This window comes from Bacillus australimaris (genome assembly GCF_001307105.1).
GTDB classification, from domain to species: domain Bacteria; phylum Bacillota; class Bacilli; order Bacillales; family Bacillaceae; genus Bacillus; species Bacillus australimaris.
This window is the reverse complement of sequence record NZ_LGYN01000026.1, coordinates 57,672-173,014: the sequence shown is the minus strand read 5'-3', so window position 1 is coordinate 173,014 and position 115,343 is coordinate 57,672. Positions and strand designations below refer to the sequence as shown.

The window sequence follows — 115,343 nt, the reverse complement described above, 5'->3', positions numbered from 1 at the left end:
TATATTGTCATGGAATATGTCGAGGGGATGACGCTGAAAGAATACATACACGCCAATGGCCCGCTTCATCCGAAAGAAGCCGTTCGCATTATGGAGCAAGTCGTTGCGGCGATGGAAGAAGCCCATGCGAAACAGCTCGTCCACCGGGACATTAAGCCTCACAATATATTAATAGACCACATGGGGAATATTAAAGTCACTGATTTTGGGATTGCCATGGCTCTCAGCTCAGCGACCATTACTCATACAAACTCTGTCCTAGGTTCTGTGCACTATTTGTCTCCAGAACAAGCACGCGGTGGTCTTGCAACGAAAAAGTCAGACATCTATTCACTTGGCATTGTGCTCTATGAACTGATCTCTGGACGCATGCCGTTTGAAGGGGAATCGGCTGTCAGTGTTGCGCTGAAGCATTTGCAATCAGAGCCGCCATCTGTGAGAAGGTGGAATCCTTCTGTTCCACAAAGCGTGGAAAACATTATTTTAAAGGCAATGGCCAAGGATCCATTTTATCGATATGAAGATGCATCTGAAATGCAAAAAGACTTAAAAACGGCTTTCGACCCTGCAAGACTAAAAGAAAAACGCTTTGTCATTGAAGAGGATCATGAAGCAACGAAAGCGATCCCCATCATTCAAGATCATCAAGTTGATCAAGACAATGAAAAAACAGCCGTCCATCCGGCTCAGAAACCGAAGAAAAAAGAGAAACAAAAGCCAAAAAAGAAACGAAAAAAATGGCCTTGGGTTGTAGCAACAATCTTATTTATTCTAACTGCTGCAACGATTTTAGCCATTACTGTGTTTCCGGGCTTACTCTTTCCAAAAGATGTTGAGGTCACTGATGTATCTGGCATGACGGTTGAAAAAGCAGAGGATACCTTGAAGAAAGCTGGTTTCACCGTTGCCTCTGATCCAATTGATATTGCTGATGAGAAAATTGAAAAAGGGCTTGTCGTCAAAACAGACCCGAAAATCGGTACAAAGGTAAAAGAAGGAACAGAAATTCAGCTTTACCAAAGTTCAGGCAAGGAAAAGACCGAATTACCAGATGTAACGGGAGAAAAGGTCGATAAAGCAAAAGAATTATTAGAGAAAAAAGGGTTTAAGCAGGTTGTTGTGGAGGAAGTAAATGATAATGACACCGAATCTGGAATTGTCATGGAACAGAAACCTTCAGCGAATACAGAGCTTGTCGCAGCAGATGAAGAAGTGACGTTAACTGTGAGTATAGGTCCTGCCGATATTACGTTGCGTGATTTAACGACATATAGTAAGCAGGCGGCATCGAATTATTTAGAGGATAATGGATTAAAGCTGGATGAAAAAGAAGCGTATTCTGACGATGTGCCAAAAGGTGAAGTGATGAAGCAGGAACCAGGAGCAGGTACTGCTGTCAAACCAGGTGATACGGTCAAGGTCACATTCTCTCTTGGGCCAAAGGAAAAGCCGGCTAAAACGGTGACTGAGAAAATCGCCATTCCGTATGAACCCGAAACGGAAGGGCAAGAGATGACCGTCCAGATTTCCATTGATGATGCAGAGCATAGTATTTCTGATTCATATGAAACCTTTAGCATCACTGCACCAACTGAACGGACCATTAAATTTAAGATTGAACCAGGTCAAAAAGGATACTATCAAGTGACGGTTGATGATAAAGTGGTCAGCTCTAAAACGATCGAATACCCTGATGATGAATAAAGGAGGGACTTTATGCCTGAGGGCAAAATTATTAAAGCGTTAAGCGGATTTTATTATGTGCTGGATGAATCTTTAGAAAGTGGAAAAGTGGTTCAGTGCAGAGCAAGAGGCATTTTTCGAAAAAACAAAATCACACCTCTTGTTGGAGATTATGTCGTATATCAAGCGGACAACGATAAAGAAGGCTACTTATTAGAAGTAAAAGAGCGGACAAACGAACTTGTTCGGCCGCCTATTAGTAACGTTGATCAAGCGGTGCTCGTTTTCTCAGCGACAGAACCAACCTTTAGCACATCACTTTTAGACAGATTTCTAGTCCTTGTGGAAGCTAATCATATTGAACCGATTATCTGTATCACAAAAGTAGACTTATTGAAAACAGATGAAGAGCGTGAAAGTATTCAAGGCTATGCAGAGGACTATCGGCAAATTGGATATGATGTTCATTTAACATCGACAATCGAGGGAGACGGAATTGAAAAGCTGACCCCGCATTTTCATAATAAAATCACTGTATTTGCCGGCCAGTCTGGTGTAGGCAAGTCCTCCCTTTTAAATGCGATGAGTCCTGATTTGGCGCTGAAAACAAATGATATTTCCTCCCATCTTGGAAGAGGAAAGCATACGACAAGACATGTCGAACTCATTCATACAGCAAAAGGGCTCATAGCAGATACACCTGGCTTTAGCTCGCTCGAATTTACAGGCATCGAAGCGGAAGATTTAGGTTTGTACTTTTTAGAAATCAAAGAGCGGAGTGCAGATTGTAAGTTTAGAGGCTGCCAGCATGTGAAAGAGCCGGGCTGTGCGGTAAAAGAAGCGGTCGAACATGAGCAAATCAGAGACTATCGCTATCAGCATTATTTAGAGTTTTTAACTGAAATCAAAGACAGAAAGCCGAGGTACTAAATCATGGTTTATATTGCCCCTTCCATCTTATCAGCAGATTTCGCCAACTTAGAGAAAGATATCCGTGATGTGGAACAAGGCGGAGCGGATTACATTCATATCGATGTTATGGACGGCCATTTTGTACCGAATATCACCTTTGGACCGAATGTTGTGGAAGCGATTAGACCACATACAAAGCTGCCGCTCGATGTTCACTTAATGATTGAGCAGCCAGACCGGTATATTCCTGCATTCGCAAAAGCAGGAGCTGACATTATTTCTGTCCATGTAGAGGCATGTCCACATTTGCACCGAACGATACAGCACATAAAAGAACAAGGTGTAAAAGCAGGTGTTGTCTTGAACCCGCACACACCTGTTTCCCACATTGAGCATGTATTAGAGGATATAGACCTTGTCTTATTCATGACGGTGAATCCTGGTTTTGGCGGACAGGCGTTTATTCCATCTGTCCTCACGAAGGTAAAAGAAGTGAAGGCACTCAGTGAACAAAAGGGCTTATCAGACTTACTCATAGAAATAGACGGCGGTGTCAATGTAGAGACGGCAAAGAGCTGCAAAGAGGCAGGCGCTAATTTACTTGTTGCCGGCTCAGCGGTATACGGAAAAGATAACCGTGCAGCAGCCATTCAGGCAATTCGAGAAGCTTAAAGAAAGGAACCAAAGTCATTGTGAACTTTGGTTCTTTTTACATGGAGAGGAGCGTATATCATGCACATACATATCGTAGCCGGTGGTCCTTTTGAATACATCCCGCCCCTTGAACGTGAAGCATTACAGGAGGATATTCTCTGGGTCGGCGTAGACCGGGGAACGCTTTTTTTACTAGAGCACGGCATCATGCCTGCCAAGGCTTTTGGTGATTTTGACAGTGTGACAGAAGAAGAGCTTCGTGAGCTGAAAAAGAAATTGCCCGGCCTGAATGTATTTCAGGCGGAAAAAGATGAAACCGATTTAGAGCTTGCGCTGAACTGGGCCTTACGTCAGCATCCAGCGCATATTCACATCTACGGAATTACAGGAGGAAGGGCGGATCACTTTCTAGGAAATATCCACCTTCTATATAAAGGGATTCAGCACAAGCAGAACATCACTCTTATAGACAAACAAAATATTATTCAAATGTTTGAACCTGGTACATACGAAATAAAAGAAGACCCGGATAAAAAATATGTGTCGTTTCTGCCCTTTGGTACATCGGTTGAAAAGCTGACATTAAAAGGTTTCAAATATCCTCTGAAAAATTGTCATATTGAGCCTGGTTCCACACTATGTATTAGTAACGAACTCATCCACTCAAATGGTACTTTTTCTTTTCATGAAGGCATATTAATAATGGTAAGAAGCAAAGATTGACCAACCTATCATTGTGGATGGCTGATTAAGCTCAATTGTGCTGCAAGCGGTACTTTTAGGAGGGGGACAAAATGAAATTTTATACAATCAAACTGCCTAGATTTCTTGGCGGCATTGTCCGTGCGATGCTTGGTTCATTTAAAAAAGATTAATGAGTATTCTCCTTTATTTCCACATAAAAACGCCTGCTACAGTTTAATGTAGCAGGCGTTTACTCTTGCTTATACACGCTCAACTTTACCAGATTTCAAAGCTCGAGCTGATACATATACTCTTTTAGGCTTACCGTCCACTAGAATACGAACTTTTTGAAGGTTCGCGCCCCATGTACGTTTTGTAGAGTTCATTGCGTGAGAACGGTTGTTCCCAGCTTTTGTTTTTCTGCCTGTAATAACGCATTTACGTGCCATTTGTTTCCCTCCTAACTGCGAAAACATCATCATATTCTTCATATACGTACTTAGAGATGCCTCAAGATACTTTAATAATTTACCACAGCTTCAAGGGGTTTGCAAGGATTGTTTACTCCTCTTTCAAGAAAAATACCTTGACATCTTGATAAAAAATCAAGGCTATAGTATAAGTAGGATTGGGTCGGATTGAATGATTTCTTTTAAAAAGAAGGGTCTTATAGTAAAATAGTGATAACTCAGGGCAATTTCTCAAAAAGGGGGAACCAATGTGTCCATTGAACTTAGAACGAAATACGGACAAATTGATATATCAAATGAAGTCATTGCAATGGTGGCAGGAGGCGCTGCGATCGATTGCTATGGTATTGTTGGCATGGCGTCCAAAAATCAAATCAAGGACGGCTTGACGGATATTCTCCGCAAAGAGAACTTCAGCCGGGGTGTTCTTGTGCGTCAAAAAGAAGACCGCATTCATATTGATATGTACATCATCGTCAGCTACGGTACAAAAATATCAGAAGTCGCACATAATGTTCAAACGAAAGTCAAATATACGATTCATCACACTATTGGACTTTCTGTTGACTCGGTCAACATCTATGTACAAGGAGTAAAAGTTACGAACCCGTAGTAAGGAGGAAATATATTGTCTATTAGAAATCTTGATGGCCGCTCATTTGCAAAAATGATTCTTGCAGGTGCTCACCATCTTTCTCAAAACGCACAAATTGTTGATGCGTTAAATGTTTTTCCAGTGCCAGACGGAGACACTGGAACCAATATGAATTTGTCGATGACTTCAGGAGCAAAAGCCGTTGAAGAAACAAATACTGATCATATTGGAAAAGTCGGCGTGGCTTTGTCAAAAGGGTTATTGATGGGAGCAAGAGGAAACTCAGGCGTGATCCTGTCACAGCTCTTTAGAGGTTTCAGTAAACATATTGAACAAAAAGAAACGATTGATGCAAAAGAATTTGCTCTTGCCTTACAGGCGGGTGTTGATACAGCATATAAAGCCGTGATGAAACCGATTGAAGGGACTATCTTAACGGTGGCAAAAGACGCGGCAAAGAAAGCGGTTGCCGTTTCAGCAGCAGAAGATCAAATTGACCGTGTTCTTGAGTTAACGATTGAAGAAGCAAGAGCATCACTTGATCGTACGCCAGACTTGCTTCCTGTCTTAAAAGAAGTGGGCGTTGTTGATAGTGGAGGTAAAGGACTTCTATGCGTATATGAAGGTTTCCTTGCTTCATTAAGAGGAGAGGAACTCCCTCCTAAGGCGGCTTCTTTGCCTACGTTAAAGGAACTCGTCAGTGCGGAGCATCATAAAAGTGCACAAAGCCATATGAACACTGAAGATATTGAATTTGGCTATTGTACTGAATTTATGGTGAAATTTGAAGAAGACAAACAGTCCTTTGATGAGAATGCCTTCAGAGAAGATTTGAGCGAATTCGGAGATTCACTTCTTGTGGTGTCTGATGAGACGCTGGCGAAAGTTCATATTCATGCAGAGCATCCAGGAAATGTCTTATCGTATGCACAGCGCTACGGCAGCTTGATTAATATGAAAATTGAAAACATGAGAGAACAGCACAGCTCGATCGTGAACGAAGAAAGAGAACAAGCACCTGCTACACCAAAAGCTCCTGCTGCTGAAAAACAGCGCTTTGGAGTTGTCAGTGTCGCAATGGGAGAAGGAATTGCTGACTTGTTTAAAAGTATCGGAGCTTCCGTCGTCATTGAAGGCGGACAAACGATGAACCCAAGCACAGAAGACATTGTCACTGCAATTGAAAGCGTACATGCCGAAACCGTCTTTATCTTACCTAATAATTCTAATATTGTCATGGCAGCTAAACAGGCGGCAACTGTCTCAAGTCGCGATGTCGTTGTGATTCCGACGAAGACCGTTCCTCAAGGAATGTCGGCACTTCTTTCTCTAAATGAAGCAGCTTCAAATGAAGACAATGAAACTGCGATGCTTGATGCGATTGACCACGTGAAAAGCGGGCAAATTACCTTTGCAGTGAGAGACACTCAAATCGATGGAATCGACATTGCCAAAGGTGATTATATGGGTCTGTTGAACGGGAAAATCACTTTAACAGCGAAAAATCAATTAGATGCTGCAAAAGAACTTTTGACCAAAATGGTGACAGAAGATGATGAGATTGTCACCATCATTAAAGGGGAAGATGCATCATCTGATGAGATGGACGCGTTAGAAGCCTTTATTGAAGAAACATTTGAAGATGTAGAAGTTGAAGTCCACGATGGAAAACAGCCGCTTTATTCATATATTTTGGCGGTTGAATAACGAAAGAAGGGCAAATACAGCCCTTCTTCTTCTTTTGCAATTTTTTACTAGCCAGTCAACGGTGAAATGAGTTGCGGGAAACGAATGAATCCATTAGTCTAAAGAAAGAACCAAACCATACGTGTGTAATTATGAGAGGGGAAGACCTATGAAATTTAGAAGTGTGTTTGATATTATTGGACCCGTTATGATTGGTCCATCAAGTTCGCACACAGCGGGTGCGGCTCGTATAGGAAGAGTGGCTCGCAGCTTATTTGGAAGAGAACCGAAACGAATTGTTGTTTCATTTTATGGTTCTTTTAAAGATACGTATAGAGGACACGGTACAGATGTCGCCATTATCGGCGGTGTTCTTGACTTTGATACATTTGATGAGCGAATCAAAACGGCGATCGATATTGCAAAAAGCAAAGAGATCGAGATTGAATTTAAAGAAGAAGAGGCGGTGCCAGCGCATCCAAATACCGCAAAAGTAGAGATTTCAGATGCGGACGGAAGCCTTGAATTAATCGGAATTTCCATTGGCGGAGGTAAAATTGAAATCACAGAATTAAATGGTTTTGAGCTTAGACTCTCAGGTAATCACCCTGCCATTCTTGTGGTTCATAATGATCGCTACGGAACGATTGCAGCAGTTGCCAATGTTTTAGCGAAATTCGCCATCAACATCGGTCATATGGAAGTGGCGCGTAAAGATGTCGGGCTAGAAGCACTGATGACCATTGAAGTGGATCAAAATATTGACCCAGCTGTCCTATCAGAGCTTGAAACATTGCCAAACATTATTCAAGTCACACAAATTGCAGAGTAACAACAAGGAGGTTATGAATGATGTTTAAAAACGTCAAAGAACTCGTGCAGTTAACAGAAGAACGGAATACCTCCATTTCAGAAATTATGATTACGCAAGAAATGGAAGTGACAGGGAAGTCACGTGAAGAAATTTTCTCTCAGATGTACCGCAACCTAGAAGTGATGGAGCAGGCCATTGAAAACGGGCTGAAAGGTGTGAAATCATTATCAGGTTTAACAGGCGGAGATGCAGTTAAACTTCAAGCCTATATCGCATCAGGCAAAACGCTGTCTGGTCATACAATATTAGATGCTGTCAGTAAGGCAGTTGCAACGAATGAAGTCAATGCTGCAATGGGAACCATTTGTGCGACGCCTACAGCAGGCTCAGCAGGTGTTGTGCCTGGAACATTATTTGCAGTAAAAGAAACATTAAAGCCAACAAAGGAACAAATGGTCAGATTCCTATTCACCTCTGGCGCATTTGGTTTTGTTGTGGCCAATAACGCCAGCATCTCTGGTGCAGCAGGCGGCTGTCAGGCGGAGGTAGGCTCAGCATCAGGTATGGCGGCAGCAGCTATTGTTGAAATGGCAGGCGGCACACCGCAGCAATCTGCTGAAGCGATGGCGATTACACTGAAAAATATGCTTGGACTTGTTTGTGATCCAGTAGCGGGGCTTGTCGAGGTGCCATGTGTCAAACGAAACGCAATGGGCGCATCAAATGCTATGATCGCAGCAGACATGGCTCTTGCCGGCATCACAAGCCGTATTCCATGTGATGAAGTCATTGATGCGATGTATAGAATTGGTCAAACGATGCCAACGGCTCTTCGCGAAACTGCACAAGGCGGACTAGCAGCGACACCGACAGCAAGAGAGCTTGAAAAGAAGATTTTCGGAGGTGTGACATCATCTCGTGATACAGAAATTGCAAGATAATATCTCTGTCCTGAAGGGGATTGGGGAAGAAACCGAAAAAACACTCAATGAACTTGGAATCTACACAGTAGCCGATTTACTCGGCTACTTTCCTTACCGATATGACGACTATGAGCTTCGTAACTTAGAAGAAGTAAGGCATGATGAACGTGTCACAGTGGAAGGAAAAGTACATAGTGAGCCCGTTCTCACCTATTATGGAAAAAAACGAAGCAGGCTGACATTCAGGCTGCTTGTCGGGCGTTTTCTCATTACGGCGATTTGCTTCAACCGCCCCTATTTAAAACGAAGCCTTGTTTTAGGTGATACAGTTTCTGTCACAGGGAAATGGGATAAAAACCGTCAATCTATTATGGTTCAGGAATTTAAAAAAGGGACGCACGAGCAAGATGGCAGTATAGAGCCTGTTTATTCTGTGAAAGAAAATGTAACCGTGAAAATGATGAGACGCTTTGTAAAACAAGCCCTGTCACTTTATGTAGACAAAGCCGAAGATCCACTGCCAAAGCAGCTTGTAGCTGCCTATAAACTCATGTCTTACCAGGAAGCATTAAAAATCATTCACCTCCCAGAAACAAGAGACTCGCTCAAGCAAGCAAGACGCCGCTTTGTGTACGAGGAATTTCTCATCTTCCAGCTGAAGATGCAGGCAATTAGAAAAAAAGAACGAGAAAAAACATCAGGGATCCAGCATCCTTTTTCCAAAGAGGCTGTTTTTGAATTTGTTCACAGCCTGCCATTTCCACTGACGAAGGCACAATCAAGAGTACTTGATGAAATCATGTCGGACATGGCGTCCCCTTATTGTATGAACCGGCTGCTCCAAGGTGATGTTGGTTCAGGGAAAACAGCTGTTGCGGCCATAGCGCTTTATGCTGCTCATTTATCTGGCTTTCAAGGTGCATTGATGGTTCCAACAGAAATATTGGCAGAGCAGCATGCCGACTCACTTTATCAGCTTTTCGAAAAATGGGGACTGAATATCGCCCTTTTGACAAGCTCAGTGAAAGGAAAGCGCCGCAGAGAATTGCTTGAACGTTTAAAAGAAGGCGAAATTGACATATTAGTCGGCACTCATGCGCTCATTCAAGACGAAGTCGAATTTAAGCAGCTCGGTCTTGTCATCACAGATGAGCAGCACCGGTTTGGTGTAGAGCAGCGGAAAAAGCTGAGAAGTAAAGGTCAGGACCCGGATGTCTTGTTTATGACTGCCACACCAATCCCGCGAACACTTGCAATCACTGTCTTTGGAGAAATGGACGTATCTGTCATTGATGAATTACCTGCGGGCAGAAAACAAATCGAAACGTATTGGGTTAAGCATGACATGCTTGAGAGGATTCTTGCTTTTGTGGATAAAGAGCTGAGAAAAGGAAGGCAGGCATATATTATTTGTCCGCTTATTGAAGAATCAGACAAGCTGGATGTCCAAAATGCGATCGATGTCCATAGCATGCTGACAGAGGCATACCGCGGGAAGTGGTCGATCGGCTTAATGCACGGAAAGCTTGCGAGTGATGAAAAAGATCAGGTAATGAGAGCCTTTACCGCAAATGAAGTGCAAATTCTCGTTTCAACCACAGTCGTTGAAGTTGGAGTCAACGTGCCGAATGCGACCATTATGGTCATTTATGATGCAGACCGTTTCGGACTGTCTCAGCTTCACCAGCTAAGAGGACGAGTTGGGCGCGGAGAGCATCAATCATTTTGTATCTTAATGGCCGACCCAAAATCAGAAACGGGGAAAGAGCGGATGCGGATCATGTCCGAAACAACCGATGGATTTGAACTGTCTGAAAAGGACCTAGAACTAAGAGGGCCCGGCGATTTCTTCGGTAAAAAACAAAGCGGGATGCCTGAATTTAAGGTGGCAGATATGGTCCATGACTACAGAGCACTGGAAACCGCTAGAAAAGATGCGGCAGACCTTGTACAATCGGACGCTTTTTGGACAGATCCTGAATACAAAGAACTTCGGCAAACGCTGGTAGACAGCGGTGTGCTGGGCGGAGATAAATTAAGCTGATCAAGTGCTGGAGGAATTTTCTTGTCTTTTTGAAACAAGGATTGATTTATCATCTATGAGATTATATACTACTATTAGTACCTAGTCATAAATGTACGGATGGTGTCTGCATATGAAACTAAATAAAAAAGAACGACAAAAGCTTCTCCAGCAAACGATCAGCTCGACTCCATTCATTACTGATGAAGAATTGGCAAGTAAATTCGGTGTCAGCATTCAAACGGTTCGTCTTGATCGTTTAGAGTTGTCTATCCCTGAATTACGCGAAAGAATCAAGCATGTGGCCGAAAAGACATTAGAGGATGAAGTAAAATCACTTCCGCTAGATGAAGTGATTGGAGAAATGATTGATGTAGAACTTGATGACCAAGCGATTTCCATTTTAGAAGTGAGAAAAGAGCATGTGTTCAGCCGAAATCAAATTGCCAGGGGACATCATCTCTTCGCCCAGGCAAATTCGCTGGCAGTTGCCGTCATCGATGATGAACTGGCTTTGACAGCAAAAGCGAATATCAGGTTTACAAGGCAGGTAAAACAAGGCGAAAGAGTCGTCTCAAAAGCCAAAGTAGCCTCACATGATAAAGAAAAAGGAAGAACCGTAGTTGAAGTAAACAGCTATGTCGGTGAGGAAGTTGTCTTCTCAGGTGACTTCGTCATGTATCGCTCAAAACAAAAGTAAAAGGTGGCACGTAATATGAGAATTGCAGTCGATGCAATGGGGGGAGATCATGCCCCTAAAGCCATTATTGACGGTGTGCAAAAAAGCTTAACGGCATTTTCAGATATCGAAATTACACTTGTCGGCGATGAAAACAAAATCAAACCATACATAACAAATAATGACCGCATCACGATTTTAGATGCGAAAGAAGTCATTGAACCGACAGATGAACCAGTGCGTGCAGTTAGACGTAAAAAGGATTCATCAATGGTGAAAATGGCGCAGGAAGTATCCGAGGGACGAGCAGATGCCTGCATCTCAGCAGGAAATACTGGCGCCCTTATGACAGCTGGACTGTTTATCGTAGGCAGAATCGACGGTATTGACAGACCAGCACTAGCTCCAACTTTGCCAACACTGGATGGCAGCGGCTTTTTATTACTAGATGTCGGTGCTAATGTTGATGCTAAGCCAGAACATTTAGTGCAGTATGCGATGATGGGATCCATTTACGCAGAGCGTGTCTTTCCAAAGAGCAATCCGCGTGTTGGACTGCTAAATGTAGGAACAGAAGACAAAAAAGGCAACGATTTAACGAAAAAAACCTTTGAACTATTAAAGGCATCAGATTTGAATTTCGTAGGAAATGTAGAGTCTCGTGACTTATTAGAAGGTGTTGCTGATGTTGTTGTCACAGATGGTTTCACAGGAAATATCGCCCTTAAAACGATTGAAGGTACAGCCCTTTCTGTTTTTAAAATGCTGAAAGAAACCTTAACATCTAGTTTCACAGCAAAAATTGCAGCAGGCATGATGAAGCCGAAATTAATGCAGATGAAATCTAAAATGGATTACTCCGAATATGGCGGTGCCGCTTTATTTGGTTTAAAAGCACCTGTCATTAAAGCGCACGGCTCGTCTGACGAAAATGCCATTTTCCATGCGATTCGTCAGGCACGTGATATCGTAGAAAAAGACGTTTCAGCCATCATACATCAAGAAGTCCAAAAAGAAACGAAGAATGAGTCTTAATGGAGGTAGAGCAACATGACTAAAATTGCATTTTTATTCCCTGGCCAAGGCTCCCAAAAAATTGGCATGGGAAAAGATTTATTTGACCAGGAAGCCGTATCTAAAGCTGTATTTGAAGAAGCAGACAAGACCCTCGGTTTTGACTTATCTTCTATGATTTTTGAAGGAGATGCAGAAGAACTGACGCTCACGTATAACGCGCAGCCAGCTCTTTTAACGACAAGTATCGCCATCTTAAAGAGATTTGAAGAGAGCGGAATCAAAGCAGATTATGCAGCAGGACACAGTCTTGGTGAATACACAGCCCTCGTTGCAGCAGGTGCACTTTCATTTAAAGATGCTGTGTATGCAGTTAGAAAGCGCGGCGAATTAATGAATGAAGCTGTTCCAGCAGGAGAAGGCGCTATGGCAGCGATTCTCGGCTTAGACAAAGCGGCGCTTTTAGAAGTGACAAAGGAAGTGACAGAAAGCGGTCAGCTTGTTGAACTCGCGAACTTAAACTGCCCTGGTCAAATCGTAATCTCTGGTACAGCAAAAGGGGTCGAACTTGCTTCGGAGAAAGCAAAAGAAAAAGGCGCAAAACGCGCAATTGCCCTTGAAGTAAGCGGACCTTTCCATTCTGCACTAATGAAACCAGCCGCTGAAAAATTCACAGATGTTCTGTCAAAGCTAGATATTACGGATGCCAAAACACCAGTCATCTCAAATGTCACAGCAGACATCGTGACATCTCGTGATGACATTGAGACAAAACTCATTGAACAACTGTATTCTCCAGTTCTTTTTGAAGAAAGTGTGGAACGCCTCATTGATTTAGGCGTAACAACATTTATTGAAATTGGTCCTGGCAAGGTGCTTTCAGGTCTTGTGAAAAAGGTCAATCGCCGTTTGACGACGATTTCCGTTTCAGATCAAGAAACCATTGAAGCAGCCATTCAAACATTGAAGGGGGATTCTTGATGCTTACGAATAAAACAGCCGTTGTAACAGGTGCATCACGCGGGATTGGCCGTTCCATTGCGATCGATCTAGCGAAAAGTGGTGCAAATGTTGTCGTGAACTATTCAGGAAACGAAGCAAAAGCAAATGAAGTCGTAGATGAAATCAAAGCACTTGGCCAGCAGGCATTTGCTGTGAAAGCTGATGTTTCAAATGCCGAAGAAGTACAAGCAATGATCAAACAAGCCATTGATACCTTTGGTTCAATTGACATTCTTGTGAATAATGCAGGGATCACAAAGGACAATCTGCTCATGAGAATGAAAGAGAATGAATGGGATGATGTCATTAACATAAACTTAAAAGGTGTCTTTAACTGTACAAAGGCCGTGACACGTCAAATGATGAAGCAGAGAAGCGGAAGAATCATCAATTTGGCTTCAGTGGTTGGTGTATGTGGAAACCCTGGACAAGCAAACTACGTTGCAGCAAAAGCGGGCGTCATCGGATTAACGAAAACAACAGCAAAAGAGCTGGCAACCCGCCATATTACAGTCAATGCTGTAGCACCAGGCTTTATTTCAACAGATATGACAGACAAGCTTGATGACAATGTACAGACTGAAATGCTTAAACAAATCCCGCTCGCACGCTTTGGTGCACCTGAAGATATTAGCAACGTTGTTGTCTTTTTAGCTTCAGAAGGAGCAGGTTATATTACAGGCCAAACCATCCAAGTAGATGGCGGAATGGTCATGTCCTAAGAAATATCAAAATTTCATTAGGTTTTCTCTAGTTTTTTAAAAACGAATCAACTATAATACTTTGAGGGGAGGTGAAAGGCAATGGCAGACGTATTAGAGCGTGTAACAAAAATTATTGTAGACCGCCTTGGCGTTGATGAGGCTGACGTGAAAATGGAAGCTTCATTTAAAGAAGATTTAGGCGCTGATTCCCTTGATGTAGTTGAGCTAGTTATGGAACTTGAAGATGAGTTCGATATGGAAATTTCTGACGAAGATGCTGAAAAAATTGCAACAGTCGGTGACGCTGTGAACTACATAAATAACCAGCAATAAGCATAACAAAGTCCCGTCCTCTTTCATGACGGGACTTTGAAAATTTATGTTAGTTTCAACACATTCAGCTGATCAATTGTCAGCCTTTTTCAGATGCTGGGAGCAATGTTTCCCTGCATGTAGAAAGAGAGACTCCATATAATCAGTATCCTTAAAGGCGATTACGCCTACCTGGAGGTTGCTATGCCAAAACAATATAAAGACAAACAGAAACAGAGCAAAAAACTAGAGCAATTTAGAGAATTCCAGCAGCGCATTTCAGTACACTTCAAAAATGAAAAACTTCTTTATCAAGCCTTTACCCATTCCTCTTATGTGAATGAACACCGAAAAAAGCCATACGAGGACAATGAAAGACTTGAATTTTTAGGAGATGCTGTTTTGGAATTGACCATCTCTCAGTTCTTATTTGCGAAATATCCAGCGATGAGCGAGGGAGATTTAACGAAACTGAGAGCGGCAATCGTCTGTGAACCGTCACTTGTGTCATTGGCACATGAACTGTCATTCGGAGACCTTGTACTTTTAGGAAAGGGCGAAGAAATGACAGGCGGCAGAAAACGCCCAGCACTCTTAGCGGACGTATTCGAGGCATTTATCGGTGCCCTTTACTTAGATCAGGGACTGGAGCCAGTTGAACGATTCCTAGAAGCGTACGTTTATCCGAAGATTAACGACGGAGCGTTCTCGCACGTCATGGACTTTAAAAGCCAGCTGCAAGAATTTGTACAGCGCGATGGAAAAGGTGTGCTGGAATACCGTATCCTGCATGAAAAGGGTCCTGCACATAACCGGGAATTTGAAGCGAATGTATCCCTTCGAGGCGAAGTACTCGGAGTTGGAAATGGACGCTCTAAAAAAGAAGCAGAACAGCACGCTGCACAGGAAGCACTTGCTAAATTGCAGAAACATCATATGAACCAATAAAATCCCCCTCGTCATTCAGGGGGATTTCACTCTGTTTTCCATCATCTTTTTTCACTTCATATGGTAAGATGATAGTACTTTAAATACATAAGGAGGATCACTCTCATGTTCCTCAAACGTTTAGACGTGATAGGATTCAAATCTTTTGCACAGCGAGTGACCGTGGACTTTGTCAAAGGGGTCACAGCTGTCGTTGGACCTAACGGAAGCGGCAAAAGTAATATTACCGATGCCATCCGCTGGGTGCTTGGAGAACAATCAGCGAAAAGCCTTCGCGGAGGAAAAATGGAAGACATCATCTTTGCAGGAAGTGACTCAAGAAAAAGAGTCAACCTAGCAGAGGTGACTTTAACATTAGATAACGAAGATCACTTTTTACCGATCGATTTTCACGAAGTCAGTGTGACAAGAAGGGTTTATCGTTCAGGAGAAAGTGAATTTCTCATAAACAATCAATCTGTCCGCTTAAAGGATATTATTGATCTTTTCATGGATTCAGGCCTTGGAAAAGAAGCTTTTTCAATCATCAGCCAAGGAAAGGTAGAGGAAATTCTATCAAGTAAGGCAGAAGAGAGAAGAAGTATCTTTGAAGAAGCGGCTGGTGTTTTGAAATATAAAACAAGAAAGAAAAAAGCCGAGAATAAACTGTTTGAAACGCAGGACAATTTAAACCGAGTGGAAGATATTCTGCATGAACTAGAAGATCAAGTAGAACCATTAAGAATGCAAGCATCCATTGCAAAGGACTATCTGCAAAAAAAAGAAGAGCTTGAAAATGTCGAAATTGCCCTGACTGTTCATGATATCGAAGCTCTTCATGAAAAATGGACAACACTTGGTGAAGCTGTCGAGCGCTTCAAACAAGATGAAATGAAGCAGTCCACAGATATTCAAGCAAAAGAAGCCAAAATTGAAGAGTCGAGAGACCGCATTCAAGCGCTTGACGAATCAATTAATGACCTGCAAGAAGTTCTTCTTTTCACAAGTGAGGAATTAGAAAAGCTTGAAGGAAAAAAAGAAGTGCTCAAAGAACGGAAAAAAAATGCAGCTGCAAACCAAGGGCAGTTAGAAGAAACACTCGTCCGTTTAACTGAAAAGCAGGCGCTGTTAACTGAAAAGATTGAGCAGCAGAAAATCACGCGGGACAGCCTGCAAAATGAAGTGCAGCAGCTAAAAGATGAAGTGAAAACAAAGCAGCATCAGTTGTCGCTTCATAGTGAAGATGTGGAAGGTCAAATTGAGCAGCTGAAAAGCGATTATTTTGATTTGCTTAATGAACAAGCTTCTATTCGGAATGAACGTACATTACTAGAAGAGCAGCAGCGACAAGCCGCCATGCAGTTAGAACGGCTAACGCAAAATAATCAGAAACATATCGAAGAACGAGTGTCTGTTAAAGAAAAGAAAACAGATGCTGAGCAGCAGCTTTCAGCATTAGAAGAAGACATTCTGGCCCAGGTAAAACGTTTTAGAGAAGCAGAACAAAAGCTTGAACAAATGAAACGACAATACGAGAAAAAAGAAACGGCTCTTTACCAAGCCTATCAATATGTACAGCAGGCAAAATCGAAAAAAGAGATGCTTGAATCCATGCAGGAAGACTTCTCAGGCTTTTTCCAAGGTGTGAAAGAGGTCTTAAAGGCAAAAGAACGATTAGGCGGTATTCATGGTGCTATTGCAGAACTGATTCAAACGGATCAGCAGTATGAAACAGCGATTGAAATTGCGCTAGGTGCAGCAACGCAGCATGTAGTCACGGAAAACGAAGCAGCTGCGAGACAAGCAATTGGCTACTTAAAGCAGCATTCCTTTGGACGTGCGACCTTCCTGCCAATGAATGTGATCAAAGAAAGATCCATTCAGCTTAGAGATGTCCAAACAGCAGAGCAGCATGCTGCATTTATCGGCGTAGCGAGTCACCTCGTTTCCTTTGACGAAACGTATCAAAAGGTCATTCAGAACTTGCTTGGAACGGTGCTGATTGTTAGAGACTTAAAAGGCGCCAATGAACTGGCGAAAATGCTTGGGCATCGTTACCGCATCGTGACCCTTGATGGAGATGTCGTGAATCCCGGCGGTTCAATGACCGGTGGCGGCGTCAAGAAAAAAAACAACTCGCTTCTTTCAAGAAACCGAGAAATCGAAACGTTAACAAAGCAGCTCGTTGAAATGGAAGAGAAAACAACGATCCTTGAAAAAGAAACAAAAGAAACGAAGCAATTGATTGGAGCAAATGAAAACCAATTAAACGAACTGCGTCAGCGCGGCGAAACGCTTCGAGAAAAGCAGCAAGAGCTCAAAGGGAAACTATATGAACTGCAAGTAGCAGAAAAAAATATCAATGCTCATCTTGAACTCTATGATCAAGAAAAAGAAGAATTGCAGCAGCGTTCTACTGAACTTGCGGATAAGGACAAAAAGCAGGTTGAACTTGAAGCTTCTATAGGTGAGAAACTAACGGCTCTTGATGAAGAAATCAATACGCTAACAAAACGAAAGCAGACGCAAAGCTCAACGAAAGAAACCATTTCTACCGAATTAACAGAGCTGAAAATCACGCTTGCAAAAAAAGAGCAGTCCTTAGCGAATGAACAAGAAAAGCTTTCAAGCCTAATGGCTGAATTAGAAGAGGCAGAACAGACACTGATCGAAACAAGAGAAGATCTGTCACTCTTAACAAGTGAAATGTCATCAAGTTCAAGCGGGGCAGAACAGCTGGAAGAAGCGGCGAAAGAGAAGCTGGAAAACAAAAACAAAACGACCACACTTATTTCAGAGCGTCGTAAACAGCGTCTTGCTCTTTCTGAAACATTAGAATTTGCTGAACGTGAACTAAAAGAACAAAAGCGTCTTTACAAACAGCTTACGACAGGCTTAAAAGATGAAGAAATTAAGCTTGGCCGTATGGAAGTCGAGCTCGACAACCTGATCGCTTATTTGAACGAAGAATATGCCCTTTCGTTTGAAGGAGCAAAAGAGATGTATCAGTTGACGTTATCGCCAGATGAAGCAAGAAAACGAGTGAAGCTGATTAAACTAGCCATTGAAGAGCTTGGAACAGTAAACTTAGGCAGCATTGATGAGTATGAACGTGTGAATGAACGCTATCTCTTCTTAACAGAGCAGCGGAATGATCTGACAGAAGCGAAAAATACACTATTCCAAGTCATCGAGGAAATGGATCAAGAGATGACAAAGCGCTTCTCTGAAACATTCTCTCAAATTCGCGCACACTTTGAAACTGTTTTCCAAGCATTATTTGGCGGCGGAAGAGCAGATCTTAAGCTCACAGATCCAACTGATTTACTCAACTCTGGCGTTGAAATTGTTGCACAGCCTCCAGGCAAAAAACTGCAAAATTTAAGCCTGCTTTCAGGCGGAGAGAGAGCATTAACAGCGATCGCTTTACTATTTTCTATCTTAAAAGTCAGACCTGTTCCATTCTGTGTATTAGATGAGGTAGAAGCGGCGCTTGATGAAGCAAATGTTTTCCGTTTTGCGCAATATTTAAAGAAATACAGCGAAGAAACACAGTTCATTGTCATTACACACCGCAAGGGAACAATGGAAGAAGCAGATGTACTCTACGGCGTGACGATGCAGGAGTCAGGCGTTTCCAAGCTTGTATCTGTCAAACTAGAAGAAACGAAAGAGCTTGTCCAGTAATGAAAGGGAGGTTATTGAACAAATGAGCTTTTTTAAGAAATTAAAAGAAAAATTTACGCAGCAAACCGATTCAGTATCAGAAAAGTTTAAAGACGGACTTGAAAAAACGAGAAACTCCTTCCAAGGAAAAGTAAATGAACTGATTTCTCGCTACCGCAAAGTCGACGAAGACTTTTTTGAAGAACTGGAAGAGGTTTTAATCGGCGCTGATGTTGGTTTCACTACTGTGATGGAACTGATTGATGAGCTGAAAAAAGAAGTGAAATTAAGAAACATTCAAGACCCGAGTGAAGTACAAGCGGTGATTTCTGAAAAACTGGTTGAAATCTATAATAGTGGAGAGGAACAAATCTCTGCACTGAATATTGAAGACGGTCGTTTAAATATCATTTTATTTGTAGGTGTCAACGGCGTTGGGAAAACAACGACCATCGGCAAGCTTGCAAACAAGCTGAAAAATGAAGGGAAATCCGTCATTTTAGCAGCTGGTGATACGTTCCGTGCCGGTGCCATTGAGCAGCTTGAAGTTTGGGGAGAGCGTTCAGGTGTCCCTGTCGTCAAACAAACAGCTGGCTCTGATCCAGCAGCGGTGATCTATGATGCTGTTCAATCAGCAAAAGCAAAAAATGCGGATGTCCTCATCTGCGATACAGCTGGAAGACTTCAAAACAAAGTCAACTTGATGAAAGAGCTGGAGAAGGTCAAAAGAGTCATTGAGCGCGAAATTCCAGATGCCCCGCATGAAGTTTTGCTCGCCCTTGATGCAACAACGGGTCAAAACGCGATGGCACAAGCCAAGGAATTTTCTAAAGCGACAAATGTAACAGGGATTGCTTTAACAAAGCTGGACGGTACTGCAAAAGGCGGGATTGTTCTTGCGATTCGAAATGAGCTGAACATCCCCGTGAAGCTTGTCGGTTTAGGTGAAAAGGTGGACGATCTGCAAGAGTTCGATGCAGAATCGTATGTGTATGGATTATTCTCAGACGTAATTGATCAACAAGACTAACAAAAATGCCGGCAAAACTGCTGGCATTTTTATTTATACGCTGCTCTATCAAGTGACAAGATAAAAACTTGACACACAAGAGAGAACCGTGTAAACTTAGTTGATGTAAAGGGAATGAACTTAACAAAGGGGAGAGAGCCCATGACGCTTGAAAAAACAACGAGAATGAATTACTTGTTTGACTTCTATCAATCGTTGTTGACCGCAAAGCAAAAGAGCTACATGTCGCTTTACTACCTAGACGATTTTTCCCTCGGTGAAATTGCGGATGAATATGAAGTATCAAGGCAGGCTGTTTATGATAATATTAAACGGACTGAAGCGATGCTTGAACAATATGAAGAAAAGCTGCTCTTGTTTAAGAAATTTAAAGAGCGTAAAGAACTTCTCACAAAAATGAGAGAGCTTGTAGCAGATTCCGCACAAACGGAAGAAGCAGAAGCTTTAATTGAATCGCTTGAGAAATTAGATTAGGAGGCGGCACAGTATGGCATTTGAAGGATTAGCCGACCGACTGCAGCAGACGATTTCAAAAATCCGCGGCAAAGGAAAAGTGTCAGAACAAGATGTAAAAGAAATGATGCGCGAGGTACGCCTTGCCCTTCTTGAAGCTGACGTCAATTTTAAAGTAGTCAAAGACTTTGTGAAAAAAGTAAGTGAGCGGGCAGTTGGACAAGAGGTCATGAAAAGCCTTACCCCGGGACAACAGGTCATTAAAGTTGTAAAAGAAGAACTCACTGAATTAATGGGCGGAGAAGAGAGTAAGATCGCTGTAGCGAAAAAATCTCCGACCGTCATTATGATGGTTGGTCTTCAAGGGGCAGGTAAAACAACCACAACTGGGAAGCTTGCCAATTTACTTCGCAAAAAACATAACCGCAAGCCGATGATGGTGGCTGCAGATATTTACAGACCAGCAGCGATCCAGCAGCTTCAAACGCTCGGGAAACAGCTTGATATGCCGGTGTTTTCATTAGGTGATCAAGTCAGCCCTGTCGAAATTGCCAAACAGGCAATTGAAAAAGCGAAAGAAGAACACCATGATTATGTCATTTTAGATACAGCAGGACGTCTTCATATTGATGAAGAATTGATGGATGAACTTCAGAAAGTAAAAGAAGTAGCGAGTCCAGAAGAAATTTTCCTTGTTGTTGACTCTATGACAGGTCAAGATGCTGTCAATGTTGCAAAAAGCTTTAATGAACAGCTTGGTTTAACAGGTGTCGTTCTAACAAAACTAGACGGTGATACAAGAGGCGGTGCAGCACTTTCTATTCGAGCTGTCACCAATACGCCAATTAAATTCGCTGCTCTAGGAGAAAAGCTTGATGCCATTGAACCATTCCATCCGGAGCGTATGGCATCAAGAATTCTTGGCATGGGAGATGTGCTCACGCTTATTGAAAAAGCACAGGCAAACGTCGACCAAGATAAAGCGAAAGAGCTTGAGCAAAAAATGCGGACAATGAGCTTCACACTCGACGATTTCCTCGAGCAGCTTGGCCAAGTTCGTAATATGGGTCCACTTGATGAATTGATCCAAATGATGCCGGGAGCCGGTAAAATGAAAGGGCTCAAAAACGTCCAAGTAGACGAAAAGCAGCTCAATCACATTGAAGCGATCATTAAATCAATGACGACTGAGGAAAAAGAACAGCCAGAGGTCATCAATGCAAGCCGAAGAAAACGGATTGCAAAAGGAAGCGGAACATCTGTACAGGAAGTCAATCGCCTTTTAAAGCAATTTGACGAAATGAAAAAGATGATGAAGCAGATGACCAACATGTCCAAAGGAAAGAAAAAGGGCTTTAAATTACCATTTATGTAATTGGTTATACATGATAAAACCGTTGTTAAGAAAAAACACTTTACAAACCCTTTTATCATTGTTAATATACTATCTTGTTGAAATATTTTCGGAGGTGCTAGTAAAATGGCAGTAAAAATTCGTTTAAAACGTATGGGATCAAAAAGATCTCCTTTCTATCGTATTGTTGTAGCAGATTCTCGTTCACCACGTGACGGTCGTTTCATCGAAACAGTTGGAACTTACAACCCAGTGGTATCACCAGCTGAGGTGAAAATCAACGAAGAATTAGCGCTTAAATGGCTTCAAAATGGTGCGAAACCATCTGATACAGTTCGCAACCTTTTCTCAAGCCAAGGAATTCTTGAAAAATTTCATAATGCGAAAAACAGCAAATAATGAATGAGCTGTCCTTGGAAGAATTGATTGTGTCCATCGTCGAGCCACTTGTTGATTTCCCTGAAGATATTCATGTATCTTCATTAGAAAAAGATGAGCAGCTGATTTACACACTGTCTGTCAATGCTGAAGATACCGGAAAAGTGATCGGAAAGCAGGGACGTACAGCAAAAGCGATACGAACAGTCATTTTTGCAGCAAGTGCAGAGTCTTCTAAGAAAGTTCAACTTGAGATTGCTGACTAAAAAGGGAGAGGGCTTAGGACCTCCCCTTTTTTTACACGTTTAAATCTATTTTTCGTTATACTGTAGAGGACAAATGCCTTCGGATAGGGGGACAAAAAGGAAGATGCAGATCATTCAACATGTCACCGTGATGCAAGTATTAACTGAAAGCAGTAAGGACAAACTGTTAACGACTTTTTTGGAGAAAAAAGAAAGACTAGAACGTGAATGCAATCAATTATATTTTCAATTAAAAAAGCATGAAAAAGAACCAAACCAGCAAGAAGCCATCCCTCAATTTCAAAAAGCCATTGATAAAAGGCAAGAGAAGATCCGGCAAATTGATTTTCAAGTAGAGCAGCTTCATATTTTGCCGCTTGGAAGTGAAATGAAAGAAACGGAAGTGGATGCACTGGTTGAAGTAAAAATAGGTGATAAATGGGATGACAAGATGCAAGACAATGTCATCGTCGTGAAAGACGGCACCATTGTGGAAATACGTCAGGGGTGATTGAGAACATGGAGATAGAATGGTTGAACGTTGGAAAGATCGTCAATACACACGGAGTGCGCGGAGAAGTACGTGTCGTGTCAAAGACGGATTTCCCAGAAGAGCGCTACAAAAAGGGAAGCGTCCTTTATATTTTTAAACAAGGTCAAAGCGAGCCGCTAAAGGTGACTGTCGCATCACACCGCCAGCACAAACAGTTTGATTTGCTCACATTTGAAGAAATCAACTCATTAAATGAAGCAGAGCTTCTGAAAGAGTCGATCTTAAAGGTAGAAAAAGAACATCTTGGCTCATTAGACGAAGGAGAGTTTTATTTCCACCAAATCATTGGCTGTGAAGTATACGATGAAGAAGACAAACTTGTCGGCAAAATCAAAGAAATCTTAACACCAGGGGCAAATGATGTGTGGGTGGTTGGAAGAAAAGGCAAAAAAGATGCCCTCATTCCATATATTCCATCTGTCGTCAAAAAGATCGATATCTCATCCAAAACCGTACACATAGAAGTGATGGAAGGACTCATTGACGAATGAAAATCGATTTCTTAACTCTTTTTCCTGAAATGTTCGAAGGTGTGCTTCACTCATCCATCTTAAAAAAAGCACAGGAGAAAGATGCCGTCTCATTTCAAGTCGTCAATTTTAGAGAGTATTCAGATCATAAGCATAAAACAGTGGATGACTATCCGTATGGCGGCGGTGCTGGTATGGTACTGAAAGCACAGCCCGTATTTGATGCGGTAGAAGATTTGACGAAGAAAGCAAGCAAGAAGCCCCGAATCATTCTTGTCTGCCCTCAAGGGGAAAGGTATACACAAAAGAAGGCAGAAGAACTTGCAAAAGAAGAGCACCTTATGTTCATTTGCGGCCACTATGAAGGCTATGATGAGCGCATCAGGGAGCATCTTGTCACAGATGAGATCTCAATCGGAGATTTCGTTCTCACAGGCGGAGAGCTGCCGGCGATGATGATTGCAGACAGTGTGGTCAGGCTTTTGCCTCATGTGCTTGGAAAAGAAGCGTCTCACATCGAAGATTCATTTAGTACAGGCCTGCTTGAGCACCCGCACTATACAAGACCAGCTGATTATAAAGGACTAAAAGTGCCGGATGTGCTCCTCTCTGGAAATCATGCCAAAATTGAAGAGTGGCGGCGCAAAGAATCCTTGAAGCGAACCTATACAAGACGGCCAGATTTGATCGATTCGTGCAAAACATTATCGGACGAAGAAAAAAGATGGCTTTGGCAGCTTCATAATGACTAGATTGTATTGCACACGGCATAGAGGTATGGTATGATACTACTTGTGACTTGGGCGGCTTGCTGACTCAAGTTTGAAAACGATGTTCCGCTGCAATGAAGAAAGAGGACATGAGCATCTGTTGGAAGGAGTTGAAAACGATGCAACATTTGATTGAAGAAATCACAAAAGAACAATTACGCACTGATCTTCCTGCGTTCCGTCCTGGTGACACTTTACGTGTACACGTTAAAGTTGTCGAGGGTACTCGTGAGCGTATCCAGATCTTTGAAGGTGTTGTAATTAAGCGTCGTGGTGGTGGAATCAGCGAAACTTTCACAGTTCGTAAGATCTCTTACGGTGTAGGCGTTGAGCGTACTTTCCCTGTACACACACCAAAAATCGCTAACATCGAAGTTGTACGTCACGGTAAGGTACGTCGTGCGAAACTTTACTACCTACGTGAACTTCGCGGTAAAGCGGCTCGTATCAAAGAAATCAGACGATAATGATATCAAAGGAAAGAGCTTGTTACCTGTAACAGGCTCTTTTTTTGTAATGTATAGAGATAAGATGGAAGAAAGAAGGTGCACATATGACGATTCAATGGTTTCCAGGCCATATGGCAAAAGCAAGACGTGAAGTCACAGAAAAATTAAAACTCATCGACATCGTTTTCGAATTAACCGATGCAAGAATTCCGATGTCCTCTAGAAACCCAATGATCGAAGAAATCCTTCAAAACAAACCCAAAATCATGCTCTTAAACAAAGCAGATAAAGCAGATCCTCGTATGACAAAGGAGTGGCAGGCGCACTTTGATCAGCAAGGCGTTCGCTCACTTGCCATTAACTCTGTTGATGGACAAGGGTTAAATCAGATCATCACGACTTCAAAAGAAATCTTAAAAGAAAAATTCGACCGCATGAAAGCAAAAGGCGTCAAACCACGTGCCATTCGAGCACTGATTATCGGGATTCCCAATGTTGGAAAGTCGACCTTAATCAATCGTTTAGCAAAAAAGAACATTGCCAAAACAGGAGACCGGCCTGGTATTACGACATCTCAGCAATGGGTGAAGGTAGGGAAAGAGCTAGAACTGCTTGATACCCCTGGAATTCTCTGGCCAAAGTTTGAAGATGAGCAAGTAGGGCTTAGACTTGCAGTGACTGGAGCGATCAAAGACTCCATCATCAACTTACAGGATGTCGCTGTGTACGCACTTCGTTTTCTAGAAGAAAACTATCCAGAGCGATTAAAAAAACGCTATGACCTGGCAGAGATACCTGAAGATACAGTTGAGCTGTTTGATGCAATCGGTACAAAGCGAGGCTGTCTAATGAGCGGGGGATTCATTAACTACGACAAAACCACCGAAATCATTATTCGGGATATTCGAACAGAAAAATTTGGTCCCCTCACTTTTGAGAAGCCTGAAAGCTAAAAGACACGCAGCTCATGCGGGTCTTTATTTTTTGCGAAAAACTGCCGATATAAAGAAGGAGGCCACGAAGAAGCCTATGTACACAGTAAAACAAATCAAAGAACTAATAGAAAAGAACTTCCACGACGAGTCATACATTCATGAGCTTGTGAAAGATGATACGAGAAAAAGTGTCCACAAACTCGTAGAAAAGTGGCACAAAGAGAGAGAAAAGCAGCAAGAACTTCTTGCAGCATGGAATGACATGCTGCAATTTGAAAACAGAGCAAAGGCGCAGGGATACACATGTATTGCAGGAATAGACGAAGCGGGAAGAGGACCGCTGGCCGGCCCAGTAGTCGCAGCAGCTGTTATCTTAAAGAAAGATACAGTCCTGCTCGGTTTAAACGACTCAAAGCAATTATCTGAGAAAAAAAGATTGGCTTATTATGACCTCATTCAAAAAGAAGCACTTGATATAGGAATCGGCATTGTTGATGCGGCTACGATAGATGAAATGAACATATACGAAGCATCAAGACTGGCGATGGTGAGAGCTGTGGAGCAGTTAACTCATTCACCTGATTATTTGCTCATAGATGCTATGACACTCCCGCTTCCTACTCCCCAAGAGAATATCATCAAAGGAGATGCAAAAAGTGCATCCATCGCAGCAGGTGCATGTATTGCGAAGGTGACAAGAGATCAGATGATGGAAGAATACGGGCGCCAGTATCCTGAGTATCTATTTGAAAAACATAAAGGGTATGGAACGAAAGAGCACTTGGATGCAATTCAAGCACATGGCGCGACTCCGATCCATCGATTATCGTTTGCACCAGTGAAATCTGTTATTTCATAAATATTTGACCTAAGGAGGCTGCCTGTAATGACAAGAGTTGAGGATATACATACAGCACTGAATAGCCGGCTGAATACGGCCGAATCTGTTCCATTAAACACCGAAGGGAAGGAAAATGTTCATCGGCTGATTCTCGGTAAAGTACTGAAAATGCTTGGAGATGATACAGCCCTTGTTCAAATAGGCTCAACCAAAATAAAAGCGCAGTTGGCGGCACAGCTGAAAGCAGATGCATTTTATTGGTTCCAATTTGAACAAGAAGGCGGAGGCAGCCTCAATAGGCTCAGGCCTGTTCAGCAATTTGATCAAGATCCAAAAACGTTAAAGGATGCAGCAGCCAAACTATTAGAAGGTCTTTCACTTAAAAATGGGCTTGAAAACATGCTGACAGCTACAGCTTTTTTAAAAGAAAAATCCGTCATTAACGAAGGAGAGTTAAAAACGGCAGTGAAGTGGATCGAACAGCTTCAAGGAGCGGATGTGAAAAAAGGGCTCCAAGCACTTCTGTTTGCTTTAAAGAAAGATTTACCGATTCAGCAAGGGGTGCTTCAATCAATATTAGCCGTGAAATCATCCTCTGCTCTTCATCAGGATATGACAGCGCTATTAGATCGATTAACACAGCTGCCGAAGCACACAGAAGCCACACAGGCTCTCACACAAGCCGTTCGGTCAGTCGTAGATGCTGAGACAACCGTCCATGCAGAAAAGCTCTTAACGGTCCTTCTAGCAGCGAGAGAAGACGGGGCGAAGCAAGGCGGCAATATACCAGTAACAACTCAGCTCAACTTGTCTCAGCAAAAAGAAAATAGCCATGCCCCAATCGTTCAAGAGCGTCAGCCGTCCCAAGTTCTTCAGCCTAACGTACAGCAGTCAGCAAGTCCAAAAGAGCTGCAAGTCCCGCTTCACCAAATTGAACGGATACTGGCAAGTTTAATGAAACAAGGTGCAGATGGGCAGCAAGAGCCTAACTTAAAACAGCTTACGTCACTATTGCAAGGGCTTCAACAGGCAGGATCTCAGCCTGACGCAAAAGCAGCTGTGCTTCAAAAAGAGTTTCCATTCCTTTCGAAACCAGAGGCGAAAGCATTGGCTCAGGTTGTGCAGCAGACAGAACCCGCATTAAGCAATAAAACTGATGTGCTCGATTTACTAATGACGATGAAAAAGGCAATCGGTGTGCGTGATGAAATCGGTATGCTGAAACTGCTCGAAAAAGGCAGCCAGGATGTCAAAAGTCAGGAGCTGCACCAATTAAAGCTTGTCTTAAATGAGGTGAGGCAGGCGGATTTACCAGAGCCTGTTAAAAAAGAAGTGGAACAATTGTTTCATAGATTGAATGGACAGTTATTTGTGCAGCAGGAGAACCAAACCGTCAGCCAAATGATGGTCTCTTATCCTCTTTTCTCAAAACATAGTGTGCAAGATTTAACTTTTATTTTAAAAGGACATAAGAACAAAGATGGCTCAATTGACATTTCTCAGTGCCGCCTCATGTTTTACTTAAATATGGAAAATCTTGAAGAAACCTTGATAGACTGTACGATTCAGCAAAAGGTCATGTCCATTACAGTCGAGACAGCCCATGAACTGCAAGGAACCATTAATCCAATGATTCCGGCTGTACGAGAGAATTTAAATGCCCTAGGGTACAGTTTAACAGGAATTACAGCAAAAAAGAGACAAGAGCCAGTAGATCCGTCTCACTTCCTAGATGAACACTTTCATAAAATCAGCGAGAAAGGGCTGGACTTACGAGTATGAAGGATTCAAAACCGCTTAGAAGAGCGGTCGCTCTACATTACGATGAAGAAAAACAAAAGGCGCCAAAAGTCGTTGCAACAGGTAGCGGCTATGTAGCAGATCATATTATTGAAGAAGCTAAAAAATCGGGAGTCCCTATTCAGGAAGACCGTAATTTAGTCGAACTCATGCGCCACTTAACACTAGATGAGGAGATCCCTGAAGCGTTATACGATACTGTAGCAGAAATATTTTCGTTTATCTACAGGTTAGATCAAAAAATGAAAAAATAAGGTAAAATAAGTGATTTGGCAGAAAAATTTATATTTTTAATAAAATAAAAGTTTGAATGTTTAGAAGGATTTTACGATTTTACATAGAACCCTAGACATTCTCTTTTTTATTCTTTAAAATGAAAGCGCAGTCTATTTTATAATTTTTGTTTCTACATATGTTGGGAGGATGGGAAATGAATATCCATGAGTACCAAGGAAAAGAAATCCTAAGAAAATATGGGGTTTCAGTTCCAAATGGTAAAGTAGCATTTACACCTGATGAAGCAGTGAAAGCATCAGAAGAGCTAGGGAGCTCTGTATATGTCGTAAAAGCACAGATTCATGCAGGCGGCCGTGGTAAAGCAGGTGGGGTAAAAATTGCAAAAACAAAAGATGAAGTGAAAGGGTTTGCAGAGGAATTGCTCGGCAAGACACTTGTCACACATCAAACAGGGCCTGAAGGGCGCGAAATAAAACGCTTACTTATTGAAGAAGGCTGCGATATTCAAAAGGAGTACTATGTTGGACTAGTTTTGGACAGAGCGACATCAAGAATTGTATTGATGGCATCTGAAGAAGGCGGTACTGAAATTGAAGAAGTAGCAGAAAAAACGCCAGAAAAAATCGTCAAAGTGGTCATCGACCCAGCGATTGGTTTGCAAGGTTATCAGGCGAGAGAAGTAGCGTTTAAAATTAATATTCCAACAAAATTAGTTGGCCAAGCTGTTAAGTTTATGACAAGCCTTTACAATGCGTTTATTGAAAAAGATTGTTCAATTGCTGAGATTAATCCACTTGTTGTAACAGGCGATGGAAAAGTCATGGCACTTGATGCGAAATTAAACTTTGATAGCAATGCCTTATATAGACAAAAAGATATATTAGAATACCGTGACCTTGATGAAGAGGATCCAAAAGAAATTGAAGCATCTAAATATGACTTAAGCTACATTTCTCTTGATGGAAATATTGGCTGTATGGTCAATGGAGCAGGTCTTGCGATGTCTACAATGGATATCATCAAGCATTACGGCGGGGACCCTGCAAACTTCCTAGATGTTGGCGGCGGTGCAACAGCTGAAAAAGTAACGGAAGCATTTAAAATCATCTTATCTGATCAAAATGTCAAAGGGATTTTCGTGAACATTTTTGGCGGCATCATGAAATGTGATGTGATTGCAGAAGGTGTTGTTGAAGCGACAAAACAAGTCGGCTTAACATTACCACTTGTTGTTCGTCTTGAAGGAACAAACGTTGAATTAGGGAAGAAAATCCTGAGTGATTCAGGCTTAAATATCACTTCTGCTGAGTCTATGGCTGACGGGGCAGAAAAGATTGTATCTTTAGTCAAGTAGAGCAGAAAGGCAGGGAACCTAAATGAGTGTATTTATTAATAAAAATACGAGAGTAATTGTTCAGGGGATTACCGGTTCAACCGCATTGTTCCATACAAAACAAATGATTGAGTATGGAACCAATATTGTTGGCGGTGTTACACCTGGAAAAGGTGGCACCGAAGTAGAAGGAGTTCCTGTATTTAATACTGTATCCGAAGCAGTGCAGACAACTGGAGCGAACGCTTCTGTTATCTATGTACCAGCACCATTTGCAGCAGATGCTATTTTAGAGGCTGTTGACGCAGAAGTTGATCTCGTCATTTGTATCACAGAACATATTCCAGTTCTGGACATGGTCAAAGTGAAGCGTTACATGGAAGGTAAGAAAACAAGACTTGTTGGACCAAACTGCCCTGGTGTCATTACACCTGAAGAATGTAAGATTGGTATCATGCCTGGCTACATTCATAAAAAAGGTCATGTAGGAGTTGTTTCTCGTTCTGGAACGCTTACATATGAAGCGGTACATCAGCTTTCAGAAGCTGGTGTTGGTCAATCGACAGCTGTAGGAATCGGCGGAGACCCTGTAAATGGGACGAACTTTATTGATGTACTAAAAGCATTCAATGAAGACCCTGAAACTCATGCTGTGATTATGATTGGTGAAATCGGCGGTACAGCTGAAGAAGAAGCAGCTGAATGGGTAAAAGCAAATATGACCAAACCAGTTGTTGGCTTTATTGGCGGTAAAACAGCGCCTCCAGGAAAACGTATGGGACATGCTGGTGCCATTATTTCTGGTGGTAAAGGAACAGCTGATGAAAAAGTAAAAACAATGCGTGAATGTGGCATTGAAGTCGCAGAGACACCATCTGTCATGGGAGAAACGTTAATTAAAGTGTTAAAAGAGAAGAATCTCTTCGAAGCTTGTAAAACGCATTAATGACACAAGAAGACTTGTTCTTTGACAAGTCTTCTTCTTTCTATCTTAAACTGGAGGAATGGTATGTACAACGTGTCCGAAAGAATGATTTTTCACCGCTTAAAAGGCCTCATCTCACCCTCTTTGTTAACAAAATGGTGGAAAGTCGATCCTGAGTTATATATAAATGAAGAAACACATCATTTTAAACAGGATCGATCATTACAAACGATCGACTTTACCCGCTTAAAACAAGCTGAAGAAAATGAATTCCCCATTTTTCAACACATCGTTCAAGCCTATGTAAAGCAAAACATTCACATGATTCCCATCACATCACCCTTATATCCCAGTACACTAAAAAATATTTATGATCCTCCCCCTGTGTTATTCCTGAAAGGAAACGTATCATATTTAAATGAAGAAAAAAGTTTAGGAGTAGTCGGCACACGAGTTCCATCGTCTTATGGAGAAGCATGTGTGAAGAAAATTGTTGGTGAGCTTGTAAAGGAAGATTGGATGATTGTCAGTGGATTAGCTAAAGGAATCGATGGACTTGCACATAAAGAGTGCATCAGGAAAAAAGGAAAAACGATTGGCATTATAGCAGGCGGCTTTCAGCATTTATACCCAAAAGAGCATGTGCAAATGGCTCAATACATGGGCGAGCATCATTTGCTTTTGTCAGAACATCCGCCATATGTCAAACCAGAAAAGTGGCATTTTCCAATGAGAAATCGTTTAATTAGTGCATTGACGAAAGGAACCATTGTGATTCAGTGCAAAGAAAAGAGCGGTTCTCTCATTACAGCCTATCAAGCGCTTGAGCAAGGTAAAGAGGTATTTGCAGTTGCTGGATCTATCTTTGATCCTAATTCCACAGGTCCTGCAAGACTCATTCAGCAGGGAGCAAAGCTTGTTCATTCAACAAAGGATATTTTTGAGGAATTCTCGTTCCGCAGCGTTCAATATACTGAACTCTCATAAAAATATCGTTTGACAAAAGACATAGGAATATTTAATAATAGTGAGGATTTAAGTTTACACTTTGTTTTTCGTGTTTATAATGATGTTCATCATAAAGAATTTTTAACGATTGCCTGTTAGATAGGTGCAATTAACATAAATTTGAATTGTGAAATGTATAAAGAGAGAACACCTCTTAAGGGGGATTTTGAGTATGGCTGATTATTTAGTCATCGTTGAGTCGCCAGCAAAGGCGAAAACGATTGAGCGTTATTTAGGAAAAAAGTATAAAGTAAAGGCTTCAATGGGACACGTAAGGGATTTACCGAAAAGTCAGCTCGGTGTTGACACTGAGCATGATTTCGAACCGAGATATATTACGATTCGCGGGAAAGGCCCAGTTTTAAAGGAGTTAAAAACAGCGGCGAAAAAAGCAAAGAAAGTCTTTCTCGCGGCTGACCCCGATAGAGAGGGAGAAGCGATTGCTTGGCATTTAGCACACAGCCTTGACCTTGACCTCTCTTCTGACTGCCGTGTTGTTTTTAACGAGATTACAAAAGATGCGATTAAAGATTCCTTTAAGCATCCTCGTATGATCGATATGGACTTAGTTGATGCACAGCAGGCAAGACGAATCTTAGATCGTCTCGTTGGGTATAAAATCAGTCCGATTTTATGGAAGAAAGTGAAAAAGGGCTTAAGTGCCGGCCGTGTTCAATCAGTTGCACTCCGACTCATTATTGATCGCGAGAATGAAATTAATGAATTTAAACCAGAAGAATACTGGACAATTGACGGTACATTCCTCAAAGGAAAAGAAAGCTTCGAAGCAAGTTTCTTTGGCCTTAACGGGAAAAAGCATCCACTGAAAACAAAAGACGATGTAAAAGAAATCCTTTCGAACTTAAAAGGAAACAAATTCTCTGTAGAGAAAGTAACGAAAAAAGAGCGTAAACGTAATCCAGCTGTTCCTTTTACGACATCTACTTTACAGCAGGAGGCTGCAAGAAAATTAAACTTCCGTGCGAAAAAGACGATGATGATTGCACAGCAATTATATGAAGGGATTGATCTTGGTAAAGAAGGTACAGTCGGACTCATTACATATATGAGAACTGACTCAACACGTATTTCCAATACGGCGATTGAAGAAGTATCTGCTTTCATTGATCAGACGTACGGCAAGAATTTCTTAAATACAACAAAACGAACGGCCAAAAAGAATGAAAATGCACAAGATGCTCACGAAGCCATCCGGCCGACTTCTACATTGAGAAAACCAGCAGATGTCAAGCACGTGCTAAGCCGTGATCAGCTTCGCCTGTACAAATTGATTTGGGAACGCTTCGTGGCAAGCCAAATGGCGCCGGCTGTTCTTGATACAATGAGTGTGGATCTTGATCATAATGGTCTTACTTTCCGTGCTAATGGTAGTAAGGTGAAATTCCCAGGGTTTATGAAGGTTTATGTGGAAGGAAAGGATGACCAGCTAGAGGAAAAGGATAAAATGCTTCCTGATCTGAAAGAAGGGGATACGGTTCTTTCTAAAGATATCGAACCTGAACAACACTTCACACAGCCGCCTCCGCGCTACACTGAGGCAAGACTTGTCAAAACACTTGAAGAGCTCGGTATAGGCCGCCCGTCTACGTATGCACCAACGTTAGATACGATTCAAAAGCGGGGTTATGTCGCACTTGATAATAAACGATTTACTCCGACAGAGCTTGGAGAGATTGTACTCAACTTAATTATCGAATTCTTCCCAGAAATCATTAACGTTGAATTTACAGCGAAAATGGAAAAAGAACTTGATAGCGTTGAAGAAGGAACGATCGAATGGGTTCGTATTATCGACAGCTTCTATCAAGACTTTGCAAAACGGGTAGAAAAAGCAGAAGCAGAGATGCAAGAAGTTGAGATTGAGCCCGAATACGCAGGTGTTGATTGTGAAGAGTGCGGACATCCGATGGTGTACAAAATGGGGAGATACGGTAAATTCATGGCGTGCTCTAACTTTCCTGACTGCCGTAACACAAAACCAATTGTCAAAGATATCGGTGTTAAATGCCCGACATGTCATGAAGGAAACATCGTTGAACGAAAATCGAAGAAACGCCGCATTTTTTACGGCTGTGATCGCTTTCCAGAGTGTGAATTCGTCTCTTGGGACAAACCAATTGAAAGAAAGTGTCCAAAATGCGAAAATATGCTTGTAGAGAAAAAGCTGAAAAAAGGCGTTCAAGTTCAATGTGTGAACTGTGATTATAAAGAGGAACAACAAAAATAGCGGTGAGCAGCCTTGTTCACCTGCTTTTTTATGTCATCAAACAGAACTTACAAAATAGGAGAGTTGTATAATGAGTCAATTTGTAAATGTGATCGGAGCAGGTTTAGCTGGAAGTGAAGCGGCATGGCAAATCGCTAAACGAGGAATTAAAGTTAATTTGTATGAAATGAGACCTGTTAAACAAACGCCGGCTCATCACACAGATAAATTCGCGGAGCTTGTATGCAGCAACTCACTGCGTGCGAACGCTTTGACGAATGCAGTAGGTGTATTAAAGGAAGAAATGCGTCATTTAGATTCAGCGATTATTGCAGCAGCAGATGAAAGCTCAGTCCCTGCTGGCGGAGCACTTGCAGTAGACCGTCATGAATTTGCAGCAAATGTGACAGATCGTGTGAAAAATCATCCAAATGTTACTGTCTTTCAAGAAGAAGTGCAAAGCATTCCAGAAGGTCCGACAATTATCGCAACTGGTCCGCTGACGTCTGAAGCACTTTCAAAAGAATTAAAATCGTTAACCGGAGAAGAGTATCTCTATTTCTACGATGCAGCAGCACCTATTCTAGAGAAAGATAGCATTGATATGGATAAGGTGTACTTGAAATCGCGCTATGACAAAGGAGAAGCGGCTTATTTAAACTGTCCGATGACAGAAGAAGAATTCGATCGTTTTTATGAGGCGTTAATTTCTGCTGAAACTGTGCCATTAAAAGAGTTTGAAAAAGAAATCTTCTTTGAAGGCTGTATGCCAATTGAAGTCATGGCGAAAAGAGGAAAGAAAACGATGCTGTTTGGTCCGATGAAGCCAGTAGGGCTTGAAGATCCGAAAACAGGAAAAAGACCTTATGCTGTTGTTCAATTAAGACAGGATGATGCAGCAGGTACTTTATATAACATCGTTGGTTTCCAAACACATCTGAAGTGGGGAGATCAAAAGGAAGTATTCCGTTTGATTCCAGGTCTTGAAGAAGCAGAGATTGTTCGTTACGGCGTGATGCACCGTAATACATTTATCAACTCACCAAGCCTTTTAAGACCGACGTATCAGTTTAAAAATAGAGATGACCTTTTCTTTGCCGGACAAATGACAGGTGTTGAAGGTTATGTCGAGTCCGCAGCTTCTGGTCTAGTAGCTGGCATTAACGCCGCTCGTTTTGTCAAAGGAGAAGAGCTTGTGACACTTCCAGAGGAAACGGCGATTGGCAGTATGGCTCATTACATTACGGCGACAAACAAGAAAAGCTTCCAGCCGATGAATGCGAACTTTGGTTTGCTGAAAGATCTAGGTGTTCGAATAAAAAATAAACAAGAACGTTATGCAGAGTACGCTAAGCGCGCAATCGAAACTATTCAAACTATTTCGAAATCTCTATAGTAAAACATTGCACGGAAAGCAAGATATGTGATACCATTTAAAAGCCTTAAAGAGGTGTAAAAATGATGAATAAACAGCGTCTTGTCCACTTATTCATTGAATATCTGCAAATTGAAAAAAACTATTCAGCTTTGACGATCTCAGGATATACAGAAGCTATTGAAGAATTTGTCAGATTCATGAACATTCAAGGAATAGACGGTTTTGAAGAGGTATCCTATCAAGATACGAGAATTTATTTAACAGAAGCATATGAAAAAGGCCTGACAAGAAGAACGATTAGTAAGAAAGTCTCTGCACTTCGCAGCTTTTATAAATTTTTATTAAGAGAACAGCTTGTGAAAGAAAATCCTTTTTTACTCGTTAGCTTACCAAAGCAGGATAAGCGAATTCCTTCATTTTTGTATGAAGAGGAACTAAAAGAGCTTTTTACAGTTTCTGATGTCAGCACACCGCTTGGGCAAAGAAATCAAGCCATTTTAGAACTTCTTTATGCAACAGGTATGAGGGTCAGTGAGTTATGTTCATTAAAAGAATCTGATCTTGATTTATCGATGGATACAGTGCTTGTTCATGGGAAAGGCAGCAAGCAGCGATATGTTCCTTTCGGGTCATATGCTCATGAAGCGCTCATCACTTATTTAGAGGATGGAAGGCAGAAGCTGAAAGTGAAGGGGAAAGACCGTGCTGATGCACATGTGTTTTTGAATCAGCGCGGGACACCTCTTACAGACCGAGGTGTTCGATTCATTCTCACAGAATTAATGAAAAAGGCGTCAGGCACATTACATATCCATCCTCACATGTTAAGGCACACCTTTGCCACACATCTCTTAAACGAGGGCGCAGATTTGAGAAGTGTTCAAGAACTTCTTGGTCATTCAAATTTATCATCAACACAGGTGTACACGCATGTATCAAAAGATTCTTTAAGAAACACGTACATGTCTCATCATCCAAGGGCTTTTAAACGATCCTAAAAGGAGGTTTTTTCATGTCATCATTTCATGCAACAACCATCTTTGCCGTTCAACATAAAGGAAAAAGTGCAATGGCTGGCGACGGTCAAGTCACTTTCGGGCAGGCTGTCGTCATGAAACACACAGCAAAAAAAGTGCGCCGTCTTTTCGGAGGCAAGGTGCTTGCAGGTTTTGCCGGTTCAGTAGCAGATGCATTTACACTCTTTGAAAAGTTTGAAACAAAACTCGAAGAATATGGTGGTAACTTAAAGCGGGCAGCCGTCGAATTAGCGAAGGAATGGCGAAGTGACAAGATGCTTAGACAGCTTGAGGCCATGCTCATCGTCATGAACAAAGAAAGTATCCTTCTCGTCTCCGGAACAGGAGAGGTCATCGAACCAGATGATGGGATTTTAGCTATCGGCTCAGGCGGTAATTATGCGCTTAGCGCCGGGAGAGCACTCAAAACCCATGCAGGTGATCATCTCTCAGCGAGAGACATTGCGAAGGCAGCTTTAGAAACGGCCGGAGAAATCTGTGTCTACACGAACGATCAAATCACTTTAGAAGAGCTTGAATAGAAAGGACATGAGACGTATGGAGAAAAAGCCGTTCACCCCAAGAGAGATAGTTGAAAAGCTTGATCAATACATTATTGGTCAGCTTGATGCGAAAAAAGCAGTGGCGGTGGCTTTAAGAAACCGTTACAGAAGAAGTCTTTTACATGATAAGCTAAAGGATGAAGTCGTTCCTAAAAACATATTAATGATTGGCCCAACGGGTGTGGGGAAAACAGAGATTGCCCGCAGAATTGCACGAATTTCTGGTGCGCCATTTATTAAAGTGGAAGCGACGAAGTTTACTGAAGTGGGTTATGTCGGCCGTGACGTAGAGTCGATGGTCAGAGATTTAGTTGAAACAGCGATTAGACTGGTCAAAGAAGAAAAGATGATAGATGTTCAAGAAGAAGCAGAAAAACAAGCAAATAAACGTCTTGTTCATTTACTTGTTCCTGGTAAGAAAAAAAGCCAGTCTGTGAAAAATCCTTTTGAGATGCTGTTTGGTGCCTCTGATGAAGATGACCGTGATCGAGAACATTCAAATGAAGAAGTGGAACTTGAATCAACAAGAAAACGAATCGCTCATCAGCTGGCTATGGGAGAACTTGAAGATCACTACGTCACGATCGAAGTTGAAGAACAGCAGCCTTCCATGTTTGATATGCTTCAAGGCTCGGGTATGGAGCAAATGGGTATGAACATGCAGGATGCGCTTGGCAATCTCATGCCTAAAAAGAAAAAACGCAGAAAGCTGACTGTTAGAGAAGCAAGAAAGGCGCTGACGGCTGAGGAAGCTTCAAAACTGATTGATATGGATGAAGTCAGTCAGGAAGCCGTCTACAAAGCAGAGCAGCAAGGAATTATTTTTATCGATGAAATCGACAAAATCGCTAAAAGCGGTGGTGCATCATCTGCAGATGTTTCTCGTGAAGGGGTTCAGCGTGATATTTTACCGATTGTAGAAGGTTCAACTGTGATGACGAAATATGGTGCAGTGAAAACAGATCATGTGCTGTTTGTTGCAGCAGGTGCATTTCATATGGCGAAACCATCAGATTTGATTCCAGAGCTCCAGGGGCGCTTCCCAATCCGTGTAGAATTAGATAAATTAAGTATAGAAGACTTTGTGAAAATCTTAACGGAACCAGATAACGCGTTATTAAAGCAATATAAAGCTTTACTTGAAACGGAAGGTATATCTCTTGAATTTTCTGACGATGCTATTCATAAGATTGCCGAAGTGGCTTATCATGTCAATCAGGAGACAGATAACATCGGTGCAAGAAGGCTTCATACCATACTTGAGAAGCTGCTTGAAGAGCTTTCATTTGAGGCGCCTGATATTACAATGGAGACAGTGACCATTACCCCTCAGTATGTAGAAGAGAAGCTAGGAAAGATTGCAAATAACAAAGATTTAAGTCAATTTATACTTTAACAAATGAATAAAGTAATCTAGGAGGATCATTATTATGGCGTTACTACAAAAAACAAGAATTATTAACTCAATGCTGCAAGATGCAGCGGGGAAACCAGTTAATTTCAAAGAAATGGCAGAAACATTGAGAGATGTCATTGATTCAAACATTTTCGTATTAAGCAGAAGAGGGAAGCTTCTTGGCTACTCCATTAATCAGCAGATCGAAAATGCACGTATGAAAAAAATGCTTGAAGATCGTCAGTTCCCGGAAGAATATACAAAGAGCTTATTCAACGTCCCTGAAACGTCTTCAAACCTTGATATTAACAGTGAATATACAGCATTCCCGATTGAGAATGTTGACTTATTCCAATCAGGTTTAACAACAATTGTTCCAATTATCGGCGGAGGAGATCGTTTGGGAACGTTAATCCTGTCCCGCTTGCAAGATACATTCACAGATGATGATTTAATTCTTGCCGAATACGGAGCAACAGTTGTTGGGATGGAGATTCTGCGTGAGAAAGCAGAGGAAATTGAAGAAGAAGCAAGAAGTAAAGCGGTTGTCCAAATGGCGATTAGCTCTCTTTCATACAGTGAGCTTGAAGCGATTGAGCACATTTTTGAAGAGCTCGATGGTAATGAAGGACTTCTTGTTGCAAGTAAAATTGCAGATCGTGTAGGGATTACTCGTTCAGTGATCGTGAACGCCTTACGTAAGTTAGAAAGTGCAGGCGTGATCGAATCACGTTCTCTTGGAATGAAGGGAACATACATCAAAGTGTTAAACAACAAATTTTTAATTGAACTTGAAAATTTAAAATCTCATTAATCAAAAACCCTTTTTAGCCGAAATAAATGCTGAAAAGGGTTTTTTTATGTGAAAAAATGAGGATTTGTCCGAAAAATGTCACTCTTTTTTCCAAGAAACCCCTTACAATTCTGTAGTTCTTTGAATCTAGGTCTTTATACCTATTCGTAAAATAGATATATATTACGAGTTTTTTTTACATTTACATCATAGACTTTAATCCTATTATTTCTTACAATGAACATATGGTTTTACAAATCTCGACATGATTAAATGGAATGAAATACATATGATTGGAGGTATATGGTTTTGGATATATTTTCTGGAACGATAAGCAACCTTGAGAATGCCTTGGGCAGAGCGAATGTTAAGCAAAAAGTCATAAGCAATAATATCGCGAATATAGACACACCGAACTACAAGTCTAAAAACGTCGCATTCCACGACATGCTAAATGACGCTTCGATGAGATTAGATGCTAAAAAAACATACCAAGGTCACATTGATTTTTCGAAAAAAGGGTCTAATTATTCAGTTGTTTCGAGCAACCGTACTTCATATCAAGAAAACGGAAATAATGTCGATATTGATCAAGAGATGAGTGAACTCGCTAAAAACCAAATTCAGTATAATGCGTTGGTGGAAAGAATGAGCGGGAAATTCAATTCTCTTAAAACAGTTTTGACAGGAGGTAAGTGATGTCGATTTTTTCAGGAGTGAACGCTTCGGCCTCAGCATTAACAGCACAGAGGCTCAGAATGGACGTTGTATCCTCAAACCTTGCTAATATGGATACAACAAGAGCTAAACAGGTTGACGGCAACTGGGAGCCTTATAGACGTAAACTCGTCACATTACAGCCGTCAGGTGAATCATTTTCATCTATATTGAACTCAAGCATGAATTCGAGCGGCAAATTAGGAAACGGCGTCAAAGTAACAAAGATTACAGAAGACGAAACTCCATTCAACCTTCAATATGATCCTACAAATCCCGATGCCAATGAAAATGGATATGTTCAGACACCAAATGTCGATCCTTTAAAAGAAATGGTCGACCTCATCAGCAGCTCCAGATCATATGAAGCAAACGTGACGGCTCTAAATGCGAATAAAAGCATGTTGATGAAAGCTTTAGAAATAGGAAAGTAAGGTGAAAAGAATTGGTTAACGCAATATCTCCTTTCCAGCTTCAAACCGCTCAGCAAGCAAGTGAATTGACGAATGCATCGTCCGTTCAGGCGGCTGCACCTAAAAGTCAAACGAATTTCTCTGATGTGCTGAAGAACTCCATTGAGGCATTAAATCAATCACAGCTGAAATCAGACCAGTATACAAATGCGCTTGCACAGGGAAAAGATGTCAATCTCGATGAAGTCATGATTGCCTCGCAGAAAGCGAGTGTGACACTCACAGCTGCGACAGAGTTTCGAAATAAAGCAGTCGAAGCGTATCAAGAGATTATGAGAATGCAGATGTAGGAGGTGCTGACGGACAAAAAAAGACTGAATGGAATGACCGGGGGTTAAGATGAATCGTACTTTAATGCAATTAAGAACAAAAACAGTTGAGTTTTGGCGAAATCGATCAAAATTACAAAAAATACTCATGATTGGCGGCGTTGCTGCCCTAGCAATCATTATTACGGTTGTTAGCATCTTTGCTTCTTCTGAAAAAATGGTTCCATTGTTTAGAGACTTGTCTGATGCAGAAGCTGGACAAATCAAACAGGAACTAGATGGCAAAAACGTTAAATCGGAACTTGCAAACAACGGAACAACGATTCTTGTTCCGGAAAAGCAAGCAGACTCTTTAAAAGTAACACTTGCATCTGAAGGGCTCCCTAAGACAGGCAGCATTGATTATTCCTTCTTTGCAAACAATTCAGGCTTCGGTTTAACAGATAATGAATTTGATGTTCTGAAAGTAGATGCAACTCAGACAGAACTATCCAATCTGATCAACACAATTGATGGGATTAAAGATTCAAAAGTAATGATTAACCTGCCAAAAGATTCCGTTTTTGTTGGAGAAGAGCAAAGTAATGCATCAGCATCCATTGTGCTGCAAGTTGAGCCTGGCTACACGCTCACGCCGCAGCAAGTAAAAGGCCTTTATCATCTTATTTCAAAAAGTGTGCCAAATTTAAAGACAGAAAACATTGTCATTATGGACCAAGATTCCAACTACTATGACCTGAATACAAGTTCTGACTCCTATGCAAGTGGAATGGATGCACAGCAGCAGAAAAAAGAGGAAATCGAAAAGAACCTTCAAAGAAAAATCCAACAGCTGCTCGGAACGATGATGGGTCAGGATAAAGTGGCTGTATCTGTCACAACTGACATTGATTTTACTGAAGAAAAAAGAAAAGAAGACCTTGTAGAACCAGTTGATAAAGAAAACATGCAAGGAATCGCTGTCAGCGCTGAAAAAATTGCTGAAACTTATTCAGGCAATGGTGCAGCAGCTGGAGGCACCGCTGGAACAGGTGACGATGATGTGACAAATTATCAAGGTGCCGATGGAGCGAATGGAAGCGGAGATTATGAAAAGAGCGAAGATCGCATCAATTATGAAGTCAACCGCATTCATAAAGATATCAAAGAAAGTCCATATAAAATTAGAGACGTTGGCATTCAAGCATTGGTCGAACCACCAACTGCAAATGATCCAAACACTTTAACTGCTGCAAGGCAAGATGATATCAAAAAAATTCTTTCAACAATCATTAGTACATCGATTGATAAAGAATATACAAATGGTCAAGCGCTCACGCAAGCGGACTTAGATAGCAAAATTGTTTTATCTGTATCGAAATTAGACGGTAAACAGCAAACTGCGGCAGATAACCCTTCAAACAATATTCCAATCTGGGTTTATATTGTAGGCGGTGTGCTACTTCTTGCAATTATCGCTCTCATCATTCTTCTTGTACGCAAGCGCAGAAAAGATGAGGAAGAAGAGTTTGAGTTTGATGAACGTGCACCAATTCATGTTCCTGATATCGATACCGAACCAGAAACAGAAGAAATGGTGAGAAAAAATCAGCTTGAAAAAATGGCAAAAGAAAAACCAGAAGACTTTGCTAAATTGCTACGCAGCTGGCTGTCCGAGGATTAGGAGGAATACACATGTCGAGAAAAGATCCAAATCGACTAACAGGCAGACAAAAAGCAGCAATCCTAATGATTTCCTTAGGGCTAGACGTGTCAGCATCTGTATACAAACATCTGTCTGAAGACGAAATAGAAAAATTAACATTAGAAATTTCCAATGTACGAAGTGTAGACACTGCTAAAAAAGATGAAATCATCGAAGAGTTTCACAGCATTGCCATCGCGCAGGACTACATATCACAAGGCGGCCTTATGTATGCAAGACAAGTGCTTGAAAGAGCGCTTGGTGAGGACAAAGCCGACAGCATCTTAAACCGGTTAACATCATCTCTTCAAGTGAAACCATTTGATTTTGCTCGAAAGGCTGAGCCAGAACAAATCTTAAACTTTATCCAGCATGAGCATCCACAAACGATTGCGCTCATTCTTTCCTATCTGGATCCAGTGCAAGCAGGACAGATTTTATCTGAGTTAGGTGAGGAAGTACAAACAGAGGTGGCGAGACGTATTGCCTTAATGGATCGTACATCTCCAGAGATCATCAACGAGGTGGAACGCATACTCGAACAAAAGCTTTCTTCAACCTTTACGCAAGATTATACCCAAACGGGTGGAGTCGAAGCGGTTGTCGAAGTGCTTAACGGTGTAGACCGTGCAACGGAGAAAACGATCTTAGATACGCTTGAAATCCAAGATCCTGAGCTTGCTGATGAAATTAAGAAACGTATGTTTGTCTTTGAAGATATTGTCACTCTTGACAGCAGAGCTATCCAGCGTGTTATCCGAGATGTCGAAAATGATGACTTATTGCTTGCACTCAAAGTGGCAAGCGAAGAGGTCAAAGAAATTGTCTTCCGCAACATGTCACAGCGGATGGTCGAAACATTCAAAGAAGAAATGGAGTTTATGGGGCCTGTCCGGCTTAGAGATGTCGAGGAAGCACAAACCCGTATTGTCAGCATCGTAAGACGACTCGAGGAAGCTGGAGAAATCGTCATAGCTCGAGGCGGAGGAGACGATATCATTGTCTAGGATTATCAAACATGAAACATCTGTTATTCCTGAACAAGGGCGGAAAACGATTCCTTTACAGCAAGTGGAGTTCAAAAGAGAACATCACGAAGAAGAGCTTGTCAATGAAACCAAAGCATCGCAGCTTGTACTCAGTGATGCTGAAGATCAAGCGAGCCGCATATTAGAACAAGCAAACAATGAGCTCGAAAAAACAATGGCTGAAATCAATCAGCGCAGAACTGATTTTGAAGAAGAAAGAATGCAGCTCATTGAAGAAGCGAAACAAGCAGGTTATCAAGATGGCTTCCAAAAGGGCGAAGCAGATGCGAATATGCAGTACCAAGCTATTCTTCATCAAGCAAATGACATCGTCAGTCTTGCTAGACAGGACTACGAAGAAAAAATTGAAAGCTCCGCTGAGCAAATTGTGGAACTTGCTTTCGAACTCGCTAAACGCGTTTGGTATGCCGCGGAGGACACGAAAGGTCAATTTTTGGCTCTTGTGAAGCAGGTCATTTCAGAAGTGAAAGAATATGACGATATTTCCGTCTATGTTGATCCTGAACATTACGAGCATGTGATGGAATATAAAGACGAATTGAATAGAATCCTTCAAAAGGATACACACCTTGCCATTTACTCGGATGAAAAAGCGCCAAAAGGAACTTGTTACGTAGAAACAAGCTTTGGAAAAGTGGAAGCGAGTGTTGATACCCAAATGAATCAGTTGAAAGGAAAATTATTAGAAGTCATTGATTCAGGTGATCACAAATGAACATGGATGTGTTAAAAGAAACGATTGAAACCGCTGATCCTTATAAACGATTTGGTAAAGTCAATCGAGTTGTTGGACTGATGATTGAATCTAAGGGGCCAGAGAGTTCGATCGGAGACGTGTGTCTCATTCATAAAAAAGGGAGCAAGCTTCATCCGATCAAAGCAGAGGTCGTAGGGTTTAGAGATGAAAACATTCTGCTCATGCCTTATGTAGAAGCCTCTAACATTTCACCAGGAAGTCTTGTTGAAGCGACGGGTGAGTCGCTGAAGGTCAAAGTTGGGACCGGATTAATTGGTGAAGTTGTTGATGCCTTCGGTGATCCGCTTGATGGCAGTATGCTTCCAAAGGGACTTGCACCTGTTTCGACAGATCAGTCTCCTCCAAATCCGATGGACAGACCGCCTATTCGAGAGAAAATGGGCGTTGGTGTCAGAGTCATCGACAGTCTGCTCACAGTCGGCACTGGTCAAAGGATCGGGATCTTTGCTGGAAGTGGTGTTGGAAAAAGTACCTTAATGGGGATGATTGCAAAGCAGACAGAGGCAGACCTAAATGTTATTGCCCTTGTTGGAGAGCGTGGCCGTGAAGTTCGTGAGTTTATTGAAAAGGATTTAGGTGCAGAAGGACTGAAGCGTTCAATTGTTGTCGTCGCTACTTCTGACCAGCCTGCACTGACGAGACTAAAGGCTGCCTATACAGCAACAGCCATCGCGGAATATTTCAGAGACAGAGGCAAAAATGTCATGTTCATGATGGATTCTGTTACGAGGGTTGCCATGGCACAAAGGGAAATAGGGCTTGCAACTGGCGAACCGCCAACGACAAAAGGATACACGCCTTCAGTGTTCGCTATACTGCCAAAATTGCTTGAACGAACTGGGACGAATCAGCTTGGTTCCATCACGGCGTTTTACACTGTACTTGTTGATGGCGACGATATGAATGAACCGATCGCTGATACAGTCAGGGGGATCTTGGATGGCCACATTGTACTTGATCGTGCTTTAGCCAACAAAGGACAATTTCCCGCTGTTAATATTCTGAAAAGTATCAGCCGTGTCATGAGTAATATAGCCAGTCATGATCACAAGGAAGCGGCTAACCGGTTCCGCCAGCTTTTATCCACTTATCAAAACGCTGAAGACCTCATTAACATTGGAGCATATAAAAAAGGCTCCTCAAAAGATATTGATGAGGCTATGCAGGCTTACCCTCATCTGATTTCATTTTTGAAGCAGGATGTTGAAGAAGCCGTATCTATTGAAGACAGTGTGAGTTTATTGCTCAGTTTGATGAATAGAGAGGATTGACAAAAACAGTGAGATATCAATACAAATTTCAAAAGCTCTTAGAACTGAAAGAAAGTGAAAAAGACAAGTCACTCGCAGCTTACCAACAATCCGTTTCGGCATTTGAGCAAGTCGCTGAAAAACTCTATGAAAATATGAGTAAAAAAGAGCTAATGGAAAAAAGTAAAGAAGAAAAGCTGAAAAGTGGAATGAGTGTTCAAGAAATGCGTCATTACCAGCAATTTGTGACGAACTTAGACAACACCATTCAGCATTATCAGCAGCTTGTGATCATGAAACGACATCAAATGAATGAAAAACAATCTGATTTAACTGAAAAAAACATTGAGTTTAAAAAGTTTGAAAAAATGAAAGAAAAGCAATTTGAAAAGTTCTCCCTTGAACATAAGGCAATTGAAATGAAAGAAATGGATGATATCTCTATCAGCCAATTCATGTTTCAAGGACATTAGGAGTCGAGATGAATGCCTAAGAAGGAAAAAACGAAGGAATCAGGCGGCGGGAAATTTCAATGGATCTTGTTTATTGTCATCATCCCATTGATTGTGCTTGTGATAGTGGCTGGCACAATCCTTTATATGGCAGGTTATGATCTAAAGAAACCGCTCCAAAATATTCCGGTAATCAGCAATTTGGTTGGTTCAGATGACACCTCAAAAACGTCATCTTCACCTAATGATCAAAGCGATGCAGAGTTGAAAGAACTGAAAAAGACGGTTAAAGAGCAAAAGAATGAACTTGAAATTGCACAAAAAGACTTGAAAACAAGTGATGAAGAGATTAAAAGGCTGAATCAAAAAATCAGCTCGCTTGAAAAAACATCTGAAAATGATGCAAGTAAAACGTCAGCTAATGACGCTTCATCGAATAACACGTCAACCAATGACAGTTCATCAAACAACAACTCATCAAATAATACGTCAGGTAATAATTCAGCAGGAACGTCCTCTGATGCAGCGACATCCTCTAATCAGCAAACAAAAGGAAAGGTCGCCAGCATTTACGAAAGCATGGACCCAGGGAAATCCGCCAAAATTTTATCAGAACTAAGTGATAAAGAGGCATTAAAAATCCTTGAAGAGCTGAGCAAAAATAAACTGACAGACATATTAGCAAAACTGACACCTCAGAAGGCAGCAACGTTTACAAAAGAGCTTGCCAAAAAAGAAGAAAGTGAAAATGGGGGTGGACAATAAGTGAAGCTATTGGATATTGGAGCCTTACAGCAATCTTCTCAAGGTCTCTCGGGACTAAAGGGAGGCGGCGCGGCCTCTGCAAGCGGTTTGTTTAAACAATTGCTTAGTGGAGCAGGCGCCCAAAGCGGTCCTGTTCATGCTGAGCCAGGCGCTGCTGCAACTCTTTCTATCAATGATGCGATGCAAATCATTGAAAAGTGGATGCAATCACCTGAAGAAGGAATTAGTGCAGACCTTCTAAGTGCGCTTCAAACACTACAAGGTCAAACGCTTGAATCAACTGATCTCAAGTCACTTGAAGAATTGTTTCAAAAAATGGAATCTTCCATTTACGGTGATCAAGCTGAAAAGCCAGGTTCTGAACATAGTGAACAGCTCATACAAGTCCACTTTTTCATCTATCAATTGCTCAATCAACAGCCGCTCAGCTTTGATGCGAAACTTGTGCAGGATATTGAAGGAAAAGGTCAAGACTTCATCCACTTTCTTTCGAAAAACGGGGTAGATGAGAAACTCATTCAGCAAGTAAAAGAGCAGTTCTTCTCGCAAGGATCAGCGCCAAAGCTGAATTCGATGTCTCAAAGTGAGCTGAAGAACTTTAATCAGTTAATCGACCATATGATGGCGAATGCAAAAGGATCTGACAAAGAGTGGAAAATTTCACTAGGAGAGTTGAAATCACTGGTCTCTCCAAAACAAGAATCTACTCTCGCTTCTCAGGCAAAAGGGGCTGCATCTCTTGAGTGGCTCATCAAAAAAGAAATTGTGAAAGGGCAGAGCACTGCTGCACCAGTTTCTGAAAAAATAATGACCCACTCGCTTTTGCCAGGTCATAAGCAGTTTTTCCAACTGCAGTCAGCGGCTCCTGTTCAGCAGACACAAACCACTGATGAAAAGCCAGGGACAGTTGATCAGCAAATTTTAAACACGTGGAAGCAAATGAAATTCACTCCGTTTGGCAATTCAAGCGGACGCTTTACCGTTCGATTAAATCCTGAAAATCTTGGGTTTATTACCATTCAGCTAACAAAACAAAACGGTATGTATGCGAGTAAAATTACAGCCTCGACGCAAGCGGCTAAAGAGTTGTTAGAACATCATCTGCCGCAGCTCAAGCAGGCGCTTCCGAATATGTCGGTTCAAGTGGACCGTTTCCATATACCGCTTCAATCAAATGAGCAGCCGTTATTTGGACAGTTTAGTGAAGAAAACAAGCAGCAGTCAAAAGGACACAATTTTAAGCAGACTGATGAACAGGAAGCAGAATTCCAAGATGTACTGGATGCTCTTGTTGGATCAGATGAAGAAGAGGAGGAGATCTAATGGCAACAGTTGATGCTACGAATAGAACAGCCGCACAAGCAGACACTTCTTCAAACGCAGCAAAGAAAACGGATACGCTTGGGAAAGATCAATTCTTGAAAATATTGATGACACAGCTTCAAAACCAAGATCCGACAAATCCACTTGATGACCGTGAGTTTGTCACGCAGCTTGCGACATTTTCATCTTTAGAACAGCAAACCAATATGAACGATTCAATCACCAAGCTAAATCAGCTCATGTCTACATTTGTTGCGCACCAAGATCCGTTTACTACGTATGTAGGCTGGATTGGTAAAGAAGTATCGGGCAAATTGGATGATAAAGAGATATCGGGCACTGTGAAGTCTGTTAAAAACATTGACAATGAATACTTACTTGTTTTGGAAGATGGAACGAAAATCAGCCCTTGGGATGTTACAGCAGTTGGAGAAAAAACGAAGTAATTCGAGGAGGAAAATAAATGTTACGCTCACTTTACTCAGGAATTAGCGGAATGAAAAACTTCCAAACAAAATTAGATGTGGTAGCCAATAACGTAGCCAACGTCAATACACACGGATACAAAAAAAGCCGTATCACTTTTAAAGATATGGTCAGTCAGACCATTGCAAGTTCTGGTGGACCGACGAATAACTCTGGTTCAATCAACTCAAAACAAGTTGGTTTAGGATCATCTTTATCTTCTATTGATAAAATCATGACATCAGGTGCTTCTCAAAATACAGACGAACCATATGATTTCTATATTAATGGAGATGGATTTTTCCGTATTGAAAAGCAAGGTGAAATCCTATTTACAAGAACAGGGAACTTCAAACCTGATTCAAATGGGGATTTGGCAACACCTGATGGAAACTATCTTCTTGGCATGGATGGTCAAAGAATCAACATTCCAAACGACAATGTGTCAAGTGTTAGTGTTGGGCCAGATGGGACTGTTTCTGTTGTTGAGAACAACGTTTCTCGTACTGTTGGACAAGTATCACTTGTGTCTTTCAGTAATGCAGGAGGATTAGATAAAATTGGGGATAACCTATACCGCCAAACGCTCAGTTCCGGTGCGCCAAGTAATGCCATAGCTCCTGGAACTCAAGGAACAGGTGAACTTCAAACAGGGAAACTTGAAATGTCAAACGTTGATTTAACAGACGAGTTTACAGAAATGATTATCGCGCAGCGCGGATTCCAATCGAATGCAAAGACGATCACAACTTCTGATGAAATTCTGCAAGAGCTTGTGAATCTGAAACGATAGGAGGTAGGGGGAGCGGATCATCGCTTCTCTGCTTAATATGATTGAAGTGACAAGATTAAATGGCAAAGGATTTATGCTGAACGCTCTCCATATCGAACAAATCGAAAGCTTTCCAGACACGACCATTACATTAGCCAATGGAAAGAAATTCGTTGTGAAAGAAGATGAAGAGCAACTTCAAGAGAAGATCATTTCTTTCTACAGAAAAATCCAAGTCATTTCATTGAACCAAGGAATAGAGGAATTTGAATGAAGAAGAAATTAGTTGTAGTAATGCTAATCATGATTATTGCCATCGCCGGAATTGGAGCAGGCATCGTTTTTCTGCTAAATGGGTCAGACGAAGCAAAAGCTGAAAAAGAGCCAACAGCAGATGAAGTCGTAAAAGCTTCAGTTGAAATTCCTGAGATTGTCACTAATTTAAAGTCTGAAGGAAATGCTGTCAAACTTGTCCTGAATATTGAAACGGACTCTGAAAAAGCAAAAGAGGAGCTTGAGAAAAGAAGTTTCCAAGTAAAAGATGCTGTAATCGACATTTTATCAGACACGAATGCAGATGAACTTGATGGTAAGAAAGGCAGAGAGCATTTTAAAACACAAGTCAAAAACAAAGTGAATAACTATTTGCAAGATGGCAAGGTGAAAGAAGTATATATAACCTCCTTTAATCTGCAATAGAGGCGATTAATTGACACGATGGAGGTGAAGAAATGTCAGGAGAAGTGCTTTCCCAGAATGAGATCGACGCATTATTATCCGCCATCTCTACAGGAGAAATGGATGCAGAAGAGCTGAAAAAAGAAGAAACGACGAAAAAAGTGAAGGTGTATGACTTTAAACGTGCACTGCGCTTTTCGAAAGACCAGATTCGAAGTTTAACAAGGATTCATGATAACTTCGCTAGACTGCTTACCACTCACTTTTCAGCACAGCTAAGATCATATATTCAAATTACTGTCAGCTCGGTTGACCAAGTACCATACGAAGAGTTTATTCGTTCGATTCCTAATATGACATTATTAAACTTATTTTATGTCAGCCCGCTTGAAGGAAGAATCATGCTTGAAGTGAACCCAACAATCGGCTATGCGATGATGGACAGGTTGATGGGCGGGATTGGCATTAGTCATAATAAGACAGAATCACTAACAGAAATCGAAACAAAGATTATCTCAAACATGTTTGAGGGAGCTTTGGAAAATTACAGAGAAGCGTGGCAGTCCATAACCGACATCGAGCCTGAAATGGCAGATTTCGAGGTAAATCCCCAGTTTGTTCAAATGGTGTCACCAAACGAAACTGTTGTCGTCATTTCTCTTAATACACAAATTGGTGAGGTAAGCGGGGTTATTAACCTATGTATTCCTCATGTTGTATTAGAGCCTATTATTCCGAAGCTGTCTGTACACTACTGGATGCAGTCTGAACGAAATGAACCGAAGCAGCAAGAAACAAAGGCCATTGAGAAACGGATTATGACGGCAAAAATACCGGTAGTCGCAGAGCTGGGACAATCGGAAATGACGGTGGAAGAGTTTTTGAATTTGGAAATTGGTGATTGTATTGCCTTGGACAAACCAGTAAATGCGCCTCTTACTGTTATGGTCGGAAATAAACCGAAATTCTTGGGACAGGCCGGCCGCGTGAATCGGAAACAGGCGATTCAAATTCTAGATCACGACATAAGAGGTGAAGAAGATGGAGAATAACGGAAGTAAATTATCACAAGATGAAATTGATGCGCTCCTTAAAGGAGGCAGCAATGACGATATAGAGCCTGATACAATCCTTTCTGCAATGGAACAAGATGCCATTGGAGAAATCGGAAATATTTCATTCGGCAGCTCTGCAACAGCACTTTCAACCCTATTAAATCAAAAAGTGGAGATTACAACTCCAACTGTTTCAGTGATTCAAAAAAGTAAGCTGAATGAGGAGTTTCCTCATCCGTATGTCGCAATTGAAGTGAATTATACGGAAGGCTTCAGCGCAAGTAACCTGCTTGTCATCCAGCAAACAGATGCAGCAGTCATTGCAGACTTAATGATGGGCGGAGACGGGACAAATGCAGACCCTTCTTTAAGCGAGATTCACTTAAGTGCAGTGCAAGAAGCAATGAACCAAATGATGGGTTCTGCTGCGACGTCCATGTCGACTGTCTTTAATAAAAAGATTGATATTTCTCCGCCGCGCGTCGAATTACTTGATGTGAAAGAAGGAGAAGGGACAGACCGCATTCCAGCTGAAGAAATGCTTGTCAAAGTGTCCTTCAGATTAACAATAGGTGAACTGATCGATTCAAATATTATGCAGCTTTATCCTATAACATTCGCGAAGGATTTAATCGCTGAATTAACAGTCCCTGCGAATGAAGAAGAGCCTGTTCAAGAAGCTCAAGTGAGCACACCTGAACCTGAGCCGGCAGCACCTCAAGCTCAGTCTGCCCCAGCGCAGCAAGCAGCACCGCAGAAAAGACAGGCGAAGCCAAAGCAGGCAGCACCTGTAAATGTGGCGCCAGTTGAATTTGAAGCGTTCAGTGAGCCTCAGCATACAACAAACCAGCTTGGAAATCTTGATATGCTGATGGATATTCCGCTTTCTATTACGGTGGAACTTGGAAGAACTCAGCGCAGCGTGAAAGAAGTTCTTGAGCTTTCAGCTGGCAGTATCATTGAACTGGACAAACTTGCTGGTGAGCCAGTCGACATTCTAGTTAACAAGCGAATCGTCGCCAAAGGGGAAGTCGTTGTCATCGATGAAAACTTTGGTGTTCGTGTAACTGACATTTTAAGTCAGTCAGAAAGACTTTCTAATTTAAAATAAACAAACATATAGGGAGAGAATAAGTAAATGGCTACTAAGGTATTAATCGTAGATGATGCAGCATTCATGAGAATGATGATCAAGGATATTCTTGTAAAAAACGGATTTGATGTAGTAGGAGAAGCAGAAAACGGCGCACAAGCTGTTGAAAAATACAAAGAAACATCTCCTGATCTTGTCACAATGGATATCACAATGCCAGAAATGGACGGGATCACTGCACTAAAAGAAATCAAACAAATCGATGCTTCTGCAAAAATCATCATGTGCTCAGCAATGGGACAGCAGTCAATGGTTATTGACGCGATCCAAGCAGGTGCAAAAGACTTTATCGTGAAGCCATTCCAGGCAGACCGTGTACTTGAAGCAATTAATAAAACGTTAGGCTAAAAAAGGGTGTAAGACTTGTTGAAAAAACGTTTGATATGTATAGCAATGATCAGTTTTATGCTTTTCTTAACAATGCAGCCGGCTTCACTGTTTGCTGAAACGAAAGATCCTGAAAATGGCACGGTGAATGACTGGATCAAAGATGAGAAAGAAAGCAAAAAGGATACAGAGAAGAAAACCACTGACAATCAAACGAATCCGGCAGAAGAAGTTCCCTCTTCTTCTGTCTCCATTATGGATTTTGTCAAAATGATTGGTGCCTTACTTTTTGTCATCCTACTTATTTACGGATTGGTAAGATTTGTTGGGAAGCAAAACCGCTTACTCAAACCATTTCGCTACGTTGAAAATATTGGCGGAACGACGGTCGGACAAAACCGTTCAGTCCAGCTGATCAAAGTAGGCAAACGAGTATTAGTTGTCGGCGTAGCAGACTCAATCCAGCTGCTAAAAGAAATTGATGATGAACAAGAATGTGAAGCAATCGTGAAACAATACGAAGAAGCGATGGAAAGTAAGACCGATTTACCAAAAATGGTTCAAAAATTCACATCGCAGATAAAAAAACATGATCAGCCGACCACTTCTTCTTTTTCAGCTAATTTAAAGGCGCAGCTAGCCGAGTTGAAAAAGACCCAATCAGAAGTCAGAAAGAAAGGCCCGAAACAAAATGAATGAGTTTATCGATTTATTTAATTCCAGCGGTGCAGGAAATATCAGCACGTCTGTCCGTCTACTTTTACTTTTGACCGTATTTTCGGTTGCGCCAGGCATTCTCATTTTAATGACGTGTTTTACACGGATTGTGATCGTTCTTTCATTTGTCAGAACATCACTTGCAACCAACTCAATGCCGCCAAACCAAGTGCTTGTTGGACTTGCTTTGTTTCTCACATTTTTTATCATGGCACCCACGTTCTCACAGATTAATAAAGAGGCGCTGACGCCGCTTTTAAATGATGACATCACGTTAAATCAGGCGTATGAAAAAGCCGAAGTGCCGATTAAAGAGTTTATGAGTAAACATACAAGGCAGAAAGATTTGGCTTTATTTCTTAGTTACGCAAAAATGGATACACCTGAATCGATTAAAGATATTCCGTTAACGGCGATGGTTCCCGCTTTTGCCATTTCAGAATTAAAGACGGCATTTCAAATTGGTTTCATGATCTTTATTCCATTTTTAATTATTGACATGGTGGTCGCAAGTGTTCTGATGTCAATGGGGATGATGATGCTTCCGCCGGTTATGATATCGCTCCCTTTTAAAATATTGTTATTTGTTTTAGTCGATGGATGGTATTTGATAGTTAAATCTTTGCTGCAAAGCTTTTAGAGTAGGTGCTTAAACATGAGTTCAGAATTTGTCATTACGATGGCTGAAAGATCAGTGTATGTGGTATTGCTTGTGAGTGGGCCGCTTCTAGCGCTCGCACTTATTGTGGGACTAATTGTCAGTGTGTTTCAGGCGACAACCCAAATTCAAGAACAGACGCTTGCGTTTATTCCTAAGATTGTGGCAGTGCTCATTGGACTTGTTGTATTTGGTCCATGGATGCTTTCAACAATTGTGTCTTTTACGACAGAACTGTTCTCGAATTTAGATCGATTTGCAGGTTAAGCAGCGATGTCAATCATAGAATTATTCCCTGCTTTTCTATTAGTTTTTATTCGCATCACCGCTTTTTTTGTAACAGTACCGCTTTTAGCGCATAGAACGATCCCAGCAGTACACAGGGTTGGATTCTCACTGTTTTTAGCCGTCATTAGTTTTAGCACCATTAAAGAACCGCCAGCACTCGATATAGACGGACTTTATATGATGCTTGCGGTGAAAGAAGCAATGGTCGGACTTTTACTTGGGCTGATTGCTTATATCATGGTGTCCGCTGTGCAAATTGCCGGCTCGTTCATTGATTTTCAAATGGGTTTTGCGATTGCCAATATTATTGATCCGCAAACAGGAGCGCAAACACCACTGATGGGGCAGTTCTTTTATACGGTCACATTGCTCTTGATGCTGGCAACAAATGCACATCACCTGCTGCTTGATGGAATCTATTATAGCTTTCAATACATTGCAGTTGATCAATACGCGCTGAATTTCGGCAGTGAATCCTTTGCTTACTTTATTGCAAAGAGCTTTAACCAAATGTTTATCATCGCCTTTCAAATCTCGGCACCTGTAGTAGCAAGTCTGTTTTTAGTCGATTTGGCATTAGGAATTGTGGCACGTACAGTTCCGCAAATGAACGTATTTGTGGTCGGGCTTCCTATTAAAATGGGTGTGAGTTTTATTATGATCATCATCTGTATGGGCGTGATCTTCGGTGTTGTCCAAAATACATTTGAAACGATTGTACTCACCATGAGGAATTTCTTAGCATTGGTCGGTGGTTCGTCATGATGACAAGGCTTAGACTAGAACTGCAATTTTTCGCAGGTGAAAAAACAGAAAAAGCAACGCCGAAAAAAAGGCGGGATTCGCGTAAAAAAGGGCAGGTTGCCAAAAGTACCGACGTCAATACAGCCATCTCGTTTCTATTAATCTTTTTATCATTCTTTTTTATTGGGCCTTTTATGAAAGAGCGTATTATAGCGCTCATTGAACGTTTTTATTCAACAACTATGCTAATGAAGGTTAGCACATCTAATATTCATCAATTATTCTTGGAATTGCTTCAAGAAACAGGGATCCTCCTTATGCCAATCCTTGGTGTTGGTATGCTGGCAGGCGTTCTCAGTAACTATTTACAAGTCGGCTTTCTCTTTTCGACAGAAGTGATTCAACCGAAATTAGAAAAGCTTGACCCAATCAAAGGGTTTAAACGGATATACAGTATTCGAGCCCTCGTAGAGCTATTAAAATCCATTTTAAAAATTGGCTTTGTTGGTTTTGCGACATTTATAGCGCTTTGGATGCACTTTGATGAAATTTTGCGGCTTCCTTTATTAACAGCAGAGGAAACCCTTCATTTCGTCGCAAATATGACCTTGATTATGGGACTATATGCAGCTGGTGCTCTTCTGATCTTAGCAGGGCTTGATTATATGTATCAGAAATTTGATTATGAAAAAAACTTGCGGATGTCCAAACAGGACATCAAAGATGAGTATAAAAAATCAGAGGGTGACCCGCTCATAAAATCAAAGATTAAACAGCGTCAGCGGGAAATGGCCATGAGACGGATGATGCAGGAAGTCCCAAAAGCGGACGTCATCATTACAAACCCAACCCACTATGCAATTGCTTTAAAGTATGACGAAGAAAAGATGGACGCGCCCTATGTGGTGGCAAAGGGAACGGATATTTTGGCTTTGAAAATTAGAACGATTGCGAAAGAACATGATGTCATGACTGTCGAGAACCGCCCGCTGGCCCGAGCACTCTATGACCAGGTCGATATCGACCAAGCGGTGCCAGAAGAATACTTTAAGGCGATCGCAGAAATTTTAGCTTACGTCTATAAAACGAAACAAAAGATTTTATGAATTTTTGGTTTTAAAAGGAGAGAACAGGCATGTCAGCAAGAGATTTATCTGTTTTATTCAGTGTTATTTTAATTGTGGCGATGCTGGTCATACCGTTTCCGCCCATTCTATTAAGTATCTTAATCATTATTAATATTTCTCTTGCGCTTATCGTGCTTCTCACCACTATGAACATGCAAGAACCACTGCAATTTTCAATTTTTCCATCATTGCTTTTGCTCCTAACGCTGTTTCGTTTAGGGCTAAACATCTCTACAACACGTTCTATTCTTTCAACAGGAGATGCTGGAAAGGTTGTAGAAACGTTCGGTTCATTTGTTGTTGGAGGAAATATCCTCGTTGGTCTTGTTGTTTTCCTTATTCTGATCATCATTCAGTTTATTGTTATTACCAAAGGGGCTGAGCGTGTATCAGAGGTTGCGGCAAGATTTACACTTGATGCGATGCCAGGTAAACAAATGAGTATTGACGCTGATTTAAATGCAGGGATGCTGACAGAAAGTGAAGCAAGAAACCGCCGTGAAAAAGTAGCGAGAGAAGCAGACTTTTATGGAGCGATGGACGGTGCCAGTAAGTTCGTTAAAGGGGACGCCATCGCTGGTATTATCATCGTTATCATCAATATTATATTTGGAATTATTATTGGGATGCTTCAGCAAGGCATGTCGATTCAAGAATCAGCTTCCCACTTTACCCTGTTAACGGTAGGCGACGGAATTGTTTCGCAAATTCCGGCACTCCTTATTTCAACGGCGACAGGGATTGTTGTTACGAGGGCAGCTTCTAATGGAAACCTTGGGTCTGACATTACAGGTCAGCTCTTTGCATTTCCAGCCATGCTTTATGTCACAGCAGGAACGATCTTCCTTCTTGGTTTATTTACGCCAATCGGCGTACTGTTGACTGGGCCAATCGCAGGTTTACTAGCGCTTGGCGCATACATGATGTCGAAAAACAAACAAGATCAAGAAGAAATCGAAGAGGTACTCGAGGAACAGGCAGAGGTAGAAGAGATGAAAAGCCCAGAAAGTGTCATTCACCTCCTGCAAATGGATGCCATTGAATTTGAGTTTGGCTACGGTCTGATCCCGCTAGCTGATGCAAATCAGGGCGGTGACCTGTTAGACCGAATTGTGATGATTCGAAGGCAGCTTGCCCTCGAACTAGGTCTGGTCATTCCAGTCGTCCGGATCCGAGACAATATTGCGCTGAACCCGAATGAATACCGGTTGAAAATTAAAGGGAACGAAGTAGCAAAAGGGGAGCTCCTGCTTGATCACTACTTAGCGATGTCCCCAACGCCTGATGATGATCCGATTGAAGGAATTGAAACAATCGAACCATCCTTTGGTCTGCCAGCTAAATGGATATCAGAAGCAGAAAAAGATCAGGCTGAGATGCTAGGCTATACGGTTGTAGACCCAGCATCTGTTGTGTCTACTCATATCACAGAGAAGATTAGACAAAACACACACGAACTGCTCGGACGCCAAGAAACGAAGCAATTAATTGATCATCTGAAAGAAAGTTATCCTGTCTTAGTGGATGAGGTAACGCCGAATCCACTGGCAGTCGGTGATATACAAAAAGTATTAGCGAAGCTGCTAAAAGAAAAGGTCTCTATTCGAAACCTTGTCACCATTTTTGAGACGCTTGCAGACTACGGAAAATTAACGACGGATACAGATTTATTAACAGAGTATGTCAGACAGGCGCTGGCAAGACAGATTACCGCACAATATGCAAGGGAAAATGAATCATTGAAAGTCGTGACATGCTCAGGCCGAGTTGAAAAGGTGATTGCTGACAGTGTTCAGCAGACAGAGCATGGCAACTACTTATCGTTAGATCCAGAATCCTCTGAAAGTGTGATTCAATCAGTGGCGAGAGAAATTGAACAGCTTTCGCTTCGTCAGGAAACGCCAGTTCTATTGTGCTCACCTCCTATAAGAATGTACGTTAAGCAGTTGTTAGAAAGATATTTCCCAGATTTACCGGTACTATCTTATAACGAACTAGAAGCGAATGTGGAAGTACAGAGCATCGGAGTGGTGGATATCTAATGAAAATGAAAAAAATCACAGCAAATTCTATGCAAGAGGCAACGATTCAAATTAGGCAGCAGCTTGGGAAAGATGCCGTCATTCTCAATTCGAAAACCGTTGTCAAACGAAAGCTGTTCGGTTTAAAGAAACAGCAAATGGTCGAAGTGATTGCAGTGCTAGACCAAGATTTCGAAGAAAGAGCTGGTAAAGGTTTAAACCCTGCGCCACCTCTTCCTGTGTTACCAAAAAAGGAGCAAGTTCAAAAGCGGCCTGAACAGCCATCCTTTGCTCCTGAGCCAGTGAAACCAGCGCCTTCTCATGCACAGCCTTTAGAATATGTAAGGAATGAACGGCATGCGGGGATTCTGCCTGATCCTCTCATTGCAATCGATCAAAAGCTAAAGGATCAAGGTCTTGATGATGCAATTCGCGACGAATGCCTGAAGGGGCTTTTAACAAAGGGTGCCGTGAAAGAAAATCATATAAAAAAAGAACTCGAACAACTGCTTTCAGATATGCTGCCAGCCCAAACCTCTGATGAGCCGATGATTTCTTCAAAATACATTGTGCTGTTCGGTTCAACCGGAGCTGGTAAAACGACAACGATTGCAAAGCTGGCTGCTAAAACGGCCATTCAGCAGCAAAAGAAAATCGCTTTTATTACAACCGATACGTACCGGATTGCAGCGATCGAACAGCTGAAAACATACGCTGAACTGCTGAATGCACCGCTTGAGGTTTGTTATTCGAGAGAGGATTTTGTGAAAGCTCAAGAGACCTTTAAGGAGTATGATCATATTTTCATCGATACAGCAGGTCGTAACTTTAAAGAAGAGGCGTATATCAAAGAGCTGACAGACATTATTCCATTTGATGAAAGCATTCAAAGTTTTCTCGTGATGAGTGCGACATCAAAGTATCAAGACATGAAAGCCATGGTCAAACGCTTTGAACACGTTCCAATCGATCAATTCATTTTTACAAAAGTAGATGAAACGGATACGATGGGAACCATTTTTCAAATCATTGCAGACTCGCAAATCAAACTTGGCTTTTTAACAAATGGTCAAAATGTGCCTGAGGATATTCTTGAAGGTTCTCCACTTGAACTAACAAGGATGGTTTTACAATGATGAAGCCTGACCAAGCAGAAGGTTTGAGAAAACTAGTTCAGCAGAGTCAGTTGATGACACCGGCTCCTCTTGGCGTAAGCGGACAGGCCAAAACCATTGCCGTCATGAGCGGTAAAGGTGGGGTAGGTAAATCGAATTTGACACTGAATATGGCACTGTCTATCGCAAGCACAGGCAAAAGAGTGTTAGTGATCGACCTTGATTTTGGTATGGGGAATATTGATATTTTACTAGGGAAAACATCGACTAGCTCTATATTAGATGTCCTCGTCAGGAAAAAATCCTTCCAAGCAGCTATGACCAAAGGGGCGGATAACCTCTATTACATTTCTGGCGGAAGTGGACTTGAACAGCTGTTTTCTTTAGATAAAGATCAATGGTCGTTCTTTCTGGAAGAGATGGAAAGAATGATGCATGACTTTGATTGTATCTTCTTTGACATGGGGGCTGGCTTGTCAAAAGATCAGCTGCCTTTTGTCTTATCGGCAGGAGAAGTGGTCGTTGTGACTACGCCAGAGCCCACATCCATCATGGATGCCTACAGTGCGATTAAGCACTTAGCCATTCATCAGTTTGAACAGTCTGTGCAAATCATTGTCAACAGGTGTAAAACCCCGTCAGAAGGGTCTGAAACCTACCGGAAATTAGCAGGAGTGGTCACATCCTTTCTTCACAGAAAACTTGTGTTTGCTGGTGCTGTGCCTGATGATCCTGCGGTTCCTAAAGCAGTTTCAGAACAAATGCCATTTTATATGAAGCAGCCTCATTCAAGACTGAGTAAAACCATTAAGATGCTGGCAGACACACTATATCATCAGCAGATAAGAGAGGCACGGAGAGAACAGCATACGTTTATAGATAAGTTGTCCTCTTTTTTTAAAAGGAGGAAGGTGGACTCATGATTAGAGTGCTTGTAGTAGATGACTCGGCCTTTATGCGGAAGCTCATTAGTGACTTTCTAAGTGCCGAGCAAGAAATAGAAGTCGTCGGAACGGCGCGAAATGGGGAAGATGCATTAAAACGGATTAAGGAACTGAATCCAGATGTCGTCACACTAGATGTGGAAATGCCTGTGTTAAATGGAACAGAAGCATTAAAGCAAATTCTGGCTGAACACGACCTTGCCGTGATTATGGTGTCAAGCCAGACGAAGCAAGGGAAGGATTTAACCATCCATTGCTTAGAACTCGGTGCCTTCGACTTTGTGACAAAGCCTTCGGGAAGCATTTCGCTCGATTTACACAAAGTCAGGGGTCAAATTGTAGAGCGGGTACTTGCGGCAGGAATGTCAAGAAAACGCAAGAAAGAGCAGGTTTCTCCTAAGCCAGTGATGAAGCCGCCAAGTCCAGTGCCTGTACCCCGCGTGCAAGCAGGAAAAAGCGGATTACTCCGAAAGATTATTTCTATCGGAACATCTACTGGAGGGCCAAGGGCACTTCAACGAGTCGTAACGAAGCTGCCAAAGGACATAGAGGCACCTATATTGATTGTGCAGCATATGCCGGCAGGATTTACGGCATCACTTGCTACTAGGTTAGACCATTTATCACAAATCACCATTAAAGAAGCACAAGATGGAGACATCGCAAAAAATGGAGTGGCTTACATAGCTCCTGGTGGAATGAATATGTCACTTCATGATCAGGGGACATCTTTAGTCATCAGGCTGTCCCCTGAAGACACGGAAAGCCGGCACAAACCATCCGTGAACTATTTATTCGAATCTATCAGCAGCATCAAAGGTTACGAGAAAATCGCTGTCATTATGACAGGAATGGGTAGTGACGGTACAGAAGGTGTCAAAAAAATGGTCGCAAGCGGTCATACGAAAGTCATTGCAGAAAAAGAAGAATCATGTGTTGTTTTCGGAATGCCTAAATCAGTCATTAATGCAGGCCTTGCACATGAAACAAGGCATGTGGATGACATCGCACATGCAATTATAAGCTCCATGAAAAAAGAGAGGGCGTGAACTCGTTGGATGTAAACCAATACTTAGATATCTTTTTAGATGAAAGCAGAGAACACTTACAAACTTGTAATGAAAAGCTTCTTGAGTTAGAAAAGAACCCAACCGACTTGCAGCTAGTAAATGATATATTCAGAGCAGCTCATACATTGAAAGGCATGAGTGCAACAATGGGCTTTGATGATATGGCTCATCTAACGCATCACCTAGAAAATATGTTTGATGCCATCCGCAACGAACAAATGATTGTTACTCCTGAGTCAATGGATACGATGTTCGAAGCTCTTGATCACCTAGAAGCAATGGTTCAATCGATTGCAGAAGGCGGAGATGGGAAACGTGATGTCACAGAAATTAGTAAAAAACTAGATGTGACAGGAAGCCATGCGGAGGCAGCTTCTAGCGTTGAAACACCTGCTGCATCCGCTGCTGCCGCTAATGACTTAGACTATAACGAATTTGAACGAACTGTTCTTGATGAAGCGAGAGAGCAAGGCTTCAAATGCTATGAAATTAACGTGACATTAAGCGAAGCATGCTTATTAAAAGCTGTTCGTGTCTATATGATTTTTGAAAGACTGAATGAAGCAGGCGAAGTTGTCAAAACGGTTCCGAATGCAGAGCTGTTAGAATCAGAAGATTTCGAATCTGAATTCAGCATATCTTATCTATCTAAACAGCCGATGGACGAAGTGAAGAAAATCGTCACAGCGATCTCAGAGGTTGAGAATGTGGAGATCTCTGAAGTCTCCGCATTTGAAGCAGCTCCTGCTGAAAAACAAGAGGCACAGCCTGAACAGAAAAAAGAAGAAGTATCCGTTCCTGCTGCGAAGGCACCAGCAAACGATGCGCCAAAAGCAAATGGCAATAATGGTGCCGCTGCCGGCGGAACAAAAACAATTCGTGTCAACATCGACCGTCTAGATTCTCTGATGAATCTATTTGAAGAACTTGTCATTGATAGAGGCCGTTTAGAACAGATTGCAAAAGAACTAGAAAATAACGAACTGACAGACACCGTCGAAAGAATGACTCGTATTTCTGGAGACCTGCAATCCATCATCCTGAACATGAGAATGGTCCCTGTGGAAACTGTGTTTAACAGATTCCCACGTATGATTCGTCAATTGACGAAAGAGCTTAATAAGAAAATTGAACTGATCATTGAAGGTGCAGAGACAGAGCTTGATCGAACAGTGATCGACGAAATTGGAGATCCGCTCTTGCACTTACTTAGAAATAGTTTAGATCACGGGATTGAATCACCAGAAGAACGTGTGAAAAAAGGCAAGCCAGAAAAAGGTACAGTCCTATTAAAGGCGTATCATAGCGGAAACCATGTCTTCATTGAAGTAGAGGATGATGGCGGCGGGATTAACCGTAAAAAGGTGCTTGAAAAAGCATTAGAACGCGGGGTTATTACAGAAAGAGAAGCAGAGACGCTTGAAGATCATCAAATTGATTCATTGATCTTTGCAGCAGGTTTCTCTACAGCTGATACGATTTCTGATATCTCAGGCCGCGGTGTCGGTCTTGATGTTGTGAAAAATAAGCTGGAATCATTAGGCGGATCTGTGAGCATCAATTCAACAGAAGGGCAAGGCTCACTATTCTCGATTCAGCTTCCGCTTACATTATCGATTATTTCTGTTCTTCTTGTAAAACTCGAAGAGGAAACATTTGCGATTCCGATTTCTTCTATTATTGAAACGGCTGTCATTAAGAAAAGCGACATCCTGCAAACTCATGATCGTGAAGTGATTGATTTCCGCGGATTTATCGTGCCGGTCGTGTACTTGAAGAAACAATTCCACGTACCAAATGCGAATGAATTAGAGGAAGAACTGCACATCATTGTTGTTCGTAAAGGAGACAAGCTGACAGCATTTGTGGTCGATTCATTTATTGGTCAGCAAGAAGTTGTATTGAAATCACTAGGAGATTACCTGCCAAACGTATTTGCGATATCTGGCGCAACAATCCTAGGTGACGGTCAAGTTGCACTCATCGTTGACTGTAATGCATTGATCAAGTAAAAAACAATAGAGGAGCGGTCTGAAATGAGTACAGATATCAAAACTGGCGAAAAGATGATTGTGTTTATCGTAAACAAAAAAGAATACGCCATTTCAGTATCAGAAGTAAAATCCATTGAAAAATGGCAGCAGCCGACAAGAGTTCCTGGCGTTGCCCCTTATATATGCGGTGTGATTAATTTGCGCGGTGTTGTGACGCCTGTCATTGACCTAAGAGTCAGACTTGGTTCCACTAACAACGACATTACAGATGAAACTAGAATGATCATTGTACAAGTTGGTGACCTTGAAGTCGGCTGGATTGTCGATGAAGCGAATGATGTCATTACGGTCCATCAAGAAGAGGTAGAATCTTCTCCTGAATCAGCTGAAAAAGAAGGACAGTCATGGGTGACAGGTATCATTAAGCATGATCAGCGCCTATTTAATATCATTCATGCTGGTGCTGTTCTCGACAAGAGCGTTCAAGGTGCACCTGTCCATTAAGGGGGATGTGAAATGAGCATTTTCAATGAAATTAAAGATGAACAGCTAGATATTTTAAGAGAGGTTGGGAATATCGGGGCAGGCCACGCAGCGTCTGCTCTTGCCAACCTATTGGATCGCAAAATAGATATGGCTGTTCCTTTTGTTAAGGTTCTCTCGTTTGACGATTTGATGGATTTCTTTGGCGGTGCAGATCTTCCTGTTGCAAGCATTTTCCTGCGAATGGAAGGAGATTTATCCGGCTCGATCTTTTTCATTATGCCGTTTGAGCAAGCAGAGCAATTTGTGAGAGAGCTTGTACATGACCCGGCATTTGATATTGATACCATTCATGAACATGTGATGGGGACGTCAGCACTTCATGAACTTGGCAATATTTTAGCAGGCTCTTATTTATCAGCCCTTGCCGATTTAACAAAATTGCAGCTTCACCCAAGTGTTCCAGATGTCACGCTCGATATGTTCGGGGCTGTCATTAGTGAAGGGTTAATGCAATTCAGCCCTTTAGGCGATCAGGCAATTGTGATTGATACATCAATTTTCGATGATCATAATAAGCAAGAGCTGAAAGGAAATATGTTTCTATTACCAGACTTTGAATCGTTTGAAAAACTATTCAAAGCATTAGGTAACCTGTAATGAACGTGCAAGTTCCGGCAGTTGTAAAGGTTGGTATTGCAGATGTTCAGCTTGTTAAAACACCGGACCGCATTCGGACATCCGGTCTTGGTTCCTGCGTAGGGCTTGTCTTGTTTGATCAAGAGAAAAAGCTGGCAGGTCTTGTCCATGTCATGCTTCCAGACTCCTCCCTTGCAAAAGGGGCGGTGGAGAACTTGGCTAAATATGCAGATACAGGTGTTCAGCATACAATTGATCTGCTCCTAAAAGAAGGCGCACGCAAACATGCGCTAAAGGCGAAACTTGCTGGCGGAGCGGAAATGTTTAAGTTTAAGTCAACCAATGATCTGATGAGAATTGGACCTAGAAACGTATCAGCTGTTAAAGAACATCTGTCTCTTCATCATATCCCGATTATTAGTGAAGATACGGGCGGGAGCAATGGCCGTACAATTGAATTCGATCCGCTTACGGCAGAGCTTGAAATCCGCACTGTGAAGCAAGGCATTATGAAGATATAACTAAGGAAGTATAGGGGGATAAAGATGCAATCCTTAAATTACGAAGATCAGGCGCTATGGGCTAGATGGAAAGAGTGGAAAGACCCAGCTGCTGGAGATGATCTTATGCGCCGCTATATGCCGCTCGTCACATATCATGTTGGAAGAATTTCCATCGGTCTCCCGAAGTCAGTGCATAAAGAAGACTTGATCAGTCTAGGGATGCTCGGTTTATATGATGCCCTTGAAAAATTTGACCCCGGAAGAGATCTGAAGTTTGATACATATGCATCCTTCAGAATCCGCGGGGCCATCATCGACGGTCTTCGTAAAGAGGACTGGCTGCCTCGTACATCAAGAGAGAAAACAAAAAAAGTAGAAGCGGCTATTGAAAAGCTTGAACAGCGTTATTTGAGAAATGTAACGCCAACAGAGGTAGCTGAGGAACTCGGCATGAGCGAACAGGATGTCGTCACAACGATGAATGAAGGGTTCTTTGCGAATTTGCTCTCAATCGATGAGAAGCTGCATGATCAAGAAGACGGTGAGAACGTACAGGTCATGATTCGTGACGAGAAGTCTGTGACTCCTGAGGAGAAAATGCTGAAAGATGAATTAATTGAACAGCTTGCTGAAAAAATCACAGAGCTTTCAGAAAAAGAAAAGCTCGTGATCAGTCTTTTCTATAAAGAAGAACTGACATTAACGGAAATTGGTCAAGTGCTCAATTTATCTACCTCACGCATTTCGCAAATTCATTCAAAGGCATTGTTCAAGCTTAAGCATCTGCTTGATAAAGCCATTCAATCTTAAAGAGTTAGTGAGTGAAAAAATATGTTATGGCTGATTAGCTTCATGCTTCATGCTGCACTTATTTATTTTGTGATCATTTTATATACGAGAATGAATTCGCTGAAGGCAACAGAACAAAAGCAGCGAGAACTTCTAGAAGAAACGGAAAATACCCTGGCTGCATTTTTGATGGAAGTCAAAGAAGAGAATGACAAACTATCAAAAGTGGCAGCCGCTTCCCCTGATTTTTCTGCTGAAGAGCTGAAATCGGATCTTCAGACACCAAAGCAGCCACAACCACCAATTGAATCCCAGCAATCGGTCGAAAGTGAAGATCCAGTACCAGAGCACCTGTCGGCTCTCCTTAGCGAAGTTGAGGTACAGGAAGAGAAGGTAAACGAACCCGTTCCACAACTTGAAACAGAGGCTTCTCAGCCTTCTGAAAGTGAATTAGAAGAAACATTCGAAAACCAAGTGAAGACCTTATATGATGAAGGGCGATCACTGGAAGAAATAGCGAAAGAATTGAAAACTGGCAAGACAGAAATCGAGCTTTTATTAAAATTTAGCGGAAAGCTGTAAAGGATTCTTGATTGTCAGTCCATCATGTGTTATATTATTTCTTGGTGTTAAATACACACGCTTAATGATTCGGATGAAGGTGCTGCCGTGGCGCAGTTTTATGTGAACATGACTTAAGCGGAGGAAAAAAAACCATTATACTAGGAGGCAACAAAATGTCAGTTATTTCTATGAAACAATTGCTAGAAGCTGGTGTTCACTTCGGTCACCAAACTCGCCGTTGGAACCCAAAAATGAAGCGTTACATCTTCACAGAGCGTAACGGTATCTACATCATCGATCTTCAAAAAACGGTGAAAAAAGTAGAGGAAGCTTACAACTTCACGAAAAACCTTGCTGCTGACGGAGGAAAAATCCTTTTCGTTGGTACGAAAAAGCAAGCACAAGATTCAGTGAAAGAAGAAGCAATCCGTTCTGGTATGTTCTATGTAAACCAACGCTGGCTTGGTGGAACGTTAACAAACTTTGAAACAATCCAAAAACGTATCAAACGTTTAAAAGATATTGAAAAAATGCAAGAAAACGGTACTTTCGAAGTTCTTCCTAAGAAAGAAGTCGTTCAACTGAAAAAAGAATTAGAACGTCTTGAAAAATTCCTAGGCGGAATCAAAGACATGAAGGGTCTTCCGGATGCACTTTTCATTATCGACCCTCGTAAAGAGCGTATTGCAGTTGCAGAAGCTCGTAAATTGAATATCCCAATCATCGGTATCGTTGACACAAACTGTGATCCAGACGAAATTGATGTTGTGATCCCTGCAAACGATGATGCAATCCGTGCTGTAAAACTTCTAACTGCTAAAATGGCAGATGCGATTCTTGAGTCTAAACAAGGCGAAGAAGAAGCTGTTGTAGAAGAAACGACAGAAACTGAAACAACAACTGCGTAACCTATTCAAAAGGTGATAAGAGGGAAATGCCTTTTATCACCTTTTTTTCACCTAGTAATCCGTGTTTTAACATAGAAGGAGGAAATGTAAAATGGCAATTACTGCTCAATTAGTTAAAGAACTGCGTCAAAAAACTGGTGCAGGTATGATGGACTGTAAAAAAGCGTTAACAGAAACTGATGGTGACATCGACAAAGCAATCGATCTTCTAAGAGAAAAAGGAATCGCAAAAGCTGCGAAAAAAGCAGACCGTATTGCGGCAGAAGGATTAACTCTTATCAAAACTGACGGCAACACAGGCGTGATCCTAGAAGTAAACTCTGAGACTGATTTCGTTGCGAAAAACGAAGGATTCCAAGCACTTCTTAGCGAACTTGCTGACCATTTGCTTGCTGCTAAACCTGCAACAATTGAAGAAGCTCATGCTTCTAAAATGGAAAACGGTTCAACAGTTGAGGAGCATATCACAACTGCAATCTCGAAAATCGGAGAGAAAATCACTCTACGCCGTTTCTCTGTCATCACAAAAGAAGATAATGCTGCATTTGGTTCTTACCTTCACATGGGCGGACGTATCGGTGTGTTAGCGGTTCTTAACGGAACTACTGACGAAGAGCTTGCAAGAGACATCGCAATGCACGTTGCAGCTGTAAATCCTAAATACATTTCTCGTGACCAAGTGTCAGAAGAAGAAGCAAACCGTGAGCGTGAAGTATTAACACAGCAAGCGCTTCAAGAAGGAAAGCCTGAAAACATCGTAGCTAAAATGGTAGAAGGCCGTCTAAATAAATTCTTCGAAGAAATTTGCTTACTTGACCAAGCATTCGTTAAAAACCCAGATGAAAAAGTGAAACAAGTTGTCGCTGCGAAAAACGCAACTGTTCAAACTTATGTTCGTTACGAAGTGGGCGAAGGAATCGAAAAGCGTCAAGACAACTTTGCTGAAGAAGTTATGAGCCAAGTGAAAAAATAATGTTTGAAAAGCTCTCTGGGGCTTTTTTAGGGAGCACAAGCACTGTGTTCCCTATTTTTTAGAGGATATTGATTTACAAAAGGCAGTTTCTTACGCATAATAAGAGACGGTATAGTATACACTTGGAGGTTATCATGAGCAAACCGAAATATAATCGCATTGTACTGAAGCTAAGTGGCGAAGCACTAGCAGGTGATGCTGGAAATGGAATTAACCCAACTGTCATTCAATCCATTGCAAAGCAAGTAAAAGAAATTGCAGAGCTTGATGTTGAAGTTGCAGTCGTTGTAGGGGGAGGAAACCTTTGGCGCGGGAAGACAGGCAGTGATCTAGGGATGGACCGTGCAACAGCAGACTACATGGGGATGCTGGCAACAGTGATGAACTCACTGGCGTTACAGGACAGCCTAGAAACGCTTGGCATTCAGTCTAGAGTGCAGACCTCTATCGAAATGAGACAGGTTGCAGAGCCATACATAAGAAGAAAAGCGATCCGTCATCTTGAAAAGAAACGTGTCGTCATTTTTGCTGCTGGAACGGGTAACCCTTATTTCTCTACGGATACTACGGCAGCACTTCGTGCAGCGGAAATTGAAGCAGATGTCATTTTAATGGCGAAAAATAATGTAGATGGTGTCTACAGCGCTGATCCTCGTACAGATGCGGATGCAGTAAAATATGATAAGCTTTCATATCTTGATGTACTTAAAGAAGGGCTTGCTGTAATGGATTCTACTGCGTCCTCATTATGTATGGACAATGACATTCCATTAATCGTCTTCTCCATTATGGAAGAAGGAAATATTAAACGTGCCGTAAACGGCGAATCAATCGGAACGATCGTGAGGGGGAAATAACGTGTCAAAAGAAGTGTTGAACCAAACGAAAGAAAAAATGGAAAAAGCCGTACAAGCATACGGACGTGAGCTTGCAACTGTTCGTGCAGGTCGTGCAAATGCTTCACTGCTTGATAAAGTAACAGTGGATTATTACGGTGCACAAACACCACTTAACCAAATTGCGTCAATCACAGTGCCAGAAGCACGTATGCTGATTATCACACCTTACGATAAAACAGCAATCGGTGATATCGAAAAAGCGATCCAAAAGTCTGACCTTGGCATCACGCCAACAAGTGACGGTAATGTGATCCGCATTGCGATTCCTGCGCTAACAGAAGAAAGACGTAAAGAGCTTGTGAAAGTAGTTAAAAAATACTCAGAAGAAGCAAAAGTAGCTGTTCGTAACGTTCGTCGTGATGCAAACGATGATTTGAAAAAGCTTGAGAAAAATGGGGAGATCACTGAAGATGAATTAAGATCATCGACAGAGGATGTTCAAAAATTGACAGATGAATATGTCGCTAAAATTGATGACGTGACGAAAGATAAAGAAAAAGAAATCATGGAAGTTTAAGAAAAAACTATGTACAATAGATAATAGTGAAAAGACCCTCTTCATGTTTACAGGGGGTTTTTTTGTTAATACTGTTGATGACTATATTATTAGCGGGAACGCAACCTTTTTGGGTGATGGAGGAATCTCATGCTCAATATACTCAAAAATTGGAAGAATCAGCAAACAGCAGCTTCCAACTTAGAAAGCCTGACAAAAGAAGATATATTAAATGGAGAAATTCCTGAACATATCGCCATTATCATGGATGGGAATGGAAGATGGGCAAAAAAACGTGCTCTTCCACGGGTAGCAGGACATCATGAAGGAATGAAAGTTGTCAAGCGCATGACAAAGCTTGCAAATGAGCTGAATGTCAAAGTGCTGACTTTGTATGCTTTCTCTACGGAAAATTGGAAACGTCCAAAACTAGAAGTAGACTTTTTAATGAAACTGCCTGAAGAATTTTTAAACATCTACCTGCCTGAACTCATCGAAGAAAATGTCCGAGTGCGCTTAACAGGTGATCCAGACGGCCTCCCGCAGCATACAAAAAAAGCGGTAGAGAACGCAGTAAAGAGTACGGCGGATAACGACGGACTCGTTTTAAACTTTGCGCTCAACTATGGAGGGCGTACAGAAATTGTCTCCGCATGCAGACAAATTTCTGAAAAAGTCAAAGAAGGTAAGCTTCAAGCAGAAGACATCACAGAAGAGATGTTTTCAGCTTATTTAATGACAGAATCTCTTCAAGATCCGGATTTGCTCATTCGCACGAGTGGAGAAATTAGATTAAGCAACTTTATGCTTTGGCAAATTGCGTACAGCGAGTTTGTCTTTACGGATGTGCTTTGGCCTGACTTTTCTGATGAGCATCTTATAGGTGCTATCGGGGAGTACCAGCGCCGCGGCCGGAGGTTCGGTGGAATTTAGAGGGTGGTGCAGATGAAACAAAGAATTTTGACGGGTGTTTTGGCAGCTGCAGTCTTTTTGCTTGCTGTTATTTATGGACAGATGCCATTTACCTTGCTGATTTATTTAATGGGAAGTGTCGCTCTCTTTGAGCTTCTAAGGATGAAAAAGATTTCGATTTTTAGCTTTCCTGGTATTGTCAGCTTAATATTGCTTTGGCTTTTAATGGGCGGAGAGAATAGCTTCTTCCCAAACGTAGACGCATCAAAAATGCAGATTGCTTTGTTCGCAATCTTAATACTTTTAACTTATACAGTTTTGAGTAAAAACTCTTTCACATTCGATGAGGTTGCTTTTGTTGTATTAGCCACGTTATATATTGGCGTCAGTTTCTATTATTTTATCCAAATTAGAGGCTTATATGGCATGAGTGCGATTTTCTTCGCAGCAGTGATTATTTGGTCCACTGACTCAGGAGCTTACTTTATTGGGAAATCTATGGGGAAAAGAAAGCTTTGGCCAGAAATCAGCCCAAACAAAACAGTAGAAGGATTTATCGGTGGAATTGTCACAGCGGTCGTGTTGTCACTTGTGTTTCAGGCGGTTACAGGATTTTTGCCATCATATCTGCTTGTTATGTTTATTACCCTTTTACTCAGTATCTTTGGACAGCTTGGAGACCTTGTGGAATCTGCTTTAAAGCGCCATTATCACGTGAAGGATTCAGGGACAATTCTCCCTGGTCATGGCGGGATTTTGGACAGGTTTGACAGCTTTTTATTCGTTCTGCCGTTTTTATACTTACTGCTCGCAACGTTTGCCAGCTAACCTCATAGAAACTTATTGAACGAGAGAAGGAGTGGCAATTTGAAATATATTTCGCTATTAGGCGCAACAGGATCAATTGGAGAACAAACATTAGATGTGATTAGGCAGCACCCGGACAAATTTAAGCTGAAATCCATGACATTTGGCAGAAATATTGCGAAGGCGATACCGGTCATTGAGCACTTTCAGCCTGAATTCGTCGGTTGTGTAGACGCAGAAACCTATCGCAGTCTAAAAGAACATTCATTTGAATACGATGTCAAGCTGGCTGCTGGTGATGAGGCCAACATTGAAGCAGCAACCTATGATGCAGTGGACGTTGTGGTTAATGCACTTGTAGGAAGTGTTGGACTTGTTCCAACATTAAAGGCCATTGAACAAAAAAAGACGATTGCACTCGCAAATAAGGAAACTCTTGTGACAGCTGGTCATATAGTAAAAGAGTATGCCAAAACATATGATGTGCCTTTACTTCCTGTCGATAGTGAGCATTCCGCTATTTTTCAATGCCTGCAAGGTGAACAAGCTAAAAATATTGAACGCTTAATCGTGACAGCTTCAGGTGGTAGTTTCCGAGATAAAAAACGAACTGAACTTGAAGGTGTGACGGTTGAAGAAGCCCTGAACCATCCGAACTGGTCGATGGGTGCAAAAATTACCATTGATTCAGCGACTATGATGAATAAAGGGCTCGAGGTCATCGAGGCGCATTGGTTGTTTGATATCCCTTATGAACAAATTGATGTGCTGCTACATAAAGAGAGTATTATCCATTCGATGGTAGAATTTCACGACAAAAGTGTCATGGCTCAGTTAGGGACACCTGACATGAGAGTGCCCATTCAATATGCACTCACATACCCAGATAGAGCGCCATTGCAAGAAGCGAAATCATTGAACCTTTGGGAGATTGGACAATTGAATTTCCAAAAAGCGGATTTTGACAGGTATCGCTGCTTACATTTTGCTTATGAATCAGGTAAAATAGGAGGGACAATGCCTGCTGTTCTCAATGCAGCAAATGAAATTGCCGTCGATGCATTTCTAAAAGGCAAAGTAACGTTCCTGCAAATTGAAGAATTGATTGAAAAGGCACTAAACAGACATCATGTGATTTCAACGCCAAGTTTGCAAGATATCCATGAAGTGGACAAAGATACACGAGACTTTGTTCAATCAATCCTCACATAAGGTGGTATGTTCGTGAATACAGTGATTGCGTTTATTATTATTTTTGGAACGCTCGTTTTTTTCCACGAGCTTGGCCATTTAATTATGGCGCAGCGCGCGGGGATTTTATGCCGCGAGTTCGCAATTGGTTTTGGGCCGAAGATTTTCTCCTTTAAACGAAAAGAGACCGTTTATACCATTAGACTTCTCCCTATTGGCGGATTTGTTAAAATGGCTGGAGAGGACCCTGAAGTTATAGAAATCAAACCAGGTCATACAGTGGGGCTCTTATTCAATGAGCAAAATGAAGTAGAAAAAATCATTTTAAATGATAAAGAAAAATATCCTGATGCACTTGTCATCGAAGTTGAGCAGATTGATTTAGATCACGCCATGAGAATCTCAGGATATGAGGCTGGAAATGAAGATATTCTGACTGGCTACAATGTCAGTCAAACAAGCTTCTATATTGCAGATGGTGAAGAAATTCAAATTGCACCATACAATCGTCAATTTGGTTCAAAAACGGTTTGGCAGCGGATTAAAGCCATTGCAGCTGGGCCGATCATGAACTTTATTCTGGCGTATGTGATTTTGGTTGCTTTAGGCTTTATTCAAGGGGTAACCGTTGATGACCCTGTACTCGGTAAGCTTACGAAAGACGGCCGAGCGGCGGAAGCTGGACTGATGCAGGGAGATCACATTGTGTCAATTAACGGGGATAAAATGAATTCTTGGACAGATGTCGTTCAAACAGTTCAAAAAAACCCTGAGAAAAAAATGAATGTCGTCATTGACCGAGACGGCAAAGAAAGCACTGTCCAGGTCGTACCAGAATCTGTGAAAGCAGATGGTAAAAACATTGGCCGTTTCGGATCATATCCGCCAACGGAAAATGGATTTTTAAAAGTCATTTCATCTTCAGGAACCACTGTCATATCAACAGCAGGATTGATCTTAACAAACCTGCAAAAAATTGTCACAGGGCAATTTTCACTAGATATGCTAGCAGGTCCAGTTGGGATCTACGACATGACAGGAGAAGTAGCCAAGCAAGGTGTGTTAACATTAATGCAGTTTGCGGCGTTCCTCAGTATCAACTTAGGCATCGTAAATTTATTACCGATTCCTGCACTAGACGGAGGACGTTTACTATTCTTGTTTGTTGAAGCCATTCGCGGTAAACCAATTAATCGTGAGAAAGAAGCACTTGTTGTCTTTATTGGTGTTGCGTTCCTCATGCTGTTAATGCTAGTGGTTACGTGGAATGACATCCAGCGATTATTTTTATAAAAAACCATTCTCTCTTGTTTCTCATTCCGGGAAACAAGAGTTTTTGTGAGAAGTCCTATTTCATAAATGAGGTGTAATAACGACATGAGACAATCCCTGACTTTCATTCCAACTCTTCGAGAGGTGCCGGCAGATGCTGAGGCAAAAAGCCATCAACTCTTAGTAAGAGCTGGGTTTATTAGACAAAATACAAGTGGAATCTATCATTATCTGCCGCTTGCGCATAAAGTCATTCAGCATATTCAATCGATCGTGCGTAAGGAAATGGAAAAGGCAGGAGCAGCTGAGCTGTTAATGCCAGTGCTGCAGCAGGCAGAAATGTGGCAGGAGTCAGGCAGATGGTACACATACGGTCCAGAATTAATGCGTATGAAGGACCGCCATGGCCGCGAATTCGCGCTTGGCCCAACCCACGAAGAAGTGATCACATCACTCGTACGCAGTGAAGTAAAATCGTATAAGAAGCTTCCGTTAACTCTTTATCAAATTCAATCAAAATTCCGTGATGAACAGAGACCACGTTTTGGATTGTTGCGCGGACGTGAATTTATTATGAAGGATGCGTACTCGTTCCATTCTTCTCCAGAAAGCCTTGATGAGACATACAACAAAATGTTTACAGCTTACTCTAATGTGTTCTCAAAAGTGGGTCTCAATTTTAGACCAGTCATTGCAGATTCTGGAGCAATGGGAGGAAAAGACACGCATGAGTTCATGGCGCTCTCAGAAGTCGGAGAGGATACGATCGCTTATTCTGATACTTCCTCATATGCCGCGAACATTGAAATGGCTGAGGCTGTCTATCACGGAGAAGAAGCCAATCCTGCGGACTTCAAAGAACTTGAAAAAGTTCACACGCCGCAAGTGAAAACGATTCAAGACGTTGCTGGATTTTTAGAAATCGATCCTTCTCTTTGTATCAAGTCTGTTTTGTTTAAAGCAGATGATGCATATGTTCTGATCCTTACTAGAGGAGATCATGAAGTAAATGATGTGAAAGTGAAAAACTTGATTGGAGCACAGCTTGTAGAGCTTGCTTCACGCGAAGAAGTGCTAGAAGTCATTGGAACTGAGCCTGGATTTGTTGGGCCTGTTCAACTGAAAGCAGAAGTCGATATTTATGCAGACCTAGCTGTTAAAGGAATGACAAATGCAGTCGCAGGTGCAAACGAAGCGGATTATCACTATGTCAATGTCAATCCTGCACGTGATGTGTCAGTGAAAGAATTCACAGATCTTCGCTTGATTCAAGAAGGAGATGTTTCTCCAGATGGGGAAGGCACGATCCAGTTTGCAAAAGGGATTGAAGTAGGACAAGTCTTTAAACTGGGCACTCGTTATTCTGAGTCAATGGATGCAACGTACCTTGATGAGAATGGACGCGCGCAGCCAATGATTATGGGCTGCTACGGCATCGGTATCTCTAGAACTCTTTCAGCGATTGTTGAACAGCATCACGATGAGAAAGGAATCATTTGGCCAGAAGCAGTTGCGCCATATGACCTTCACCTCCTTGCATTAAATATGAAAAATGATGCACAAAAAGAACTGGCTGAAACATTATACGAGCGCTTAGAAGATGAGGGCTTTGATGTACTTTTCGATGACCGCCAGGAGCGTGCAGGCGTGAAATTCGCAGACAGTGATTTGATTGGACTGCCAATTCGCATTAGCTGCGGTAAACGTTCAGAAGAAGCGATTGTTGAAGTGAAGTTTAGAAAATCAGGCGAATCACATGAAGTATCTGTTGATGATTTGATTTCATTTATACGCCAAGCATAAAACGAACAAAAAAATGAAGGTACCTCCTATAGGAAAGAGGTACCTTTCTGATTGAAAAAGGAGGGTCCTGTCTTGGATGAACAATTACCGATTACACGGCGGCAATTTCATATATTACTCAATCAGATTCAAATGACAGATGATGACCTCAGCCGGTACTTTGAAGAAGGGGAAATCGTCAAATTAACAGTGCAGAAGTCGACGAAAACGTGGCATTTTCTTTTCAAATTTAAGGCGCTTTTGCCTTACAAGGTATATGCGATGTTTCTCAGCAGGCTGACAAGTGCATTTTCTCATATTGCACAAGTCACTTGTACGATTGAAGTGAGTGATCCGAACATATCTGAAGAGCTCGTGCAATCGTACTGGTCACATTGTGTGGAAGAGCTTCAAGGAATTTCTCCCCCAATTATCAGCTTGCTTCAGCAGCAAAAACCATCGCTGTCTGGACATAAAATCATCATTAAAACGAAAAGTGAAACTGAGGCACTAGCCATTAAGAAGAAGTACAGCCCAATGCTCCAGGCTGCGTTTAAACAAGTTGGTTTTCCAGAGCTGCAATTCGATACAGAAATTTTTGTATCAGATCAAGAGATTCAAAAGTTCAGAGAACAAAAACTTGCTGAAGATCAAGAAAGAGCCATGCAAGCCCTCACTGAGATGGAGAAGAAGGAAAGTGAGGAGCAGGATGAAGCTCCGTCAGGCCCGCTGATGATTGGCTATCAAATCAAAGACAATGAAGAAATTCGTACGCTTGATAGTATCATGGACGAGGAAAGAAGAATCACCGTTCAAGGCTACGTATTCGATGCAGAAACGCGTGAACTGAAAAGCGGTAGAACCCTTTGTATCTTTAAGATCACAGATTATACAAATAGTATTTTAATCAAAATGTTTGCAAGAGAAAAAGAAGATGCGCAGCTGATGAAATCATTGAAAAAAGGCATGTGGGTAAAAGCAAGAGGTAGTATTCAAAATGATACGTTTGTCAGAGATCTTGTCATGATCGCCAATGATGTCAATGAAATGAAACCTCAGCTGAAAGAAGATACAGCACCTGAGGGTGAAAAGCGTGTGGAGCTTCATTTGCATTCCCCTATGAGTCAAATGGATGCGGTCACTGGCGTCGGCAAGCTCGTTGAACAAGCAAAAAAATGGGGGCATGAAGCGATTGCCCTGACAGATCATGCTGTTGTACAATCCTTCCCAGATGCGTATGCGGCAAGTAAAAAGCATGGCATCAAAATGATGTACGGTGTGGAAATCAACTTAGTCGACGATGGGGTACCGATTGCATATAACCCAGAGCACCGCTTGTTAGAGGATGCGACGTATGTTGTATTTGATGTAGAGACAACGGGACTTTCAGCCGTTTATGACACGATCATTGAGCTTGCAGCAGTGAAAATAAAAGGCGGGGAAATCATTGACCGCTTTGAGGCATTTGCAAATCCTCATCACCCGTTATCAGCGACAACCATTGAATTAACAGGTATTACAGATGATATGGTCCGAGATGCACCAGATGTTGTCGATGTCGTGCGGGATTTCAAAGAATGGATTGGAAAAGACATTCTTGTTGCGCACAATGCGAGCTTTGATATGGGCTTTTTAAATACGGCGTATAAACGCCTGTTAAAAACAGATAAAGCATCAAATCCTGTCATCGATACACTTGAACTTGGCCGATTCCTTTACCCGGAATTTAAAAATCACCGGCTGAACACACTTTGTAAAAAATTCGATATTGAATTGACGCAGCATCACCGTGCGATTTATGATGCAGAGGCGACAGGCTATCTCATGCTGAAGATGCTAAAAGATGCGGCTGAAAAAGAGATTGCCTATCACGATCAATTGAATGAAAACATGGGACAGTCGAATGCATACCAGCGCTCACGTCCTTACCACGCGACTTTGATTGCTCAAAATGAGACAGGACTTAAGAATTTATTTAAGCTTGTTTCACTTTCTCATATTCATTATTTCTACCGGGTGCCGCGTATTCCGCGCTCACAGCTTGAGAAATATCGAGAAGGTTTAATTGTTGGGTCTGCTTGTGATAAGGGTGAGGTATTTGAAGGAATGATGCAAAAGTCACCTGATGAGGTGGAAGACATTGCAGCATTTTATGACTATTTAGAGGTACATCCACCAGAAGTGTATCAGCACCTCCTGCAGCTGGAGCTTGTTCGAGATGAACGTGCGTTAAAAGAAATCATCACAAACATTGTAAGGCTCGGCGAAAAACTGAATAAACCCGTTGTGGCAACTGGAAATGTGCATTACCTTCATCCAGAGGACAAAATTTATCGTAAAATCTTAATTTCATCACAGGGTGGAGCGAATCCGCTTAACCGCCATGAACTGCCAAAAGTTCATTTTAGAACGACAGATGAAATGCTCGAAGCATTTTCCTTCCTAGGAGATGAAAAAGCAAAAGAGATCGTCGTAACGAATACGCAAAAAGTATCTGAGATGGTCGAAAATATTAAACCAATCAAAGATGATCTTTACACACCAAAAATTGAAGGTGCAGATGAAGAAATACGTGAAATGAGCTATCAAATGGCGCGCAGCATCTACGGAGATGATTTGCCAAAAATCGTAGAAGACCGTATTGAGAAAGAATTAAAAAGTATTATCGGTCATGGCTTTGCCGTTATTTACTTAATCTCTCATAAACTCGTAAAGAAATCACTTGACGATGGATATCTTGTTGGTTCAAGGGGATCTGTCGGCTCATCTCTTGTTGCGACATTAACAGAGATTACCGAAGTGAACCCACTTGCACCACATTATGTATGCCCAAGCTGTAAGCACTCTGAGTTCTTTAATGACGGATCTGTTGGTTCAGGCTTTGACCTTCCTGATAAAGACTGTCCTGAATGTGGTACGCCGTATAAAAAAGATGGACATGATATTCCGTTTGAAACGTTCTTAGGTTTTAAAGGAGACAAAGTCCCCGATATTGATTTGAACTTCTCAGGTGAATATCAGCCAATAGCGCATAACTATACGAAAGAGTTGTTCGGTGAAGAGTATGTATACCGAGCAGGTACGATTGGTACCGTTGCAGAAAAAACAGCATATGGTTACGTGAAAGGCTATGCAGGAGATCATAACCTTCATATGAGAGGCGCTGAAATCGACCGGCTTGTCCAAGGCTGTACAGGGGTAAAACGGACAACTGGTCAGCATCCAGGTGGGATTATCGTTGTGCCGGATTATATGGACATTTACGATTTCTCTCCTATTCAATATCCAGCAGATGCGACAGGTTCCGATTGGAAAACGACACATTTTGATTTCCATTCGATCCATGATAACTTGCTGAAGCTTGATATACTAGGGCACGATGATCCAACAGTCATTCGTATGCTTCAGGACTTAAGTGGAATTGATCCGAAAACGATTCCGACTGATGACCCTGAAGTCATGAAAATTTTCCAAGGGACAGAGCCTCTAGGTGTAACAGAAGAGCAAATTGGCTGTAAGACAGGTACACTCGGTATTCCGGAATTTGGGACAAGATTTGTTCGGCAAATGCTAGAGGATACGAAACCAACGACCTTCTCAGAGCTTGTTCAGATCTCTGGACTATCACACGGTACGGATGTATGGCTCGGAAACGCGCAAGAGCTCATTCACAATAAAACGTGTGAGCTAAGTGAAGTGATTGGGTGCCGTGATGATATTATGGTCTATCTCATCTATCAAGGCTTAGAGCCGTCACTTGCCTTTAAAATTATGGAGTCTGTTCGTAAAGGAAAGGGACTTCCTCCTGAATGGGAAGAAGAAATGAAGAATAATAACGTACCAAACTGGTATATTGATTCTTGTAAAAAGATCAAATACATGTTCCCTAAAGCCCACGCGGCTGCTTATGTACTAATGGCTGTTCGTATTGCTTATTTCAAAGTGCATCATGCACTTCTGTACTACGCGGCTTATTTTACCGTTCGTGCAGATGATTTTGATATCGAAACGATGACAAAAGGATCGAATGCAATTCGAGCTGTTATGGACGATATTAATTCAAAAGGTCTAGATGCATCACCGAAAGAAAAGAACCTATTAACTGTACTAGAGCTTGCCCTTGAAATGTGTGAAAGAGGCTACCATTTCAAAAAAGTTGACCTCTACCGCTCAAGCGCAACAGAGTTTATCATTGATGGAGACGGATTGATTCCGCCATTTAACTCGATCCCTGGACTCGGAACAAACGTTGCGTTAAATATAGTTCGCGCACGACAAGATGGAGAATTCCTTTCAAAAGAAGATTTACAAAAACGCGGAAAAGTGTCGAAAACCATTCTTGAATATTTAGATCGTCAAGGCTGCTTAGAAGCACTTCCTGATCAAAACCAGCTTTCTTTGTTTTAATGTGATAAAAAAGAGCGCCCAGAATGGGCGTTCTTTTATCTATATACAATAATTTTATTATGTTAACTAATAACATTTTTTTGTCATCTGGAATTATTTTCTTGATCATTCATATACCTTGATTTAGCGTGATGTTTTAAGAAAAGAGATTGTATGTCATTCTTTCTACCCAAATAGAGCTCAAAAGAGAATTTCGCCGTCTGAAATGTTCTCAAGCGACATATGATCATTCTGGGTACAGTCAGAAGGAGAATCAAGAGAAAACTACGATGAGCGTAAAGCTGATTGCTGTTTACTATGCTTATTTTTGAAAATATTTGATTCTTTTCAAAGCTGTACAGATCACGAGACGAACAAAAGGAGGAGGTTTGTCTATTCATCAATGTTTTACTAAAAAGAAGGGGTGAGGAATAGGGAGATGGCATCTTACAACTATGTAGAAGTTCTTCAAAAATCCATGTTGTTTTATGAGGCGCAGCGGTCAGGCCGGCTTCCAGAAAGCAATCGTCTTAATTGGCGGGGTGATTCTGGATTAGAAGACGGGAAGGATGTTGGTCATGATTTAACTGGCGGCTGGTATGATGCAGGTGATCATGTGAAATTTGGACTTCCGATGGCCTACTCAGCAGCTGTGCTTGCATGGACAGTATATGAATACCGAGAAGCTTATGAAGATGCGGAGCTGCTTGATGACATCTTAGATCAAATCAGGTGGGCAACAGATTATTTCTTGAAAGCACATACAGGGCCGAATGAATTTTGGGCGCAAGTAGGTGATGGGAACGCTGATCATGCTTGGTGGGGGCCGGCAGAAGTGATGCCGATGAACCGGCCAGCTTTTAAAATTGATGAACATTGTCCTGGAACAGAAGTAGCCGCACAAACTGCAGCGGCTTTAGCAGCAAGCTCTATCATTTTTAAAGAAACAGATGCGTCTTATGCAGCAAAGCTTTTGACGCACGCCAAACAGCTTTATGCTTTTGCAGACCAATATCGCGGAGAGTATACAGATTGTGTCACCAATGCTCAGCCGTTTTACAACTCCTGGAGCGGCTATATTGACGAACTCATTTGGGGCGGAATCTGGCTGTACTTGGCGACAAACGAAGAAACCTATTTAAACCAGGCTTTAAAAGCAGTAGAGGAGTGGCCGAAGGATTGGGATTATACGTTTACCATGTCATGGGATAATACTTTTTTTGCTTCACAAATCTTACTAGCAAGAATCACGAAAGAAAACAGATTTATAGAATCAACAGAGCGTAATCTTGATTACTGGACGACAGGTCTCGTTCAAAATGGAAAAGTAGAAAGAATCACTTATACGCCTGGCGGTTTGGCATGGCTGGATCAATGGGGTTCACTTCGTTATGCCGCAAATGCAGCATTTTTAGCCTTTGTTTATGCTGATTGGGTGTCTGATCAAGAAAAGAAGAATCGATACCAATCGTTTGCGATCAAGCAAACCCACTATATGCTAGGGGATAATCCGCTGAATAGAAGCTTCGTCGTTGGTTTTGGTCAGAATCCGCCGAAGCACCCGCACCACCGAACTGCACATGGCTCATGGTCTAACCAGCTCACAAACCCTCAAAATCACCGTCACACACTTTATGGAGCACTTGTTGGGGGCCCTAATGTTCAGGATCAATATGACGATGACATCTCGGATTATATATCAAACGAGGTAGCGACTGATTATAATGCCGCTTTTACTGGAAATATAGCCAAAATGGTGCAGCTGTTTGGTCAAGGGCAATCAAAGCTGCCAAATTTTCCGCCTAAAGAACAGGTGGGGGATGAGTTTTTTGTAGAGGCAGCTGTGATGAATAACGATACAACATCTACTCAAGTGAAAGCAGTGCTATACAACAGATCCGGTTGGCCGGCAAGAAGCAGCCAAACATTGTCCTTTAGATATTACGTCAATCTGAGCGAGGTCTTTGCAAAGGGATTCACTGAAAAGGATATTCAAGTGACAGCGGCCTACAATGAAGGCGCTTCCTTATCTCCGCTTAAGGTGTACGATGCATCAGCACATGTATATTTTGCAGAAATTGATTTTACAGGCGTAGTTATTTTTCCTGGAGGAGAATCTGAGCATAAGAAGGAAATCCAATTTCGATTATCCGCACCAAATGGGTCGAATATATGGGATGCCTCAAATGATTATTCCTATCAAGGATTAACTTCCAATATGCAAAAAACAGCGAGGATTCCAGTCTTTGACGATGGTGCTTTAGTATTTGGCGCACTGCCGGACAAATAAAAAACAACGAGGTTATTGAAAGGGTGAAGGATTTGTCAAATAAAGAACGGTTTTTAACGCTTTATCATCAAATCAAAAGTGAGGCGCATGGATATTTTTCACCGGAGGGAATTCCGTATCACTCAATCGAGACGCTCATTTGTGAAGCACCTGATTACGGGCATATGACCACCTCAGAAGCGTATAGCTATTGGCTGTGGCTTGAGGTGCTGTACGGACATTACACAGGGGATTGGAGCAAATTAGAGGCAGCTTGGGACAATATGGAGAAGTACATCATCCCAGTAAATGAAGATGGACATGATGAGCAGCCACATATGAACGCTTATAATCCGTCTAGCCCCGCCACATATGCAGCAGAAAAACCATACCCGGATCAATATCCTAGCCAGTTGAGCGGTGCTCGTCCTGCTGGTCAAGATCCGATTGATAATGAATTGAAGTCAACTTATGGAACGAATGAGACGTATTTAATGCACTGGCTCCTAGATGTAGATAACTGGTATGGCTATGGAAACTTGCTCAACCCATCACATACAGCCGCATATGTGAACACATTCCAGCGTGGCCAGCAGGAATCCGTATGGGAGTCTATTCCTCATCCATCACAAGACGATAAAACGTTTGGTAAGCCGAATGAAGGCTTCATGAGCTTGTTCACAAAAGAAAATCAAGCTCCAGCCGCCCAGTGGCGCTATACCAATGCAACGGATGCTGATGCACGTGCGATACAAGCAATGTATTGGGCAAAGGAACTTGGCTACAATCAGTCCACCTATCTTAATAAAGCGAAGAAAATGGGCGATTTTCTCCGTTACGGTATGTACGATAAATATTTTCAAACGATTGGAAGCGGGAAACAGGGTAATCCGTATCCTGGAAACGGAAAGGGTGGCTGTCATTACTTAATGGCATGGTATACCTCTTGGGGCGGAGGACTTGGGGATTATGCAAATTGGTCGTGGCGTATCGGGGCGAGCCATTGTCATCAGGGGTATCAAAACCCTGTCGCTGCTTATGCTTTATCCTCAGATAAAGGAGGCTTAAAGCCATCCTCAGCTACCGGGGCAAGCGATTGGGAAAAAACATTGAAGAGGCAGCTTGAATTTTACGTATGGCTTCAATCGAAAGAGGGAGCTATAGCAGGAGGCGCAACCAATAGCTGGAATGGAGACTATAGTGCTTATCCGGCAGGGAGAAGTACATTTTATGATATGGCATATGAGGATGCACCTGTTTACCATGACCCGCCTTCTAATAACTGGTTTGGGATGCAGGCGTGGCCAATGGAGCGCGTAGCAGAGCTGTATTACATTTTTGTGAAAGATGGAGACAAAACATCTGAAAATGTTCAAATGGCCAAATCTGTCATCACAAAATGGGTCAGCTATGCATTAGATTACATTTTTATCGGCAGCCGTCCTGTGTCGGATGAAGAGGGTTATTTCTTAGATGACCAAGGTCAAAGAATTCTTGGGGGAACAAATGCTGTTGTTGCTAAAACGAGTGCACCTGGGGAGTTTTGGCTTCCTGGAAATATTGCTTGGCGCGGTCAGCCTGATACTTGGAACGGGTTCCAGTCTGCAACAGGAAATCCAAATTTAACAGCTGTCACAAAAGATCCAACTCAGGATACAGGCGTATTAGGGAGCCTTGCCAAAGCTTTGATTTTCTTTGCTGCTGCTACAAAGCTAGAAACAGGTGATTATACAGCGCTTGGTGCGAGAGCAAAAGATACAGCCGCACAGCTCCTTGAGGTTGCATGGAATTATAATGACGGGCTGGGCATTGTAACAGAGGAAGAAAGAGAAGACTATGACCGTTTCTTTAAAAAGGAAGTGTATTTCCCAAATGGATGGAGCGGGACATTTGGTCAAGGAAATCAGATTCCTGGAGCGAATACCATTCCTTCTGATCCGCAGCGGGGAGGGAACGGGGTCTATACGAGTTTTGCAGATCTTCGTCCGGACATTAAACAAGATCCAGCATGGTCTTCACTCGAGAGTAAATATCAGAGTTCATTTAATGAAACAACGGGCAAATGGGAAAATGGGGCGCCGGTTTTCATTTATCACCGCTTCTGGTCTCAAGTGGATATGGCTACTGCCTATGCTGAATATCATCGTCTCATCAACTAGCAGGGTCAACATCAAGCTGCCGGCTTCTAGCCGGCGGTGTGTATAAGAAATATAAATCCAGTGAAGATAAGGGTGTTTTTACATGGTCAAAGAAAGAAGCTTTATTCATCATTCATTAAACAGGGGCAAAAATGGCCAGGAAGATCTTTTGTGGAAAAAAAAGGCGAATGATCGAATCTCAGAGCACAGACAAAGAGATCTTGTGATTAACGTTCAAAATAGCGAAAAAAAACCAGTAGCTGGTATAGAGGTTGAAATCAAGCAAATCAGACATGAATTCGCATTTGGTTCAGCGATGAATGACCAAGTGTTATTTAATCAACAATATGCTGATTTTTTCGTGAAGCATTTTAATTGGGCTGTTTTTGAAAATGAGGCAAAATGGTATGCGAACGAGCCGGAAAGAGGAAAAATCACCTACGAAAAAGCCGATGCGATGCTGAATTTTGCAGATAGACATCAACTTCCTGTGAGGGGGCACGCTTTATTTTGGGAGGTTGAAGATGCGAATCCAAGCTGGCTGAGGCCACTACCGAATCACGAAGTGTATGAAGCCATGAAAAACAGACTTGAGCATGCAGGCAATCATTATAAGGGGAGATTCCGCCATTGGGATGTCAACAATGAAATGATGCATGGTTCATTTTTTAAAGATCGCTTTGGGAAAAATATTTGGAAGTGGATGTATGAAGAAACGAAAAAAATTGACCCGCAAGCACTATTGTTTGTGAACGATTATAATGTGATCTCATATGGTGAGCATCATGCTTATAAAGCGCATATCAATGAGCTGCGTCAGTTAGGTGCACCTATTGAGGCGATTGGTGTTCAAGGGCATTTTGAAGACCGGGTCGATCCAGTCATTGTAAAAGAAAGGCTCGATGTGCTTGCTGAGCTTGGTCTGCCTATATGGGTCACAGAGTACGACTCTGTTCACCCTGACGCTAATAGAAGAGCTGATAACCTAGAGGCTTTATATCGCGTCGCATTTAGCCACCCAGCCGTCAAAGGAGTGCTGATGTGGGGATTTTGGGCAGGTGCCCATTGGAGAGGTGAACATGCGGCCATCGTTAATTATGATTGGTCATTAAATGAAGCAGGCCGACGTTATGAAAAGCTCCTAAATGAGTGGACAACACAAAAAGTTGAAAAAACAGATGTTAATGGCAATGTGACGTGTCCAGCATTTCACGGGACATATGAGATTCGAATCGGTAAAGAAAGTAAGACGTTAAAACAGCAGACAATTGAACTTGATTCAAATAAAAAAACACCGCTTCAACTAGATGTGATCGTACCTGTAGAAGGATAGATTGTGAGGAGAATGTGAATGAAGATTTGGACTCAAAAGGTGCCGTGTTTCATTTTACTGATCGCCGTATGGGCAGGCTGGTTCTCTCTTACCGTAAAAGCCGCCTCCTATGTACAAACATCTGGAACACAATTTACGCTCAACAATCAACCATTTTACTTTGCCGGCACAAATAATTATTATTTTCACTACAAGTCAAAAAAGATGGTAGATGCAGTGTTTGATGATATGAAAGCAATGAATTTAAAGGTGATTCGTATTTGGGGATTTCACGACGGGTCTCCCCAAGAAAACTCAGTCTTACAATCTAGTCCAGGCGTCTATGAAGAATCAGGTTTTCAAAAACTAGATTATGCGATTTATAAAGCGGGACAGGAAGGAATAAAGCTTGTCATTCCACTCGTGAACAATTGGGATGATTTTGGTGGTATGAATCAATACGTGAAGTGGTTCGGGGCAGGAGCACATGATGCCTTTTATACAGATCCTCGTATTTTAAAAGCTTACAAAAATTATGTGCGTTATGTATTAGAAAGAACCAATACGTACACAGGAATCCAATATAAGGACGATCCAGCTATTATGACTTGGGAATTAGCCAATGAGCCGCGGGTGCAGTCAGATCCTACGGGAAATACACTCGTCAAATGGGCAGATGAAATGAGTACATGGATCAAATCTCTCGATCGTCACCATCTTGTTGCAGTAGGAGATGAAGGATTCTTTCACATACCAGGACATGATGATTGGTTTTATGGAGGGGGAGAAGGCGTCGATTGGGACCGTTTGACTGCTCTATCTCATATCGATTACGGAACCTATCATCTCTACCCAGATCACTGGAACAAATCTGCTGCTTGGGGAGTGAAATGGATTGAAGACCATATCACCCGCGGGAATTCAATCGGAAAACCAGTTGTGTTAGAAGAGTTTGGCTATCAAAATCAATTAGCGCGTCCTGACGTATATCAAAGCTGGCTGTCAGCGGTTGAGCGGCTTGGAGGGGCTGGCAGTCAATTTTGGATTTTAACAAGCATTCAGGACGATGATTCGCTCTATCCAGATTATGATGGTTTCCGGATCATCAAGGGGAGTAGAGAGGCAGACCTTATCAGTGAACATGCGAAAAGAATGAACGAAAAGAACTGATGACGAATGCCTGCTGAATAAGGAACTTCATTTGCATAAAAAAATTGGATATGGTATAGTTTTTATGGAAATGCTAACGATTACCGAGACAAGAGTGGGGAAACCCGCTCTTTTGTATTGAACAGGCAATTTTTGTCTCGACATTATTCATCCGTTTTCTGCTCCCCCTGCTCACTTAAAGCAGGGTTTTTATGCAGAATGATTGATAAGAGCGTTTATCGAAAGCACAAGGAGGAAGAGAATGAGCAAAAAAGTAGTGGATGTCGTAAGCGAAATGGTGCAGCCAATTTTAGATGGCTTACAGCTTGAACTCGTTGATGTTGAATTTGTCAAAGAGGGTCAAAACTGGTTCCTTCGCGTGTTTATTGACTCTGATAAAGGCGTCGATATCGAAGAGTGTGCCAAAGTGAGCGAAGCCTTGAGCGAAAAGCTTGATGAGGCAGATCCGATTAGCCAAAACTACTTTCTTGAAGTGTCCTCTCCTGGAGCGGAGCGCCCATTAAAGAAAAAAGCTGATTTTGAAAAAGCACTTGGAAAAAATGTTTTCATGAAAACATATGAACCAATTGATGGTGAAAAAGCATTTGAAGGTGAGCTTACAAGCTTTGATGGTGAGATTGCAACAGTGACAGTGAAGATCAAGACAAGAAAGAAAGAGATCAATATTCCATACGAAAAAATAGCGAACGCAAGATTAGCAGTTTCGTTCAATTAACCTTTTCATTGATATAAGGGGGAACCATAAAAATGAGTAGTGAGTTGTTAGATGCCCTGACTGTTCTCGAGAAAGAGAAGGGTATTAGTAAAGAAATTATTATTGAAGCGATAGAAGCTGCACTCATTTCTGCATACAAGCGTAATTTTAATCAAGCACAAAATGTTCGTGTTGATTTGAATCGCGAAACGGGAACGATTCGCGTATTTGCAAGAAAAGATGTTGTAGATGAAGTGTATGATTCTCGCCTTGAAATCTCTGTAGATGATGCAGCCAATATTAACCCGAACTACATGGTAGGCGACGTCGTTGAGATTGAAGTCACACCAAAAGACTTCGGACGCATTGCAGCTCAGACAGCGAAACAAGTTGTGACGCAGCGAGTGAGAGAAGCAGAGCGTGGTGTGATCTACACTGAGTTCATCGACCGCGAGGAAGACATCATGACGGGAATCGTTCAGCGAATTGACAGTAAATTTATTTACGTGTCACTTGGCAAAATCGAAGCCCTTCTTCCTGTTAATGAACAAATGCCAAATGAAGAATACAAACCGCATGACCGCATTAAAGTGTTCATTACAAAAGTAGAAAAAACAACAAAAGGACCACAAATTTATGTGTCTAGAACACATCCAGGTCTTTTAAAGCGTTTATTTGAAATTGAAGTGCCAGAAATTTATGATGGTACTGTAGAGCTTAAATCGGTTGCTAGAGAAGCTGGGGACCGTTCTAAAATATCTGTTCGTACAGATGATCCTGATGTTGATCCAGTTGGCTCCTGTGTTGGTCCAAAAGGTCAGCGTGTACAAGCAATTGTTAACGAGCTAAAAGGCGAAAAAATTGACATTGTCCATTGGTCTAATGACCCGGTTGAATTTGTTGCCAATGCGCTGAGTCCATCAAAAGTACTTGATGTCATTGTGAATGAAGAAGACAAAGCGACAACAGTCATTGTCCCTGATTATCAGCTATCATTAGCGATTGGTAAAAGAGGTCAAAATGCCCGTCTTGCAGCAAAGCTGACCAGCTGGAAAATCGACATTAAAAGCGAAACAGATGCAAGGGAACTCGGTATTTTCCCAAGAACTGAAGACTCTGAATCTCTTTTCTTAGAGGCTGAACCAGTAGCTGAGGAATCTGACGAATAAGAGGTGATATAAAAGGTGAAAAGCCGAAGAAAAATCCCGCTTAGAAAATGCGTCGTGACGGGAGAAATGAAACCAAAGAAAGAACTGATCCGTGTTGTTCGTTCTAAAGAAGGTGAAGTGTCTGTTGATGCTACCGGAAAAATGAACGGACGCGGAGCTTACCTTTCTCTCGATAAAGAAACCATTCTTGCGGCAAAGAACAAACGCAGTTTACAGCAGCAATTTCAGACACAGATTGACGAACACATATTTGAAGAATTACTAGAACTAGCTGAAAAGGTGAAAAAACCGAATGAATGAATCTGAATGGTATCCTTTGCTTGGTCTAGCAAATCGAGCTCGTAAAGTCGTGTCAGGAGAAGATCTGGTGATCAAAGAAATTAGACATGCGCGTGCTAAGCTGGTTCTTCTTGCAGCAGATGCCTCACCGAACACAGAGAAAAAGGTATCTGACAAATGCAAATTTTATAATGTTCCGGTTAGAAAAGTTGAAGACCGTTCCGTTCTCGGACGTTCTATTGGGAAAGAAGCTCGCGTAGTTGTCGCTGTCACTGACCAAGGCTTCGCTAAGAAGCTCATAAGCTTGCTCGATTAATTTATTTGGGGGTGAACGAATGGCTAAAGTGAGAGTATATGAATACGCAAAAGCCATAGATGTTTCAAGTAAAGATATTATAGCAGCGCTTAAGGATATGAACGTGGAAGTGAACAACCACATGGCGACGCTTGAAGACGACACTGTGAAAAAGCTAGACGCTATCTATAAAAAAGCCAAAGCAAAAGAGACAGCTAACGAGAAACCCGCAGAACAAAAAAAACAATCATCTAACAAAAACAATGATAGAAAGAAGAATGACGTGCAGAATAATCAATTTAATAAAAACAAAAAAAACAACAACCAAAATAAAAACAAAAATAAACGCGGTGGAAATAACAAACCGCAGCATCAGCAAGCTAGACCTGTGAAGCCTAAAAAAGAGCTTCCTGAAAAAATTGAATTTACAAATTCAATGACAGTCGGCCAGCTGGCTGATGAGCTTGGAAAAGAAACAGCTGAAATCATCAAAAAGCTGATGATGCTTGGTGTCATGGCAACGATCAACCAAGAGCTTGATAAAGATACAGTTGAATTAATCGCTTCTGAATATGGTGTTCCAGTAGAGGAAGTTATTATTTTAGAAGAAACTGAACTTGAAAAGTATGAAGTGGAAGATAAAGAAGAAGATATGCAAGTACGCCCTCCAGTTGTGACAATCATGGGACACGTTGACCACGGGAAAACAACTCTTCTTGACAGCATTCGTAAGACGAAAGTCGTCGAAGGCGAAGCAGGTGGAATTACGCAGCATATCGGTGCATACCAAATTGAAGAAAACGGCAAAAAAATCACATTCCTTGATACACCTGGACACGCAGCATTTACTACGATGCGTGCACGTGGTGCCGAAGTAACGGATACGACAATTTTGGTCGTTGCAGCAGATGATGGTGTTATGCCACAAACCATTGAAGCGATTAACCATGCGAAAGCAGCAGAAGTGCCAATCATTGTCGCTGTCAACAAAATTGACAAACCAACAGCAAACCCTGACCGCGTGATGCAGGAATTAACTGAGCATGGTCTTGTACCAGAAGCTTGGGGCGGGGAAACGATCTTCGTGCCACTATCTGCAAAAACAGGTGAAGGCATTGACGAATTGATCGAAATGATCCTTCTTGTCAGCGAAGTTGCAGAACTGAAAGCCAACCCAAATCGTGCGGCAAAAGGGACTGTTATCGAGGCTGAGCTTGATAAAGGAAGAGGTTCTGTTGCAACCCTTCTTGTTCAAACTGGTACACTTCAAGTAGGTGACCCAATCGTTGTCGGAAATACATTTGGCCGTGTACGTGCAATGGTTAATGATATCGGCCGCCGCGTGAAGACAGCAGGACCATCTACACCTGTTGAAATCACTGGTTTAAACGATGTACCGAATGCAGGGGATCAGTTCCTCGTATTCAAAGACGAAAAAACAGCTCGTCAAGTCGGTGAGGCGCGTGCTTCTAAACAGCTGGACGAACAGCGTTCAGACAAAGCGAAATTGTCTCTAGACGACCTATTTGAGCAAATCAAACAAGGTGACGTAAAAGATATCAACTTGATCGTGAAAGCAGACGTACAAGGCTCTGCTGAAGCATTGACGGCAGCTCTTCAAAAAATTGAAGTAGAAGGCGTAAAAGTGAAAATCATCCATACGGGTGTTGGAGCGATTACAGAATCAGATATCATTTTAGCAAGTGCTTCTAATGCCATCGTAATCGGCTTTAACGTACGTCCTGATGGAAATGCGAAGAGCACAGCTGAAACAGAAAACGTAGATATCCGCTTGCACCGTATTATCTATAAAGTGATCGATGAAATTGAAGCTGCGATGAAAGGGATGCTTGACCCTGAATATGAAGAAAAAGTCATCGGTCAAGTTGAAGTTCGTCAAACGTTCAAAGTATCTAAAATCGGTACAATTGCGGGCGGCTATGTCACAGAAGGAACAATTACAAGAGACAGCGGTATCCGCTTAATCCGTGACGGCGTCGTTATTTTCGAAGGCGAAGTAGACGTATTAAAACGATTTAAAGATGACGTGAAAGAAGTTTCACAAGGTTATGAATGTGGTATTACCATTAAGAAATACAATGATATCCGTGAAGGCGATGTCTTGGAATCATTTGTAATGCAAGAAATCGAAAGAAAATGATCGGTTATACCGAATGTGAGTGCATGATCTATGATGCATCCTCACTGAAGGAAAAACGTGCGGTTCTCCAGCGTATATTGACAAGAACGCGTCATAAATTCAATGTAACCATTGCTGAAATGGATTACCAGGATACGTGGCAGCGTACATCAATCGGAATCGCCGTGATTTCCTCATCTCGGGTTCAAGTGGAAAAGGAGCTTCAGCGTGTATTAAGCTTTATAGATTCCTTTCCTGAAATTGAACGAACGATCACGAAAACTGAGTGGTTTTAATTAGAGGTGATAAGATCATGAGTATGAGAGCAACCCGTGTGGGTGAGCAAATGAAAAAAGAATTAGGCGACATTCTAGGCAGAAAGCTAAAAGACCCAAGAATCGGCTTTTTGACTGTAACAGATGTCGAAGTATCCGGTGACCTGCAAATTGCCAAAGTCTACATTTCTGTTCTTGGCGACGAGAAGAAAAGAGAGGAAACCTTAAAAGGCCTTGCAAAGGCTAAAGGGTATATTCGCTCTGAAATTGGCAATCGTATCAGACTTCGTAAAACACCAGAACTGCACTTTGAATTCGATGAATCCGTGGATTACGGAAACCGAATTGAAAGCCTAATTGCTGAATTAAACACAAAAGATCACGAATAAGACGTTGAAATAAGGATAGGCGATGATCGTCTGTCCTTTTTCATCGTTTATGAAAGGAGAGCGCGCAGATGATAAATGGTGTTCTTTTATTACATAAAGAAAGAGGAATGACCTCTCACGACTGTGTGTTTAAAGTGAGAAAAATCCTGCACACAAAAAAAGTCGGACATACAGGCACCCTTGACCCGGAAGTGTCAGGTGTTCTGCCCATTTGTATCGGAAGAGCAACGAAGATTGTAGAATACTTAACAGATAAATCGAAGACATATGATGCTGAAATTACGATTGGTTTCTCTACCACAACAGAAGACCAAACAGGTGACATCGTAGAAGAAAAAAAGGTGCAAAAACCAATCTCAGAAAAAGAAATTGATGAAGCACTGAAGCAGTTTGAAGGCACCATTGAACAAATTCCCCCCATGTTTTCTGCTGTGAAAATTGGCGGGAAAAAGCTCTATGAATATGCAAGAGAAGGCATTGAAATTGAGCGGCCGGCCCGTGAAATCACCATTCACCGTATTGAGCGGACAACACCTGTCACATATAAGGACGGCAGCGTGTCATTTAGATTCACCGTACTATGTTCAAAAGGAACGTATGTCAGAACCTTAGCGGTTGATATCGGAAAAAAACTAGGGTTCCCAGCCCACATGTCACATCTCATTCGCACAGGGTCTGGTGATTTTACACTAGATGAATGTATCACGCTGGATGAGCTGCGAGATATAAGCGAGGAACAAGCAGTAGAGGAGCATCTTGTCCCAATCGAGCGTGCGCTCAATCATTTGCCGAAATGGGAGATAAATGATACATTAGCAAGTAAAGTGGAAAACGGTGCAGTCCTGCCAATGCCTGATGAATTTGCTCATTTCGCAGAGGAGGATCGTGTCGCTGTTTTTGCTCCTTCAGGTCGTTGTATGGCGATATATATGAAGCACCCGACCAAGCAGAACCTGATGAAGCCGGCGAAGATCTTATCTCAGGACAAGCAATCTTAAAGAAAAGGTGACATCTCGTGAAGACTATACATATTTCACACCCGCATACATTGAATCAAAAGGATCAAGTCCCATCTGTCATGGCTTTAGGGTACTTTGACGGTGTCCACCTCGGGCATCAAAAAGTCATTGACGCAGCGAAAAGCATTGCGGAAAAAGAAGGATTGGCCTTAGCGGTTATGACCTTTCATCCGCATCCATCACATGTTTTGCAAAGAGCACGGGAACCAAAAGACTTAATTACACCGCTTGAGGATAAAATTGATTTTATTGAACAGCTGGGCGCTGACTATTTATACATAGTGCAATTCAGCGAAAGCTTTGCAGCACTATCTCCTCAGGAGTTTGTGGATCAATATTTGGATGAACTGAATGTGAAGCACGCTGTAGCGGGGTTTGATTTTACGTTTGGCCGTTTTGGTGCAGGCACAATGGAAACGTTTGATGAATACGGAAAAGGCCGTATCACGGCAACCATCGTTCCTAAGCTGTCTAATCAAGACCGGAAAGTCAGCTCTACTCTCATCCGTTCCGCATTGAAAAATGGGGATGTTGAATATGTGAGTGAGCTGTTAGGAAAACCTTATCAGCTGCGCGGCATCGTCATCCACGGAGACAAACGCGGACGAACGATCGGTTTCCCGACAGCTAATGTTGGCTTATCTGCTGAATACATTATTCCGCCGACAGGGGTTTATGCAGTAAGAGCAGAAGTAAAAGGCAAAGTATATGAGGGCGTTTGTAATATTGGCTATAAACCAACATTTTATGAAAAGCGTCCCGATCAGCCTGCCATTGAAGTAAACCTTTTTGATTTTAACGAAGAAATATATGGGGAACCGATTAAATTACAATGGTTCAAGCGCATTCGCAGTGAACGAAAATTTAACGGAATCCAGGAGCTAACAGCTCAAATTAGTCAAGATAAAGAAGAAGCGATTCAGTTTTTTCAAGATCAGCTCAAGCAAACAAAAAAATCATAGAAAAACAGCTCTACCATTTGCAAATTCAGCATATTTTTAGTATGATAATTCCTGTAGCTTTAAAACCACTTACTTGGCAGGCCGACTTCACCGACGGTTGCGAGGTAGATGGGGCTAACATGATTTGGAGGTGAAACAGGATGGCTATTACTCAAGAGCGTAAAACTCAATTAATTAATGAGTTCAAAACACACGAATCTGATACTGGATCTCCAGAAGTTCAGATCGCTGTCCTAACAGAATCAATTAACAACTTGAACGAGCATTTACGTACTCATAAGAAAGATCACCACTCACGTCGCGGTCTTTTGAAAATGGTAGGTAGACGTCGTAATCTTCTTACGTATCTACGTAATAAAGACGTAACTCGTTACCGTGAGTTAATTAACAAACTAGGCTTACGTCGATAATCGTAAAAAGCGGGAGGATTCCCGCTTTTTTATCGTATAATCACTAATATTTTATGGTTAAAATGTTGAAAGAATGGCAAAACCCTTCTACATACAGCTTTCACATTGATATGTGAAAATCATTTTGTTCATAATAAGAACTAACTAAAACTTTACGATAAGAGAGGAGTTTATCTCAGAATGGGACAAGAGAAACATGTCTTCACCATAGACTGGGCTGGACGTCAACTGACAGTTGAAACTGGCCAGCTTGCAAAGCAAGCAAACGGAGCGGTCCTCGTACGCTACGGAGATACGGCTGTGCTTAGCTCAGCAACAGCTTCTAAAGAACCAAAACCACTCGATTTCTTCCCGCTCACTGTGAACTACGAAGAAAGATTATACGCAGTAGGTAAAATTCCTGGTGGCTTCATTAAAAGAGAAGGCCGTCCAAGTGAAAAGGCCATCCTTGCGAGCCGCTTAATCGACAGACCAATTCGTCCGCTATTTGCAGATGGATTTAGAAACGAAGTACAAGTCATTAGTATCGTCATGAGTGTAGATCAAGATTGCTCATCTGAAATGGCTGCAATGTTTGGCTCATCTCTAGCTTTATGTGTGTCTGACATTCCATTTGAGGGACCAATCGCCGGCGTTACAGTAGGACGAGTAGATGGAAAGCTGATCATTAACCCAAATGTGGAGCAGCTTGAACAAAGCGACATTAACCTTGTGGTCGCTGGAACAAAAGATGCAATCAACATGGTAGAAGCTGGGGCTGATGAAGTACCAGAAGAAACAATGCTTGAAGCCATCATGTACGGTCACCAAGAGATCAAACGCTTAATCGAATTCCAAGAAGAAATTGTCAAGGCAGTCGGTAAAGAAAAAATCGATATTCCTTTATATGAAGTAGATCAAACGTTAGCAGACGAAGTAAAAGCACTTGCTGAAGCTGACCTGCTGAAAGCGATTCAAGTACATGAGAAGCATGCGCGTGAGGCTGCAATCAGTGCTGTGAAAAAAGCTGTCGTTGAGAAGTTTGAAGCAGAAGAACGTGACGAAGCGACGATTAAACAAGCGAAAGATGTATTAAACAAGCTTGTCAAAAATGAAGTTCGCCGTCTGATTACTGAAGAGAAAGTACGTCCAGATGGACGCGGTGTAGATCAAATCCGTCCACTTTCTTCAGAAGTAGGACTTCTGCCAAGAACGCACGGTTCAGGATTATTTACAAGAGGACAAACACAGGCGCTCAGTATTTGTACATTAGGTGCACTTGGCGATGTGCAAATTCTTGACGGGTTAGGTGTTGAAGAGTCAAAACGCTTCATGCACCATTACAACTTCCCACAATTCAGTGTTGGTGAGACAGGTCCAATGCGCGGCCCAGGCCGTCGTGAGATCGGGCATGGGGCACTAGGTGAACGTGCACTAGAACCAGTGATTCCATCCGAAAAAGATTTCCCTTATACAGTTCGCCTTGTATCAGAGGTATTAGAATCAAACGGATCAACTTCACAAGCAAGTATTTGCGCAAGCACTCTTGCAATGATGGATGCCGGTGTTCCAATTAAAGCACCAGTTGCAGGGATTGCAATGGGACTTGTGAAATCTGGTGAATACTACACAGTGCTGACAGACATTCAAGGAATGGAAGACGCACTTGGAGATATGGACTTTAAAGTAGCAGGTACATCTAAAGGTGTTACAGCACTTCAAATGGACATCAAAATCGATGGTCTATCAAAAGACATCTTAGAAGAAGCGCTTCAACAAGCGAAAAAAGGAAGAATGGAAATCTTAGACAGCATGCTGGCGACGATTCCTGCTTCTAGAGGAGAATTGTCTCGTTATGCACCAAAAATCTTAACGATGACGATCAATCCAGATAAAATTCGCGATGTTATTGGACCAAGCGGTAAACAAATCAATAAAATCATTGAAGATACCGGTGTGAAAATCGATATTGAACAAGATGGTACAATCTTTATTTCTTCTACAGAAGAAGATATGAACCAAAAAGCGAAGAAAATCATTGAAGATCTTGTGAGAGAAGTTGAAGTAGGACAGCTTTACTTAGGTAAAGTAAAACGCATTGAAAAATTCGGTGCCTTCCTTGAAATCTTCAGCGGCAAAGATGGACTTGTTCATATTTCTGAGCTTGCGCTTGAGCGTGTAGGCAAAGTAGAAGATGTCGTGAAAATTGGCGATGAATTACTTGTCAAAGTCACTGAAATCGATAAACAAGGCCGTGTGAACCTTTCCCGAAAAGCTGTTTTACGTGAAGAAAAGGAAAAAGAAGAAAAACAGTCTTAAATGAGAACATATAAAATGAGCTAGAAGCCAGGTATCCGTGCCAGGCTTCTTTCTTTTCTTGCAAGTAACAATAGTTCTAGCTTGTTTCTCCCCATCATATTTTGTGGTAAGGGGAGGGACAACCATTGAGAAAAATGTTACCAGTCATTGTGTTTGTATTTTTACTGCTCGTGTCATATCAAACGATGAAGCAGCCGGCTGCTGTTACATATATGGAATCAATGAAAGAGCATGCCGAGGTTGCATCTGTTTCAAAAGATATTTTATATCAGGAGATTGAATCGAAGTCTTCTGACTATGAAGTAAAGGCGCAAAATGCTAAGATTGATAAAGTGTGGAAAAAGATGCCTGGCTTAAATGGACAGACAGTCGATATCGATGCTTCTTACGAAAAAATGAAGAAACTAGGAACATTTGATGAAAAGCTGCTTGTGCTGAAAGAAACAAAGCCATCTACTCATTTACATGAACTCGGTGCTGAGCCCATTTATAAGGGACATCCAGATAAAAAAATGAATGCATTCCTGATTAATGTGGCGTGGGGTGACGAGCATTTAATCAACATGTTAAAGACGCTGGAAAAGCATCAGGTCAAGGCGACCTTTTTCTTAGAGGGCAAATGGGTGAAAAAAAGCACAGCCCTTGCCAAAAAAATCGTGGCAGATGGACATGAAATTGGAAATCATTCATACAATCACCCAGATATGCGCACACTGACAAGAGAACGAGCTTTAGAGCAGATAACGAAAACAAATCGCCAAATTGAAGAATCCCTTGGAAAAAAACCTAAATGGTTTGCGCCTCCAAGCGGCAGCTTTAAAGAAGAAACAGTCAAGCTTGCCAAACAAGAAGGCATGGAAACCATTATGTGGACAGTAGATACAATCGACTGGCAAAAGCCATCACCGGCTATTTTGCAAAAACGGGTACTCGGGAAAATACACAATGGGGCGATGATATTAATGCATCCAACAGATGCTACGGCGAAAAGTCTTGACGCACTTATCACTCAAATCAAGGAAAGAGGATATGAATTAGGAACGGTTTCTGACCTCCTAAGTGAAAAAAGACATCCGTGAAGCGATCTGTTTAATTGAATAGGAGGAGCAAAACTTGGTCAAAACGTATACTTGCCAAAATGGAGTAAGAATTGTACTCGAAAACAATCCCACTGTAAGGTCTGTCGCAATTGGCGTCTGGATTGGAACAGGTTCTAGACATGAGACACCAGAAATTAACGGGATCTCACACTTTTTAGAGCATATGTTCTTTAAAGGAACAAAGACGAGATCTGCACGTGATATTGCAGAATCCTTTGATCGCATTGGTGGTCAAGTAAATGCCTTTACGTCTAAAGAATATACTTGCTACTATGCAAAGGTGCTTGATTCACATGCTAGTTATGCCCTCGATGTATTAAGCGACATGTTTTTTCACTCCGCTTTTGATGAAGAAGAGCTGAAGAAAGAAAAAAATGTGGTGTACGAAGAAATCAAAATGTATGAGGATACACCTGATGATATCGTTCATGATTTGTTAAGCAAAGCCATTTACGGTGATCATTCATTAGGCTATCCGATTTTAGGAACAGAGGAAACACTATCTACCTTTAACGGAGACTCACTTAGAACATATATGGATGAATTCTACACGCCAGACCGCGTTGTAATCTCAGTTGCAGGGAACGTAGATGAGACCTTTATTTCTGAGGTAGAAAAGCTGTTCGGCTCTTATGAAGGAAAAGGGAAGAAGCAGCCTGTAGAAGCTCCAGCATTTCATTATGACAAGCTCACACGCAAAAAGGAAACGGAACAAGCACACCTATGCATGGGATTTAACGGTCTTCCTGCTGGGGATGAGGGCATCTATGATTTAATCGTCTTAAATAATGTGCTTGGTGGAAGTATGAGCAGCCGCTTGTTCCAAGATGTAAGAGAGGACAAAGGTCTCGCTTATTCTGTCTTCAGCTATCATAGCTCATTTGCAGATAACGGGATGCTGACCATCTATGGCGGAACTGGAGCGAAGCAGTTGAACCTGCTGTCTGAAACCATTTTACAAACATTAGACGTCTTAAAACGTGAAGGTATCACGCAGAAAGAACTAGAGAATTCTAAGGAGCAAATGAAAGGGAACCTGATGCTCAGTCTTGAAAGTACAAATAGCAAGATGAGCCGAAATGGTAAAAATGAACTACTCCTTGGCAAACACCGTACGCTCGACGAAATTATTGATGAAATCAATCATGTCACATTAGACGGCGTGAATAACTTATCTAAACGAATCTTTACAGAAGATTATGCTCTCTCGCTGATTAGCCCGACGGGTGATCAGCCATCATAATGTAAACAACACGGCAGACTTTGAAAAAGGTCTGCCGTTTTAGTGTAAATAAAGAATAAGGGGGTCAGCTTTCATGGAACATGAAAAACTGAAACAGCTCTCTCCATTTCTGAAACCAGCCATCTCTTTTCAACCGATGACATCTGGTTTTTCACGAGATCGTACCTTTTTGGTTACAACATCATCTAATGAAAAACTGGTGCTTAAGTTGTCGGACATTCAAACGTATACGTGTTTTAAAATAAAAGCATCAGTTCAGCGGAAGTTAAAAGATCAAGGTATTCTTTGTTCTGAAGTCATTGAGATTGGAAGGAGTGCTGAACTAAACTGTACCTATCGTATTTTGTCCTATCTCGAAGGAGAGAATGCTAGAGCTTCCATCCAACTGCTCACAAATGAAGAACAGTATGAAATCGGGAGTCGTGCAGGCAGAGAGCTAAGTTTGATGCATACATGTCATGCACCTTCTCATGTTCGTCCATGGGGGGATAGAGTCATGGAGAAACATGAACGATATGTACATGCCTATCAATCAAGTGGCGTGACGTTTTCCCATGATCAGTTTGTATTAGATTTTATCAAGTCGCATGCTGATGCGGTAAAAGAGAGGCCTAACCAGTTCCAGCATGATGATTTTCATTTAGGGAATATCATCATACAAGGTAATCAGTATGCCGGTGTAATTGATTTCGATCAATCCGATTGGGGCGACCCGGTTCATGACTTTTATAAATTGTCCTTATTTAGTCGAGAAAACAGTATTCCATTTTCAGCTGGGCAATTGGATCAATATGAGAGTACGCAATCCTCAAACAATTTTTGGCTTCTTTTTTCCATCTATACAGCAATGAGCTGCTTTTCATCTATCGTATGGACACTTTCCTATGATCCGGGACATCTAAAGGACATGCTGAACCGAGTAGAGAGAATGTTGATAGATCATAACAGCTTTCATGAACTTAAGCCGGTTTGGTATACCAATTGGCAACATTCATAACTTGAAAAGAGCGGAACGGTCTATTTATTATTTTTGATGCATATATGATATGGAAGGGGAGTGATGCGATTTTGAGGCTGAGTGAGCTGTCAGGAAAAGAGATCGTCGATATCAAAAGAGCGGAGCGGCTTGGCGTGCTTGGACAAACCGACCTTGAAATCAATGAACAGGACGGTCAAATAACAGCACTCATTATACCTTCCGTGAAGTGGTTTGGCTTTCGAAAACAAGGTAATGACATCCGCGTTCCGTGGAATCACATTCAAAAAATAGGATCAGATATGATCATTCTTGATGTGCCTGAAGACCTTCAGCCGCACGGAGAAAAAGAGCACCCATCATAAACGGGTGCTCTTTTTCTTTTCTCTCCTTGATTTGGTCACAGGCTGAATCCTCTCCTCATATGCTGAAAGGGAGATTCAGAAAATATTACAGACTTTTTTAAATAAAGAAGGTGAACGGTCAGTATGTTGAGCGGTTTAACGGTTGCGGTGATCGGGGGAGATGCAAGGCAGCTCGAAATTATTCGCAAGCTGTCACAGCAGCATGCCAAAGTGTTTTTGGTCGGATTTGATCAGCTGGATCACGGATTTATCGGTGCAGAAAAGCTGAAAATGTCTGAACTTCCATTCGAACAGGTAGACAGTTTGATCCTGCCAGTATCAGGAGCAACGGATGAAGGCGTAGTTGCTACAGTCTTCTCAAATGAGCAGGTCGTGCTTGAAGCGGAATATTTAGAAAGAACCCCTGCCCATTGTACCTTGTATTCAGGTATTTCTAACACGTACTTAGACAATCTGGCAAAGCAGGTGAACCGGAAGCTTGTGAAGCTGTTTGAGCGAGATGATATTGCCATATATAACTCAATTCCAACAGTTGAAGGGATTATCATGATGGCCATTCAGCAAACGGACTATACGATTCATGGATCTCATGTCGCTGTTCTCGGACTTGGAAGAACAGGACTCACCATTGCTCGCACATTTCGGGCACTAGGTGCGGACGTAAAAGTAGGCGCGGCAGATACAGCACATTTAGCGCGGGCCTTCGAGATGGGTCTTCATCCATTTTCAATGGATCGTTTAAAAGAAGAAGTAACGGACGTTGATATTATTATTAATACCATTCCAAGCCTCGTTTTAGATTCATCTGTTATCGTCAGCATGACACCAAAGACACTCATTTTGGATATTGCTTCCCGCCCAGGCGGAACAGATTTTGATTTTGCACAAAAGCACGGAGTGAAAGCACTTCTTGCACCAGGTCTCCCAGGGATTGTTGCACCAAAGACAGCAGGACAAATCATTGCAAAAGTGCTCTCCGGACTTTTATGTGAACTTGCGGAGGAAATAAGGGGGATGGAATCATGACAACATTTAAAGGGAAAAGAATCGGCTTTGGTATAACAGGTTCCCATTGTACGTATGAAGCTGTTTTTCCGCAAATTGAAGCACTTGTAAAAGCAGGGGCAGAAGTACGTCCAGTGGTGTCGCACACCGTGCAGAGCACGAATACGAGATTTGGAGATGGGGCGGACTGGATTGAGCGGATTGAGAAGCTGACTGGATTTCAAGCGATTGACTCTATTGTGAAAGCAGAGCCGCTCGGACCTGAGCTGCCACTTGATTGTATGGTCATTGCTCCTTTAACAGGGAACTCAATGGCGAAATTTGCAAATGCCATGACAGACAGTCCAGTTTTAATGGCGGCTAAAGCAACCATTCGAAATCATCGTCCTGTTGTTTTAGGAATCTCGACAAACGACGCGCTTGGCTTAAATGGTACAAATTTGATGAGGCTGATGTCGACAAAAAACATTTTCTTTATTCCATTTGGTCAGGACGATCCATTCAAAAAACCGACCTCCATGGTAGCAAACATGGATCTGCTTTCTCAAACAGTAGAAGAAGCGCTCCAGCATAGACAAATTCAGCCAATTTTAATTGGACCAAACGAATAATTGTTTCACTAGAAAATCATGAAAGATTCAAAAAAGATGATTCAAGCCTTGCTTTTCTATGGTAAAATAAAATGTAAAAAGTCATAGGATGGCCATCCGAAAGAAAAGAATCATGGATGGGTCGGAAGGAGTTTTACTGATGGGAAGAGGATTGCATGTAGCTGTAGTTGGAGCGACTGGAGCTGTCGGTCAACAAATGTTAAAAACACTAGCTGACAGAGATTTTGAAATGGATACACTTACTTTACTATCCTCAAAACGTTCTGCTGGAACAAAAGTGACATTCAGAGGTCAAGAGTACACTGTTCAGGAAGCAACACCTGAGAGCTTTGAAGGAGTCAACATTGCATTATTTAGTGCTGGAGGAAATGTTTCCAAAGCGCTAGCTCCTGAAGCAGTCAAACGAGGCGCGATCGTTGTAGACAACACAAGTGCTTTTCGTATGGACGAAAACATCCCTCTTGTCGTACCAGAGGTAAACGAAAAAGATTTGCATGACCATCAAGGGATCATTGCAAACCCTAACTGTTCAACGATTCAAATGGTAGCGGCATTAGAACCGCTTCGTCAGGCGTATGGAATAAAAAAAGTCATTGTGTCTACGTATCAAGCAGTATCAGGTGCTGGACATGAGGCTATTGACGAACTATACAGCCAATCACAAGCCATTTTAAATAAAGAAGATGTAACACCAGAAGTCATGCCTTATCAAATTGCTTTTAATGCGATTCCGCAAATTGATAAATTCCAAGACAATGGTTATACATTCGAAGAAATGAAAATGATCAACGAAACGAAAAAAATCATGCACATGCCAGAGCTGGAAGTAGCGGCAACATGTGTGAGACTTCCTATTGAAACGGGTCATTCAGAATCTGTCTACGTCGAACTAGAATCAAATGATGCAACAGTTGAAGACCTCAAATCAATTCTAAAAGATGCGCCAGGAATTACGTTGCAAGATGATCCGTCTCAACAAATTTATCCAATGCCTGCAGATGCTGTTGGGAAAAACGACGTATTTGTCGGCCGCATTAGGAAAGATTTGGACCGTCCAAATGGGTTCCATATGTGGATTGTATCTGATAACCTGCTAAAAGGCGCTGCATGGAACTCCGTTCAAATCGCAGAAAGCTTAAAAGCATTAAAATTAGTTTAACATTCAATGGATGATGAGGACGAACAGAAGAGAGTGAGGCATCTTTCGCCTGCTCTCTTCTGTTACGTCAGAATGAACTTGGAGTGAAAACAGTGAAAATAATTGTCCAAAAATTTGGCGGTACATCTGTCAAAGATGATCAAGGTAGAAAAAGGGCACTTGCACATATCTTATCTGCAAAAGAGAAAGGCTATAAGTCGGTTGTCGTCGTTTCAGCAATGGGACGAAAAGGTGATCCTTATGCGACAGATACGTTGCTTGGTCTGCTTTATGGCAGCGCGCAGCATATGACAAACCGAGAAAAAGACTTGCTTGTTTCTTGCGGAGAGAATATATCAGCTGTTGTATTTTCAAGTATGCTGAATGAAAACGGTCTAAAGGCTGTAGCGATGACTGGAGCTCAGGCGGGCTTTGTGACAGATAAGGAGCATACAAGTGCGAAAATTATTGACATGAAGTGCGAACGTCTGGAGGCGGCACTGTCTGAACATGATGTTGTCGTTGTCGCTGGGTTCCAAGGAGCCGCGAAAAATGGAGACGTGACAACAATCGGACGAGGTGGCAGTGATACGTCCGCAGCTGCTTTAGGCGCTGCATTGCAGGCAGACTTTATTGATATTTTTACAGATGTAGAAGGTGTTATGACAGCAGATCCCCGCATTGTTGAAAATGCAAAGCCGCTTCGAGTCGTGACATATACAGAAATTTGCAACCTTGCATATCAAGGGGCAAAAGTCATTCACCCGAGAGCTGTCGAAATTGCCATGCAAGCAAAAGTACCAATGAGGGTCCGTTCAACATACTCTGATGATGAGGGCACACTTGTGACTTCACACTACTCAGATAAAATGAGCCATGATGTGTATGACCGCCTCATAACTGGTATCGCACATGTCAATGATGTGACGCAAATTAAAGTCCCTGCAAAAGAAGGACAGTACAGTGTACAAACAGAGGTCTTCAAAGCAATGGCAAATGCAAAAATCAGTGTCGACTTCTTCAACATCACACCGAGTGAAATTGTGTATACAGTGACAGGTGCAATGACTGAAAAGGCGACATCCATCTTAAAAGACCTTGGCTATACACCAATTGTGACAACAAATTGTGCGAAAGTATCAGCTGTTGGCGCAGGCATTATGGGTGTACCAGGTGTCACATCTAAAATTGTATCGGCACTATCTGAGCAAAATATTCCGATTTTACAATCGGCTGACAGTCATACGACCATTTGGGTGTTAGTGAACGAAGAAAACATGAGAGCAGCTGTTAATGCCCTGCATGAAGTGTTTGAACTTTCAAGATAAATGTGATTGAATCATGATGAGGTGAAAAAAATGAATTTCGGAAATATCGCAACAGCTATGATTACACCTTTTGATAAAAAGGGCAACATCGATTTCCAAAAGCTATCAATTCTCATTGATTACTTATTAAAAAACGGCAGTGACTCTTTAGTCGTTGCAGGGACAACAGGCGAATCGCCAACTTTATCGACTGAAGAAAAAGTTGCTCTTTTTCAGCAATCGGTAAAATTAGCAAATGGTCGTTGTAAAATCATTGCAGGAACAGGCAGTAATAACACAAATGCGTCTATCAAACTAACGAAAAAAGCAGAAGAAGCGGGCGTTGATGCAGTGATGCTTGTCGTACCTTACTACAACAAGCCATCACAGGAAGGCATGTATGCACACTTTAAAGCAATTGCCGAGTCTACATCTCTTCCTGTCATGCTTTACAATGTACCTGGAAGAACGGCTGCGTCATTAGCGCCAGAAACAACAATTAAGCTTGCGGAAATTCCAAACATTGTCGCAATCAAAGAAGCAAGCGGCGATCTTGATGCCATGACTAAAATTATTGCAGAGACGCCAGAAGATTTCGACGTATATTCTGGTGACGACAGCTTAACACTTCCTGCTGTATCTGTTGGTGCAAAGGGAGTTGTCTCTGTTGCGTCTCATATCGTAGGACTGGATATGCAGCAAATGCTGAAAAGCTATGCTTCAGGTCAAACAGCCAATGCCGCATTAATCCATCAAAAGCTGCTTCCAATCATGAAACAGCTTTTCTCAGCGCCAAATCCAACACCTGTCAAAACAGCCCTTCAGCTGAAAGGACTAGATGTCGGATCTGTTCGTCTTCCACTTTTGCCTTTGTCAGAAGAAGAGAGACTGAATTTAAGCAGCGTTTTAAACAGCTGATCAAAACAAAAGATTTCGTAAGCGGTCATTCTCAGATGTCCCTGAGTATGACCGTTTTTTATACATAACACTTTCTTAAAATGTGACTTCATCTTGTTTTCTAAAATTAGATTCAGTTATAATAGCATTAAGCGATGATGGACGGGCTTGAGACTAGGAGGATAAGAATTTTGAAAAAGAAAAATACAGAGAACGTAAGAATTATTGCACTGGGAGGCGTTGGAGAAATCGGGAAAAACTTATATGTCATTGAGATTGATTCGGACATATATGTGGTAGATGCAGGTTTAATGCATCCAGAAAACGAAATGCTGGGCATTGACGTTGTCATTCCTGATATCTCTTATTTAACAGAACGTGCTGATCGGGTGAAAGCAATTTTTCTTACCCACGGACATGATGAAGCAATCGGAGGCGTATTCCATTGCTTGAGCAAATTGTCTGTACCAGTCTACGGAACGAAGCTGACCCTTGCGTTACTTCGAGAAAAATTAAAGCAGTATGGCTTCAATCAAAAAGCTGATTTACGTGAGGTCCATGCGAAGTCAGTGATTACTTTTGAAACAACAAAAGTATCATTCTTTAGAACGAATCACAGCATCCCTGATTCAGTCGGGATCAGCTTCAAAACCTCTCTTGGTTCAATTGTATGCACAGGTGATTTTAAATTTGATCAAACCCCAGCGCTTAACCAAGCCTGTGACATCGGAGAGATTGCGAAAATTGGCAATAACGGCGTTTTAGCGCTGCTTTCAGACAGTGCAAATGCTGAAAAACCAGGCTATACACCTTCTGAGGCGCTCGTCCAAGACGAAATCTCAAATGCGATGTACAATGCTGAAAATCGAGTGATTGTCGCTGTATCTTCATCGAACATTAACCGCGTACAGCAGATCATTAATGCAACGAATCAAAATGGACGTAAACTTGCTGTAGCAGGGAAGAATATGATGACAACTCTTCAGCTGGCAATTAAGCTTGGTTATGTTACAGCAGACGAAGAATTATTTGTACCCGTTCAAGAAGTGAAGAAAATGGCGAAAAACGATGTGGTCATCCTGACAGCGGGAAGCCACGGAGAGCCTCTTGCTGCTTTAACAAAAATGGCGAAACAAAATCACAAACAGCTTCATATTGAAAAAGATGACACTGTTGTGATTGCATCTACACCTCTTCCTGGACAAGAACTCACGTATTCAAAAACAGTGGATTTCCTTACAAGAAGCGGAGCACAAGTCATTTTTGCGCAAAAACGTGTGCATGTATCTGGCCATGGCTGCCAAGAAGAGTTAAAGCTGATGCTGAACTTACTAAAACCGAAGTATTTAATTCCGGTGAATGGCGAATACCGTATGCAAAAAGCACATTCTCGTATTGCAGAAGAAGTAGGTATGAAACGCAGTGACATTTTCTTGATTGATAAAGGGGATGTTGTTGAGTTTAGAGGACAGAACGTCAAAATCGGTGAAAAGGTTCATCAAGGCAACATTTTGATCGATGGTCTTGGTGTTGGTGATATCGGAAACATCGTGTTGCGCGACAGACGCCTATTGTCTCAGGATGGTATCTTGATTGTCGTCATTACGCTCGATAAACAAAAGAAACAATTAATTTCTGGACCTGAAATCATCACAAGAGGATTTGTGTATGTAAGAGAATCCGAAGAGCTGATTGTGAAAGCAACAGAAATGGTTAAAGGGATTGTCAAAGAGCAAACGGAAAACTCAATTGTTGAATGGTCAACATTGAAACAATCCATGCGCGATGTACTAAATCAATTCCTATATGAAAAAACAAAACGTAAGCCAATGATCATTCCAATTATTATGGAAGTATGATGAGAAAAGCCCAAAGAGTATAAGCTCTTTGGGCTTTTTTGATGTGCCGTGAAGGATGCGGATGGAATAGAGTTTTCTTGTTCATAATAGGAGAAGAGTTTGAGGAAAGGATGGAGACAAATGGACGAAAAGAATGAACAGCAGCCTGAGCGAAAGCCAGAAGAAAAAGACAGCATTATGAGCAAAATACAGCAGCTAGGTGAAACAGCCGTTCCACAGCTGCCGCAAGATACAAATATCCATTGCCTCACCATTATTGGACAAATTGAAGGCCACATGCAGCTTCCACCGCAAAATAAAACAACCAAATATGAACATGTCATTCCACAAATCGTAGCAGTTGAACAAAACCCGAAAATTGAAGGTCTTTTGATCATCTTAAATACAGTAGGCGGCGATGTTGAAGCGGGCCTCGCGATTGCAGAAATGCTGGCTTCTTTATCAAAACCGACTGTATCGATTGTACTTGGCGGAGGCCACTCCATTGGTGTTCCGATCGCGGTGTCGTGTGACTATTCGTATATTGCAGAAACAGCTACGATGACCATTCATCCTGTGCGTTTAACAGGTCTTGTGATTGGTGTTCCGCAAACCTTTGAATACTTAGATAAAATGCAGGAAAGAGTCATTAACTTTGTCACAAGCCACTCCGATATTACAGAAGAGAAGTTTAAAGAGCTTATGTTCTCAAAAGGCAATTTAACAAGAGACATAGGAACAAATGTCGTAGGTCATGAGGCGGCAGAATACGGACTTATGAATGAAGTAGGCGGCGTAGGACAAGCGATCAAAAAGCTGAACGAGCTTATTGGAGACAGGGCATCTCAAAACGAGGGGCTGATCCAATGATTTTATATACCCCTATGCCATATGAAGCCATTTACGCTGAGGAACAAGGAGAACGCAAACTCCAGCAGGTAAACATTCAAGGTGTGCCAGTAATGGTTGAAATGAAAGAAGATGAGGCAGAAATTGTCCAAGTCATGAGCACCAATCCAATGGATTTTCTCAATCAAGAGCTTGCACCAGGCACGCGGTTGAAGTTGCATTTAGGCACCAATCAAACCGACTCATATGAATGATTCTATGCTATAATAAAGGGAAAACTTACAACAAGATGCAGCCAAAACCAGGCTGCTTTCTTTCTGATCTTTCGGTAGGTTATATTTTCTTTCGTAGTAAGGTGATGAGTATGGCTAAAAAGAGAAAACGGAAAACGAGAAAAAAACAAAATAAACAGCTAAAACTGAAATATGAATTAAATGGGTTAGTCTGTATTGCCATAGCGATCATTGCCATTTTACAGCTAGGCGTTGTTGGACAAACCTTTGTGCATCTATTCCGATTCTTTGCAGGTGAATGGTTCATTCTCTGCCTTATCGGATTATTTCTTTTTGGTGTGACGATTTTCTGGAAAAAACAAATCCCAGATATTTTGACAAGAAGAAAAGCGGGCCTATACTGCATCATTGCGAGTATCTTGCTTTTGTCTCATGTGAAGCTCTTTCAGCACCTTTCATCTGCGGGCGTCATTGGCTCTCAAAGTGTGATTAGAAATACATTTGAGCTATTCTTAATGGACATAAAAGGTGAGACGGGATCTCCTGATCTAGGAGGCGGCATGATTGGAGCCGTATTATTTGCTGCTTCTTATTTCTTATTTGCACAAGCAGGCTCGCAAATCATGGCAATAGTTCTCATGCTGATTGGAATTGTACTGATTACAAACCGTTCCCTTCAGGAAATGGTGAAAAAAGTGCTGCTTCCTATCTCACAATTTATGGTGAAGCAGTGGAAAGCGTTTGTTCAAGATATGAAAGGCATCAGGCAGGCGAAAAAGAGCTCGTCCTCTCAGAAAACAGGCGAAAAGAAAAAACGATCACGCATTCAAGAAGAGGACGAAGATGATCTAATTTTCGTTGAAGAGGAAACGCCGTCTCCTAACAATAGCCAGCCGATTATTTCAAGCTTTGCAGACAGAGATGACATTCTCACCCCGCCGGCTCCAAAAAAGCAGGCGGTAAAAGAGACAGATCCTCTTCAAGATTCTGTGCAAAATGCACAGAATCAATCTGATCCAGCTGATGAACCAAAAGAGGCTCCGCCGATGACATTTACTGAACTTGAAAATAAAGATTACGAATTGCCATCACTTGATATTTTGGCAGAGCCGCAGCATTCAGGTCAGCAAACAGATAAGAAAAATATATATGAAAATGCAAGAAAGCTTGAACAAACATTTCAAAGCTTTGGTGTCAAAGCAAAAGTCACACAAGTTCATTTAGGTCCAGCTGTGACCAAATATGAAGTATATCCAGATGTCGGCGTGAAGGTAAGTAAGATCGTCAATTTAAGTGATGATTTAGCCTTGGCGCTCGCGGCAAAAGACATTCGAATTGAGGCGCCGATTCCTGGTAAATCAGCCATCGGCATTGAAGTTCCAAATGCAGAAATTGCAATGGTTTCATTAAAAGAGGTATTAGAATCGAAGCAAAATGACCGCCCTAATGCCAAGCTCCTCATTGGACTAGGCCGCAATATTTCGGGTGAAGCCGTGCTTGCTGAAATGAACAAAATGCCGCATTTGCTCGTAGCAGGCTCAACAGGAAGCGGAAAAAGTGTGTGTATCAATGGCATTATCACAAGCATTCTCATGAGAGCAAAGCCTCATGAAGTGAAAATGATGATGATTGATCCGAAAATGGTTGAATTAAATGTGTATAACGGCATTCCGCATCTTTTGGCTCCTGTCGTCACAGACCCTAAGAAAGCCTCGCAGGCACTTAAAAAAGTAGTCAGCGAAATGGAACGCCGCTATGAATTGTTTTCTCATACAGGAACAAGAAATATTGAAGGCTACAATGATTACATTAAACGAATGAATCAAACGGAAGAGGCTAAACAGCCAGAACTTCCTTATATTGTCGTCATTGTAGACGAGCTTGCAGATTTAATGATGGTCGCTTCCTCTGATGTGGAAGATTCCATTACAAGACTTTCTCAAATGGCGCGTGCTGCGGGAATTCATTTGATTATCGCCACACAAAGACCTTCTGTCGATGTTATTACTGGTGTTATTAAAGCAAACATCCCTTCCCGCATCGCCTTTAGCGTATCCTCACAAACCGATTCAAGGACGATTCTTGATATGGGAGGCGCAGAAAAGCTGCTTGGCAGAGGGGACATGCTGTTTTTACCTGTTGGGGCAAACAAGCCAGTTCGTGTGCAAGGCGCCTTTTTATCAGATGAAGAAGTAGAACATGTGGTTGATCATGTGATCACACAGCAAAAAGCACAATACCAAGAGGAAATGATTCCAAGCGAGGAAACGCAGGATCAACTTGCAGCTGTGGAAGATGATCTATATGATGAAGCAGTCGAGCTGATCATTGGCATGCAGACGGCTTCCGTTTCTATGCTGCAAAGAAGATTCCGCATCGGTTATACCCGGGCAGCGCGTCTGATTGACGCAATGGAAGAGCGAGGCGTTGTCGGCCCGTATGAAGGAAGTAAACCGAGAGAAGTTCTGCTCTCAAAAGAACAATATGACGAGCTCTCTTCATAAGTTGAAGAGGGCTTTCCTTAAAAAGTGAACAATAGTATCATTATGTTAACTAGATGTCAGACTATTTATTTATTTGCAAAAACATGATATAGTTATGTTCAACTTATCTCGGAATAGAGATTTCTCATCTTATCATTTGCATTGATTAGACGGAGGGAAAACATGTCGACTAAAACAGACAATCGCCATTTATATTTGAAAGTGATTGACCGTATTAAAGAAGATATTCAAACAGGCGTATATGCCGAAAAAGAAAAGCTGCCTTCTGAGTTTGAGCTCTCAAAGCTTTTAGGTGTGAGCAGAGCGACACTGCGTGAAGCCCTTCGTATACTAGAAGAAGAGAAGTATTTAATTAGAAGACATGGTGTGGGAACTTTCGTCAACACAAGACCGCTTTTTTCAACAGGCATCGAACAGCTGACAAGTGTCACGAAAATGATTGAGCAGGTCAATATGACGCCTGGTACCATCTTTTTATCCTCGCAAGAAGGCGAGCCAACAGAAAACGATGTCATTCGTTTTCAGTGTGATGAATCTGATGAGATTTTTTCAATGGAACGCGTTCGAACGGCAGATGGACAGCCAGTTGTTTATTGTTTAGATAAAATTCCAGTCAAGCATCTTCCAACTTCTTTTACACATGAAGAAGAGTCGCTTTTTGAGTTGTTTGGAAGAGAACCACACAGCGGAATTAAATATGCAGTTGCTGACATCGAACCAATCGGCTACCATGATCATATTTCACCGATACTAGAATGTGACCCGGAAACGGCGTTATTGTTATTGAAACAAATGCACTATGATCACGATGATCAGCCGGTCTTATACTCGCTCAATTATTTTCGAGCAGATAAATTCAGCTTTCATGTGATACGTAAACGATTTTGACAAGCAGTCGCTTCTATAAGCGGTTGCTTTTTGTTTGTCCATACATAAAACCCGTAAAACATGCCACACTATTACGTAACAGTATATAGAATTGGGTGAATCATGTTGGGCGAGAAAACAGTCAGTAAAAAGAATATTATTGCATTATCATCAGTGCCTTTAATCATGACACTTGGGAACTCGATGTTAATACCAGTATTGCCAGAGATAGAAAAGACACTCTCGATCACTTCCTTTCAAGTCTCACTCATTATTACCGTATATTCGGTTGTAGCGATCTTATGTATTCCAATCGCCGGTTATTTGTCAGACCGGATTGGGCGAAAAAAGGTCCTGCTGCCGTGTCTTTTAATTGCAGGACTTGGAGGGGCTGTGGCTGCAGTCGCCTCAACGATCATGAAAGAACCCTATATGTGGATTCTGCTTGGCAGGGTCCTTCAAGGTGTTGGTTCAGCTGGAGCAGCACCTGTTGTCATGCCATTTATAGGAGATTTGTTTCATGATGATGAAGAGGTAAGTGAGGGACTTGGCGCCATTGAAACCTCTAACACAGCGGGAAAGGTACTCAGCCCTATCATCGGAGCACTTCTTGCTTCATGGTTTTGGTTTGTGCCGTTTTGGTTCATTCCGTTCTTTTCGATCATCAGCTTTCTTATGGTACTGTTCATGGTAGAGTCTGCAAAAAAAGAGGAGGACCCGCCTACATTTAAAGAATTTTTAAAATCAACAAAGACCATATTTAAGCATGAGGGACGCTGGCTTTATGCCATTTTTGCTATTGGCGGTTTTATTATGTTTCTTCTTTTTGGTGTGCTTTTTTACTTATCGGATAATTTAGAGGCGGTTTATCAAATAAAGGGAGTTAAAAAAGGGCTTCTGCTTAGTATCCCACTCCTTTTTCTATCAATCAGCTCCTACATTGCTGGGAAAACGATTGGAAAAGAAAAAGGGAAAATGAGAATCTTTTTAATCGCAGGCATGGCCTTGTTATCACTATCCTATATTTTTCTATGGTGGAATCACAGCTTTTACGTATTGTTTATCTGTTTAAGCATTGGCGGTGTTGGAATCGGTATTGTACTGCCTGCACTCGATGCCCTGATTACAGAAGGGATTGAAAAAGAGCAGTGCGGAACCATTACGTCATTTTATAGCAGTATGCGTTTTATCGGTGTCGCTTTAGGACCTCCAATTTTTGCTTATCTCATGGATAAAGGAGACTCAATCGTTTTTATCCTCTCGACCATTTGCAGTCTCATCTCACTATTTTTGGTTCTCTTTTTCATCCAGCCAGATGAAGAGGATGAAAGCAAACAATTGAACACGGTTTAAATATAGAAAAAAGATGGTATTTTGCCATCTTTTTTCTTTTTTATAAATTGACATGTAAAATTTTGATAGTTAAACTAATGTATAGTAATATCTTTTAAATTATCCCAAATTGGAGGTGTGCAAAAACATTCATTTTCTGTCTTTCTTTAAGGCAGGAGTTGAGTTCGTGGCTGATGAAGGAGATGTGTATCTTCAACACGAAAGGACAATTGAATAGGTCATCCTGCCATTAGCACGTTGAAGGAGACGCAGTCAGCACTTCAGACACGCTCAAAGACAGCAAATTGATTGATGAACGAGAAGGAGCTTGAAGCAGCTATGTTGCAAATAATTAAAGCAAGATGGATTGTATTAGTGGTGTGGATGATAACAGCTGTGATTCTGTTTATGACCGCGCCCGATTTAGAGGAATTAACAAGAGAAAAGGGGCAATTAAAGGTTCCGGAGGGGACACCGACAGCTGAGGCACTTCACCTGCTGGATAGGTTATCAGATCATAATGGAAAAAAGGATACCGGTGTGATTGTATTCTCCGAACAACATCTGTTCCCTGCCAAAGAGCAGGAATTAAAAAAGGCTTTAGCTGCATTCACGACACACGCCCCAGAACTCCACATTGACGGAATTACTTCGTATTTTGATGTAGATCCGGACATTCAAAAACAACTTTTATCTAAGGATAAGAGTACACTTCTTGTTCCATTCAAATTCGATCACTACGAAACAAAAGCTGTGAAGATTAAAAAACAAATTGAGGAAGTTTTAAAGCCCTATCATGTCTCATATGAAATGACAGGTCAAAAATTTGTGGATTCAGATGTCATTAAAAGCTCTCAGCAAGGTCTGAAGAAAACTGAACTTATCACGATGATTTTTATTTTCTTTATTTTAATAATTGTATTCAGATCAATATTGGCACCTGTTGTTCCGCTCATAACGATTGGCATATCTTACGCCGTCAGCCGGTGTATTGTGGCTTTTCTCGTAGAATATACACAATTTCCTCTATCTAATTTTACTCAGATTTTTATGGTAGCCATCATGTTCGGTATAGGAACAGATTATTGTATCTTGCTGTTAAGCCGTTTTAAAGAGGAGATTGGTCAAGGTCGTGATGTCAGAGAATCGATTATCGTCACGTATCAATGTGCAGGGAAAACAGTATTTTTCAGCGGGTTAGCCGTGTTAGTCGGATTCTCAAGTATTGGATTTGCTAAATTCCAATTGTACCAATCAGCCGTTAGTGTTGCCGTTGGAGTTGGCATTCTGCTAATTGCCCTAGTCACCATCGTTCCCTTTTTTATGTCAGTTTTCGGAAAATCTCTATTCTGGCCATCTAAAAGAGAAAACATTCGGCACCCGCAAAGTAAGTTGTGGGAATGGGCTGGGCGTTTTTCATTTAAAAGGCCTCTGATCAGTTTAGGTTTAGTCGCACTGATTACGGTGCCCCCTATTCTAATGTACGACGGCACCCTTTCTTATAACAGTTTAAATGAAATTGGGTCAAATTATGAGTCGGTGTCTGCATTTAATACGATATCAGAGCAATTTGGTTTTGGTGAAGCGCTGCCGCTGAATGTGCTTGTCGAAAGTGATAATAAGCTAGATAATCAAGAAAAGATTGTCATCATTGAAAAACTGACCCGTAAATTAAATGACATTGATGAAGTGAAGACAGTCCGAAGTGTTACGCGTCCTGTTGGAGACGGGCTGAGCCAGCTTTATGTCATCTCTCAAGCGAAAGAGCTCGGAGGAGAACTTGGTAAAGGTCATGAAGGAATCGGGAAAATTTCAGATGGCTTGACCGAAACAAATCTCGCTCTTCTCAAACAAAAACCAAAAATCGAAGAATCCGCTCAAGGCATTGACCAGCTGATTGATGGAACAAAAGCAATCAAAAGCGGGATCGGAGAAGTAAGAAAATCACTCATCTCTTTAGAAGATGGCGTGAGGCGCAGTAAAGATGGCGTCGGCACCATTCGAAGTGAAATCAAAGAAGCGAAAAAAGAATTAGAGCAAGAATATCGCAGCAGCGAAGCAATGATACAAGAGCTAAAGCAAATGGTAAATACACTCGACCGCCATGCGAAATCGAATCAGCAGCTGATGACGACCATTAAGAAAGTAAAACAATCTTACGAAAATTTATCGTTTGAAGCACTAGAAGATCGGCTTCCAGAAGTAAAAGATATGGATGAATATAAAGAAATTAAGAAAGTATTTAAAGATACAAAAGGAATGCTTGATCAAGCAGGGGATCAAATGAGTGTATATGAAGAGGAAGCCTCTCACTTTAAAGAAAAGATCAAAAAAGCAGATCAAGTGGTTCAAAGCTTATCAAGCAAGCAAAAAGACATAAAACGCCAAGTGCAAGCGCTCATGGACGGGCTCGATGAACTTTATGACGGTCTTGATCAAACAAATAAGGGCCAAAAACAATTGATTAAAGAAATGCCTAAAATTGAAGATGGCGCAGATCAGCTGACTGACGGCCAAAAAGCCATCAAAAAAGGGTTTAGCCAGCTTTCATCAAAGCTCACATTATTAACAGATGGATTAGATGAAAGTATTGAAGGGCTTGAACAGGTCAAAAGCGGCTTCACCGAGGCTGATGGCTACTTAAAACAGCTGCAGCAAGCACCAGACGAAGAAATAACAGGCTGGTTTATTCCAGAAGAGGTGCTGAAACGCCAAGAATTTAAGCAAATCTTCCATACGTATATGTCTCCAGATCGTAAATTAACGACCTTTGAAGTCATATTAAATGTGAATCCATACAGCAATGAAGCGATGAAAGGTGTCGCAAAAATTGAGGACACCCTAGATCAATATTTACCTGTAAGTGGACTGAAAAATGCCAAATAC

Annotated in this window: 113 protein-coding genes (2 of these 113 cut by a window edge); 112 read left to right on the top strand and 1 reads right to left on the bottom strand. The window is 41.7% G+C overall.

The window, feature by feature from the left end; genetic code table 11:
- From pknB to spoVM, 5 genes are all read left to right on the top strand, one after another.
- Window positions 1–1,704, top strand: the 3' portion of a protein-coding gene (gene pknB / locus AKG37_RS12545; RefSeq protein WP_060699112.1) for a Stk1 family PASTA domain-containing Ser/Thr kinase. Its footprint begins 252 nt before the window's first position; only the last 1,704 of its 1,956 coding nucleotides appear in the window; the start codon falls outside the window, past its left edge; it ends in the stop codon at window positions 1,702–1,704.
- Window positions 1,705–1,716: 12 nt separating this feature from the next.
- Entirely contained in the window at window positions 1,717–2,613 is an 897-nt protein-coding gene (rsgA, locus tag AKG37_RS12540) for a ribosome small subunit-dependent GTPase A (RefSeq protein ID WP_060699111.1), read from the top strand.
- A gap of 3 nt (window positions 2,614–2,616) precedes the next feature.
- Complete coding sequence (gene rpe, locus AKG37_RS12535; RefSeq protein WP_060699110.1) at window positions 2,617–3,267, top strand: ribulose-phosphate 3-epimerase; 651 nt, start codon at window positions 2,617–2,619, stop codon at window positions 3,265–3,267.
- A 60-nt stretch (window positions 3,268–3,327) separates the two neighbouring features.
- A complete protein-coding gene (locus AKG37_RS12530; RefSeq protein WP_060699109.1) occupies window positions 3,328–3,972 on the top strand; it encodes a thiamine diphosphokinase in 645 nt (214 codons plus the stop codon).
- A 71-nt stretch (window positions 3,973–4,043) separates the two neighbouring features.
- Window positions 4,044–4,124 (top strand): stage V sporulation protein SpoVM, encoded by an 81-nt coding sequence (spoVM, locus tag AKG37_RS12525; RefSeq protein ID WP_008354550.1) that lies wholly within the window; start codon window positions 4,044–4,046, stop codon window positions 4,122–4,124.
- Between the two features lie 69 nt (window positions 4,125–4,193).
- On the opposite strand, the gene rpmB is transcribed toward spoVM, so the two are convergent.
- Complete coding sequence (gene rpmB, locus AKG37_RS12520) at window positions 4,194–4,382, bottom strand: 50S ribosomal protein L28 (protein ID WP_003212514.1); 189 nt, start codon at window positions 4,380–4,382, stop codon at window positions 4,194–4,196.
- Between the two features lie 271 nt (window positions 4,383–4,653).
- Here rpmB and AKG37_RS12515 point away from each other — a divergent pair, with 271 nt between their 5' ends.
- The 107 genes from AKG37_RS12515 to AKG37_RS11985 all read left to right on the top strand — a co-directional run.
- Window positions 4,654–5,016, top strand: coding sequence for an Asp23/Gls24 family envelope stress response protein (locus tag AKG37_RS12515; RefSeq protein WP_008344871.1), 363 nt, complete (start codon window positions 4,654–4,656; stop codon window positions 5,014–5,016).
- 15 nt (window positions 5,017–5,031) lie between these two features.
- Window positions 5,032–6,705 (top strand): DAK2 domain-containing protein, encoded by a 1,674-nt coding sequence (locus tag AKG37_RS12510; RefSeq protein WP_060699108.1) that lies wholly within the window; start codon window positions 5,032–5,034, stop codon window positions 6,703–6,705.
- A 148-nt stretch (window positions 6,706–6,853) separates the two neighbouring features.
- Window positions 6,854–7,516 (top strand): L-serine ammonia-lyase, iron-sulfur-dependent subunit beta, encoded by a 663-nt coding sequence (gene sdaAB, locus AKG37_RS12505; protein ID WP_060699107.1) that lies wholly within the window; start codon window positions 6,854–6,856, stop codon window positions 7,514–7,516.
- A gap of 20 nt (window positions 7,517–7,536) precedes the next feature.
- Window positions 7,537–8,439, top strand: a complete 903-nt coding sequence (sdaAA, locus tag AKG37_RS12500; RefSeq protein WP_060699374.1) for an L-serine ammonia-lyase, iron-sulfur-dependent, subunit alpha — start codon at window positions 7,537–7,539, stop codon at window positions 8,437–8,439.
- Entirely contained in the window at window positions 8,417–10,465 is a 2,049-nt protein-coding gene (gene recG, locus AKG37_RS12495; protein WP_060699106.1) for an ATP-dependent DNA helicase RecG, read from the top strand. The genes sdaAA and recG overlap by 23 nt, the downstream gene beginning before the upstream one ends.
- A gap of 112 nt (window positions 10,466–10,577) precedes the next feature.
- Window positions 10,578–11,144, top strand: coding sequence for a transcription factor FapR (fapR, locus tag AKG37_RS12490; RefSeq protein ID WP_024424199.1), 567 nt, complete (start codon window positions 10,578–10,580; stop codon window positions 11,142–11,144).
- 15 nt (window positions 11,145–11,159) lie between these two features.
- Complete coding sequence (gene plsX / locus AKG37_RS12485) at window positions 11,160–12,158, top strand: phosphate acyltransferase PlsX (protein ID WP_060699105.1); 999 nt, start codon at window positions 11,160–11,162, stop codon at window positions 12,156–12,158.
- A 15-nt stretch (window positions 12,159–12,173) separates the two neighbouring features.
- Window positions 12,174–13,118: an ACP S-malonyltransferase gene (fabD, locus tag AKG37_RS12480; RefSeq protein ID WP_060699104.1), complete on the top strand. Its 945-nt coding sequence runs from the start codon at window positions 12,174–12,176 to the stop codon at window positions 13,116–13,118.
- Window positions 13,118–13,861 carry a 3-oxoacyl-[acyl-carrier-protein] reductase gene (fabG, locus tag AKG37_RS12475; protein WP_060699103.1) on the top strand — a complete coding sequence of 248 codons (744 nt, stop codon included), beginning with the start codon at window positions 13,118–13,120 and terminating at the stop codon, window positions 13,859–13,861. The genes fabD and fabG overlap by 1 nt, the downstream gene beginning before the upstream one ends.
- An 81-nt stretch (window positions 13,862–13,942) precedes the next feature.
- Window positions 13,943–14,176: an acyl carrier protein gene (gene acpP / locus AKG37_RS12470; protein WP_034317822.1), complete on the top strand. Its 234-nt coding sequence runs from the start codon at window positions 13,943–13,945 to the stop codon at window positions 14,174–14,176.
- Between the two features lie 183 nt (window positions 14,177–14,359).
- Window positions 14,360–15,103, top strand: coding sequence for a ribonuclease III (gene rnc / locus AKG37_RS12465; RefSeq protein WP_060699102.1), 744 nt, complete (start codon window positions 14,360–14,362; stop codon window positions 15,101–15,103).
- 105 nt (window positions 15,104–15,208) lie between these two features.
- Window positions 15,209–18,769: a chromosome segregation protein SMC gene (smc, locus tag AKG37_RS12460; protein WP_060699101.1), complete on the top strand. Its 3,561-nt coding sequence runs from the start codon at window positions 15,209–15,211 to the stop codon at window positions 18,767–18,769.
- Window positions 18,770–18,791: 22 nt separating this feature from the next.
- Window positions 18,792–19,778 carry a signal recognition particle-docking protein FtsY gene (gene ftsY / locus AKG37_RS12455; protein ID WP_060699100.1) on the top strand — a complete coding sequence of 329 codons (987 nt, stop codon included), beginning with the start codon at window positions 18,792–18,794 and terminating at the stop codon, window positions 19,776–19,778.
- Window positions 19,779–19,919: 141 nt separating this feature from the next.
- Window positions 19,920–20,252 carry a putative DNA-binding protein gene (locus AKG37_RS12450; RefSeq protein WP_060699099.1) on the top strand — a complete coding sequence of 111 codons (333 nt, stop codon included), beginning with the start codon at window positions 19,920–19,922 and terminating at the stop codon, window positions 20,250–20,252.
- A 13-nt stretch (window positions 20,253–20,265) separates the two neighbouring features.
- The gene (gene ffh / locus AKG37_RS12445) at window positions 20,266–21,606 is read left to right on the top strand and encodes a signal recognition particle protein (RefSeq protein ID WP_058014005.1); all 1,341 of its coding nucleotides are present in this window, start codon (window positions 20,266–20,268) and stop codon (window positions 21,604–21,606) included.
- A 105-nt stretch (window positions 21,607–21,711) separates the two neighbouring features.
- Entirely contained in the window at window positions 21,712–21,984 is a 273-nt protein-coding gene (gene rpsP / locus AKG37_RS12440; RefSeq protein ID WP_060699098.1) for a 30S ribosomal protein S16, read from the top strand.
- Window positions 21,984–22,229: a KH domain-containing protein gene (locus AKG37_RS12435; protein ID WP_041108963.1), complete on the top strand. Its 246-nt coding sequence runs from the start codon at window positions 21,984–21,986 to the stop codon at window positions 22,227–22,229. Before rpsP ends, AKG37_RS12435 begins: the two co-directional genes overlap by 1 nt.
- A gap of 103 nt (window positions 22,230–22,332) precedes the next feature.
- The gene (locus tag AKG37_RS12430; RefSeq protein WP_060699097.1) at window positions 22,333–22,719 is read left to right on the top strand and encodes a YlqD family protein; all 387 of its coding nucleotides are present in this window, start codon (window positions 22,333–22,335) and stop codon (window positions 22,717–22,719) included.
- Between the two features lie 8 nt (window positions 22,720–22,727).
- A complete protein-coding gene (gene rimM, locus AKG37_RS12425; protein WP_060699096.1) occupies window positions 22,728–23,252 on the top strand; it encodes a ribosome maturation factor RimM in 525 nt (174 codons plus the stop codon).
- Entirely contained in the window at window positions 23,249–23,983 is a 735-nt protein-coding gene (trmD, locus tag AKG37_RS12420) for a tRNA (guanosine(37)-N1)-methyltransferase TrmD (RefSeq protein WP_060699095.1), read from the top strand. The genes rimM and trmD overlap by 4 nt, the downstream gene beginning before the upstream one ends.
- A 137-nt stretch (window positions 23,984–24,120) precedes the next feature.
- A complete protein-coding gene (gene rplS, locus AKG37_RS12415; protein WP_003212364.1) occupies window positions 24,121–24,468 on the top strand; it encodes a 50S ribosomal protein L19 in 348 nt (115 codons plus the stop codon).
- Between the two features lie 86 nt (window positions 24,469–24,554).
- Window positions 24,555–25,403, top strand: coding sequence for a ribosome biogenesis GTPase YlqF (gene ylqF / locus AKG37_RS12410; protein ID WP_060699094.1), 849 nt, complete (start codon window positions 24,555–24,557; stop codon window positions 25,401–25,403).
- Window positions 25,404–25,479: 76 nt separating this feature from the next.
- A complete protein-coding gene (locus AKG37_RS12405; protein ID WP_060699093.1) occupies window positions 25,480–26,244 on the top strand; it encodes a ribonuclease HII in 765 nt (254 codons plus the stop codon).
- Between the two features lie 27 nt (window positions 26,245–26,271).
- Window positions 26,272–28,008 carry a hypothetical protein gene (locus tag AKG37_RS12400; protein ID WP_060699092.1) on the top strand — a complete coding sequence of 579 codons (1,737 nt, stop codon included), beginning with the start codon at window positions 26,272–26,274 and terminating at the stop codon, window positions 28,006–28,008.
- Window positions 28,005–28,280: a FlhB-like flagellar biosynthesis protein gene (locus AKG37_RS12395; protein ID WP_003211418.1), complete on the top strand. Its 276-nt coding sequence runs from the start codon at window positions 28,005–28,007 to the stop codon at window positions 28,278–28,280. The genes AKG37_RS12400 and AKG37_RS12395 overlap by 4 nt, the downstream gene beginning before the upstream one ends.
- Window positions 28,281–28,456: 176 nt before the next feature.
- On the top strand, window positions 28,457–29,617 hold the full coding sequence (gene sucC, locus AKG37_RS12390) for an ADP-forming succinate--CoA ligase subunit beta (RefSeq protein ID WP_024426972.1): 1,161 nt from the start codon (window positions 28,457–28,459) through the stop codon (window positions 29,615–29,617).
- A 22-nt stretch (window positions 29,618–29,639) separates the two neighbouring features.
- On the top strand, window positions 29,640–30,542 hold the full coding sequence (sucD, locus tag AKG37_RS12385) for a succinate--CoA ligase subunit alpha (protein WP_007499624.1): 903 nt from the start codon (window positions 29,640–29,642) through the stop codon (window positions 30,540–30,542).
- 63 nt (window positions 30,543–30,605) lie between these two features.
- On the top strand, window positions 30,606–31,508 hold the full coding sequence (dprA, locus tag AKG37_RS12380; protein WP_060699091.1) for a DNA-processing protein DprA: 903 nt from the start codon (window positions 30,606–30,608) through the stop codon (window positions 31,506–31,508).
- A gap of 193 nt (window positions 31,509–31,701) precedes the next feature.
- On the top strand, window positions 31,702–33,777 hold the full coding sequence (topA, locus tag AKG37_RS12375; RefSeq protein ID WP_060699090.1) for a type I DNA topoisomerase: 2,076 nt from the start codon (window positions 31,702–31,704) through the stop codon (window positions 33,775–33,777).
- Between the two features lie 67 nt (window positions 33,778–33,844).
- Window positions 33,845–35,152: an FADH(2)-oxidizing methylenetetrahydrofolate--tRNA-(uracil(54)-C(5))-methyltransferase TrmFO gene (gene trmFO / locus AKG37_RS12370; RefSeq protein WP_149865091.1), complete on the top strand. Its 1,308-nt coding sequence runs from the start codon at window positions 33,845–33,847 to the stop codon at window positions 35,150–35,152.
- A 62-nt stretch (window positions 35,153–35,214) separates the two neighbouring features.
- On the top strand, window positions 35,215–36,132 hold the full coding sequence (xerC, locus tag AKG37_RS12365; RefSeq protein ID WP_060699088.1) for a tyrosine recombinase XerC: 918 nt from the start codon (window positions 35,215–35,217) through the stop codon (window positions 36,130–36,132).
- 14 nt (window positions 36,133–36,146) lie between these two features.
- Window positions 36,147–36,692 (top strand): ATP-dependent protease subunit HslV, encoded by a 546-nt coding sequence (hslV, locus tag AKG37_RS12360; protein WP_060699087.1) that lies wholly within the window; start codon window positions 36,147–36,149, stop codon window positions 36,690–36,692.
- Between the two features lie 16 nt (window positions 36,693–36,708).
- Entirely contained in the window at window positions 36,709–38,109 is a 1,401-nt protein-coding gene (gene hslU, locus AKG37_RS12355; protein ID WP_060699086.1) for an HslU--HslV peptidase ATPase subunit, read from the top strand.
- A gap of 34 nt (window positions 38,110–38,143) precedes the next feature.
- Window positions 38,144–38,923, top strand: a complete 780-nt coding sequence (gene codY / locus AKG37_RS12350) for a GTP-sensing pleiotropic transcriptional regulator CodY (protein ID WP_060699085.1) — start codon at window positions 38,144–38,146, stop codon at window positions 38,921–38,923.
- Window positions 38,924–39,211: 288 nt separating this feature from the next.
- The gene (flgB, locus tag AKG37_RS12345) at window positions 39,212–39,601 is read left to right on the top strand and encodes a flagellar basal body rod protein FlgB (RefSeq protein WP_060699084.1); all 390 of its coding nucleotides are present in this window, start codon (window positions 39,212–39,214) and stop codon (window positions 39,599–39,601) included.
- Window positions 39,601–40,053: a flagellar basal body rod protein FlgC gene (gene flgC / locus AKG37_RS12340; RefSeq protein WP_024424179.1), complete on the top strand. Its 453-nt coding sequence runs from the start codon at window positions 39,601–39,603 to the stop codon at window positions 40,051–40,053. Before flgB ends, flgC begins: the two co-directional genes overlap by 1 nt.
- Window positions 40,054–40,064: 11 nt before the next feature.
- A complete protein-coding gene (gene fliE, locus AKG37_RS12335) occupies window positions 40,065–40,382 on the top strand; it encodes a flagellar hook-basal body complex protein FliE (protein ID WP_007499609.1) in 318 nt (105 codons plus the stop codon).
- A 49-nt stretch (window positions 40,383–40,431) separates the two neighbouring features.
- Entirely contained in the window at window positions 40,432–42,024 is a 1,593-nt protein-coding gene (fliF, locus tag AKG37_RS12330) for a flagellar basal-body MS-ring/collar protein FliF (RefSeq protein ID WP_060699083.1), read from the top strand.
- A gap of 11 nt (window positions 42,025–42,035) precedes the next feature.
- Entirely contained in the window at window positions 42,036–43,052 is a 1,017-nt protein-coding gene (gene fliG / locus AKG37_RS12325) for a flagellar motor switch protein FliG (RefSeq protein ID WP_060699082.1), read from the top strand.
- Window positions 43,045–43,809, top strand: coding sequence for a flagellar assembly protein FliH (gene fliH, locus AKG37_RS12320; protein ID WP_060699081.1), 765 nt, complete (start codon window positions 43,045–43,047; stop codon window positions 43,807–43,809). Before fliG ends, fliH begins: the two co-directional genes overlap by 8 nt.
- Complete coding sequence (fliI, locus tag AKG37_RS12315; RefSeq protein ID WP_060699080.1) at window positions 43,806–45,122, top strand: flagellar protein export ATPase FliI; 1,317 nt, start codon at window positions 43,806–43,808, stop codon at window positions 45,120–45,122. The genes fliH and fliI overlap by 4 nt, the downstream gene beginning before the upstream one ends.
- An 8-nt stretch (window positions 45,123–45,130) precedes the next feature.
- Window positions 45,131–45,574, top strand: coding sequence for a flagellar export protein FliJ (fliJ, locus tag AKG37_RS12310; RefSeq protein ID WP_058837796.1), 444 nt, complete (start codon window positions 45,131–45,133; stop codon window positions 45,572–45,574).
- 12 nt (window positions 45,575–45,586) lie between these two features.
- The gene (locus AKG37_RS12305) at window positions 45,587–46,318 is read left to right on the top strand and encodes a MotE family protein (RefSeq protein ID WP_060699079.1); all 732 of its coding nucleotides are present in this window, start codon (window positions 45,587–45,589) and stop codon (window positions 46,316–46,318) included.
- Window positions 46,319–47,641: a flagellar hook-length control protein FliK gene (locus AKG37_RS12300; RefSeq protein ID WP_060699078.1), complete on the top strand. Its 1,323-nt coding sequence runs from the start codon at window positions 46,319–46,321 to the stop codon at window positions 47,639–47,641. It begins immediately after the preceding gene.
- Window positions 47,641–48,087 carry a flagellar hook assembly protein FlgD gene (flgD, locus tag AKG37_RS12295; protein WP_060699077.1) on the top strand — a complete coding sequence of 149 codons (447 nt, stop codon included), beginning with the start codon at window positions 47,641–47,643 and terminating at the stop codon, window positions 48,085–48,087. The genes AKG37_RS12300 and flgD overlap by 1 nt, the downstream gene beginning before the upstream one ends.
- A gap of 17 nt (window positions 48,088–48,104) precedes the next feature.
- The gene (flgG, locus tag AKG37_RS12290; RefSeq protein WP_060699076.1) at window positions 48,105–48,899 is read left to right on the top strand and encodes a flagellar basal body rod protein FlgG; all 795 of its coding nucleotides are present in this window, start codon (window positions 48,105–48,107) and stop codon (window positions 48,897–48,899) included.
- Window positions 48,900–48,936: 37 nt separating this feature from the next.
- Window positions 48,937–49,152: a swarming motility protein SwrD gene (gene swrD / locus AKG37_RS12285; protein WP_008344794.1), complete on the top strand. Its 216-nt coding sequence runs from the start codon at window positions 48,937–48,939 to the stop codon at window positions 49,150–49,152.
- Entirely contained in the window at window positions 49,149–49,577 is a 429-nt protein-coding gene (gene fliL / locus AKG37_RS12280; RefSeq protein WP_060699075.1) for a flagellar basal body-associated protein FliL, read from the top strand. The genes swrD and fliL overlap by 4 nt, the downstream gene beginning before the upstream one ends.
- A 32-nt stretch (window positions 49,578–49,609) precedes the next feature.
- Window positions 49,610–50,608, top strand: a complete 999-nt coding sequence (gene fliM / locus AKG37_RS12275; protein ID WP_060699074.1) for a flagellar motor switch protein FliM — start codon at window positions 49,610–49,612, stop codon at window positions 50,606–50,608.
- Window positions 50,598–51,722 (top strand): flagellar motor switch phosphatase FliY, encoded by a 1,125-nt coding sequence (gene fliY / locus AKG37_RS12270; protein ID WP_060699073.1) that lies wholly within the window; start codon window positions 50,598–50,600, stop codon window positions 51,720–51,722. The genes fliM and fliY overlap by 11 nt, the downstream gene beginning before the upstream one ends.
- Before the next feature lie 27 nt (window positions 51,723–51,749).
- Window positions 51,750–52,112 carry a response regulator gene (locus tag AKG37_RS12265; protein WP_007499584.1) on the top strand — a complete coding sequence of 121 codons (363 nt, stop codon included), beginning with the start codon at window positions 51,750–51,752 and terminating at the stop codon, window positions 52,110–52,112.
- 18 nt (window positions 52,113–52,130) lie between these two features.
- The gene (gene fliZ, locus AKG37_RS12260; protein ID WP_060699072.1) at window positions 52,131–52,790 is read left to right on the top strand and encodes a flagella biosynthesis regulatory protein FliZ; all 660 of its coding nucleotides are present in this window, start codon (window positions 52,131–52,133) and stop codon (window positions 52,788–52,790) included.
- A complete protein-coding gene (gene fliP / locus AKG37_RS12255; RefSeq protein ID WP_008354479.1) occupies window positions 52,783–53,448 on the top strand; it encodes a flagellar type III secretion system pore protein FliP in 666 nt (221 codons plus the stop codon). The genes fliZ and fliP overlap by 8 nt, the downstream gene beginning before the upstream one ends.
- A gap of 15 nt (window positions 53,449–53,463) precedes the next feature.
- The gene (gene fliQ / locus AKG37_RS12250) at window positions 53,464–53,733 is read left to right on the top strand and encodes a flagellar biosynthesis protein FliQ (RefSeq protein ID WP_003211206.1); all 270 of its coding nucleotides are present in this window, start codon (window positions 53,464–53,466) and stop codon (window positions 53,731–53,733) included.
- Window positions 53,734–53,739: 6 nt separating this feature from the next.
- Complete coding sequence (gene fliR / locus AKG37_RS12245) at window positions 53,740–54,519, top strand: flagellar biosynthetic protein FliR (protein WP_024426982.1); 780 nt, start codon at window positions 53,740–53,742, stop codon at window positions 54,517–54,519.
- A complete protein-coding gene (flhB, locus tag AKG37_RS12240; protein WP_060699071.1) occupies window positions 54,516–55,604 on the top strand; it encodes a flagellar biosynthesis protein FlhB in 1,089 nt (362 codons plus the stop codon). Before fliR ends, flhB begins: the two co-directional genes overlap by 4 nt.
- Window positions 55,605–55,633: 29 nt before the next feature.
- Window positions 55,634–57,667, top strand: coding sequence for a flagellar biosynthesis protein FlhA (flhA, locus tag AKG37_RS12235; RefSeq protein ID WP_060699070.1), 2,034 nt, complete (start codon window positions 55,634–55,636; stop codon window positions 57,665–57,667).
- Window positions 57,667–58,782, top strand: a complete 1,116-nt coding sequence (flhF, locus tag AKG37_RS12230; RefSeq protein ID WP_060699069.1) for a flagellar biosynthesis GTPase FlhF — start codon at window positions 57,667–57,669, stop codon at window positions 58,780–58,782. Before flhA ends, flhF begins: the two co-directional genes overlap by 1 nt.
- Window positions 58,779–59,684 (top strand): MinD/ParA family protein, encoded by a 906-nt coding sequence (locus AKG37_RS12225; RefSeq protein ID WP_060699068.1) that lies wholly within the window; start codon window positions 58,779–58,781, stop codon window positions 59,682–59,684. Before flhF ends, AKG37_RS12225 begins: the two co-directional genes overlap by 4 nt.
- Entirely contained in the window at window positions 59,681–60,754 is a 1,074-nt protein-coding gene (locus AKG37_RS12220; RefSeq protein ID WP_060699067.1) for a protein-glutamate methylesterase/protein-glutamine glutaminase, read from the top strand. Before AKG37_RS12225 ends, AKG37_RS12220 begins: the two co-directional genes overlap by 4 nt.
- A gap of 5 nt (window positions 60,755–60,759) precedes the next feature.
- Window positions 60,760–62,787 carry a chemotaxis protein CheA gene (locus tag AKG37_RS12215; protein ID WP_060699066.1) on the top strand — a complete coding sequence of 676 codons (2,028 nt, stop codon included), beginning with the start codon at window positions 60,760–60,762 and terminating at the stop codon, window positions 62,785–62,787.
- Between the two features lie 24 nt (window positions 62,788–62,811).
- The gene (locus AKG37_RS12210) at window positions 62,812–63,273 is read left to right on the top strand and encodes a chemotaxis protein CheW (protein WP_060699065.1); all 462 of its coding nucleotides are present in this window, start codon (window positions 62,812–62,814) and stop codon (window positions 63,271–63,273) included.
- Window positions 63,274–63,285: 12 nt separating this feature from the next.
- Window positions 63,286–63,912 (top strand): chemotaxis protein CheC, encoded by a 627-nt coding sequence (locus AKG37_RS12205; RefSeq protein ID WP_060699064.1) that lies wholly within the window; start codon window positions 63,286–63,288, stop codon window positions 63,910–63,912.
- Window positions 63,912–64,412, top strand: a complete 501-nt coding sequence (locus AKG37_RS12200) for a chemotaxis protein CheD (protein ID WP_060699063.1) — start codon at window positions 63,912–63,914, stop codon at window positions 64,410–64,412. The genes AKG37_RS12205 and AKG37_RS12200 overlap by 1 nt, the downstream gene beginning before the upstream one ends.
- A gap of 24 nt (window positions 64,413–64,436) precedes the next feature.
- Window positions 64,437–65,204, top strand: a complete 768-nt coding sequence (locus AKG37_RS12195; protein ID WP_034317687.1) for a FliA/WhiG family RNA polymerase sigma factor — start codon at window positions 64,437–64,439, stop codon at window positions 65,202–65,204.
- Window positions 65,205–65,225: 21 nt separating this feature from the next.
- Complete coding sequence (locus AKG37_RS12190) at window positions 65,226–65,765, top strand: hypothetical protein (protein ID WP_060699062.1); 540 nt, start codon at window positions 65,226–65,228, stop codon at window positions 65,763–65,765.
- A 155-nt stretch (window positions 65,766–65,920) separates the two neighbouring features.
- Window positions 65,921–66,655 (top strand): 30S ribosomal protein S2, encoded by a 735-nt coding sequence (gene rpsB / locus AKG37_RS12185; RefSeq protein ID WP_007499561.1) that lies wholly within the window; start codon window positions 65,921–65,923, stop codon window positions 66,653–66,655.
- 91 nt (window positions 66,656–66,746) lie between these two features.
- Window positions 66,747–67,628, top strand: coding sequence for a translation elongation factor Ts (tsf, locus tag AKG37_RS12180; RefSeq protein WP_060699061.1), 882 nt, complete (start codon window positions 66,747–66,749; stop codon window positions 67,626–67,628).
- A 134-nt stretch (window positions 67,629–67,762) separates the two neighbouring features.
- Window positions 67,763–68,485, top strand: a complete 723-nt coding sequence (gene pyrH, locus AKG37_RS12175) for a UMP kinase (RefSeq protein WP_008344767.1) — start codon at window positions 67,763–67,765, stop codon at window positions 68,483–68,485.
- A gap of 1 nt (window position 68,486) precedes the next feature.
- Window positions 68,487–69,044, top strand: a complete 558-nt coding sequence (gene frr, locus AKG37_RS12170) for a ribosome recycling factor (protein WP_024424150.1) — start codon at window positions 68,487–68,489, stop codon at window positions 69,042–69,044.
- Between the two features lie 129 nt (window positions 69,045–69,173).
- Window positions 69,174–69,956: an isoprenyl transferase gene (locus AKG37_RS12165; protein ID WP_060699060.1), complete on the top strand. Its 783-nt coding sequence runs from the start codon at window positions 69,174–69,176 to the stop codon at window positions 69,954–69,956.
- A gap of 12 nt (window positions 69,957–69,968) precedes the next feature.
- The gene (locus tag AKG37_RS12160) at window positions 69,969–70,763 is read left to right on the top strand and encodes a phosphatidate cytidylyltransferase (RefSeq protein WP_060699059.1); all 795 of its coding nucleotides are present in this window, start codon (window positions 69,969–69,971) and stop codon (window positions 70,761–70,763) included.
- 39 nt (window positions 70,764–70,802) lie between these two features.
- The gene (dxr, locus tag AKG37_RS12155) at window positions 70,803–71,954 is read left to right on the top strand and encodes a 1-deoxy-D-xylulose-5-phosphate reductoisomerase (RefSeq protein WP_060699058.1); all 1,152 of its coding nucleotides are present in this window, start codon (window positions 70,803–70,805) and stop codon (window positions 71,952–71,954) included.
- Between the two features lie 6 nt (window positions 71,955–71,960).
- Window positions 71,961–73,226, top strand: a complete 1,266-nt coding sequence (gene rseP / locus AKG37_RS12150) for an RIP metalloprotease RseP (RefSeq protein WP_149865089.1) — start codon at window positions 71,961–71,963, stop codon at window positions 73,224–73,226.
- Between the two features lie 84 nt (window positions 73,227–73,310).
- Window positions 73,311–75,008, top strand: coding sequence for a proline--tRNA ligase (locus tag AKG37_RS12145; RefSeq protein ID WP_060699056.1), 1,698 nt, complete (start codon window positions 73,311–73,313; stop codon window positions 75,006–75,008).
- A 72-nt stretch (window positions 75,009–75,080) separates the two neighbouring features.
- Window positions 75,081–79,394 (top strand): PolC-type DNA polymerase III, encoded by a 4,314-nt coding sequence (locus AKG37_RS12140; protein ID WP_060699055.1) that lies wholly within the window; start codon window positions 75,081–75,083, stop codon window positions 79,392–79,394.
- A 418-nt stretch (window positions 79,395–79,812) separates the two neighbouring features.
- Window positions 79,813–81,663 carry a glycoside hydrolase family 9 protein gene (locus AKG37_RS12135; RefSeq protein WP_060699054.1) on the top strand — a complete coding sequence of 617 codons (1,851 nt, stop codon included), beginning with the start codon at window positions 79,813–79,815 and terminating at the stop codon, window positions 81,661–81,663.
- A gap of 32 nt (window positions 81,664–81,695) precedes the next feature.
- Window positions 81,696–83,801, top strand: a complete 2,106-nt coding sequence (locus AKG37_RS12130) for a glycoside hydrolase family 48 protein (protein WP_060699053.1) — start codon at window positions 81,696–81,698, stop codon at window positions 83,799–83,801.
- 82 nt (window positions 83,802–83,883) lie between these two features.
- Window positions 83,884–85,113 (top strand): endo-1,4-beta-xylanase, encoded by a 1,230-nt coding sequence (locus AKG37_RS12125; RefSeq protein ID WP_060699052.1) that lies wholly within the window; start codon window positions 83,884–83,886, stop codon window positions 85,111–85,113.
- An 18-nt stretch (window positions 85,114–85,131) separates the two neighbouring features.
- Window positions 85,132–86,262, top strand: a complete 1,131-nt coding sequence (locus AKG37_RS12120) for a glycoside hydrolase 5 family protein (RefSeq protein WP_060699051.1) — start codon at window positions 85,132–85,134, stop codon at window positions 86,260–86,262.
- Window positions 86,263–86,503: 241 nt separating this feature from the next.
- On the top strand, window positions 86,504–86,977 hold the full coding sequence (rimP, locus tag AKG37_RS12115) for a ribosome maturation factor RimP (protein ID WP_003211398.1): 474 nt from the start codon (window positions 86,504–86,506) through the stop codon (window positions 86,975–86,977).
- A gap of 32 nt (window positions 86,978–87,009) precedes the next feature.
- A complete protein-coding gene (gene nusA, locus AKG37_RS12110) occupies window positions 87,010–88,125 on the top strand; it encodes a transcription termination factor NusA (RefSeq protein WP_024424140.1) in 1,116 nt (371 codons plus the stop codon).
- 15 nt (window positions 88,126–88,140) lie between these two features.
- Window positions 88,141–88,425, top strand: coding sequence for an RNase P modulator RnpM (rnpM, locus tag AKG37_RS12105; RefSeq protein ID WP_077233717.1), 285 nt, complete (start codon window positions 88,141–88,143; stop codon window positions 88,423–88,425).
- Window positions 88,418–88,720, top strand: a complete 303-nt coding sequence (locus tag AKG37_RS12100; protein WP_039178647.1) for a YlxQ family RNA-binding protein — start codon at window positions 88,418–88,420, stop codon at window positions 88,718–88,720. Before rnpM ends, AKG37_RS12100 begins: the two co-directional genes overlap by 8 nt.
- 19 nt (window positions 88,721–88,739) lie before the next feature.
- Window positions 88,740–90,860 carry a translation initiation factor IF-2 gene (gene infB / locus AKG37_RS12095; protein WP_060699050.1) on the top strand — a complete coding sequence of 707 codons (2,121 nt, stop codon included), beginning with the start codon at window positions 88,740–88,742 and terminating at the stop codon, window positions 90,858–90,860.
- Complete coding sequence (locus AKG37_RS12090; RefSeq protein WP_024424137.1) at window positions 90,857–91,135, top strand: DUF503 domain-containing protein; 279 nt, start codon at window positions 90,857–90,859, stop codon at window positions 91,133–91,135. The genes infB and AKG37_RS12090 overlap by 4 nt, the downstream gene beginning before the upstream one ends.
- Before the next feature lie 17 nt (window positions 91,136–91,152).
- The gene (rbfA, locus tag AKG37_RS12085) at window positions 91,153–91,503 is read left to right on the top strand and encodes a 30S ribosome-binding factor RbfA (RefSeq protein WP_007499525.1); all 351 of its coding nucleotides are present in this window, start codon (window positions 91,153–91,155) and stop codon (window positions 91,501–91,503) included.
- A 68-nt stretch (window positions 91,504–91,571) separates the two neighbouring features.
- Window positions 91,572–92,501, top strand: a complete 930-nt coding sequence (gene truB / locus AKG37_RS12080; RefSeq protein WP_060699049.1) for a tRNA pseudouridine(55) synthase TruB — start codon at window positions 91,572–91,574, stop codon at window positions 92,499–92,501.
- Between the two features lie 17 nt (window positions 92,502–92,518).
- Window positions 92,519–93,484, top strand: a complete 966-nt coding sequence (gene ribF, locus AKG37_RS12075) for a bifunctional riboflavin kinase/FAD synthetase (RefSeq protein WP_060699048.1) — start codon at window positions 92,519–92,521, stop codon at window positions 93,482–93,484.
- Window positions 93,485–93,624: 140 nt separating this feature from the next.
- Window positions 93,625–93,894, top strand: coding sequence for a 30S ribosomal protein S15 (rpsO, locus tag AKG37_RS12070; RefSeq protein WP_008354438.1), 270 nt, complete (start codon window positions 93,625–93,627; stop codon window positions 93,892–93,894).
- Between the two features lie 180 nt (window positions 93,895–94,074).
- Window positions 94,075–96,192, top strand: coding sequence for a polyribonucleotide nucleotidyltransferase (gene pnp, locus AKG37_RS12065; RefSeq protein WP_060699047.1), 2,118 nt, complete (start codon window positions 94,075–94,077; stop codon window positions 96,190–96,192).
- 134 nt (window positions 96,193–96,326) lie between these two features.
- Window positions 96,327–97,271, top strand: a complete 945-nt coding sequence (locus tag AKG37_RS12060) for a polysaccharide deacetylase family protein (protein ID WP_060699373.1) — start codon at window positions 96,327–96,329, stop codon at window positions 97,269–97,271.
- A gap of 34 nt (window positions 97,272–97,305) precedes the next feature.
- The gene (locus AKG37_RS12055; protein ID WP_060699046.1) at window positions 97,306–98,535 is read left to right on the top strand and encodes a M16 family metallopeptidase; all 1,230 of its coding nucleotides are present in this window, start codon (window positions 97,306–97,308) and stop codon (window positions 98,533–98,535) included.
- Between the two features lie 73 nt (window positions 98,536–98,608).
- Window positions 98,609–99,532 (top strand): aminoglycoside phosphotransferase family protein, encoded by a 924-nt coding sequence (locus AKG37_RS12050; RefSeq protein ID WP_060699045.1) that lies wholly within the window; start codon window positions 98,609–98,611, stop codon window positions 99,530–99,532.
- Between the two features lie 71 nt (window positions 99,533–99,603).
- Window positions 99,604–99,876: a YlmC/YmxH family sporulation protein gene (locus AKG37_RS12045; RefSeq protein ID WP_060699044.1), complete on the top strand. Its 273-nt coding sequence runs from the start codon at window positions 99,604–99,606 to the stop codon at window positions 99,874–99,876.
- Between the two features lie 123 nt (window positions 99,877–99,999).
- A complete protein-coding gene (gene dpaA / locus AKG37_RS12040) occupies window positions 100,000–100,902 on the top strand; it encodes a dipicolinic acid synthetase subunit A (RefSeq protein WP_060699043.1) in 903 nt (300 codons plus the stop codon).
- Window positions 100,899–101,492: a dipicolinate synthase subunit B gene (dpaB, locus tag AKG37_RS12035; protein WP_060699042.1), complete on the top strand. Its 594-nt coding sequence runs from the start codon at window positions 100,899–100,901 to the stop codon at window positions 101,490–101,492. Before dpaA ends, dpaB begins: the two co-directional genes overlap by 4 nt.
- A gap of 139 nt (window positions 101,493–101,631) precedes the next feature.
- Window positions 101,632–102,651 carry an aspartate-semialdehyde dehydrogenase gene (gene asd / locus AKG37_RS12030; RefSeq protein WP_060699041.1) on the top strand — a complete coding sequence of 340 codons (1,020 nt, stop codon included), beginning with the start codon at window positions 101,632–101,634 and terminating at the stop codon, window positions 102,649–102,651.
- Between the two features lie 92 nt (window positions 102,652–102,743).
- Window positions 102,744–103,958 carry an aspartate kinase gene (dapG, locus tag AKG37_RS12025; RefSeq protein WP_060699040.1) on the top strand — a complete coding sequence of 405 codons (1,215 nt, stop codon included), beginning with the start codon at window positions 102,744–102,746 and terminating at the stop codon, window positions 103,956–103,958.
- Window positions 103,959–103,988: 30 nt separating this feature from the next.
- Window positions 103,989–104,855 carry a 4-hydroxy-tetrahydrodipicolinate synthase gene (gene dapA / locus AKG37_RS12020; RefSeq protein ID WP_060699039.1) on the top strand — a complete coding sequence of 289 codons (867 nt, stop codon included), beginning with the start codon at window positions 103,989–103,991 and terminating at the stop codon, window positions 104,853–104,855.
- Window positions 104,856–105,025: 170 nt separating this feature from the next.
- A complete protein-coding gene (rnjB, locus tag AKG37_RS12015) occupies window positions 105,026–106,693 on the top strand; it encodes a ribonuclease J2 (protein ID WP_012010007.1) in 1,668 nt (555 codons plus the stop codon).
- Window positions 106,694–106,813: 120 nt separating this feature from the next.
- Entirely contained in the window at window positions 106,814–107,542 is a 729-nt protein-coding gene (locus AKG37_RS12010) for a ClpP family protease (RefSeq protein WP_060699038.1), read from the top strand.
- A complete protein-coding gene (locus AKG37_RS12005; RefSeq protein WP_060699037.1) occupies window positions 107,539–107,775 on the top strand; it encodes a YlzJ-like family protein in 237 nt (78 codons plus the stop codon). The genes AKG37_RS12010 and AKG37_RS12005 overlap by 4 nt, the downstream gene beginning before the upstream one ends.
- 110 nt (window positions 107,776–107,885) lie before the next feature.
- Window positions 107,886–110,258, top strand: a complete 2,373-nt coding sequence (locus AKG37_RS12000) for an FtsK/SpoIIIE family DNA translocase (RefSeq protein ID WP_060699036.1) — start codon at window positions 107,886–107,888, stop codon at window positions 110,256–110,258.
- A gap of 162 nt (window positions 110,259–110,420) precedes the next feature.
- Window positions 110,421–111,146, top strand: coding sequence for a GntR family transcriptional regulator (locus AKG37_RS11995; protein WP_060699035.1), 726 nt, complete (start codon window positions 110,421–110,423; stop codon window positions 111,144–111,146).
- A gap of 102 nt (window positions 111,147–111,248) precedes the next feature.
- The gene (locus AKG37_RS11990; RefSeq protein ID WP_193391714.1) at window positions 111,249–112,478 is read left to right on the top strand and encodes a bacillibactin exporter BcbE; all 1,230 of its coding nucleotides are present in this window, start codon (window positions 111,249–111,251) and stop codon (window positions 112,476–112,478) included.
- Window positions 112,479–112,796: 318 nt separating this feature from the next.
- Window positions 112,797–115,343, top strand: the 5' portion of a protein-coding gene (locus tag AKG37_RS11985) for an MMPL family transporter (protein WP_060699033.1). Its footprint extends 570 nt past the window's final position; 2,547 of the gene's 3,117 nt are visible here — the first part of the coding sequence; the start codon lies at window positions 112,797–112,799; its stop codon lies beyond the right edge, outside the window.

Bases quoted from the DNA above. Each gene is read 5' to 3' on its own strand.
- AKG37_RS12195 (WP_034317687.1), top strand. From the start codon at position 64,437: ATGCAATCCTTAAATTACGAAGATCAGGCGCTATGGGCTAGATGGAAA.
- fabD (WP_060699104.1), top strand. From the start codon at position 12,174: ATGACTAAAATTGCATTTTTATTCCCTGGCCAAGGCTCCCAAAAAATT.
- rimP (WP_003211398.1), top strand. From the start codon at position 86,504: ATGAGCAAAAAAGTAGTGGATGTCGTAAGCGAAATGGTGCAGCCAATT.
- rnc (WP_060699102.1), top strand. From the start codon at position 14,360: ATGCCAAAACAATATAAAGACAAACAGAAACAGAGCAAAAAACTAGAG.
- dpaB (WP_060699042.1), top strand. From the start codon at position 100,899: ATGACAACATTTAAAGGGAAAAGAATCGGCTTTGGTATAACAGGTTCC.
- sucC (WP_024426972.1), top strand. From the start codon at position 28,457: ATGAATATCCATGAGTACCAAGGAAAAGAAATCCTAAGAAAATATGGG.
- AKG37_RS12165 (WP_060699060.1), top strand. From the start codon at position 69,174: ATGCTCAATATACTCAAAAATTGGAAGAATCAGCAAACAGCAGCTTCC.
- AKG37_RS12450 (WP_060699099.1), top strand. From the start codon at position 19,920: ATGACGCTTGAAAAAACAACGAGAATGAATTACTTGTTTGACTTCTAT.
- rseP (WP_149865089.1), top strand. From the start codon at position 71,961: ATGTTCGTGAATACAGTGATTGCGTTTATTATTATTTTTGGAACGCTC.
- AKG37_RS12205 (WP_060699064.1), top strand. From the start codon at position 63,286: ATGAGCATTTTCAATGAAATTAAAGATGAACAGCTAGATATTTTAAGA.
- acpP (WP_034317822.1), top strand. From the start codon at position 13,943: ATGGCAGACGTATTAGAGCGTGTAACAAAAATTATTGTAGACCGCCTT.
- AKG37_RS12220 (WP_060699067.1), top strand. From the start codon at position 59,681: ATGATTAGAGTGCTTGTAGTAGATGACTCGGCCTTTATGCGGAAGCTC.
- xerC (WP_060699088.1), top strand. From the start codon at position 35,215: ATGATGAATAAACAGCGTCTTGTCCACTTATTCATTGAATATCTGCAA.
- fliI (WP_060699080.1), top strand. From the start codon at position 43,806: ATGAACATGGATGTGTTAAAAGAAACGATTGAAACCGCTGATCCTTAT.
- rpsB (WP_007499561.1), top strand. From the start codon at position 65,921: ATGTCAGTTATTTCTATGAAACAATTGCTAGAAGCTGGTGTTCACTTC.
- fliY (WP_060699073.1), top strand. From the start codon at position 50,598: ATGGAGAATAACGGAAGTAAATTATCACAAGATGAAATTGATGCGCTC.
- AKG37_RS12210 (WP_060699065.1), top strand. From the start codon at position 62,812: ATGAGTACAGATATCAAAACTGGCGAAAAGATGATTGTGTTTATCGTA.
- flgG (WP_060699076.1), top strand. From the start codon at position 48,105: ATGTTACGCTCACTTTACTCAGGAATTAGCGGAATGAAAAACTTCCAA.
- AKG37_RS12050 (WP_060699045.1), top strand. From the start codon at position 98,609: ATGGAACATGAAAAACTGAAACAGCTCTCTCCATTTCTGAAACCAGCC.
- flhF (WP_060699069.1), top strand. From the start codon at position 57,667: ATGAAAATGAAAAAAATCACAGCAAATTCTATGCAAGAGGCAACGATT.
- rsgA (WP_060699111.1), top strand. From the start codon at position 1,717: ATGCCTGAGGGCAAAATTATTAAAGCGTTAAGCGGATTTTATTATGTG.
- rplS (WP_003212364.1), top strand. From the start codon at position 24,121: ATGCAACATTTGATTGAAGAAATCACAAAAGAACAATTACGCACTGAT.
- smc (WP_060699101.1), top strand. From the start codon at position 15,209: ATGTTCCTCAAACGTTTAGACGTGATAGGATTCAAATCTTTTGCACAG.
- trmD (WP_060699095.1), top strand. From the start codon at position 23,249: ATGAAAATCGATTTCTTAACTCTTTTTCCTGAAATGTTCGAAGGTGTG.
- AKG37_RS12160 (WP_060699059.1), top strand. From the start codon at position 69,969: ATGAAACAAAGAATTTTGACGGGTGTTTTGGCAGCTGCAGTCTTTTTG.
- dapA (WP_060699039.1), top strand. From the start codon at position 103,989: ATGAATTTCGGAAATATCGCAACAGCTATGATTACACCTTTTGATAAA.
- rbfA (WP_007499525.1), top strand. From the start codon at position 91,153: ATGAGTATGAGAGCAACCCGTGTGGGTGAGCAAATGAAAAAAGAATTA.
- fabG (WP_060699103.1), top strand. From the start codon at position 13,118: ATGCTTACGAATAAAACAGCCGTTGTAACAGGTGCATCACGCGGGATT.
- rimM (WP_060699096.1), top strand. From the start codon at position 22,728: ATGGAGATAGAATGGTTGAACGTTGGAAAGATCGTCAATACACACGGA.
- truB (WP_060699049.1), top strand. From the start codon at position 91,572: ATGATAAATGGTGTTCTTTTATTACATAAAGAAAGAGGAATGACCTCT.
- swrD (WP_008344794.1), top strand. From the start codon at position 48,937: ATGATTGAAGTGACAAGATTAAATGGCAAAGGATTTATGCTGAACGCT.
- AKG37_RS12090 (WP_024424137.1), top strand. From the start codon at position 90,857: ATGATCGGTTATACCGAATGTGAGTGCATGATCTATGATGCATCCTCA.
- AKG37_RS12225 (WP_060699068.1), top strand. From the start codon at position 58,779: ATGATGAAGCCTGACCAAGCAGAAGGTTTGAGAAAACTAGTTCAGCAG.
- AKG37_RS12435 (WP_041108963.1), top strand. From the start codon at position 21,984: ATGAATGAGCTGTCCTTGGAAGAATTGATTGTGTCCATCGTCGAGCCA.
- AKG37_RS12305 (WP_060699079.1), top strand. From the start codon at position 45,587: ATGCCTAAGAAGGAAAAAACGAAGGAATCAGGCGGCGGGAAATTTCAA.
- fliL (WP_060699075.1), top strand. From the start codon at position 49,149: ATGAAGAAGAAATTAGTTGTAGTAATGCTAATCATGATTATTGCCATC.
- AKG37_RS12125 (WP_060699052.1), top strand. From the start codon at position 83,884: ATGGTCAAAGAAAGAAGCTTTATTCATCATTCATTAAACAGGGGCAAA.
- AKG37_RS12060 (WP_060699373.1), top strand. From the start codon at position 96,327: ATGTTACCAGTCATTGTGTTTGTATTTTTACTGCTCGTGTCATATCAA.
- flhA (WP_060699070.1), top strand. From the start codon at position 55,634: ATGTCAGCAAGAGATTTATCTGTTTTATTCAGTGTTATTTTAATTGTG.
- sdaAB (WP_060699107.1), top strand. From the start codon at position 6,854: ATGAAATTTAGAAGTGTGTTTGATATTATTGGACCCGTTATGATTGGT.
- ftsY (WP_060699100.1), top strand. From the start codon at position 18,792: ATGAGCTTTTTTAAGAAATTAAAAGAAAAATTTACGCAGCAAACCGAT.
- rpmB (WP_003212514.1), bottom strand. From the start codon at position 4,382: ATGGCACGTAAATGCGTTATTACAGGCAGAAAAACAAAAGCTGGGAAC.
- sdaAA (WP_060699374.1), top strand. From the start codon at position 7,537: ATGTTTAAAAACGTCAAAGAACTCGTGCAGTTAACAGAAGAACGGAAT.
- hslV (WP_060699087.1), top strand. From the start codon at position 36,147: ATGTCATCATTTCATGCAACAACCATCTTTGCCGTTCAACATAAAGGA.
- pyrH (WP_008344767.1), top strand. From the start codon at position 67,763: ATGAGCAAACCGAAATATAATCGCATTGTACTGAAGCTAAGTGGCGAA.
- ylqF (WP_060699094.1), top strand. From the start codon at position 24,555: ATGACGATTCAATGGTTTCCAGGCCATATGGCAAAAGCAAGACGTGAA.
- hslU (WP_060699086.1), top strand. From the start codon at position 36,709: ATGGAGAAAAAGCCGTTCACCCCAAGAGAGATAGTTGAAAAGCTTGAT.
- AKG37_RS12405 (WP_060699093.1), top strand. From the start codon at position 25,480: ATGTACACAGTAAAACAAATCAAAGAACTAATAGAAAAGAACTTCCAC.
- AKG37_RS11995 (WP_060699035.1), top strand. From the start codon at position 110,421: ATGTCGACTAAAACAGACAATCGCCATTTATATTTGAAAGTGATTGAC.
- AKG37_RS12100 (WP_039178647.1), top strand. From the start codon at position 88,418: ATGAATGAATCTGAATGGTATCCTTTGCTTGGTCTAGCAAATCGAGCT.
- AKG37_RS12120 (WP_060699051.1), top strand. From the start codon at position 85,132: ATGAAGATTTGGACTCAAAAGGTGCCGTGTTTCATTTTACTGATCGCC.
- fliQ (WP_003211206.1), top strand. From the start codon at position 53,464: ATGAGTTCAGAATTTGTCATTACGATGGCTGAAAGATCAGTGTATGTG.
- AKG37_RS12005 (WP_060699037.1), top strand. From the start codon at position 107,539: ATGATTTTATATACCCCTATGCCATATGAAGCCATTTACGCTGAGGAA.
- ffh (WP_058014005.1), top strand. From the start codon at position 20,266: ATGGCATTTGAAGGATTAGCCGACCGACTGCAGCAGACGATTTCAAAA.
- sucD (WP_007499624.1), top strand. From the start codon at position 29,640: ATGAGTGTATTTATTAATAAAAATACGAGAGTAATTGTTCAGGGGATT.
- plsX (WP_060699105.1), top strand. From the start codon at position 11,160: ATGAGAATTGCAGTCGATGCAATGGGGGGAGATCATGCCCCTAAAGCC.
- codY (WP_060699085.1), top strand. From the start codon at position 38,144: ATGGCGTTACTACAAAAAACAAGAATTATTAACTCAATGCTGCAAGAT.
- fliR (WP_024426982.1), top strand. From the start codon at position 53,740: ATGTCAATCATAGAATTATTCCCTGCTTTTCTATTAGTTTTTATTCGC.
- asd (WP_060699041.1), top strand. From the start codon at position 101,632: ATGGGAAGAGGATTGCATGTAGCTGTAGTTGGAGCGACTGGAGCTGTC.
- dprA (WP_060699091.1), top strand. From the start codon at position 30,606: ATGTACAACGTGTCCGAAAGAATGATTTTTCACCGCTTAAAAGGCCTC.
- dpaA (WP_060699043.1), top strand. From the start codon at position 100,000: ATGTTGAGCGGTTTAACGGTTGCGGTGATCGGGGGAGATGCAAGGCAG.
- AKG37_RS12145 (WP_060699056.1), top strand. From the start codon at position 73,311: ATGAGACAATCCCTGACTTTCATTCCAACTCTTCGAGAGGTGCCGGCA.
- fapR (WP_024424199.1), top strand. From the start codon at position 10,578: ATGAAACTAAATAAAAAAGAACGACAAAAGCTTCTCCAGCAAACGATC.
- fliG (WP_060699082.1), top strand. From the start codon at position 42,036: ATGTCGAGAAAAGATCCAAATCGACTAACAGGCAGACAAAAAGCAGCA.
- pnp (WP_060699047.1), top strand. From the start codon at position 94,075: ATGGGACAAGAGAAACATGTCTTCACCATAGACTGGGCTGGACGTCAA.
- flgC (WP_024424179.1), top strand. From the start codon at position 39,601: ATGTCGATTTTTTCAGGAGTGAACGCTTCGGCCTCAGCATTAACAGCA.
- AKG37_RS12530 (WP_060699109.1), top strand. From the start codon at position 3,328: ATGCACATACATATCGTAGCCGGTGGTCCTTTTGAATACATCCCGCCC.
- AKG37_RS12265 (WP_007499584.1), top strand. From the start codon at position 51,750: ATGGCTACTAAGGTATTAATCGTAGATGATGCAGCATTCATGAGAATG.
- AKG37_RS12400 (WP_060699092.1), top strand. From the start codon at position 26,272: ATGACAAGAGTTGAGGATATACATACAGCACTGAATAGCCGGCTGAAT.
- AKG37_RS12200 (WP_060699063.1), top strand. From the start codon at position 63,912: ATGAACGTGCAAGTTCCGGCAGTTGTAAAGGTTGGTATTGCAGATGTT.
- rpe (WP_060699110.1), top strand. From the start codon at position 2,617: ATGGTTTATATTGCCCCTTCCATCTTATCAGCAGATTTCGCCAACTTA.
- AKG37_RS12010 (WP_060699038.1), top strand. From the start codon at position 106,814: ATGGACGAAAAGAATGAACAGCAGCCTGAGCGAAAGCCAGAAGAAAAA.
- tsf (WP_060699061.1), top strand. From the start codon at position 66,747: ATGGCAATTACTGCTCAATTAGTTAAAGAACTGCGTCAAAAAACTGGT.
- fliF (WP_060699083.1), top strand. From the start codon at position 40,432: ATGAATCGTACTTTAATGCAATTAAGAACAAAAACAGTTGAGTTTTGG.
- AKG37_RS12430 (WP_060699097.1), top strand. From the start codon at position 22,333: ATGCAGATCATTCAACATGTCACCGTGATGCAAGTATTAACTGAAAGC.
- rpsP (WP_060699098.1), top strand. From the start codon at position 21,712: ATGGCAGTAAAAATTCGTTTAAAACGTATGGGATCAAAAAGATCTCCT.
- AKG37_RS12395 (WP_003211418.1), top strand. From the start codon at position 28,005: ATGAAGGATTCAAAACCGCTTAGAAGAGCGGTCGCTCTACATTACGAT.
- rpsO (WP_008354438.1), top strand. From the start codon at position 93,625: ATGGCTATTACTCAAGAGCGTAAAACTCAATTAATTAATGAGTTCAAA.
- flhB (WP_060699071.1), top strand. From the start codon at position 54,516: ATGATGACAAGGCTTAGACTAGAACTGCAATTTTTCGCAGGTGAAAAA.
- AKG37_RS12190 (WP_060699062.1), top strand. From the start codon at position 65,226: ATGTTATGGCTGATTAGCTTCATGCTTCATGCTGCACTTATTTATTTT.
- flgD (WP_060699077.1), top strand. From the start codon at position 47,641: ATGGCAACAGTTGATGCTACGAATAGAACAGCCGCACAAGCAGACACT.
- spoVM (WP_008354550.1), top strand. From the start codon at position 4,044: ATGAAATTTTATACAATCAAACTGCCTAGATTTCTTGGCGGCATTGTC.
- fliM (WP_060699074.1), top strand. From the start codon at position 49,610: ATGTCAGGAGAAGTGCTTTCCCAGAATGAGATCGACGCATTATTATCC.
- AKG37_RS12135 (WP_060699054.1), top strand. From the start codon at position 79,813: ATGGCATCTTACAACTATGTAGAAGTTCTTCAAAAATCCATGTTGTTT.
- AKG37_RS12000 (WP_060699036.1), top strand. From the start codon at position 107,886: ATGGCTAAAAAGAGAAAACGGAAAACGAGAAAAAAACAAAATAAACAG.
- topA (WP_060699090.1), top strand. From the start codon at position 31,702: ATGGCTGATTATTTAGTCATCGTTGAGTCGCCAGCAAAGGCGAAAACG.
- infB (WP_060699050.1), top strand. From the start codon at position 88,740: ATGGCTAAAGTGAGAGTATATGAATACGCAAAAGCCATAGATGTTTCA.
- fliP (WP_008354479.1), top strand. From the start codon at position 52,783: ATGAATGAGTTTATCGATTTATTTAATTCCAGCGGTGCAGGAAATATC.
- AKG37_RS11990 (WP_193391714.1), top strand. From the start codon at position 111,249: ATGTTGGGCGAGAAAACAGTCAGTAAAAAGAATATTATTGCATTATCA.
- nusA (WP_024424140.1), top strand. From the start codon at position 87,010: ATGAGTAGTGAGTTGTTAGATGCCCTGACTGTTCTCGAGAAAGAGAAG.